Source organism: Vibrio alginolyticus NBRC 15630 = ATCC 17749 (assembly GCF_000354175.2).
Lineage (GTDB): Bacteria > Pseudomonadota > Gammaproteobacteria > Enterobacterales > Vibrionaceae > Vibrio > Vibrio alginolyticus.
Window position 1 is genome coordinate 1,614,803 of record NC_022349.1, and the last position, 115,343, is coordinate 1,730,145.

The following is a 115,343-nucleotide window of genomic DNA, read 5'->3' on the forward strand; positions in this document are numbered from 1 at the left end:
GATTCAGAGGGCTGGCTACACACAGGCGATATCGGCGCTATCGACTCAGATGGTTATCTAACGATTCAAGGCCGTAAAAAAGATAACTTCAAAACCGCCAAAGGTAAATTTGTCTCTCCGGTTCCTATCGAGAAAAAGCTTTTCGAGTACAGTCGCGTAGAGATGATGTGTCTCATCGGTTTAGGGCTACCCGCTCCGATTCTTTTGGTTGTGCCACATGACTTCCCTAACTTTGATCGAGAGCGATACGCACGTACCACACGTAAAGTTATTGCCAGGATGAATCAAGAACTCGCCTCTCATGAGCAAATCAAAGGTGTGTTAATGATTAAAGAACCTTGGAGTATAGAAAATGGCGTACTGACGCCAACGCTTAAAATTAAACGTCATGTGCTCGAACAAAAGTATCATGAGATAGGCCACAATTGGCCAAAAGATGAATTGGTCGTGTGGGAAGAAGACTTGTAATTTTGCTTGCACTCCTCAACACCATTGGGGAGTGCAACTTAACTTTGAGCTTGAATCAAACTCATAAACTACTCTCTCCAGAATGGCTTACTCACTTCACAACTAATCTCCCTTTCACCTAACCCAATATCGTCCCAAAGGTGCTTTGGTAACTCTCTCAAGTGACGACGTGTCTTATAGTTCCTTCTCCAAGCCGCCAGTTTAGAATAAATTAACTGTAACCCGCTCTGATGGGCAGTAGGTATAGTACGCTCACAAGTGTGTGTCATGTTTTCCATTTCAAAGATCCCTATACAATGTTGACCACTTAATAATCAGCGACTACGCTGATATCCTCAAACGATAGAATCTGCCATAGAGTTAAGGAAAACTAATGTGAAAGATCGAATGCCTCCCTTACAGGGCTTGTATTACTTTTTCGTTGCAGCAAAGGAAGGAAGCTTTAAAACGGCAGCAAAAGAACTGTTTGTTACGCCAGCGGCCATTAGTCAGCAAATTCGTCATTTAGAAGAGTTCTTAGGCACGGACCTATTTGTTCGTCAGCACAGAAAAATCGTGCTCACACCTGAGGGAGAGCTACTGTTTAGTCAGGCAGAAAGAGGGTTTGCTCATTTGCAGCAAGGGGTTAGATTAGTCAATCAAGATCCAAACCCGAACCACCTTTCGATATCAACACTCCCCTCTTTCGCTCATCATTGGTTAGTCCCGAAAATTACGGCTTTTCGTCAGCGTCACCCTGATATCGCCTTGCTATTAGAACCAACCAATGATTTGGTGTCTTTTCAAGATAGCCAGATAGATTTATGTGTTCGTTACGGTTTAGGAAAGTACCCCAATTTAGAATCACAATGGCTAATGGACGAAGCTTTTTATCCAGCTTGTCATCCGGTGTACCAGAAAGAGCACGGGATCTATAACATCGAGGATTTAAGCAAAGCTGAGCTGATTGAAGATGTTTGGCCTGATCTTGATTGGAATATGTGGTTAGCAACCTTGGGTCACTGCGCAGCAAAGCCTACCTTAAAATACAGTGGATCACATCTCGTGCTTGAGGCTGCACTATCACTTCAAGGCGTGGCATTAGTAAAACACAGTTTAGCTCATCAATATTTTCGTTCTGGCAAATTGGTCCGAATTGGAGATATCGCTATCAAGCCCAACTTTGCGTATTACTTGTGTGCGCCAAAAGGCTACTTAAAAAGACCTAAAGCTCAATTGTTTGCGCAATGGTTGAAGGAAGAAATAGAAATATTTGAAAAGTCAGTGGTACCAGACTTTAAGACCATTGACCTAAAAGGCAACAGCACTAGAACGGCATCATAACAATCATCAAAACAAACGCTAAATAGGAATAAAACAAACACGCTCTGCGTATAAGACTGCTAAATACAAAAAGCCCCGCACTAAGCGGGGCTTTCAAGTTATAGAGTTAACTTAAGAATTACTTCTTAGCATTACGCTCTTTAACGTCAGCAATTACTTGCTCTGCAACGTTTGTTGGACATGGTGCGTAGTGTGAGAACTCCATAGAGAACTGACCACGACCAGAAGTCATAGTACGTAGAGTACCGATGTAACCAAACATTTCTGATAGAGGTACATCACCCTTGATACGTACGCCAGTAGAAGCTGCTTGTTGGTCTTTGATCATACCACGACGACGGTTAAGGTCACCGATTACGTCACCAACGTGATCTTCTGGAGTGAACACGTCAACTTTCATGATTGGCTCAAGAAGTTGCGCGCCAGCTTTAGGCATAGACTGACGGAATGCACCTTTCGCTGCGATTTCGTAAGCGATAGCTGAAGAGTCAACTGCGTGGAAACCACCGTCGAATAGTTCAACTTCAACGTCTAGAGTAGGGAAGCCAGCTAGAACACCGTGCTCCATCATTGACGCAAAGCCTTTCTCAACTGCAGGCCAGAATTCTTTAGGTACGTTACCACCAACAACTGTTGATTTGAACGTGAAGCCAGAGTTTGGCTCACCTGGTTTGATGCGGTAGTCGATCTTACCGAACTGACCAGAACCACCAGACTGTTTCTTGTGCGTGTAGCTATCTTCGATTGCTTGAGTGATAGTTTCACGGTAAGCAACCTGTGGAGCACCAACTTCTAGCTCAACGCCGTAAGTACGCTTAAGGATATCTACCTTGATGTCTAGGTGAAGTTCACCCATACCTTTCAGGATAGTTTCGCCTGAATCTTCATCAGTCTCAACTTGGAATGATGGATCTTCTGCAACCATTTTACCGATCGCGATACCCATCTTCTCAGAACCGCCTTTATCTTTAGGCTTAACTGCGATAGAGATTACTGGATCTGGGAAGATCATTGGCTCAAGAGTACATTCGTGCTTAGGATCACATAGAGTGTGACCAGTTTGAACGTTCTTCATACCAACTACAGCGATGATGTCACCAGCTTGTGCTGAATCGATTTCGTTACGCTCGTCCGCGTGCATCTCAACCATACGGCCGATACGCTCTGTTTTACCAGTTGCAGAGTTAAGGATTGTGTCACCTTTCTTCATCTTACCAGAGTAGATGCGGATAAAGGTTAGAGCACCGAAGCGGTCATCCATGATCTTAAATGCAAGAGCACGTAGTGGCTCGTCTGCAGATACAGTCGCAACTTCACCAGTTGGCTCACCAGTCTCTGAATCAGTTAGAGGCTGTGGATCAACTTCTGTTGGAGATGGTAGGTAATCAATTACCGCGTCAAGAATAAGTTGGATACCTTTGTTCTTGTACGCTGAACCACAGTAAGTTGGGAAGAATGCTAGATCACGAGTACCTTTACGGATACAACGTTTGATGTCTTCTAGAGATGGCTCTTCGCCTTCTTCTAGGTAAGCCATCATTAGATCTTCGTCTTGCTCTAGAGCAGTTTCGATTAGCATTTCACGGTATTCAGCAGCTTTCTCTACCATGTCTGCTGGAATATCTTGAACTTCGTAGTTCTCTGGTTGGCCAGACTCATCCCATACGTAAGCTTGTTGGCTTAGTACGTCTACAACACCTACGAAATCTTCTTCGATACCGATAGGTAGAGTCATAACTAGAGGTGTAGCACCTAGTACGTTCTGTACTTGATCTACAACTTTGTAGAAATCTGCGCCCATACGGTCTAGTTTGTTAACGAAGATCAGACGTGATACGTGTGATTCGTCAGCGTAACGCCAGTTAGTTTCTGACTGAGGCTCAACACCACCAGAACCACAGAATACACCGATACCACCGTCAAGTACTTTTAGAGAACGGTAAACTTCGATAGTGAAGTCAACGTGTCCAGGAGTATCGATGATGTTTAGACGGTGATCGTTCCAGAAACAAGTTGTTGCTGCAGACTGGATTGTGATACCACGCTCAGCTTCCTGCTCCATGAAGTCAGTAGTAGTTGAACCGTCGTGAGTGTCACCGATCTTATGGATCTTACCAGTTAGCTTTAGGATACGCTCTGTAGAGGTAGTTTTACCCGCGTCTACGTGAGCAAAAATACCAATGTTTCTGTATTTTGATAAATCAGTCATTGTCTTACTCTGTTAATAAGGTATAAAGTGCGCGCAGAGTATATCACATTCTGTCAATACTGATACCCTTGCGTGCGGATGGAAGAAAAAAAATTTTAACGTGAAATTTCCGTCCCCAAAGCATAGTCAAACACAGCAATTTATGTACTTTATTCGCATTTTATTGAGGACGGATAGAACAGTTTGTGATTGCACAAATACCATTCTTATGAGCATTACAGCTCGTCAAAAGCCTCTATCGCTTCCGACAATTTCTTAACGCCGTGAATTTGCATGCCAGGGATGCCACCTTTCGGCATGTTGGCTGCTGGCACGATGGCTTTCTTGAAACCATGTTTGAACGCTTCATTCAAACGCTCTTGCCCACTTGGCACTGGACGGATTTCGCCCGCAAGCCCTACCTCACCAAAAATCACCACATCTTTAGGGAGTGGACGGTCACGAAAACTCGATAAAAGCGCCATAACTAAAGCAAGATCAGCGCTTGTCTCCGTCACCTTAACACCGCCAACCACATTAACAAAGACATCTTGGTCTGCCATTTGTAAGCCACCATGCTTATGCAACACAGCGAGCAAAAGTGATAGGCGGTTCTGCTCCAAGCCGACCGCAACACGACGAGGGTTGGCTAACTGCGAGTAATCCACCAGCGCTTGAATCTCTACTAGTAGAGGGCGCGTGCCTTCCCAAACCACCATGACTGAAGAGCCTGATGTTTCTTCTTCACCACGAGAAAGGAAGATTGCTGATGGGTTACTCACTTCCTTCAACCCTTGGCCTGTCATTGCAAAGACACCAAGCTCATTCACAGCGCCAAAACGGTTTTTATGACTACGCAAAGTGCGGAATCGGCTATCCGTTCCACCATCGAGTAGTACCGAACAGTCGATAATGTGTTCAAGAACTTTGGGGCCCGCAAGGGTACCATCTTTTGTTACATGACCAACAATAAATACCGCAACATTATTCTGTTTTGCGTATCGTGTCAGAGCCGTCGCAGATTCACGTACCTGAGCAACACTGCCAGGCGACGATTGAACATCAGAAACGTGCATCACCTGAATCGAGTCTATTACCATTATACGAGGCTGCTCTTTTTCGGCGATTTGGCAAATTTTGTCGACGTTCGTTTCCGATAGCATTTTTAAATGATCTTTCGGCAAGCCTAATCGGGAAGCACGCATTGCCACCTGCTGTAACGACTCTTCACCGGTTACGTAAAGCGTTGGCATTTGCGCAGATAAACTACACATGGTTTGCAACAGAAGGGTTGATTTACCAGCGCCAGGGTTACCACCAATCAAAATTGCGGCACCTGGCACAACACCACCACCCAATACGCGGTCAAGCTCTTTAAACCCACTGGTGAAGCGAGGTACTTCTTGCAGATCAATTTCGGATAGCGTTTGAACCGTTGCTTCTGTTGCGGAACCAGCGTAGCCACTTAAGCGTTCGTTGCGAGCAACGGTTGGCGATGCAGCGATACGTACTTCTGTTATCGTATTCCATGCACCACATGCGTTACACTGCCCCTGCCAACGGGGAAAGTCCGCGCCACAATCATTACAAACATACGCTCGTTTTGCTTTCGCCATGATGCCTCAATTTTTTCTACAAATGTGACTAAGCACAGCCAAGTCAGACCTGAACTGAAATGAACTATTGATATACTTAAGTATTACTTCGCTTAGCCGATACAATTTAAAGTAACGACATACTCTAACAGAAATAATGCAGCAATCTGAAATTCTCTCGCTCGCAGAACGACTCATTCCCGTTTACGGTACGAATGACTTTGACTTTGTCCTTGGCCAACTGACCGAGGAAGAGCCGCCTTCGGCCAAAATTTTGGTTAAAATGGAACTTAACCGCTTAATGGCTCCATGCAAAAAAAGTATTGATTTGCGAGGTCGCGTTCAAGGCGAATGTCGCGAGTATATTTTGGATGGTATTCCACATTGGTTGGATGATGTTGCTTTCAACGCTTACCATAAAAACATCAAAAAGTTTGGCTGCTACACGGAAGGAATGTGGGAAGCATTGGTCAACACGCGAAATAACTTTCGCGTAATGAGCAAGCGCCTTACTCAGCAAAAAACGCAATCGTTAACGGATCCTAAAAGCCCGTTCTTAGCAGAACCCGTTCACCTAGGCTACGATTTAAAGCGCCAAGAAAAACGCTTGAAAGTCCAATCTCAAGTTGAAATTTGCCGTTCTAAAGGACAGCTTCTTCATGGATTAAGCATTGATTTATCTAGCTCTGGCGCAAAGTTCAAAGTCCCTAGCGCATTTAAATATAACCTTGGGGAAATTATTCAGGTCACGTTTACTGAATTTGCCAGCAAATCTAACGTTGCAGGTATAGAGAAACCGCTTGCATACCGCATACTCGCGGTTGATGACTGTTACGAAAATGACTCAGTTCGATACCTCAGAACCATACGCTTAACTGATACCAATGTCGTCACCAGAGTGATAGATGAAGCGCTCAACAGTGCTGTTAAAAGGGCTCGTCACGACAATCAAGACAAGATTATTCGAGCTCGAACTCGCGGTTATGAGCACATCGCACTAAAGCACACCAGCAGCTTGCCTCTATTCTTTGATGGTAGTGACCTAAAATTAGCAATGTTAACGCCAAACAATCAAAAGCTTTGGCAATACTGGCACGATGAGAGAAACCAGCAAATGTTTGGTTCCTTATTCAACGAGCAACGCATCGCGTCACTCATTAAGCCTGGTGTTAAAGGAACAACCAATGTCCTTTATTCATTTACTCACGAGCACGAGAATCGAACCTATTTCTATTCGATGTTTCGCCCAGAAGCAACTCGCGAACAGCGCCAGCTATTTTGGCATTTAGGTGGCAAACGAGAGAGTTGGCGCGCCTTTAGAATTTCAATCTTTGAACTATCAGAGCAAGAACAGGAAGACCTAGCAGCATTCTCTCCAGAGTTGGCAGAAACGTCTCAATCACTGACCCATATTGGTATTTTGCAAGAAATTGCTGACGAAAAGTCAGGGCAGGATTACCTGCTAACTGAAAAGCCGCGCTTACCCGCTAATACATTAAACGCGTTTCGCCATCCGAGAAGAGTTATCGGCAATCCAAAGGGCATTTATTTTGATGCAAAGTCTCGTCGAAAAGAGCCTCGTTATCGTTTTAAAACACCTTTAGAGTTGTACTCAGGACAGACTAAAACAGGCGGCAGTACTGTTGACCTTTCCAAACGAGGACTCGGAATTAGGCTAAGTGAGCCCACGATGTTACGTTCTGGGCAAGAGGTAAGAATCAACTTTCGAGAATTACAACTCTACGATAAAAAATTGCCGTTAATGTCGGTGCCATACCGAGTAATTCGTGTAAGCCCAGACGGTTGTAGCGTGCAGCTAGTTATTGATGAAAGCAGCCAAACCATGAAGGTAATCGCTTTTTTCAACAGCATTATCGAGCACAATCAAGACAAGCTAATCCCGCAAAAAGAGACGCTACCAAGTAATGCTCTACTTGAAAGGCTACACTGCATGTTGCTCTCGCGTACGCTGAGCACGCCCATTTTTATCAGTAAGAGTACGTCATCTTCAATCAAAACCCCCGTTATCGGGGTGAACTTGCCGCTACCTAAACACATTGAGCTTTTTGCCCGTCTTGGGCATGACCAACTGTTGTCACTTGAACCTATCTTTAAAGGCCGGACAAGCACATTAATCGCAGAGCCAATAAAACGTGTAGAAGGTGCTCAAGCCAGACATCAGGATATCTACATAAGCGCCGCAAAAGTAGGCAATAAAATTACAGGCATTGAGTCAAAGCTTCATCAAGAGTTCAACAGCGTAAAAGAGCGGATTCAATTTATAAAGAAAGCGCGAATGATGGGTGACTTTTACGTGCTTCGCCTTTCTACTGCACCAATTTTCGATCCGATGACATCATTACTGCAACAAGATTTAAGTGACTTAACCCAATTTGGTGTACATCAAGCGAGCAAGTTAGAAAAAGAGTTGACGGCGCTCGTTGGTTACAGTGAATTTGAAGACATTACTGAAGAGGTTGTAATTAGATTGGAGTTAACCGAGTAAATTCAAAGTCATACCAAATTGAAAAAAAAACACCGCCTTTCTGGCGGTGTTTTTGAATGGATGGTTAAGGTTTAGCTTTCCAGCTGACCTTTTGCTGCTTCACCAATGCGCCAGATAAAATACAGAGCACACCGCCCAACCCAGCAAAGCGAATCGCAGATTGCGCTTGAGCTTCCACTTTTGGTTTTGCGTGATACGCAATCCCTAAGCCCGCCACCGACATCATCACAAGATCATTAGCGCCATCACCGACAGCGACCGTGTTGTGTTGCTCAATTTCATATTCATCCGCCAATTCCACTAGAATGTCTGACTTCATCTGCGCCGTTACCACGTCGCCAAGTACGTTACCCGTGAGTTTGCCGTCAATAATTTCTAATTGATTGGAACGAGCAAAATCTAGGTCGACTTTATCTTTGATGTAATCAGAGAAGTAAGTAAAACCACCTGAGGCAATCGCTGTTTTCCAGCCCAAGGCTTTCAACGTCGCAATTAGCGCTTCAAAGTCCGGCATGAATGGTAACTGGGAACGAACTTGTTCAAGAATTGATTCATCGGCACCTTTGAGCTTACCAACTCGCTGACGTAAACTTTGCTCAAAATCCAGCTCACCTTGCATGGCACGTTCAGTGACTTCAGCGACCTCATCCCCTACTCCTGCCAGTTTCGCGATTTCATCAATACACTCTATCTGGATCGCCGTTGAATCCATATCAAATACAATCAACCCTTGGGTTGATAGATCGGGCACTTCATTAAGCGAGGCGTAATCTAGGTTGAGACTTTGTAAGATCGTTTCATGTTGAGGAGTCAACTCTCCGGCCATCAGGGCTACTTCATATTGGCCAACTTTCCACGTTTCTAGTATCGGGTTGTAAAAGCCGGTGAAGAAATCAATGTCTTCGAAGTGACTTGGCGAAAGGTACTCAGCAAATACGATCCAGTTTGCTTTTGCTTTATCTAATTGGGAGGCAAATCGAGTCTCGGGTAATCGTTTTAAAAGTGTCGTATGTTTTCTGATAGGCAAGCTTTTTGACGCGTCCATGTATATAATCCCTTATGACTTTGCTAAAACGTTACCTCAACAAACTAAAAAGGCAAGTCTTTGTTTTATTTTAAATGGATGAGTAAAGAGCATGAGTGAATCTTTGTTCTCAGTAAGGAATGCCCTAAGAATTCTGGCACTAATCCTGCTGTGTGTGATGTTGTTTATCACAATAAAAAACAGTGTTGTGATCAGTAAGGGTAATGAGAAAATTCAAGCACAACAGCTTGAAACACTCACCAAAGTTTTGATTTCACAGGCGTCTCTTTCTGCCAGTGAGATGATTTTAACTAAAGATCAAGAACGATTACTTCAGCTAACAAACCAGCTAGCACAAGACCGTTTAGTGTTTGATGCAACAATCTACGATGCACAGGGTGTACGTTTAGCGTCTAGTGAAGAGGCATTATCGGTACGCGAAGTTCTTGGCCTGGATACGCCTTTGGCAACAGCTTCCATTGGTCGCCAGCAGTTGGTTGAACCAGTGTTTGCAGATGGTGCGCTTATCGGTTTTGTTCGCGTGACCTTTGAGACGGGCCGGGTGACGGCTATTTCTGACCACCACTATCGCAAGAGCGATCGTTATATGTACATGATGGTCTTAATGAGCTTTGTCTGTGGCATGTTGTTCATCTTGATTTTACGTCGACAACCGATACGTCGTAAAAAAGCGCCAAACCTGCTGCTAACCAAGTAACTAGGTAGCGCTAACAACTCATATAAAAACAGCCCGCAATGTGCGGGCTGTTTTTTTAGCTCTTGAGAGCGAAAAATAGAATGACTCTTCGTCGCTTACTCTTCGTCACCAAGCAATACTGAATCTAGTGCAATTAGCATCATGTCGTTGAATGTCGTTTGACGCTCGTCAGATGTAGTCTGTTCGCCAGTCTTGATATGATCAGAAACCGTACAGATTGTCAGAGCTTTTGCACCGTATTCTGCCGCAACACCGTAAATACCAGCCGCTTCCATTTCAACACCAACAATGCCGTACTTGTCCATTACATCGAACATTTCTGGATCTGGCGTGTAGAAAAGCTCTGCTGAGAATAGGTTACCAACTTTAACGTCAATACCGCGAGCTTTTGCAGCGTCTTCTGCCGCACGAACCATGTTGTAGTCTGCGATTGCCGCGAAGTCATGACCTTTAAAGCGGATACGGTTCACTTTAGAGTCAGTACATGCACCCATGCCGATCACAACATCACGCACTTTGATGTCTTCATTCACTGCGCCACAGCTGCCAACACGGATGATTTTCTTCACGCCGAAGTCTTTGATTAGTTCAGTCGCGTAAATCGAGCATGATGGGATACCCATACCGTGGCCCATTACCGAGATCTTACGGCCTTTGTATGTACCTGTGTAACCAAACATATTACGAACGTCACACACTTGAACGACATCTTCAAGGAAAGTCTCTGCGATGTATTTTGCACGTAGTGGATCACCAGGCATCAGTACGACGTCTGCAAATGCACCCATTTCAGCATTGATATGTGGAGTTGCCATTTTCTTTTCCTTAACCTTTCTCTAGCGCTCCGCGCTTAAGGCGATATAAGCCAGAGTATTCTCATTTCCGACAAGCAGCATTTACATACTGCAAACATAAAACTAGGAGCAATCAAGCTCCTAGTTTTCAAAAACCTAACTAATTATAGGAAGTTCTTACCGTAATCCATTGGAGAAGTACCGAAGTAACTTGCCAATGTTTGACCGATATCTGCGAATGTTTCGCGGCGGCCAAGAGAACCAGCTGGTACTTTTTGACCATAAACCAATACTGGGATGTGCTCACGAGTATGGTCAGTGCCTGGCCATGTTGGGTCACAGCCGTGGTCTGCCGTTAGGATAAGCACATCGTCTTCTTCCATAATCTCTAGCACTTCGTTGATGCGACCATCGAAGTACTCAAGTGCCGCCGCGTAACCCGCTACGTCACGACGGTGACCGTAAGCTGAGTCGAAGTCTACAAAGTTAGTGAATACGATCGTGTTGTCGCCCGCTTCTTTGATTTGCTCTAGCGTTGCTTCGAACAATGCAGGGATACCTGTCGCTTTCACTTTCTTAGTGATGCCGCAGTTTGCGTAGATATCAGCAATCTTACCAATAGAAACCACGTTGCCTTGCTTCTCATCAACGAGCTTCTGAAGAACCGTTGCTGATGGTGGCTCTACAGAAAGATCACGACGGTTACCTGTACGCTCAAATTGACCTTTACCAGCACCAACGAATGGGCGCGCGATAACACGACCAATGTTGTAATCTTCTAGCTCTTCACGTGCGATTTGGCAAAGCTCTAGTAGACGGTCTAGACCGAAAGTCTCTTCGTGACATGCGATTTGAAATACAGAGTCAGCAGACGTGTAGAAGATTGGTTTGCCAGTCTTCATGTGCTCTTCACCAAGATCGTCAAGAACTTGAGTACCAGATGCGTGGCAGTTACCCAGGAAACCGTCAAGACCTGCACGCTCAAGAATGCGGTCAGTCAATTCTTTCGGGAAGCTGTTTGCTTTGTCAGTGAAGTAACCCCAGTCAAACAAAACAGGAACACCTGCGATTTCCCAGTGACCAGACGGCGTGTCTTTACCTGAAGAAAGCTCTGCTGCATGACCGTATGCACCAATGATTTCAGCGTCTGCGTCTAGTCCAGGTGCGAAGCGACCTGTCGATTCTTTATGCGCCATTGCCAAACCAAGTTTCGATAGATTTGGAAGGCGAAGTGCACCTTGGCGATTGTCGTTATCTGCTAAGCCTTTTTCACATTGGTCAGCGATGTGACCTAGTGTGTCTGAACCTACATCACCAAATTCTTTAGCATCGGCAGTTGCACCGATACCGAATGAGTCTAGTACTAAAATAAATGCTCTTTTCATTGCTCGTTCCTTAGGCCCACTCGGCTTTTTATTATGGTTGAGTAGGCCTTGTGTAATTACTTGTTCTATTGGATATCTTCTGCACGAATTTGGCGGTAAACCTCTGGAGTTGGTGTGTATTCACCACCTACTTTGATTGCACTGCGCAGTGCTTTTGCCGCTTCTTCCCATTGCTCTTCAGTGCGAGCGTGGATAACCGCAAGAGGTTTATCACTGTCTGCGACCTCACCTAGGCGGATGAACTCGTCGAAACCAACTGCGTAGTCGATTTCATCAGTAGCAACTCGACGACCACCACCCATAGCAACCACAGCCATGCCGATAGCACGTGTATCCATTGCAGAGACAATGCCCGTTTCTGTTGCGTAAACTGGCTTGATGATTTCTGCTTTTTCTAAGTAGTTGTCGTAGTTTTCTACGAAGTCCGCAGGACCGCCTAAGCCAGCAACCATCTTGCCGAAGCACTCAGCCGCTTTGCCGTTATCCAGCACTTCCATCAGTTTTGCGCGTGCGTCTTCTGTGTTCTCAGCAAGCTTGCCAAGTACTAACATTTCAGCACATGAAGCCATGGTCACTTCAAGTAGACGAGGGTTACGGTATTCACCCGTTAAGAAACGAACCGCTTCACGAACTTCCACTGCGTTACCCGCTGAAGACGCCAATACTTGGTTCATGTCCGTAAGAATTGCCGTAGTCTTAGTGCCAGCACCGTTTGCTACCGCAACGATTGATTTTGCTAGCTCTTCAGACGCTTCGTAAGTTGGCATAAATGCACCTGAACCCACTTTTACGTCCATCACTAGCGATTCCAGACCCGCCGCCAGTTTCTTAGAAAGGATCGACGCCGTAATCAGGGAGATATTGTCTACCGTTGCGGTAATATCACGAGTCGCGTAAACACGCTTATCCGCAGGAGCAAGGTCACCAGTTTGACCGATGATCGCCACACCAGCGTCTTTGGTTACTTGACCAAAAACATCGTTGCTCGGCGTAATGTTGTAACCAGGGATAGATTCAAGTTTATCCAGCGTACCGCCTGTATGACCAAGACCGCGGCCAGAGATCATAGGTACGAAACCGCCACACGCTGCCACCATTGGGCCAAGCATTAAAGAAGTTACGTCACCCACACCACCGGTTGAGTGTTTGTCGACAATTGGACCACCGAAGTTCATGTGGCTCCAGTCGATAACCATGCCCGAATCACGCATTGCACACGTTAAGGCGATGCGCTCATCCATGGTCATTTCATTAAAGAAAATCGTCATAGCAAACGCCGCAATCTGACCTTCAGATACCGTGTTGTTCGCTACGCCTTGAATAAAGAAGTTGATTTCGTCTGCGGTAAGTACTTCACCGTCACGTTTTTTACGAATGATTTCTTGTGGTAAATACATTAGTGCCTCCCAAGCTCTTTTGAGCCATGGTTGTAGTAGGATAGAAGAGGTTTGGTAGCACCCGTTTAGGTGCTACCGTTCAGACGTATTATTGGAATTAGTACGCTGTTGGATCAGCGACGTCGTCCGATACTTCTAATGTATTTAGTAGGTTGGTTAGCAGGCTAGACGCACCAAAACGGTAGTGACGAGCATCAACCCAGTTGTCACCTAGGATTTCGTCAGCCATTGCTAGGTATGCTGCTGCGTCTTCAGCAGTGCGCACACCACCTGCTGGTTTGAAACCAACAGTTTCTGCAACACCCATGTCGCGAATAACTTCAAGCATCATGCGAGCGTATTCTGGTGTTGCGTTTACTGGCACTTTACCAGTTGAAGTTTTAATGAAGTCAGCACCTGCTTCAATACAGATTTGAGATGCTTTCTTGATTAGTGCTTCTTCTTTTAGTTCACCTGTTTCGATGATCACTTTAAGAAGAATGTCACCACAAGCTTCTTTACATTGCTTAACTAGTTCGAAGCCTACTTTCTCATCACCCGCCATTAGCGCGCGGTAAGGAAAAACTACGTCAACTTCGTCTGCACCGTAAGCAACCGCCGCTTTTGTTTCAGCAACTGCGATTTCAATGTCGTCGTTACCATGTGGGAAGTTCGTTACTGTTGCAATACGAACCTCTGGCGTACCTTGCTCACGAAGTGTCTTCTTAGCAATAGGAATAAAGCGAGGGTAAATACAAATTGCAGCTGTGTTGCCTACTGCTGTTTTCGCGTCATGACATAGTGAGATCACTTTTGCATCAGTGTCATCGTCATTCAACGTAGTTAGGTCCATAAGTTTAAGTGCACGTAGCGCTGCTGCTTTTAAATCGCTCATTTCTATCTCCGATCAATATTCAAAAAATTCACTACTCAGCCTTACATCACGTCTTTAACTATAATCAACAAGTCGAGACAATGTGAGTAAATGGCTAAACAGTCTATTAATGAACGGACTTGGTTCCCTGAAGACTCGGCATATACAGCGAAAATTTATCATATGCCAATTGCTATCCTTGTCACCGCACAGTACCAGTTTGGCCTATGGCACAACAATCTATGATTGCGGTGTCTTTAATATCACATCACAAAGCAAAACGCCTATTAGATCTGATATTGCAGGGCAATTCATTTGCCCATCGATTATGTAATATTCATTACGTGATTAAGAATCAAGCTTAACCACTATCCTGTGATTAATACATTATAGAGTTTCACCGCAAAACTGTAGCACCAAATAGAGCGCAAACGGTTTGTATCTCAAAATTTCCTAGCCCCTATTCCATTGACTGCGTAATACCTCGACTAAGGCAAACACCCGATGAAATTTTGGAGCCCGAAAAACGAAAAATGCCCCGCAGCAATCTCTTGCTACAGGGCATGATGTAAAACGGCGTCTATATATTAAGAACCGATTCTAATTATAGTGCTGCAAGGCTTAAGCAGAAGCCTGCAATTGTCGCTGCCATAAGGTTAGACAACGTACCTGCAAGAACTGCTTTAACACCCATGCGAGCGATGTCACTACGACGGTTTGGTGCAAGGCTACCTAAACCACCAAGTAGAATCGCGATAGAAGAAAGGTTCGCGAAACCACATAGTGCGAATGAGATGATAGCTGTTGTCTTCTCAGACATTACTTCACCAGTTGCCGCGATTACTTGAGCGTTTTCACCTAGGTATGGTGTGAAGTTCAAGTAAGCAACGAATTCGTTCACTACGATTTTCTGACCGATGAATGAACCAGCTGTTACAGCTTCTGCCCATGGAACACCGATTAGGAATGCTAGTGGAGAGAACGCGTAACCTAGGATTAGCTCTAGTGTTAGTTCTGGCATGCCGAACCAACCACCGATGCCACCTAGCATACCGTTGATTAGCGCGATTAGACCAACGAATGCGATTAGCATTGCACCTACGTTAAGCGCAAGTTGTAGACCAGAAGCCGCACCGCCCGCAGCTGCGTCGATTACGTTAACTGGTTTGTCGTCACCGCCGTCCATCGCTTCTTCGATACTTTCGTGAGGCTGGTCAGTCTCTGGGTGAAGGATTTTAGCGAACAGTAGACCACCTGGTGCTGCCATGAATGATGCCGCAACTAGGTACTCTAGTGGAACACCCATAGATGCGTAACCAGCTAGTACACCACCAGCAACAGAAGCTAGACCACCACACATTACCGCGAATAGCTCTGATTGAGTCATTTTTGGAACGAATGGGCGAACAACTAGAGGTGCCTCAGTTTGACCTACGAAGATGTTAGCTGCCGCTGACATTGATTCCGCACGCGAAGTGCCTAGCGCTTTTTGTAGTGCGCCACCAAGAATCTTGATAACCCATTGCATAACGCCAATGTAGTAAAGAACTGAAATCAGTGCAGAGAAGAAGATCAGTGTAGGAAGAACACGGAATGCGAAGATGAAACCGCCGCCGCCGAATACTTCGAACATCTTGTCAGAAACAAGACCACCGAACAGGAATGATGAACCATCGTTACCGTAGTTGATAACGTTAGAAACACCTGAAGAGAAACCGTTTAGTAGATCACGGCCCCAAGGTACATACAGAACAAATGCACCTAATGCGAATTGGATAGCGAATGCGCCACCCACAGTTCTAAAGTTGATAGCTTTTCGGTTGTTAGAAAATGCCACTGCAATCGCAAGAAGCACTACCATACCGATTAGGCTCATAAACAGGCTCATAGTTTATGACTTCCTTATAAGTTATTTATTGGCGTGTTACAAAATGGAGCTATAAAGCGGGGGCAATTATACTCATGCAGAATCAATTAAAGTAATGCCAGCCTCACACTTTCCTATAAGATTCATGATTGATTCAACCAGCTTTGTGAGTTAATTCACAATAAGCAGGAAAACGTTTTCGATTTCAAACCACATCTTTAGATTTTATTCACATATCGAGAAAGCAAAATTGCTATTTTTCCACAGTTGAGAGGCAATCGATTGCTTTCGGCCGTTATGCAACTCTACGAGCTCATTAAAGACGTGAATGAGTTTGGCTGGGTGATTTGACTCCCCTTGATATCCAAGTATAGGCATATCTGGTGCGTCTGTTTCGATTACTAGGTTTTCGAGTGGTAATTTTTGAATTGCGTCGCGTGTTTTCTTGGCTCTTGGGTAGGTAATCGTTCCTCCTACACCGATAAAAAAACCTAATTTGACCCACTCCATGGCTTGCTGATAACTCCCAGAAAAAGCGTGTAGCACACCACCTCTAGGGAGATTCGCCGCTTTCACCATTTGAATGAGGCGATTGTGCGCTTTTCGGCTATGTAAAATAACTGGGAGTTCGAAGCGTCTAGCCAGCTCAAATTGAACTTCAAGTATCTTTTCTTGCAACTGTGGATCAACATCAATGGCAAAATCTAAACCACACTCTCCTATTGCCACGCACTGCTGCCCTTTTTGATTTAGATAGCCTTCTAGCTCTGTAAGGTACTGCTCAACGTTATCTTCAAGAAAATACGGATGAAAGCCGAGCGCATAATACAAATTGGCATGTTGCTCTACCAAAGTTTGAATACGAGCCCAGTTTTGCGGACCGACGGAAGGAATCAAAATTCTTGCGACGCCTTGCGTTTGAGCAAGCTCAAGTTGATGTGCAAAGTCATCTTGAAACACATCAAAATCAAAGTGGCAGTGCGTATCAAAGAGCTTCATCTTGACGCTTTTTATCTGTATCTGCGGGCAGAAAATCAGAGGATGGTTGGGCTTCACTCTTCTCTTCAGTTTGATGGGCTGGGTCTTTTCGATATGGGACACAACTGCGTTTCTGATCGGGAGTTAACCCCATCTCTTTACACCAGTTGTCGTAACGCTTTAGCCCACGTTTAAACCAATTCATATCTTATCCTTATATAAAAACGCCCTTGGCTAAGTTTATAGCCAAGGGCGTTTTAAAATCTAGCTTGCGTTACGGCTTACCCTAACCGCGCAAATTAGTGCTCACGTGTCGCACGGAAATCAACGTCAGGAAAACGCTCTTTCGCTAAGTTTAAGTTAACCATTGTTGGAGCGATATACGTTAGGTTATCACCACCATCCAATGCTAAGTTCGCTTGATTCTTGCGTTGGAACTCATCCAGTTTCTTCGCATCACCACACTCAACCCAACGCGCAGTTGCAACGTTAATGCCTTCATAAATCGCTTCAACGTTATACTCAGACTTCAAACGAGCCACAACAACATCAAACTGAAGTACACCAACGGCACCAACGATCAGATCGTTGTTCTGTAGAGGACGGAATACCTGTACCGCACCTTCTTCTGATAGCTGAACCAAACCTTTGAGAAGCTGCTTCTGCTTTAGTGGATCTTTCAGGCGAATACGACGGAATAGTTCCGGAGCGAAGTTCGGAATACCAGAGAACTTCAGTGATTCACCTTGCGTAAAGGTATCACCAATCTGAATAGTGCCGTGGTTGTGTAGACCAATGATGTCACCGGCGTAAGCGTGTTCTGCACGTGCACGGTCACCAGCCATAAAGGTTACTGCATCAGAGATACTCACTTGCTTGCCAAGACGAACGTGGTTCATCTTCATACCTTGCGTGTAAGTGCCCGATACAATACGCATGAATGCGATACGGTCGCGGTGTTTTGGGTCCATATTCGCTTGGATCTTAAATACGAAACCAGAGAACTTCTCTTCAGTCGCTTCAACTTCACGTTCAACCGCTTGACGAGTTTTCGGCGCTGGAGCCCATTCAGTTAGACCGTCTAGCATATGATCCACACCAAAGTTACCTAATGCAGTACCGAAGTAAACTGGCGTCAGGTCACCTGTTAAGAACATTTCCAAATCAAACTCAGGGCAAGCACCCATAACAAGCTCAAGCTCTTCTCGAACACTTTCCGCAAGGCCTGCACCAACTTTTTCATCAAGCTCTGGGTTATCGAGACCTTTGATGATTCGAACTTCTTGAATCTCATGACCGTGACCTGATTCGTATAAAATCGTTTCATCACGGTGAATGTGGTAAACACCTTTAAACTCTTTACCACAGCCGATTGGCCATGTGATTGGCGCACACATCATGCCCAATTCGTTTTCTACTTCATCCAATACTTCCATTGGATCACGAACGTCACGGTCAAGTTTGTTCATGAAGGTTACGATTGGCGTGTCACGTAGACGTGTAACTTCCATTAGTTTACGAGTACGGTCCTCAACACCTTTCGCTGCATCGATAACCATCAGACATGAGTCAACTGCCGTTAGAGTACGGTAAGTATCTTCCGAGAAGTCTTCGTGTCCAGGCGTATCAAGTAGGTTTACCAGACAATAGTTGTAAGGGAACTGCATTACAGAAGTAGTAACCGAGATACCACGTTCCTTTTCCATTTCCATCCAGTCTGATTTTGCGTGCTGTGCGTTACCACGACCTTTAACCGTACCTGCTTTTTGGATCGCGTTTCCGAATAACAGTACTTTTTCAGTAATGGTGGTTTTACCCGCATCCGGGTGAGAAATAATAGCGAACGTTCTGCGCTTAGACACTTCGCCTAAAAAAAGGGGATTTGACATTAGTTAATCTTCTAAATTACTTTCATGCTCACAAAATAGGCAAGCATATCTACTATTCGATATTGTGCGGTATTCTCGCTTATTATCGCTGTGCTAGCAAACTGGAAAGACATGAACTGAATTTACTCGGCTCACCAGCCTTTACCTGCAACTAACAAGGGAAAGCCAGCTCCACACAAAGAGATGTAAAAATTCAAAAAATTATTATTACATATTCAAAAGCCTCGAATCCGGATACGCATTTAAAGCATAAGTGTTGATGAGGTAATTAGTAACGGCCTAAAACTAACTCAAAAATAAGTAACTCATGATAATGGCGTCTTCCTTACCATTTCCCGATTTAGCTGGGTAATAGTTGTAACGACGGTCCACTTCATTAAAACCTGCTTGCTCATAAATATGGATAGCTGGGTGATTACTTTCACGCACTTCTAACCAAGCACTCTCTGCTTTGGCTTGTTCACAGTATTCAATAAACGCGTCCAGCAATTTTTGCCCTAGCCCTCTGCCCTGTTGAGAAGGCGCTACTGCAATATTTAATAGTGTCACTTCTCCAACAATATTCTGTCCATAGAAGTAACCAACCACTTGAGAGCCTTCCAGCATCACATGATGGCAAGCACCGCGACTGGATAAGTCACGAACCAAAGATTCGGCCCAAGGGTGAGAATGTGCTTGCTGCTCGATTTGCCAAACTTGGTCGAGGTGCTCTGCACGCATCGGCGTAATTTCAATTGTCACGCATTAGCTCCGTTAAGAAGAGTACGAACAGATTTGTTGCCACAATGCGCGGCGCTGTTCGTTATTACCATCAATATCTTGTAATAGTGGCGAGGTCAGGTGCTTTGCCTTGATGCTTTGATCAGCCTCACAGCCTGCAAACCACACCCACTCTAGCTGATGTTCACCCAGCATGGATAAGCGCTCAGGCTCTAGGTGTAGCGCATCATCAAGCGTGAGCTTAATGCTTTTTAATACGCGCTCAAACATCAATGCCGTCTCGTTTTCTGGACATATTGGCGATACCAATAGGAGTTTACATGAACTTTGCAAATCCAATAATGGCGATTGATAGCCTTCCAGTCTTTCAGGGTGTACCAGCTCCCATGTGCTGATCCCCATTTCACGTAAATACTGTTTCTCGTTAATTGACATTTTCCGTCACCTATTTGAACGAGGGCAATCCTATCAAATTATCGCGATTATACCTAAAGGACTTCAAGGGACACCTGAACACAATGAGATGATTTGGATATTCCTGAACATAGCGTTTTGCCAACGGCCACACATTGGGTATGACATATGAGGTACATTATGAAATTCTTAAATACGCTACTACTTTGCACACTGGTAGCCGCCACCAGCGTGAGTGTTTTTGCTAATAACAGCGATGAGTGGGAGCTGATTGCAACGAAAACCGTTAACTTTCATACAGAAACAGATACCGTGACACCAAATAGCCTATTCCGAAACCGAAGCTTCAGTAAAATAAAACTAAAATGTGTGCAAGGAACGGTAGACATTAATAGTTTAAAAGTCGTCATGACAGATGGTAGTGAGAAAAAGCTTTCCTCGATGGGCGTACTAACAAGCGGATTGTCGACTCGTGCCTGGAGCCTTCCAGGCACAAAAGAAGCCAAGCTAAAACAGATTGAAATGACTTACAGTAGCTGGGGAAGCACAAAACTTAGCCTGCTAGGGGTAAGTAAAAAAGCGAAAATAGAGGTCTGGGGCAAAAAGAAAAGTAACCCGTCATCGTAACCTCCCTATCTCAGTTTTCAGTGAATAAGAAAGAAGCCCACATAGTCGTGGGCTTCTTTCATTTACAGTTCAGAGAACTCTGGCGCATAGTCTATACGTCCGGAGCGTCCGGCACATTGACCTTCGACCAACTCTGCGATTCGAAATGCACCTTTAGGGACATCCCAAGCACATTCAAAGCCCATCTCGTCGCATGATTGAAAACCCTGGCGCGCGTAATAATCAGGATCGCCCAACACCACACACACTGGATAGCCAAAATCACGCAGTGAATCAAAACCTTCTTTGATCAACTCTGCAGCGATGCCTTGGCGACGGTAATCTTCATGAACAGCTAATGGCGCTAGCCCTTGCCATGACAAATCTTCACCATTTAAGGTCACAGGGCTAAATAAAGCATGGCCTATCACCTCTCCCTCATCTGTACACGCGACTAAGGAAAGCGTGAATTTGCTGTTTTCGCGCAAACGCATCACAAGCTCAGCTTCAGCTTCCGTCGGGAAGGCGTGTTTCAATAAGCGGTCAATGGTAAGAATGTCCGCTGGGGCTTCAGTTCGAATAAGCATTCGCTACTCCGGTTGGTTGTGCAGGCGCTTGAACTCCTTTCTGAACAAAATCAGCCAATTGATTCAAAGCGACTTGCATTGCTTTCGGTAACTGCTCTAAGTCGACACTGTCCATTAAGTTTTTCACTTCTAAGCCAAGCTCAGTATCACCTTCAATTGAAAGGCGACGTTGGAAGAACAGTGTGTCAGGGTCTTCTTTACGACCAGCAATCAGTACTAGGTCGTTTAGATTACCACTAAAACTCACATCTTCCTGAACTGGTTTTTCAGCTACCACCAATTTTTCGTCTTGATAGCTGATGTACCATGCTAAGTTCAAGTCTTTAATCGCAACTTTTAACCACTTGTCTTCAAGGAACTCAAAGTCACCATCTTCCAAGGCTTCTTTAAACACCATTTTTAGCCCTTCTAGCAACGCTTTTTGCTGAATTGGCTGTGGTAATAACTGGACTGGAGAACGCAAAATATTAGCTGCGTTCTTTACTAGTTGACTGCGAATCTTGTTTAACACGTTCATTATCCGTTACTTTGTCATTAGGTTGCTTATATTAAGCAATCGTGGCGATGAGATTACTGTTATGTATCAATAAAGTGCTTATTTTAGATTGGTGGTTTATTGCTCACTAACGCTTCTTTTTTTGAACTTACGTGTATTATTGATGCGAACAGGTGGATAAACACTTTTACAACCGTATTTTCAAAGTTATAGTTATCTGAGCGTATCCATGTGATTGTCGACTGCACAGCTAAAACCGCGAGCCCTTTAATGGCAAGTAACACTTTGGCTTGGTGGTAGATCGCCGCAGGCTTATCAGGGTGTCGCTTTTTATACACGGACGAATAATCTGGCTCATTGGAGATCGGTAATACCCTAATGCCTTCCCAGCAATTAAAACATTGGTTTGCCACGCTAACCTCAAATAGCCCTTTCTTCTTTGCCATTCTTGATAAAAAACACAATTATCGAATGGTAAGTGACCGTTACTGCGATATCGCAGGTTTAAGTCATGAGGAAATCGTCGGCTTAAACGATTGCCAAGTGCTGGGTGAGCAGTTTTATAAGAAGCTTGCACCATACTATCAGCGCGCGTTCAAAGGGGCACATGTCGAAGCCGAAATCACGCTCGATGAAACCGACCTTGAAACCAGTCTTCACTTTAGCCTTTCGCCAGTTTTTGAAGATAACGACATTCGCTTTGTTGTTTTTCACGCTGTCGATACTTCAGAAAAGCAGATACTCGTTCGCTCCTTAGAAGAGTCCGAAAGTAAGTTTGCGAAGTTAACACAACTGCTACCAGACGGATTACTGCTTATCGAAGATGATATTGTCATCTCTGCGAACCCCGCATCAGCGCGCCTTCTCGGACTTAACTCTCCTCATGAATTGTTGGGCGAAGAGCTAAGTCGTTTATTCATCGATGAAAACAGTAAAAAGGTATTTAGTCATCGATTGAGTACATTAATTTCTGACAAACCTTTTGTCTGCTTAACCAGTGCAAGATGCGGCTTTGAACGGAAAGTTCAGCTACACGCGGATTCCACGGCGATATTAGGTAGCGAATCTCAAATTATCCTAATCCAAGATGCTGATGATGCGCCCAAAAACCTGTCTTCTGCATCGAATGAAGACATACACATTGACTCGCTCACCAAACTCTACAACCGCTTTGGCTTCACCAAACGTTTGGAACAGCTGATCAAAAAGCAAACACCGCTTCTGGTGTTCTATTTGGATATCGATAACTTCAAAAACATTAATGACTCACTTGGTCACCATATTGGCGATAAAGTGATTCAAGAGGTATCGGCCCGTCTTAAACGGTTACTACCAAACCAAGCGATTATTGGTCATTTGGGTGGCGATGAGTTTGGCGTCATTCTGCCGGAGCCAGAAAATACCCGCATGGCTGAAATTTTGTCCGATCGCATTATCTCGTTGATCAACCAACCTTTCGACTTGCACCACTTCAGTAAACGCCTTGCCTGTTCAATTGGTAGCGTTCGATACCCTGAAGACGGACAAGATGCACGAATCCTACTACAAAATGCCGATACTGCGATGTATGAAGCCAAAGATCGTGGTAGAAATCGTCTGATCAAATTTAACGATCAAATGAACAAAGAAGCGCGTATGCGTTTGTGGCTTGAAATCGAACTGCAAAAAGCATTGCAGCAGAACGGTTTGGAAGTGTGGTATCAACCTAAGGTTAACGCGCGAGACTTCAGTATCAACGGCGCAGAAGCGCTCGTTCGTTGGAAGCATCCAGTCGAAGGGTACATTAGTCCTGGCTCATTCATTCCTGTCGCCGAGCGCGCTGGGTTAATCGAACACCTTGGACGTGTCGTGATGCGTGATGTTTTCAATACGGTAAAACGTTGGAAGCAACAAGGCATACTGCCAGGCCGTGTCGCCATCAACCTCTCTCCCGAGCAATTTGGCAACCCACAGCTGATCGACTTTATGGAAAAGCTGCTTCGCACTACCGAGCTTGATCCAAGCTGCATTACCTTCGAGCTAACCGAAAGTGCCGTGATGAGTGATAGCGAACATACACTGCAAATGTTGAATGCGATTAAAAAGCTTGGCTTCGCTCTCTCTATCGATGACTTTGGTACCGGCTACTCTTCTCTTTCTTACTTAGCGCGTTTCCCTATTGACGAGCTAAAAATCGACCGCGCTTTTATTAATGATATCGACACACTACCGAAACAAGTCACTGTGATTGAAAACATCATTAATCTGGGTAAGTCGCTCGACTTAACTGTCGTTGCCGAGGGGGTGGAAACCCACCAGCAAGCTACTTTGCTCTCTAACCTTCAATGTAATGCGATTCAAGGATTCCATTTTTATCGCCCGCAGCCAAAACATGAAATTGAAGAGCTGTTTGTACAGAATCGTCGTCACAAGAACTAACCCCGACCCGATCCCCTTACTCGCAAGGGGTAAATATCGACTTTATTGAGCTAAACCTAACTTAGGTCAATTTCGCTATTCATAATTCTTCATAAAATGCGGGCACCTTTTTATTCTCAATGATTGTGAGCATATGGAACTCTTGTGTCCCGCGGGTAACCTGCCTGCGTTAAAAACTGCGATTGATTGCGGTGCCGATGCCGTCTACATTGGTTTCAAAGATGATACCAACGCCCGTCACTTTGCTGGCCTAAACTTTAACGGCAAAAAGTTAGAAAAAGCGGTGCAATACGTTCATGACCGCAATAAAAAAATTCATGTCGCGTTGAATACCTTCGCTCATCCCAATGGCTTCGAGCGCTGGACGAACGCAGTAGACAATGCAGCGGCACTGGGTGTAGACGCGCTGATTGTTGCAGACATTGCAGTGCTGGAGTACGCGGCTCGCAAATATCCCGATCTGGAACTACACCTTTCAGTGCAAGCATCAGCGACCAACGTCGCAGCCATTGATTTTTACAAACAAAACTTCAACGTAAAACGGGTAGTGCTACCCCGCGTTTTATCGATTCATCAGGTCAAACAGCTCTCACGCAACATCACTAGCGATGTCGAGTTAGAAGTCTTTGCTTTTGGTAGCCTTTGCATCATGTCTGAAGGTCGCTGCTACCTATCGTCATATATGACAGGCGAGTCTCCAAACACTGTGGGAGCATGCTCTCCAGCTAAGTACGTTCGCTGGCAAGAAACAGAAAATGGTCTGGAATCCCGCCTTAACGACATTTTGATCGATCGCTACAGCGCCGGTGAAAATGCGGGCTACCCTACCTTGTGTAAAGGTCGTTTCGAAGCAGAAATCGAAGGCGAGAAAAAACGCTACCACGCACTGGAAGAACCAACCAGTTTGAACACCCTCTCTATGCTGCCAGAACTATTTGCTGCAAATGTGGCGTCTGTAAAAATTGAAGGTCGCCAACGTAGCCCAGCTTACGTAGAACAAGTCACTCGAACATGGCGAGCCGCGATTGACCGTTACCAAGCAAACCCAGAAGCTTATCAAGTCGAAGCGGCTTGGGATGCCGCATTGGCAAACGTGTCTGAAGGTACGCAGACCACACTTGGTGCTTATCACCGCAAATGGCAGTAGAGGTTAAGATGGATAATTCAATGAAATACGCGCTTGGCCCGCTGTTGTACTTCTGGCCAAAACAAGACATCGAAGCGTTTTATGAACAAGCGAAATCAAGCTCCGCGGACATCATCTATCTTGGGGAAACCGTATGTTCAAAACGTCGAGAAATGAAGCCTTCGCATTGGCTTGAAATCGCAAAAGAGCTGTCTGCATCTGGCAAGCAAGTGGTGCTATCAACAATGGCACTACTAGAAGCTCCGAGTGAAGTAAACATAATGAAGAAGTACATCGACAACGGTGACTTCGCGATTGAAGCAAATGACGTATCTGCTGTTCAATTGGCATCAGAGCATAAAGTGCCTTTCGTCGTTGGCCCTGCAATCAATACTTATAACGCACACACGCTCAACTTATTTTTGAAGCAAGGTATGATGCGTTGGTGCATGCCTGTCGAGCTATCTCGCGAATGGTTAAACGATACTTTAGTTCAGTGTGACGAGCTTGGTATTCGTAACAAGTTTGAAGTTGAGGTATTTAGCCACGGTTATTTGCCTTTAGCGTATTCCGCTCGCTGTTTCACAGCCCGAGCTGAAAACCGAGCGAAAGACGATTGCGAAACCTGCTGTATCAAATACCCTACGGGTATCCAGGTCAGCAGCCAAGAAGGGCAAGAAGTCTTTAACCTTAACGGCATTCAAACACAGTCAGGGTATTGCTACAACCTCATCAATGACTTACCTACTATGAAAGGGCTGGTTGATGTGGTCCGGTTAAGCCCTCTTGGTATCGACACTTTTTCAGAGTTAGAGCGTTTTCGCTCAAACGAATACGGCGATAATCCTGAAAAGCTCGAAAGCCGCCAATGCAATGGCTATTGGCATCAACTAGCGGGCTTAGAAGTAAAAACCATTTAATCCTTAAAGATAAAAGCGAGGCCTAGCCTCGCTTTTATCTGTTAGCTTTTGTTAGCAGGCTTGCACCCTTGGTTCGACAGAACTCTCATTAAGCAGCTTTTTCACATCTCGCCACAACATACTGATCACGACCAAACTCAATGCAATGTTAGACAATGGGAAAGCTAACCAAATACCTGTCACGCCGAAAAGTTTCGGCATAATGAATAAGAATGGCAACTGGACCAGCATGTTGCCTAGTGTTACAAACATAGCTTTGCTGCCTTTGTTTACTGATTGATAGTACGCGGCCGCCACAACTAAAAAACCATCTAAGAACAACGCAAACATGTGTAAACGAATCCCGATCACGGTGCTATCAATCAACTGTTGGTCAGCATTATTAAACACCGCAACCAGTTCGTACGGGAAAAGGTTCATCAAAACAACGAACGCCACCCCACCAAGCACAGATGTCCCCATCGCGACCTTTAATAACTTTCTGATGTTCTCCTGATTACGTGCACCGTGGTTGAAGCTCACTAAAGGCTGCATACCATTCGCAATTCCTTCTGCTATCAGATAGTAAACCGTCACGATGTACCCCAAAATGGCGTACGCTCCGATCAACATTGCACTTCCGTATTGAGCAAATAACGCGTTGTGCAGTGCCACCATCACAGAGCCGTAGGCGTACATAAAGAAACTTGATGTACCTATCATGATAATCTTTGGTGCAGCATCAACCTGAACTTTGAAGTCGCGGATACGAAGGCGTAATGTTGCTTTTGAAGTAAAGAAGTAACCAATACCGAGCACAGTGACCACTAATTGTGCAAGTGCAGTGGCAATAGCGGCTCCGGTTAACTCCCACTCCAACCAAGCAATAAATACGTAGTCTAATACAATGTTAATAACGGCACCGATGACCATCAAAATCGTTGCTAAGTTCGGGCTGTCGTCATTGCGTAATAAAAACGGAACTGCGATAGAACCCAACGTGAATACGCACGCGACAATCAGAATATGCAAATATTGCAGCGCAAGTTCAAACACTCGCCCTTCCGCACCTTGCCAGCGAATAAATTCATCCGAAAACAAGAACAATATTGTAGCAACGATCGGCATCAATGCCGCTAACAACGTCAATCCGGTCGTTAGGATTCGCTTAGCGCCTTCATGATCGTTCTCTCCTTGCTTGATCGAAGTCAGCGCGCCAGTCCCCACCCCAATCATCATTCCTATACCGAGGATCGAACCGATAATAGGCCACGCAACATTGATCCCAGCTAATCCGTCAGCGCCAACATAACGGCCAATAAAAATGCCATCAACTATTTGATACAAACCGTTTACGAGCATTGCTGCGACGGTTGGAATCGTATATTTCCAAAACTGTCTATAAATTGAGTTTTGCATGACTGTCACCAGTAGTTAGCAAAGCTAACCATTTAATTAGCAAGGCTAACTAAATGGTTAAATTAAATAAAAGAAAGATGAAACAACAAAAACTAAACCATACAGCTGAGGCCTTTGCTTCAGTTTAAAATGACTTATTACTCAATGCTTTATTCAATAAAGCTTGTAACTGTTCAGCTTCTTGCTGATTTAATTGTTGCATCATTTGGTCAGAGATATCTTTGTACACTACCTGCTCCAAAGACATTTTTTCTGCGACTTCTTCCGTAAGCAACACACGCTTAGCACGAGCATCCTCATTACATGCGATGCGTTTCACCAAACCCTTTTTTTCCAAACGCACAACCATTGTCGATGCGGAAGGCTTAGTCACTTGCAGCTCTTCTGCAAGATCGGTTATTCGCACACCCTCAGGGTAAACCTGAATCACACGTAAATAATCGAACTCATTAAAGCTTAGATGTGATAATGGATCTTCTTTGGCATAGACACGCCAAGCTTTGGCGCAAAAACGCTCTAAATCAATCAAGCTTTCTTCTAATGCCATAAAAGCCACCACCACTTAGTTAGCAAGACTAACTATTTTAAATGAGTCACTCATCAAGTTCAATCATAAAAAAAGCCGCTCTCATCGAGCGGCTCTAAATCATTCAATTTCCAGCTTCTTGGCAGCCTTTAACTTGGCCAATCTATCTTGCTGTAATTGATCATAAATTTGCGCCAACTCCAAGAAAGAATAGCGATGCTCAACATAATCGTAAACGTTGAACGAAATCGCGAGCTTATAAAGTGAGATGGCACTTGCGATATCACCTTCAAGCTGATTACGCTTTCCAAGGTAGAAATACGTTTCCGTCAATCGTTCAGCTAGGCGATAGTTCTCTCTCGTTCCATCCATAATTGCTTTAAGCGCGTCTTCGTCCGAGACGTCTCGCAGCATGATAGCAACAAGAACCCACCCCCACTCTTCACTACGATCTCGTAAATAACGCTGTTGAAGATTGGCTTTTGCTTGCTCTGGATTTTGCTCAGCTTCGATGATGTACAGCCATAATGAACGAAAAGGATCCGTTGGCATTTCTTGATAATGCTTGGTCATATCTTCTAAAGCGAGATCGATTCGGCCACCATAATACAGTGCAATCGCACGGTTGCGCTCAGCATAGGTATTATCAGGAGCCAACTCTATGGTCGAGTCAAACGCTTCATATGCCGCATCAAACTCTCCTACTTGGGTAAAGTATACTCCCAAAAGATTGAAGATGTCCGGCTGAGCAGGATTCAACTGCAAAGACTGGTTAAAGTCCAAACGGGCAAGATCACGTAAACCAACGCTGTCGTAGTAGCTACCGCGCTCATAATGCATTTTAGCGCGCACTTCATCACTAAGGTCGGGACGTTGTAGCAACTGCGAGAGACGCGCGATTTGTACTTCTTGTTGAACACTAGGCTGAAGTGGCACCGCCATCGGTGGATATAACCACTTTTGTGCTGATTGTTGAGAAGTATTTGCACAACCGGTCAGCGCGATAGCAACACATAAAATTGCGGTTTGAAACCATTTCACTAATTGATACTCCTGTTTGGACCGCTCAAGATTTATTTCTCTTAATGCAATATAGGCGATAACCTCGTTTGAGGTTAATACATCGAAACAAACCAAAAAAGGGGAGCGAAAATGCTCCCCTTTTATAACATGCTTTCAGGCCCTTAATCTAATAAAAGGCTGAAAGTCTCATTTTGTCTTACTCGTCTTTAGCAGCTGGTGCTTCAGCAGCAGCTTCTTCAGCTGGCTTTTCTACCGCTTCTTTCATGCTTAGACGTACACGGCCTTGGCGGTCGATTTCAAGAACTTTAACTTGAACTTCTTGACCTTCAGCTAGGTAGTCAGACACTTTCTCTACGCGTTTTTCTGCGATTTGAGAAATGTGTACAAGACCATCTTTGCCTGGAAGAACCGTTACGAATGCACCGAAGTCAGCTAGACGTGCAACTTTACCTGTGTAGATACGGCCCACTTCAACTTCAGCAGTGATCTCTTCGATACGGCGGATAGCTTCTTTCGCAGCAGTGCCTTCAGTTGCAGCAATCTTGATAGTACCGTCGTCTTCGATTTCGATAGTTGTACCAGTCTCTTCAGTTAGAGCACGGATAACTGCACCACCTTTACCGATAACGTCTTTGATCTTCTCAGCGCTGATCTTCATCGTGTGAATACGCGGAGCAAATTCAGAGATGTCTTCACGAGCACCAGAGATAGCTTCATCCATTACAGATAGAATGTGCTTACGTGCGCCTTGAGCTTGGTTAAGCGCAATTTGCATGATTTCTTTAGTGATGCCTTCGATCTTGATGTCCATTTGAAGTGCAGTGATACCAGTGTTAGTACCTGCTACTTTAAAGTCCATGTCACCTAGGTGGTCTTCATCGCCAAGGATGTCAGAAAGTACAACGAAATCGTCACCTTCTTTAACAAGACCCATTGCGATACCAGCAACAGATGCTTTGATTGGTACACCTGCGTCCATAAGTGCAAGAGAAGTACCACATACTGAAGCCATTGAAGATGAACCGTTAGATTCAGTGATTTCCGATACAACACGTACTGTGTATGGGAACTCATCAACAGAAGGCATTACTGCAGCAATACCACGCTTCGCCAGTTTACCGTGGCCGATTTCACGACGCTTAGGAGAACCTACAAAACCAGTTTCACCTACACAGTATGGAGGGAAGTTGTAGTGCAGTAGGAAGTGATCTTTACGCTCACCAGTTAGCTCATCGATGATTTGAGCATCACGCTGAGTACCTAGCGTTGCCGTAACGATCGCCTGAGTTTCACCACGAGTGAATAGCGCGCTACCGTGAGTACGAGGAAGAACACCAGTACGTACATCTAGTGCACGAACCATGTCTTTTTCACGGCCATCGATACGAGGGTTACCTGCAATAATACGGCTACGTACTACTGTCTTCTCTAGATCATGGAAGATAGTGTGGATTTCTTTTGTATCTGCTTCAGGATCTTCAGCAAGAAGAACTTCATTTACTTCCGCAGCGATCTCATGGATGCGGTCGTAACGAGCCATTTTCTCAGTAATTTGGTAAGCTTCAACAAGTTTAGCTTCTGCTAGATCAGCAATCTTATTTTTAAGCGCTGTGTTCTCTTCAGGAGCAACCCAATCCCAAGCAGGAGTTGCAACTTCTACTTTGAATTCGTTGATAGCTTGAATAGCAACTTGTTGTTGGTCATGACCATAAACAACCGCCGCTAGCATTTCTTCTTCAGTTAGGTTGTCCGCTTCTGACTCAACCATCAGTACTGCTGACTCTGTACCTGCAACAACAAGGTCAAGCTTAGAAGTTTCTAGTTCAGTTTGGCTAGGGTTAAGTACAAGCTGACCATCGATATGACCAACACGCGCCGCACCGATAGGGCCGTTGAATGGAATGCCAGAGATAGCAAGAGCAGCAGAAGTACCGATCATTGTAACGATATCTGGCTGAACATCTGGGTTTACAGACATTACTGTCGCGATAACCTGAACTTCGTTTTTAAACGCGTCTGGGAATAGCGGACGGATTGGACGGTCGATTAGACGAGCTGTTAGCGTTTCGCCTTCAGAAGGACGACCTTCACGTTTGAAGAAGCCGCCTGGGATTTTACCCGCAGCGTAAGTACGCTCTTGGTAGTTAACCGTTAGTGGGAAGAAGTCTTGACCTGCAACGGCTTCTTTTTTACCTACAACAGATACGAATACAGACGTATCATCCATTGTGACCATAACTGCTGCTGTAGCTTGACGTGCAATAACGCCAGTTTCTAAAGTAACTGTGTGGTTACCGTACTGGAACGTTTTAACAACTGGTTTTTCGAACATTGTTATTCCTTGTTTCTAATCTTCCTTTAGTGCTTAAAGAAATCTTAGATGTGTTAATTGACACTCAAGGCATTACGAATCGCGACTAGTAAAAAGAAACTCGGAAATTCCTTTTGAATAGTCGCGACCTTTTGGTCGACGTGGTTGACTGTAATGCTATGAGCTTTTGAGAAAACCTCTTACAAGGTTTAGCCGCCAGTATTATAACGGCATAAGTCTAATTTGGCTAAATTTAGGCAACAAAAAAGGGGCATAAAGCCCCTTTTTAGACAAACTGCTATGCAGTCGCTGATTAGCGACGTAGGCCTAGACGTTTGATTAGGTCTTGGTAGCGAGCTAGGTTTTTACCTTTTAGGTAATCTAGAAGCTTACGACGACGAGAAACCATGCGTAGAAGACCACGACGGCTGTGGTGATCGCCTTTGTGCGCTTTGAAGTGACCTTGTAGGTGGTTGATAGAAGCTGTAAGTAGAGCTACTTGAACTTCTGGTGAACCAGTGTCGCCTTCGCCTTGTGCGTATTCTGCAACGATTGCTGCTTTAGTTTCTGCATTCAGAGACATAATTCTCTCCTAATAAGAGTAGGTTTAAAGTTGTAGCAGCCAATCTCTGATTCAGCCGCTACGCGAAGCGCGGATTATAGGGAAATTTCCTATCTCGTGCAATATAAAAATACCGACACTCAGGTCGGTATTTTCAATCATTTACTTGGATGCAACGTCATCTCGGAACACGACCAATCGCTTAGGAGCGATTTTGCCATCTTCGTTCATTTCGCCAACGCCAATAAACAAGCGTTCTTCACCCATAGTAAGGCGAAGTGAGCCCTCTGTCGGAGCACCAAATACTTGAACGGGCTGCCCATGTTGGACCATATCCGCCAGTTCAGGCACCAAGTTGACTTCTGGTAAGTCTTCTACCGCTGTATCCATTGGCAAAAGCAGTGGGTCCAGTAGTTCTCGAGGCGCTCGTTCCTCGCGGTGAGCTTGCTCTAGCAACTCATTTAGTTGCTCAAGTGTTACCATATTCTCGTAAGGGTATTTAGCCACACCAGTACGACGAAGCATAGTTACGTGCGCACCACAACCTAACATTTCGCCCAGATCATCAACGATAGTACGAATATAGGTACCTTTAGAGCAGTGCACTTCCATCTCTACTTCATCGCCTTCAAAACGGTGAAGAACAATCTCATATACCGTGATCTTACGAGATTCACGCGGAACTTCGATGCCTTTACGAGCGTATTCATACAAGGGTTTACCTTGATACTTCAACGCAGAGAACATGGAAGGCACTTGATCAGATTCACCACGGAACTGATCGATGCACGCTTCTAGCTTGTCTAACGTAACATCGACTGGACGCGTCTCTACAACTTCACCATCCGAGTCAGACGTATTGGTACGTTCACCCAGCTTTGCGATCACGCGGTAGCGTTTATCAGAATCAAGAAGAAACTGAGAAAATTTTGTCGCTTCACCCAAGCAAATTGGCAGCATGCCTGTCGCTAATGGGTCCAAGGCTCCAGTGTGGCCTGCTTTCTCGGCAAAGTAGATTCGCTTTACTTTTTGCAGTGCATCATTGGAAGAGATACCTGTTGGTTTGTCCAACAGTATAACGCCATTAATTGGACGACCTTTACGACGACGAGCCATTATTCTTCGTCCTCACGACCAGAATCTTTTTGCTTTTGTTTGTCTGAACTAACGACTTCAGACACTAGGTTAGACATACGCATACCTTCAACAAGCGTATTGTCATAGTGGAAGCGGATTTCTGGCGTTAAACGTAGACGAATACGCTTACCTAACATCATGCGAATGTGCACTTCGTGCTCACGTAGCGCTGCTAGACATGATTCAGGTGTTTGCTCACCCACACATAGGAAGGTCACAAATACTTTTGCGTAAGCTAGGTCACGAGAGACTTCTACGTCTGAGATCGTCACCATGCCAAGGCGAGAGTCACGAACTTCACGTTGAAGGATCATCGCTAGTTCTTTTTGCAGCTGCTGTGCAACGCGCTGCGTGCGGCTAAATTCTTTTGACATATCTTTACTCTTATATAGAAAGAATGGGGGGTTGGTCAAAGCCAGCCCCCCATGGTGTATTCAACAACCAATTACTACTTATCTTTCAAAGACAATATTAGTAATTTTAGTCAATTAGTCTAGAGTACGTTTAATTTCAACGATTTCGAAGACTTCGATTTGGTCACCAACGCGAACATCATTGTAGTTCTTAACGCCGATACCACATTCGTAGCCATTCTTAACTTCTTGAACGTCATCTTTGAAACGACGCAGTGACTCTAGTTCACCTTCGTAAATAACAACGTTATCACGTAGTACACGGATTGGGTTGTTACGCTTGATCACACCTTCTGTAACCATACAACCAGCGATAGCGCCCAGTTTCGGTGACTTAAACACGTCACGAACTTCAGCAAGACCAATGATCTCTTGCTTGAATTCTGGAGCAAGCATACCGCCCATTGCTTGTTTCACTTCGTCAATCAATTGGTAAATGATTGAGTAGTAACGTAAGTCAACAGCTGCGGCTTCAACAGCACGACGAGCAGAAGCATCTGCACGAACGTTAAAGCCAAGGATGATTGCGTTTGAAGCTTCCGCTAGTACTACGTCAGTTTCCGTAATACCACCAACACCAGAACCAACGATGTTCACTTTAACTTCGTCAGTAGATAGCTTAACTAGTGAGTCTGCGATTGCTTCTACAGAACCTTGAACGTCTGCTTTAAGTACAACGTTAAGTTCAGCAACTTCACCAGCAGTCATGTTAGAGAACATGTTCTCTAGTTTAGATTTCTGCTGACGAGCAAGTTTCACTTCACGGAACTTACCAGCACGGTAGTTAGCTACTTCACGCGCTTTACGCTCGTCACGAACTACTGTTGCTTCATCACCTGAAGATGGTACACCTGAAAGACCTAGGATCTCTACAGGGATAGATGGGCCAGCCGAAGTAATTTCTTTACCTAGCTCATCACGCATTGCACGAACACGGCCGTATTCTTGACCACAAAGAACGATGTCGCCTTTGTTTAGTGTACCTGATTGAACAAGTACTGTTGCAACTGGACCACGACCTTTATCTAGGCGAGATTCAACAACAACACCAGATGCCATGCCTTCAGCTACAGCTGTAAGTTCAAGAACTTCAGACTGAAGAAGGATTGCTTCTAGAAGACCATCGATGTTTGTACCCTGTTTAGCAGAGATGTGAACGAACATGTTCTCACCGCCCCACTCTTCAGGAATAACGTCGTATTGAGCAAGCTCGTTCTTAACGTTATCTGGGTTCGCGTCTTCTTTATCGATCTTGTTCACAGCAACAATTAGAGGAACGCCTGCCGCTTTCGCGTGCTGAATCGCTTCTACTGTTTGTGGCATTACGCCATCGTCTGCTGCAACTACAAGAACAACGATATCTGTCGCTTGAGCACCACGAGCACGCATTGCAGTAAACGCTGCGTGTCCAGGAGTATCAAGGAACGTGATCATGCCGTTGTCTGTTTCAACGTGGTACGCACCAATGTGCTGAGTAATACCACCCGCTTCGCCAGAAGCAACGTGTGTGCGACGGATGTAGTCAAGTGTTGACGTTTTACCGTGGTCAACGTGACCCATGATAGTAACAACTGGAGCACGTGGAACTGCTTCCGCGTTAGTGTCACGGTCAGATAGTACCGCTTCTTCCAGTTCGTTCTCTTTACGAAGAACTACTTTATGGCCCATTTCTTCAGCAACAAGTTGTGCTGTTTCTTGGTCGATCACTTGGTTGATAGTCGCCATAGCGCCCATCTTCATCATTACTTTGATAACTTCTGTCGCTTTAACCGACATCTTGTTAGCAAGTTCTGATAGAACGATCGTTTCGCCAATTACAACGTCTTGCTTAGCAACCGTTGCTGACTTATCAAACCCGTGCTGCATTGAAGTCGGCTTAGCAAGTTTGCCCTTACGACCTCTACCGCCACGTTGGTTGTTACGGCCACCGCGAGCTTGGTCGTCTTTACCCGAAGCTGCTTTTTTCTTCTTACGACGACCGCCTTCTACTTTGCGATCTGCTTCATCTTCGGCTTCACGTGCGTATTGTGAAGTCGTTACATGGTAATCTGTATCTTCCATATCACCCTTTTTCTCTTCTGCAGCAGACCAACGCTCTTTATTCTTTTCAGCCAATTCGCGAGCTTCTTCAAGCTTGCGCTGACTTTCCTCTTCAGCCTTACGCTTAGCTTCTTCTTCCTGACGACGTTTAAGCTCGTCGGCCTCTTTTCGCGCTGCTTCTTGCTTAATTTTCTCTTCAGCATCACGCTTTGCTTTTTCTTCAGCATTACGTTGTGCATTCGTATCTACGTCTCGCTTCGCTTTTTCTTCCGCTTCACGTTTTGCAGCTTCTTCAGCTTCACGTTTCGCAGCTTCTTCAGCTTCACGTTTTGCAGCTTCTTCTGCTGCACGTTTTGCTGCTTCTTCTGCTTCACGTTGTGCTGCTTCTTCAGCTTCACGTTTCGCTTCATCTTCAATTGTGCTGCGCTTCACGTATGTACGTTTTTTGCGCACCTCAACCTGAACATTCTTACTCTTACCACCACCCGCGTTCACACTAAGTGTACTACGAGTTTTACGCTGAAGCGTAAGGCGAGTCGGCTCTGAATCACCTGATTTATCACCGTGTTCTTTCTTTAAATGAGAGAGAAGCTTCTGCTTCTCTTCATCAGTAACATTGTCAGAGCTCGCCTTTTTAATGCCAGCGTCAGCAAGTTGTTCAATCAAGCGGTCGACTGGCGTACCAATCTCATCACTCAGTGCTTTAACTGTTAATTGTGTCATGCCGCTTCCTCCTTGCCGAAAATTATGCTTCTTCGCCGAACCAACAGATGTTACGTGCGGCCATAATTAGCTCACCTGCACGTTCTTCGGTCAGGCCTTCGATACCTTCTAAATCGTCAATACCTTGGTCAGCAAGATCTTCCAGTGTCGCTACACCTTTCGCTGCCAATTTAAATGCCATCTCACGCTCAAGACCTTCAAGTGCAAGTAGGTCCTCAGCTGGTTCTAGACCTTCAAAAGACTCTTCTTGTGCTAGTGCGATCGTCGTTAGTGCATCTTTTGCACGTCCACGAAGCTCTTCGATTAGTTCTTCATTCAAACCATCGATTTCTAGTAGCTCGTTAACTGGCACGTATGCGATTTCTTCTAGCGTTGAGAAACCTTCTTCAACAAGAAGTTGAGCGAAGTCTTCTTCAATATCTAGGTACTTCATGAAGTTTTCAATAGATGCTTGTGATTCTTCAGCGTGTTTCTTCTGAAGATCAGCAACTGTCATAACATTCAGTTCCCAACCGGTTAGTTGAGATGCTAGACGCACGTTTTGACCGTTACGACCAATAGCTTGCGCTAGGTTGTCAGCTTCAACTGCGATGTCCATTGAGTGTGCATCCTCATCAACGATGATAGAAGCAACATCAGCTGGCGCCATTGCGTTGATAACGAATTGAGCTGGGTTATCATCCCAAAGAACGATATCGATACGCTCACCACCAAGTTCGCCAGAAACAGCTTGTACACGTGCACCACGCATACCAACACACGCACCTACAGGGTCGATACGTTTGTCATTTGTTTTGACAGCGATCTTAGCGCGAGAACCAGGATCACGTGCTGCGCCTTTAAGCTCGATAATATCTTCTGCGATTTCAGGCACTTCAACACGGAACAGTTCTGCCAACATTTCTGGCTTAGAACGAGTGATGAACAATTGGAAACCACGTGCTTCAGGCGCGACTTTGTAAAGAAGACCACGTACGCGGTCGCCTGGACGGAAGTTTTCACGAGGAAGTTGGTCATCACGCAGGATTACCGCTTCAGCGTTATTACCAAGATCAAGCACGATTGTGTCACGGTTTACTTTTTTCACGACACCAGTGATTAGATCACCTTCATTGTCGATGAACTGTTCAACGATTTGTGCGCGCTCAGCTTCACGAACTTTTTGAACGATAACTTGCTTAGCAGTTTGAGTCGTAATACGGTCAAACGTTACTGATTCGATTTCGTCTTCTACGTAGTCGCCAAGCTCGATTGAGTCATCTTCGTATTGCGCTGCTTCTAGTGAGATCTCTTTTGTAGGGTTCTCAACGTCATCAACAACTAACCAACGGCGGTAAGTTACAAACTCACCGGTTTTACGGTCAATGGCAACACGTACGTCGATTTCGATTTCGTATTTTTTCTTTGTAGAAGTTGCTAGAGCAATCTCAAGAGCCTCAAAGATACGCTCACGAGGTACCGCTTTTTCGTTCGATACCGCTTCTGCTACCGCTAAAATTTCTTTACTCATTGTATTTAGCCTCTAAGCTTAAACTTTTTTAGGGAACTAAAATTTAGGGATCAGGTTAGCTTTGGAAATGTTACTTAGAGCAAACTCTTCTTGCTGACCGTCTACAGTAATTGTCACTGTTTCGCCATCAACACCGTGGATAATACCTTTCCACTTACGACGGTTTGCTACAGCCATTTTCAATACGATGCTGACCTCGTGACCAATAAATTGCTCGTAATGTGCTGCTTTAAAAAGTGGTCTTTCTAAACCTGGAGAAGACACTTCTAGGCTGTAAGCAACAGAAATTGGATCTTCAACGTCTAAAACTGCACTAACTTGGTGGCTAACTTCTGCACAGTCGTCTACGTTAATACCATTTTCATGGTCAATGTAGATACGTAACGTTGAGTGCGCGCCTGCACGAATGAATTCTAATCCAACTAACTCATAACCTGATGCCGCTACTGGCGCGTCAAGCATTTCAGTAAGTTGTCTTTCTAAACCAGTCATTTAACCACTCCAGAAACAAAAAAAGGGCTCAGAGCCCAATCAAAAAACCAAGCAGTATCTGAGCTATTTCAAAAAGCTCAGATAACAAAAAACCCCGATAGTCGGGGTTTTATGCTGCTGGACCCTGATACGTTAAGAATAGCCAACAATTGCTTTTCTTAACTCGTAGTGTGGTTAGCACTACGCAAACTTGCCAATCTACGATTTCCTTTTAAAGAAAGAGATTGGTTGCGGGGGCCGGATTTGAACCGACGACCTTCGGGTTATGAGCCCGACGAGCTACCAAGCTGCTCCACCCCGCGTCCGACTTGCTGAGCATTATACTCGCAAACAAGTGATTTACAAGTTTGTAAATACATGGTGCCGAGAGAGGGACTCGAACCCTCACACCTAAGGCACTAGCACCTCATGCTAGCGTGTCTACCAATTTCACCATCTCGGCATCAAAACCTTACAGCTTATTGAGGAATTTCATCACCCGCAGGGGCAGGAACTTCACTCGCTGCATCCTTAACTTGTTCAACAACTGGTTGACCTAACGTTGGGTCTACCCATTGTGATTCAGTCTGGTGCGTAGACATACGACCAAGTAACAAGCTAACGATAAAGAATACGGTTGCTAAAATAGCAGTTGTTCGGGTTAAGAAATTACCTGAGCCGCCAGCACCAAACACTGTGTTTGAAGCACCAGCACCGAACGAGGCTCCCATATCTGCGCCTTTACCTTGTTGAATCAACACAAGGCCAATCACACCAAGCGCTGCCAACAGGTAAATCACAAGTAGAACTGAAAACATTTTTTCCACCTATGTTCCAAATTGTTGAGCCAGCGCCGTTCAAAAGAATAAATCATTATGAACAAGGCTAGCGACCTCCTAACGGGAGGCGGAGCAATACTAGCGAAAGCCAGTAACGCTGACAAGGGAAAATTAGTAAAAAATCAATGCCAATGCGTTAAGCGCTCAAAAAAAGGGCAAAAGATGCCCTTTTCATTCAAGACATGCTTTAACGCAATGATTAACAACTTGCTTTAACAGCCTCAGCGATTTTCAATGCTGAGTGTTGAACTAGTTCACCATCTTCGCCTTCCACCATAACGCGGATCAAAGGCTCAGTGCCAGACTTACGCAGCAGTACACGCCCTTTATCACCAAGTGTCGCCTCTACTTCAGCGACAGCGTTTAATACAGCTGTAGCTTCAAGAGGGTTACTTTCTCCTGAGAAACGGACATTTTCTAAAACCTGAGGATATAATGTCATTCCTTGCGATAGTTCATATAAAGACATATCGCTGCCAATTACAGAAGCAAGTACTTGAAGTGCAGCAACAATCGCATCGCCGGTTGTGACTTTATCTAATAAGATCACATGGCCTGAGTTTTCAGCACCAATTTTCCAACCTTTTTCTAGCAGTTGCTCCATGACATAACGGTCACCAACAGCAGCACGTACAAACGGAATGCCTAGCTGCTTTAAACCATTTTCCATACCCAAGTTAGTCATTAGTGTACCAACAACACCACCCTTTAGCTCACCACGACGAAGTGCATCACGAGCGATGATATAAGCAATTTGGTCACCATCAACTTTGTTACCTAGGTGGTCGACCATAATGATGCGGTCACCATCACCATCAAATGCGAGACCAAGATGCGCTTGCTCTTCAACAACACGCTGTTGAAGAGCTCGTACGTCTGTTGCGCCCACTTTTTCATTAATGTTGATGCCGTTAGGCTCTACGCCCATAGCGATAACTTCTGCCCCAAGTTCTTTGAAAACATTTGGAGCGATGTGGTACGTTGCACCGTGCGCACAGTCTACTACGATCTTAAAGTTCGCAAGGCTCAACTCAGATGGGAAAGTACTCTTACAGAATTCGATGTAACGACCAGCTGCATCATTTAGGCGGGTTGCTTTACCAAGCTCAGCAGACTCCACACATTCAATTTCTTTATCTAACTCAGCTTCGATCGCCAATTCGATATCGTCAGGTAGCTTAGTACCCTCAGAAGAAAAGAATTTAATGCCGTTGTCGTAATATGGGTTATGTGATGCAGAAATCACAATACCAGCCTCGGCACGGAAAGTCTGAGTTAAATATGCCACAGCTGGAGTTGGCATGGGACCAGTAAATGTTGCTTTAAGTCCCGCAGCTGCAAGGCCAGCCTCTAGTGCAGATTCAAGCATATAACCTGAAATACGTGTATCTTTACCTATGATAACTTTCTTTGTGCCTTGTTTCGCTAGTACACGACCAGCAGCCCAGCCAAGCTTAAGTACGAAGTCTGGAGTGATTGGGTATTGTCCTACTTTACCGCGCACACCGTCAGTACCAAAGTAACGTCTTTCATTCGACATAAACTTTCCTTTATTATTTTTAAATATTGTTTTTCGTCATCTCAACAACTTTCATCGCTTCGATTGTCTCTTCAAAGTCATGCACGCGAATGATCTGCGCGCCTTTCATCGCGGCAATCGTAGCACAAACGACACTTGCGTTCGTACACTCTGCCGCTGGCTTGTCTAACAGTTTGAAGATCATGGATTTACGAGACATGCCAGCCAAAATAGGCAGGCCGAATTCATGAAACTTTTCAAGATGAGCAAGCATATGATAATTGTGTTCGATTGTTTTGCCAAAGCCAAACCCAGGATCGAGAATCAGTTGAGATTTATCAATCCCTGCTGCTTCACACGCCGCGATACGTTCTTCTAGAAAAGCCGACACGTCCCCCATTAAATCATCATAATGAGGGTCAACTTGCATGGTCCTAGGCTGACCTTTCATATGCATCAGACAAATTGGAAGGTTTGCTTCTGCTGCGACTTCCAGAGCACCTGGCTCTTGCAGCGAACGGATGTCATTGATCAAATCAGCCCCAGCATCAATTGCTTGACGCATCACTTCTGCTTTACTGGTGTCAACGGAAATCCACACATCATACTTTTCACGAATGGCTTTGATTACTGGGACAACACGCCTAAGCTCTTCTTCCAAAGACACATCCGGTGCACCAGGTCTTGTCGATTCACCACCAACATCAACAATACTTACACCAGCCTTTATCATTTTATCAACTTGAGCAAGAGCAAGTTCAATTGAGTTGTATTTACCGCCATCCGAAAAGGAATCCGGTGTCACATTTAGAATGGCCATGACATGTGGACGCGAAAGGTCCAAAGATTTGTTATTTGCTGTAATCATCATCATAAACACAAAAACCCCGAGATAACTCGGGGTTTAATATTATCGATACTCTTTATTCAGAGTCTTTCTTTTCAGGCGCTTCGTTAGAAGTTGTATCAGAAGAGCTAGGCTGTTCTGCATCTTTCGCAGTATCCGTTGCTTCTTCTTTAACTTCTTGCTTTGCTTGAGGCTTGTCGCTGTCTTCTGGTTTGCTTGCTGAGTTATCACTCCAGCCCGCAGGCTCACGAATTTCAGCTTTGCGCTCCATTAAGTCATCAATCTGGCGAGCATCAATGGTTTCATACTTCATCAGCGCATCTTTCATCGCATGCATGATATCCATGTTCTCTTGAAGAATCTTCTTCGCACGATCGTAGTTGCGGTCAATGATCTGACGAACTTCGTCATCAATCAACTTCGCTGTATCGTCAGACACATGTTTAGTCTGAGTTACACTACGTCCTAAGAACACTTCGCCTTCATCTTCTGCATACAGCAGAGGGCCAAGCTTTTCAGAGAAACCCCATTGAGTAACCATCTTACGAGCAATATCTGTTGCGCGCTCGATATCATTAGAAGCACCGGTTGATACTTTGTCAGCACCGTAGATAAGTTCTTCTGCTAAACGACCACCGTACAAGCTAGAAATCATTGATTCTAGGTGTTGGCGAGACATGCTCACGCGGTCCTGCTCTGGAAGGTACATTGTTACACCCAACGCACGACCACGTGGAATGATAGACACTTTGTACACTGGATCGTGTTCAGGAACCAAGCGACCAACAATCGCGTGACCAGCTTCGTGGTATGCGGTTGACTCTTTCACTTCCTCAGACATCACCATTGAACGGCGCTCAGCACCCATCATGATTTTGTCTTTCGCCAGTTCAAACTCAACCATAGAAACGTTGCGCTTGTTACCGCGCGCAGCAAACAAGGCTGCTTCGTTAACTAAGTTTGCTAGGTCAGCACCAGAGAAGCCTGGAGTACCACGTGCGATGAGAGAAGGCTCTACATCACCCGCTAGAGGGACCTTACGCATGTGAACTTTTAGGATCTGTTCACGGCCACGTACATCTGGAAGACCAACTACCACTTGACGGTCAAAACGACCAGGACGCAGTAACGCAGGGTCCAGCACATCCGGACGGTTAGTCGCAGCGATAACGATAATACCTTCGTTACCTTCGAAACCATCCATCTCAACGAGCATTTGGTTTAGTGTTTGTTCACGTTCATCATGACCACCACCAACACCTGCGCCACGTTGACGACCTACCGCATCGATCTCATCGATAAAGATGATACAAGGTGCGGCTTTCTTTGCTTGTTCAAACATGTCACGCACACGAGATGCACCAACACCAACGAACATTTCTACGAAATCAGAACCAGAGATAGTAAAGAATGGTACTTTCGCCTCACCGGCAATGGCTTTCGCTAGAAGCGTTTTACCCGTACCAGGAGGACCAACCATTAGAACACCCGTTGGAATCTTACCGCCCAGCTTTTGGAAGCGGCTTGGATCGCGTAGGTAGTCCACCAGCTCTTTCACGTCTTCTTTTGCTTCGTCACAACCTGCAACGTCAGCAAAAGTTGTCTTGATTTGTTCTTCGCTCATCATTCGAGCTTTGCTCTTACCAAAAGACATGGCGCCTTTACCACCGCCGCCTTGCATTTGACGCATGAAGAAAATCCATACACCAATTAGTAAGATCATTGGGAACCAAGAGATGAAGATAGTACCAAGCAAGCTTTGCTCTTCTGGAGGCGTGCCTTGTACTTTCACGTTTTGGTTAATTAGGTCATCTAGAAGCTTTTGGTCATACACTGGCATGTAAGTGACCATTTTGGCACCGCCGCCACGACGAACAAAGCTAATTTCACCGTCTTTAAAAGTTGCTTCTTGAATCTGGCCTTGGCCAACTTCCTGTACAAACGTGGTGTAATCCACGGTTCTGCCATTGCTTTCTCCAGGGCCAAAGCTCTGGAATACCGACATCAATACGACGGCGATAACAAGCCACAGAATTAAATTTTTTGCCATGTCACTCAAGGTGTAAGCCTCTCGATAACTAATTGTAATTAAAGGTAGGGTACTACAGTTCATTAACTGTAGCTATAGTGTTAACACGCTCTCAAGAGAGCAAAATGGTTAACCTTTGTAACCAGTGGCTACGACGAAGACCTCTCGAGAGCGGGCTCGCGATGAGTCTGGTTTTCTAATTTTTACGGCTTTAAACATGTCTCGGACTTCTTTCACATACTGATCGAAGCCTTCCCCTTGGAAAACCTTTACGACAAAGCTACCATTAGGCGCTAGAACTTGTCGACACATATCTAAAGCTAATTCAACTAAATACATAGCGCGAGGTTGATCAACAGAATTGTTTCCCGCGATGTTAGGCGCCATATCAGACATTACTACGTCTACCATGGAAGGTTGGATCCTTTCTAGCAAAGCTTCCAATACTGCATCATCACGAAAGTCGCCTTGTAAAAAGCTAACGCCAGCAATCGGGTCCATAGGAAGCAAGTCACACGCGATGATCTGACCACTGTCCCCTACTATCTTAGCAGCATATTGAGACCATCCGCCCGGCGCAGCCCCCAAGTCGACGACTGTCATTCCAGGCTTTAACAATTTATCTTTCGTTTGAATCTCATCGATCTTGAAATAAGCACGTGAGCGGTAGCCTTTTTTTCGGGCTTCATTCGCGTATTTATCATCAAAGTGTTCTTTCAACCAACGACCAGAACTAGCCGAATGTTTTTGTTTACTCATTTTAATCCCAACAAGGCACAAATTGGAGCTATTGTTTTAATAGGCGCTACCTATTACTCAATAAATTATAGTCTTCAGCAATAGATGGCGTTAAAATAGCTTTTTTCAACCCTTATTTAAAGAAAATTGGCCGCGTAATGAACCTAAGCACCAAACAAAAGCAGCACCTTAAAGGCCTAGCTCACAGTTTAAAACCTGTTGTGCTAATGGGCGCAAATGGACTTACAGAAGCCGTGCTAGCAGAAATTGAAATCGCTCTTAACCATCACGAACTTATCAAAGTAAAAGTTGCTTCGGAAGATCGTGAAACAAAACAGCTAATCATCGACGCTATCGTACGTGAGACGGGCGCTGAAAAAGTTCAGACTATTGGTAAAGTGCTTGTGCTATACCGCCAGTCTGAAGAGCGTAAAATCGAAATCCCTCGTAAGTAACCCTACTTACGTTGCTGAAGAAAAAAGGTCGCCTGAGGCGACCTTTTTGCGTTTTATCAGAGTAGTAATGCTACTCCAAACGACTTAGATATATTCTACTCGGTCAATTTCGAAGTCTTTCGCGCCACCCGGAGTTTGAATAGCAACTTCATCGCCTTCCATCTTACCAATCAGGCCACGAGCAATAGGTGAGCTCACTGAAATGCGACCTGCTTTGATATCGGCTTCGTCATCACCAACGATTTGGTACGTTTTTTCTTCTTCGGTGTCGATATCAATCAAGGTTACGGTTGAACCAAAAATAACTTTACCCGTGTTCTCCATCTTCGTTACATCAATAACTTGAGCAACTGACAGTTTGTATTCAATGTCACGGATTTGTGCTTCACAAATGCCCTGCTCTTCACGAGCGGCGTGATATTCAGCATTCTCTTTTAAATCACCTAGCTCACGAGCTTCAGCAATTGCCTCTGAGATCTGAGGACGTAGTTTAAGTAGACGATCGAGTTCTGCACGTAGCTTTTGCTCGCCACGTAGTGTCATTGGAACTTTTTCCATTTTATAACCTCAAGCCCAAATGGGTCTTTGGACAAAAAAAGCCCACCCTGTCATAGGACTGGGTAGTGCGCTTAAAGATGTATTTCGTTTAGTGTAAACAAACTCCCGGACGAAATCATCTTAATTCGAAAGACAGCAAGACTATGCCTTTTCGGCATAATGATATAACTCACTTTTAGAGCGGTTCTAGGGCGAATCACCTTCTCAATTTATTGAAAAACAACACTGTTCATTACACCAAAAATATCAAAAAAGATAAAAACTAATCAATGTCAGGCCAATGTCATTGCCAATAATTTCAATCAAAAACAGTAATTTAAATAAAAACAACGTACAATTGAACAGTGTTCATCAGTGGGATTTATATCATTTTACTAACTCATACGGAAACTTTAGCAGTAAAACATGTCCAGCGAGTTGTTAGATCAATGGCTTACAAGTGCGAACTATATCGCTCAATTAGTCAATTTTGGACCAACAACTTGTGAGAGATCACCTCTCCCCCATACAACAATGATTATGGACAGCTAACTAGGACAAATAAGATGAAAAAGACTCTAATTGCTCTTTCTGTATCTGCAGCAGCTATGGCAACTGGCGTAAACGCAGCTGAACTTTACAACCAAGACGGTACTTCTCTAGAAATGGGCGGCCGTGCTGAAGCACGTCTATCTATGAAAGATGGCGACGCTCAAGACAAATCTCGCATCCGTCTAAACTTCCTTGGTAAACAAGAAATCAATGACAACCTATACGGTGTTGGTTTCTGGGAAGGTGAATTTGAGACTGCTCAAAACGGTACTGTAGACGGCGACGACAAGAGCGATCTAGAAACTCGTCTTGCTTACGCTGGTCTTGGCGGTGCTTACGGTGAGTTCGCATACGGTAAAACTGAAGGTGCACTAGGCGTTATCACTGACTTCACAGATATCATGGCTTACCACGGTAACTCTGCAGCAGACAAACTAGCTGTATCAGACCGTACAGACAACATGATGGCTTACAAAGGCCAGTTTGAAAACCTAAGCGTAAAAGCAAGCTACCGCTTCGCTGATCGTATGGAAAACAAAAACACTGGTGAGTACTACGACAACAAACAAGACGGTTACTCTCTATCTGCAATCTACGCTCTAGCTGACACTGGTCTTGAGCTAGGTGCTGGTTACGCAGATCAAGACAAAGCTAACGAGTACATGCTAGCTGCATCTTACACAATGTCTGATCTTTACTTCGCTGGTGTATTCACTGACGGCGAGAAAATGGAAGATTCAAACAACAGTAACACAGTTGATTACACTGGTTACGAGCTAGCGGGTGCTTACACTCTAGGCCAAACAGTATTTACAACATCATACAACAATGCAGAAACTAACAACGAAACTTCTGCAAACAACTTCGCTGTTGATGCTTCTTACTACTTCAAGCCTAACTTCCGTGGTTACATTTCTTACAACTTCAACCTGATTGATGCAGGTGACAAGTTTGGTTCAACTGACACTAGCAAAACAGTTGCAACTAAGATCGATGCTGAAGACGAGCTAGCTCTAGGTCTACGTTACGACTTCTAATTCCGGTCTTTGACTAGAATATCGAATGCCCGCTTTAAGCGGGCATTTTTTATACTTCATTTTAAGCAGCGCGCCTTTCTCTCGTGTCTCATTCATGAAGACATTTGAAGCATTTCTTTAGTTACCTAGCATATTGAAAGGACTTGCGTATACTCAATCACATAACTCACCTTAGAAAGTATCATTATGCGTTTACGTTGGCCCTTGCTCATATTCTCTTCATTACTTTCTGCTTTTTCACAAGCGTACCCTCATCAAGAGGTGTTGCCTGAAGGCGCCCGCATCAGTTTAGTTGCGGAAAAACTCAGTGAAAATGCTGAGCTTGACGGTGTTCATCCTACCGAACAACTGTTCCCACCAGCGAGTACATTAAAAATCGTCACCGCATTAGCCGCAAAGCTAGAACTGGGGGATAATTTCCGGTTTCGAACCAAGCTGGAAACGTCGAACTCAGATGCAGTGATTTACTTTGTCGGCGACCCAACACTCCAAACCAACGACTTAAAATCACTTCTCACTCTAGCTAAGAAAAATGGCTTAAAACGGATTAACGGTGACCTATGGCTCGATAACAGCGCATTCACTGGTTATAACCGTGCGGTGGGCTGGCCGTGGGATATCTTGGGAGTTTGCTACAGCGCTCCGGCATCGACCATCACACTCAATAACAACTGTGTACAAGCCTCTATCTATACACAAAAAGATGGTGGAACGCGGGTCTACGTACCAGAGCATCAACCTATTCGTGTCACAAGTACCGTAGAAACTGTTTCTAAAACCATTAAGAAAAGTCGTCATTGTGACTTAGGTTTAGTTGCAAATCCCGATAACAACTACAAGCTAACAGGGTGCTTGGTTGAAAGAGACAAACCATTGCCACTGAAATTTGCGGTTCAAGACCCTGAGCGTTACACCAGTCAAAGGTTGGCGACTTTGCTCAAGGAGCTCAACATTGGGGTATCAGGAAAGATTAGGGTCGGTACGGCGCCAGAAAAGCAGCGAAAGCTCATCGCAATGCATCAATCAAAGGCCTTACCAGACATTCTTGAAGATATGCTCAAAAACTCTGACAACTTGATTGCCGACACATTAACCAAAACACTTGGTGCTAAATTTTTCGTTCAGCCAGGTAGTTTTACTAACGGTACAGAAGCGATCAAGCAGATCATTTTCGCCAACACTGGTATTGATATTCGTAATGCGCGCCTAGAAGACGGCTCAGGACTTTCGCGAAATAACCGGATCTCCGCGACCAAGATGGCTGAAATGCTGCGCTATATTTGGAAGCATGAAAACGAACTCAAATTGATTGCCATCATGCCGAAATCAGGTGAATCCGGCACATTAAAGTACCGACAAAGTATGCGAAAACTTCCAATTAAAGGACAGCTGATCGCTAAAAGTGGCTCTATCTACGGGACTTACAATATGGCTGGATATGGCTTGGATAAAAATGGTCAACCTAACACCATTTTTGTTCAGTTTGTTTCAGACTACTTCCCAGAAAAACGGGACGACAACACACCTGTCATCGCCCCGATTACACATTTTGAGCAGCTTTTTTACAATGACATTGTGAACTTTAGTCAGGCAATACCTAAGAAATAGTTCACCACGTTAAAGTAAATCCACATTCCTGAAATATCGACGATAGACGCAAGAACTGGACTCACCAATACGGCTGGGTCCAACTTGCAAGCTCGTGCAATAATTGGCAACAGCCCGCCCAATGTTGTAGAAATGGTGACTTGAATGAACAGCGCAACTGCTATTGCCAGTGCGATATCGGTCAGTTCAAAGCCTCCTGTTGATTGTCCTGCACTAAATAACATAATGCGTCCAATCATCACGATAGCGATCGCTAGCGCAATAAATAGAGCGACTCGGCTCTCTTTCCACAAAACTTCTAACCATTGGCGTTTTTTTAACTCTCCAGTAGCAAGAGCACGAATCACTAAAGTTGCTGCTTGTGTTCCTGTGTTACCACCAGCAGCTGCAATCACTGGCATGTACACTGCAAGTAAAACAAGCTGACTAAGGGTGTCCTCATACTGAGCAATGATCAAGCCTGACACTATCCCTAAAAGAGCCAGTGCAATGATCCACCCAATACGCTGCTTCACGTGCCCCAAAACACTAGTCGATAAATAACCATCAGGTGTATCAACTTCAGACATATGCAGACCTAATTGGTGAGCATAATGACGTGCGCGTTTGTCATGGCCTGCTTGCTCAAGTTGAGCAATAAGACTATTCACATAGCCGACAGAGCAATGCTGTAAAATACCTACAGCCTCATCAATCGGCATAACCGTAAGCAAATGGACTTGTTGCTCTTGCTCGTACTGCAAGAATGCATTGCGAGCTGCACCAATTTCTACTTCAGAAAAGTTTGGTGTTGTTTCAATAAAAGTGTTGTTCATTACCGTCATGGCGAATCTCCCGATTGGCATTGGTAACGACCATCGACAAAGCATGAAAAGCCACTCTTGCACGCTAAAAGTCAGACAACAAATAAGATGCACAGAGAAAACCAATGCGAATGCACTGTCTATTCAGAATGTATGAAGGAAATAACGAGAAAAAAATTAGAAAAGATGCCTCACCACTTAGGTAAGGCGGAGATCGCCAATACCGAAGCGGGTTATTTCGCTCCCTTAATCTTACTCACCCAACGACTGGGAGGATGGTCGGTATTGTTCATGTAAATCTCCGATAGCGCTGCCATTATTGGCAGCGCAAGTATAGTAGCAAAGTTCATCAGGTATGGAAGTTTTACTTTGCCGTTTTTGCTAAATTTTCATACAAAAAAAGCGCCCTTCGGACGCTTTCATTTGCAGTCATTATGGATTACTGAATAGTAATACGAGCAAATTTACGTTTGCCTACTTGGAACACGTAAGTACCCGCTTCTGGAGCAAATTTGCTGTCCGCAATTTTTTCACCATCAATCTTCACAGCGCCCTGCTTAACCATGCGCATCGCATCTGACGATGATGGACATAAACCTGCTTCTTTCAACAGATTACTCACTGGGCGACCTGCGTCAAAGTCAAACTCTGGCATTTCATCAGGAATTTGGTTCTTCGCAAAACGGTTTACGAATTCTTGCTCTGCTGCATCGGCATCGGCTTCACTGTGGAAACGAGCAATAATTTCTTTTGCTAGCAATACTTTGATGTCACGAGGGTTTTTGCCCGCTTCTACATCAGCTTTGAATTGAGCAATCTCTTCCAGAGGACGGAAAGAGAGCAGCTCGTAGTAGCTCCACATTAAGTCATCAGAAATAGACATGATTTTACCAAACATTTCGCTTGGCGCTTCGCTGATACCGATGTAGTTGTTTGCTGACTTAGACATCTTCTTCTCGCCATCAAGGCCCACTAGAAGCGGCATCATCAGTACAACCTGAGGTTTTTGACCGTGAGACTTTTGCAGTTCACGACCCATTAGAAGGTTGAACTTCTGGTCTGTACCACCTAATTCAACATCCGTTTCCATTGCTACTGAGTCCCAACCTTGTAGAAGTGGGTACATGAACTCATGAATAGCAATTGGCTGACCACCCGCGTAACGCTTTTTAAAGTCGTCACGCTCTAGCATACGAGCAACGGTTTGGTTTGCCGCAAGGCGAATCATACCTTCTGCGCCCAATTCAGACAGCCACTCAGAGTTAAACTGAATTTTAGTCTTTGCAGGATCGAGAATTTTGAACACTTGCTCTTTGTACGTTTCAGCGTTACGCAATACGTCTTCGCGACTTAGCGGTGGACGAGTTGTGTTTTTACCTGTCGGGTCACCAACCATTGCAGTGAAGTCACCGATTAGGAACGTCACTTCATGACCTAGTTCTTGGAACAAGCGAAGCTTATTGAAAATAACCGTATGACCTAGGTGAATGTCAGGTGCTGTTGGATCAGCGCCCAATTTAATACGTAGAGGACGGTCTTCTTTTAGTTTTGCGATTAGCTCTTCTTCTGGAATCAGCTCTTCAACACCGCGCTTAATCTCGGCTAGTGCAGCTTCAATGCTCGCCATTCTTGTTCACTCCCACAGATTTGGCAAAAATATAATAGCTGAACATATTACTTGAATAGCGATGCATTTTGAAACACGTTAGACTAGGTAGTTGTCACTTTTTCCGTTTAATTTAGCAATCAAGTACCTCATGCATTCGATTTTTGTCCGACTTCCACTCTTGCACAAAGTATTGATCGGTTTTTTAGTGCGCTGATTATCTTCGCGCTCTTCTTTTTACCTGATCCGCAAGACCTAGACCCGCAGCAGAGCCGATTAAAAGTTGGTCAACATTATCCTGTGCCAGTTTCCCTCGAACTCAGTGCACTAAATAGTTCATCGCCTGCGGTTCCCGCCGTGCTGCGCTGGGAGACATACAAGGTAAAAAATGGCGAGAGTGCTGCCATCTTATTTAGTCGCGTAGGGCTTTCTGCTCGTCTATTACATGAACTGGTGTCATCAGACAAAGAAGTGGAAAAACAGTTAACTCGGCTTCGACCTGGTGACCGATTGCAATTTGGTTTTGACGAAAATAGCGACTTGGTGCAGCTAAGAAGAACACTAAGCGCGTTCGAGACTTTTCGTATCACATTAAAAGACGGCAAGTACGTTTCTGAAGTTGATAAAAAAGAAGTCGACTTCCAGTACAACTACGCTGAAGCCACCATCAAATCAAACTTTTGGAATGCAGGAATATCTTCTGGATTAAATGGTAACCAAATCATGGAACTGGCTGGCATATTTGGTTGGGACATCGACTTTGCTTTAGATATTCGTAAAAACGACAGCTTCCGAGTACTTTACCAAGAGGAAGTGGTAGAAGGTGAAGTAATCGGCCGTGGAAAAATCATTGCTGCGATCTTTAAAAACCAAGGCGATACCTTTACCGCAATATTGGATCAGAAAAGTGGCAAGTATTACGACGAAAATGGGCGTGCAATGAAAAAAGCATTCTTACGCGCGCCGTTGGATTTCCGTCGAGTTTCGTCTAATTTCAACCCACGCCGCTTACATCCAGTGACGGGACGCGTTCGTCCTCATAGAGGCACGGACTATGCGGCACCGGTGGGTACCCCGATTTGGGCAGCTGGTGATGGCGTCGTTCAAAAATCGTCTTACAACAAATTTAATGGTAACTACGTTTTCATTAAACATAGTAATACTTACATTACCAAGTACCTGCACTTAACCAAACGTACTGTACGAGCTGGTCAACGCGTTAAGCAAGGCCAAACCATCGGTACGCTTGGCGGAACTGGCCGTGTAACTGGCCCTCACCTGCACTATGAGTTCCTTGTGAATGGTGTCCATAAAAACCCGCGCACGGTGAATTTGCCACAATCTAAATCCCTGACAGGAAAAGCGAGACAAACTTTCATGGCAAACGCGAAAGTTAGCATGGACAAGCTTGAACGCTACAGCAAACTGTTAGCAATGAAGTAAGGCAAGGTATTGAAAAGGGCAGCTTCGCTGCCCTTTTTGTTTTGTCGATATCATCACGATAAAGCTTACTGTTCGGAGTGATGCTCTCTCCCGAGCATAAGCAAACACGGTGTCAGAACTAACGTTAGCAAAGTCGCAAACGCCAAACCACCCGCGACAGCGGTCGCAAGCTGAGACCACCATTGAGTGCTTGGTGCGCCAAACTCCACTTTCTGATTAACTAAGTCGATGTTCATTTCTAACACCATTGGCAATAAGCCTAATATGGTGGTCACCGTCGTAAGTAAAACGGGTCTTAAACGCTGCACACCCGTACGCAAAATAGCCTCAGATTTTTCTAAGCCACGTTTACGCATCTGATTATAAGTATCGATTAAAACAATATTGTTGTTTACCACGATACCAGCCAACGCAATCACTCCAATTCCCGACATAATGATGCCAAATGGCTTTTGGAAAATAAGTAACCCAGCGAAGACACCAACGGTAGAAAACAGCACTGCACTAAGGATTAAGAAAGCTTGATAAAAGCTATTAAACTGCGTAATTAAAATCAAAGCCATCACACCAAGCGCGACAATAAAAGCATTTTGCAAGAATGCTGATGAGTTTTCCTGCTCTTCATTTTGACCCCGAATCTTATATTCAATGCCTTCTGGTAAGTCGAGCTGTTCCATTCCAGCGGCAATCTTAGGTAACTCAAGCGCCAAATTGTAACCTTCCACCATATCCGCTTTAATATTGATAACTCGATGACCGTCGACCCGACGAATAGTGTCTTGCTTATGATCTGGTTTGATTTGAGCAAAATTCGTAATCGGTACTAGACCAGCTGCCGTTTTCACTCTCAGCTGATCAAATCGACCTATGTCGCGCTTATCTTGCGGATAGCGCACCAAAATATCGACTTCTTCATCCGCATCATCGGGCAAATAATCGCCTATTTTCAAGCCGTTCGTAACAAACTGGACGGTATTCCCGACTAAAGTAGCATCCGCTGCAAAGCGAGAGGCGTCATCTCGCTGGATATCAATTTGCCAATCAATCCCTTCCTTATTAGTGGTATCACTCAAGTTGGTCAGTGCAGGATTACCATCAGCCCAATGTCGTACTTTTTTGGCTGCTTCATCTAACGCACTAACACTCAAATTTCGTGATGACACTTCAATCACGAGATCATGCTCGACAGGCGGCCCTGCGTCCGGGAATTTATACTCAAGTTCAACACCATAAAAGCGGTCTGTCGTCTCTTTTAGTTCCTCAATAATGGTTTTCACTTTGCGTCGATACTGCCAATCCACAGGCGTTATTTGAATCTGGCCAATCTCGTCCCCATTATCGCTCGATCCTGTGCGCGTGTAGACACTTTCAAACTCGTCATGACCGAGCATCACCTTCTCGATTTCGCGCATAACAACATCTTTTTCGTGAATAGACAGGTCACCATAAGAACGAACTTTAACGGTAAAAAAGGCAGGGTCCACCTCAGGGAAAAACTCTGCACCCAAGCCAGCTTTGTTGTAAGTGAAGCCGACACCTGCCGCTAGCAGTATCGCGCTGAGTAAGACTTTCCATGGATGACGAATCGCTACCGACAGAGTCTGGTAATAAAGCTTGGTAATGCCAGTCGCTTTTTCAAAGTTGCCGTTATGCAGCTCCACCATTTCTCGCTGAGCTTTCTGATTGACTACTTGAGGCTTGCCAATGATCCCACCGATGACAGGAACGAACAATAAAGCCATCATCAGCGAAGCGGCCAAGGTAGCAATTAAAGTAAGTGGTAAGTACTTCATGAACTCACCAGTGATGTCTGGCCAGAAAAGTAACGGAGCAAACGCAGCCAATGTGGTTGCTGTGGATGCGGTAATAGGCCAGGCCATTCGCTTTGCTGCATCTCGATAGGCTTCTTTACGTGGCGTTCCTTCTTGCATGCGCCGATCTGCAAACTCTGTCACCACAATGGCACCATCCACCAACATGCCTACCGCCATAATTAAAGCAAACAGTACGACGATATTGACCGTCAGCCCAAATACCGATAACACCAACAACCCAGTCAAGAACGATCCTGGAATAGAAATCCCCACGAGAAGCGCGGTCCTAACCCCCAATATGGCAATAATGACGATAACTACGAGGATAATTGCGGATAAGATATTGTTTTGTAGATCACTGAGCATCAATTTGACATCGTCGGATTGATCCCAAGTATATTTAACTTGCAAATTGTCGGGCCACTCGGCGCGCTTCTGTCCCAGAGCCAGTACTTCTTTTACCAGCTCAACCGTTTCAATGATGTTTTCCCCTGCCCGTTTTTTTACGTCCAAAACGATGGCAGATTCGCCATCTAAACGAGCAAAACTTTCAGGATCGCGAAATGCACGTCGTACTGTCGCCACATCGCCAAAAGTGATCACCTCTTTGCCATTCACCTTGATCGGTAGTTCAAGCACATCTTTCAGTGAATCAAAAACCGATGGGACTTTTACCGAAAAGCGTCCATACCCAGTATCGACAAACCCCGCAGCCACAACTCGGTTATTCAAGGCAATTAAATTATAGATGTCCGCTTGATCGAGACCGTAGCTTTCCATCAATAGCGGATCGACAACTATCTCCACGATGTCTTCGCGATCCCCTGCGATTTCAACTTCAAGAACCTGACGGAAACTCTCCAAACGATCACGTAGCGTTCTGGCAATCTGTACAATGGTCCGCTCTGGTACGGTGCCATATAGAACAACAGTCAAAACAGGCTCTTCAGATGCAAACGTGACTTCATTTACCGTTGGCTCATCACTGTCCTCTGGTAATTTTGGCTTTGCAAGATCAACCGCATCACGCACATCTGCCATCGCTTTATCAAGATCCACTCCAACACTAAATTCCAGCGTCACCGAAGCATGACCTTCTGATGCCACAGAGGTCATCTCTTTTACGCCTTCAATAGAGCGCAACTCTTGCTCTATTGGCCGAACTAATAAACGTTCGGCATCGACGGGAGAAATGCCTTGATGCCCAACAGAAACGTAGATAATAGGAATGGTAATATCTGGGCTCGATTCCTTGGGGATAGTGACGTAAGTAATGACACCGGCAATTAAGATCATCACCAGTAATGTCAGCATGGTGCGAGCGCGGGATAACGCAGCATCAATCAGAGTGTACATAAGTGCTCCTTACTGCTCACTAGCCGCTTCAACAACTACGTCATCAACTTTATTGGCCAGTACTTGATCACCATCTCGCACAAAACCTTGTCCCAGTACGATAATGTCTGCACGCTCTCCTAACCCAGAGAGCCACACACCATCATCCTCGGCCTTAACGAGTTGAATTGGAACAAACTCAACATACTCATTACGCAGTGTCTTGACACCTAAGTTACCTTCTTCATCTAGTGCTAACATGGCAGCCGTAATCTTTACTGCCAACACTTCACTCAAAGGCAGCTGTACTTCTGCGCTCATACCGGCAGGAATTCTTGCGTCTTGATTATCAATTTCGATTTCAATTGGAAATGTATTAGTAGAAGCAGAAGAAACACGTCCAATGTAGCGCACACGACCTTGATGATGCTGTTGGTTAATGGTTCTTACGTCGGCTTCTAGGCCTTCCTTAAGGTATTGTATATGCCGTTCACTGACATCGGCTTCAATCACTAAAGTATCCAAATCAATGACCGTCGCAATAGGATCGCCAATCCCGACAAAATCACCTAACTCAACAAAGTGGTGATCTACGATGCCATCAAATGGCGCTTTAACCTCAGTATTTCTTAAAGCCGTTTGCACGTTACTCAAATTCGCACGTGCATCTACCAACGCTGCTTGCGCTGTCGCAAATGCAACCTCACCTTGCAGTCCACGACTTTTTAGCGATTTAGCTGCATTAAACTCTTTCTCTTTAACCAACAGCATCGCCTGGGCCCGTTTAAGTTGAATGCCAAGGTCGCGCTTATCGATGTTTGCGATCACTTGTCCCTGTTTGACCGCTTGGCCTTTCTTTATGTTAAGACTGACTATTTTACCGGCAACTTCGGCGCCAAGACGCGCTTGACGATTGGGCGCTGTTCGTCCATACAATTCAATGGTTTTACTGGTAGGTTCGGCAAGAAAAGTATCAAACATCACCTTTGCAAGTGGTGTTGTGTTCGTGGATGTTGAAGAGTTAGGATGATCATCTTGTGCTTTGAGTTGGCCGATGGTTAGCCATGCAACAAGAAGTAAGACGAGGATAAGAGATACTAGCCAAGGGCGCTCGACAATTCGGCGTCCAAAAGAAAGTCCAGACATATAAAGTCCTTTTTATTATTTCTCTGCATATCTGCGAGTGTGCGCTTTACGTGACATCCTTCTACATAAAGCACAGGCAGCCATTAGCTGCCTGTTAGGTGTTAATTACACACTGAACGATGCACCACAACCACATGTTGTCGTTGCATTTGGATTATTTACGAAGAAGCGCGCTCCTTCCAACCCTTCTGTGTAGTCAACAATACCGCCAACGAGATATTGCAGACTCATAGGGTCTACAACCAGTGTTACACCACTGTTTACGATTGTCGTATCGCCTTCGTTTACATTTTCATCAAAAGTAAAGCCGTATTGGAAGCCGCTGCAGCCGCCGCCAGTAATGTATACGCGCAGTTTCAATGCTGGGTTTTCTTCTTCAGCAATCAATGCTTTAACGCGAGATGCTGCTGCGTCAGAAAAAGATAATGGTACGTTTACTTCGCTCACGAAGACCTCTCTCACTCGTGTAATGCGTCAAGCCTGAAGCAAGACGTCAAATTTGTGCTAATTGAGACGATTATCCAATACCTGACAAACTCGTTCAAGTATTCGCCGCCGATTCTTTATAACAGATGCGGATATATAAGATTACACTGCGAAACAACACATAAATTAAGCAAAACGTTTCTAACTTGATTATAGCTAGGTACAATGCGCTCCACTTGGTCCGAGCAATCAAAAGAGGATAACCCCATGACCAAATCATCAGAGCTGTATCAAAAAGCTCAGCAAACCATCCCTGGCGGTGTCAATTCACCAGTTCGTGCATTCAACGGCGTTGGCGGCTCTCCGCTATTTATCGAACGAGCAGACGGTCCACTGATTTTTGATGCCGATGGTAAAGCGTATATTGATTACGTTGGCTCTTGGGGTCCAATGATTCTTGGCCACAACCACGCAGTTATCCGCGAAGCAGTAATTGATGCAGCGCAACGCGGTCTTAGCTTCGGTGCGCCAACAGAACTTGAAATCGCGATGGCAGAATTAGTTTCTGAGCTTGTTCCATCAATGGAGCAAATCCGCATGGTAAGTTCTGGTACTGAAGCTACGATGAGCGCGATTCGCCTTGCACGTGGCTTCACCGGTCGCGACAAGATCATGAAATTTGAAGGTTGTTACCACGGCCATGCTGACAGCTTGCTAGTAAAAGCAGGTTCTGGTGCACTAACTCTAGGCCAACCAAGCTCTCCTGGCGTTCCTGCAGATTTTGCTAAGCACACGCTAACAGCAACATTCAACGACCTAGATTCTGTACGCGAGCTATTTGCTGCTAACAAAGGCGAAATTGCTTGTATCATCGTTGAGCCAGTAGCAGGCAACATGAACTGTATTCCACCAGTGGAAGGCTTCCACGAAGGGCTACGTGACATCTGTGATCAAGAAGGCGCGCTACTAATTTTTGATGAAGTAATGACAGGCTTCCGTGTTGCTCTAGGCGGCGCGCAAGCACACTACAACATCAAACCCGACCTAACGACACTGGGTAAAGTGATTGGTGGCGGTATGCCAGTAGGTGCTTTCGGTGGCCGTAAAGAAGTGATGCAATACGTTGCACCTACAGGCCCAGTTTACCAAGCTGGTACCCTTTCCGGTAACCCTGTCGCAATGGCAGCAGGCTACGCATGTTTGAACCTTCTAAAAGAAGAGGGCAACGAAAAGCGCCTAGCTTCTAAAACGAAACAACTTGCTGAAGGTTTTAAGTCTCTAGCAGAAAAACACGGTATTCCGCTAGTTGTTAACCAAGTGGGCGGTATGTTCGGCTTCTTCTTCACTGACCAAGAAAAAGTAACTTGCTACGAAGACGTAACGAAGTGCGATGTAGAACGCTTCAAGCGTTTCTTCCACTTAATGCTAAAACACGGTGTCTACCTTGCGCCATCTGCGTTTGAAGCGAGCTTTACTTCACTCGCTCATGGTTCAAAAGAGATTGATGCCACACTAGAAGCTGCTGACCGCTGTTTTGCTGTTCTTGCAGAAGAAGCGAAGTAATCGCTAAAAACGGCGATAACGCATTTAGAAAAGGACCGTAACGGTCCTTTTTTATTGCCAATTCAAAATAACCAATATCGCTAATACCCCAACGACAATGCCAAACCACGGTATTCGCTTAGCTTTTTTCTCGGTTTGACACTTTTTATCACCGTTGCAACAACCCATAGCTCATCTCTTGATTGATAACCGACTGATTTGTAGTCATTATAGCAAGGTACATCGCCCTGCTCTAATTCGGCATTGTCATAAGCTTGAAAGAGTTAAGAGTGCAAAGTAATAAAGGTTACACGCCATCATTGAAGGCATAAACCGTAAACGTCACCTGTAAGTTGGACTAATACCATGCCAAATAATGTAAAAATAACGTCGAGTCACCGAGTACTAATGGTTGCTTTACTCGCCGCTGCTTTTGCTTGCTACTTATTGGTTGAGCCATATATCAACTCAATTGTGATGGCTTTTATCATTTCTTTGCTCATGTTTCCGATACACGAATGGTTTGAGCAGAAAATTCCCAAGCACCCCAATATGGCGGCACTGCTGTCATGTGTCGTTTTGACGTTTATTATTGTTATCCCGCTTTTATTTGTGTTTGCCGCCATTGTTCAGCAAGGCTCTGTTTTCTCACAAAATACATATAATTGGGTTACCAATGGTGGTATCCAAGATATATTCCAACATCCTTTCGTTATCAAAGGCTTAGCGATTGTTAATGAGTACTTACCTTTTGATAAAATCGAGCCCAAAGCCATCGCTGAGAAAATTGGGCAATTTGCCACATCGTTTGGCTCTAACTTAGTTGCTATTAGCGCAAAGATTTTAGGAGACGCAACCAACTTCCTAATGAACTTCTTCCTAATGCTGTTTGTGTTGTTTTTTCTGCTTCGTGACCACGACAAAATTATCTCTGCGATTCGTCATATTCTGCCACTTTCACGTAGCCAAGAAGACCGAATATTGACAGAGATAGAGCAAGTTTCTAAATCAGCCGTAATGGGCTCATTCATGACGGCGATTGCTCAAGGTTTGGCTGGCGGCATCGGTATGTGGCTCGCCGGCTTCCCTGGGCTATTTTGGGGAACGATGATGGGCTTTGCATCATTCATTCCAGTGGTAGGAACCGCGCTAATCTGGATTCCTGCAGCAGCGTACTTGTTCTTAACAGGCGATATGACTTGGGCTATCTTTTTGACGGTGTGGAGTGTAGTTGTCGTTGGCTCTATAGATAACCTATTGCGCCCGTTGCTAATGCAAGGCAGCGCCGGCATGAATACCCTTATGATTTTCTTCTCATTACTGGGTGGTCTGCATCTGTTTGGTTTGATTGGTCTTATCTACGGCCCACTTATTTTTGCCGTGACCATGGTACTGTTTAATATCTACGAGGAAGAATTCAAAGACTTCCTTAACCAACAAGACAACAGCTAGTCACCGCTTAATCACTTCAAGCTTGGGGCAGATTGTGCGAAAATCTGCCCCAAATTATTTCTGATGAACCAAATTTATGTCTGCTTATATCGCTCCTAGCCAAATAGCTCAGCGCCAACTTGAATACTTCAACGGAAAACACGTTTTAGTCGCGGGTGAAGTTGAAGACCTATTTCCTCTTGAGTTAGTAGCTCATTGTGAGTCTGTTGAAGTGTTTACTTCCAACTATAGCTACTACCGCCAAATTCAAACCTCTGACAAAGTGAAAAGTCATTTTGGCTCTGTGTTTGATGTTGAAACAAAAGCAGACATGGTCCTTTTATACTGGCCAAAAGCAAAAGCCGAAGCAGAATACTTGCTGGCGATGTTGATGGCGAAACTGGGCATTAACACCGAAATCGTCATCGTTGGTGAAAACCGCTCCGGCATCAAGAGCATCGAGAAGATGTTCCAAGAATACGGCCCTGTGAACAAGTACGACTCTGCTCGTCGCTGCTCATTTTACTGGGGTAATTGCCTCAATGAACCAAAACCTTTCAACCAAGCAGATTGGTTTAAGTCTTACACTGTTACACTCGGTGAGCAGTCGCTAGCGGTTAAGAGCCTACCTGGCGTATTCAGCCATGGCGAGTTCGACTTAGGTAGCCGATTGCTGCTTGAAACCTTACCTAAGCTGTCGGGCAAAGTGCTCGACTTTGGTTGTGGTGCAGGTGTACTCGGTGCGTTTATGGCGAAAGCGAATCCAGAGATCGCGATTGAGATGTGTGACATTAATGCTTATGCGATCACTTCTAGCCAAGCCACATTAGAAGCGAATGGTTTATCCGGACGCGTATTTGCATCAGATATATACTCGGATACCGCAAAAGACTACCGCTTTATCGTCAGCAACCCGCCATTCCACAGTGGTCTAGACACAAATTACAACGCAGCGGAAACCTTGTTGGGTCAGGCACCACAATATTTAACCAAAGACGGCGAAATGGTGATTGTCGCGAATAGTTTCTTAAAATACCCACCAATTATCGAGCGGGCGTTTAATAATTGCGAGACGCTAAATAAGACCAATAAATTTTCTATCTACTACGCGAAAAAATCATAACTTCCCCCCGCGCGGGCACAAACCTGCGCGATTTTTTCTCATAAATTCAACACTCATAAGAAAAACTGCGTCACCCTGCACGCTTTACAACTAACTTTCTTGTCAAAGAAAAAAACTCGTTAATTTTGTTAATTCTATCTAGTTGAACATCTTATCCGTTTTTAACGAGAACCTCGGCAGCGAAGTATGTTTTAGAACTGCCCATTATGAGTTGTAATCTTATCCATGTTTAAATTCTACAAAAAACAGAAATTTAAGCGCCTTCAGAGTACACTGATGACCGCATTTCTGGTGCTCAGTATCACACCTCTTACCATTACTGCGATCTTTTTCTTGCAGTCCCACAGTAAAGATCTGCAAGAACAAAGCACCTCGCACTTACTGTCTGTTCGAGATACAAAACAGCAGCAAATCATCGACTACTTTGAGGCACGAGAAACCGAAGTCATGGGCTTTGTGCGCTCAGAGTTGGCTTACGCCAGTGGTGGCCGATTCTACGGTCTCGTCAATGCTTTTAGTCGTTTAGGCAATGATATTGAAGAGTCTCGTAAAAACGCCCAACAGCGCTACATCGAGGGCAGCGGAGACCAAATCAAAACCTCAACGTTACCCGAGTCATCCAACTATGTAGGAAGTGAACGTTACCGGCTTTTACATAAACGCTATCATTGGGCCTACTTAGAGCTCCTCAAGCGCTCTGATTTTAATGACATTTTGCTGGTCGACATCAATGGTAACGTCACCTACTCGATCAACAAAGACGATAACTACGGAACGAACTTGTTATCAGGCCCCTACAAAGACTCGGCACTTGGCAAAACTTTCAAGCGTCTCGCCGATGATGTGACTGAACGTCGAAAAGTAAACGAAGACTACACTCCTGTGATTGTGTCTGACTTCGAGCTGGAAGGGGGGAAATCAGTCGCTTGGCTAGGTGCACCAATTGTTCAGCAAGGTTATCTACACAGCTATGCCATGTTCCGCTTGCCAAATAATGGCATCACTAAGTTAGCCGCAGACGCCAACCGAGAGTCATCAATTAACACCTTGCTGGTTGGAAATGATCACCAACCTCGCACAATTAACACGAAACAAGACGATATTAAGAACAGTTTAGAAGTGATCGATAAAGCACTCTCTGGTGCATTTGGTGTCGGCACTTACACAAACGGTTTAGGTGAAGAGATCATCGCGGCTTATGCACCGATTGAAACTCGTGGTGTGATTTGGGCGCTCGTCGTACAGTTACCAGAAAACGAAGCTTTCGCTCGTATCCATCAACTCGAAAAACTATTCGTTATCGCTATGTTGATCGCCATTATCCTTGTGGTGATCGCTTCTCACTATTTATCAAACTTTATCACTTCTCCGTTGCTGAAATTGACTTGGGTTGCCGAAAAGGTCTCTGCAGGTGATCTTGATGACACGTCTTTTAATACGGTTCGTAAAGATGAAATTGGTCGGCTTGCGTTAAGCTTTGAACGAATGCAACGCTCTATTCGAGAGAAGATTCAAACCATTAAGAAGCAAAATGAAGAACTAGAAAGCAACATACAGATCATTCAAAAACAGAATGAAGAACTGCAATTGGCCGATAAATTAAAAGATGAATTCTTAGCCACGACTTCTCATGAACTTCGTACACCGTTACACGGCATGGTCGGGATTGCTGAAACCTTAGCGTCCGGCGCCAATGGCGCGATCCCCGCTAGCCAGAAATATCAGCTTGATATCATCATTAAAAGTGGTCAGCGTCTCGCTAATCTAGTCGATGACTTGTTGGATTATCATAAAATGCGTTATGGAAGCATGGATATCCAGAAATCAGCAGTGAGTTTGGGCAGTGCAACACGATTGGTTTTAGAGCTTTCTAGCCATTTACTTGGAAGTAAAACCATCCGCATCATCAACCAAGTCCCAGCGGATTTAAAAGCAGTGTCAGCTGACCCGCAACGCCTTGAACAAGTGCTATATAACCTGATTGGCAATGCGATTAAATACACCTCAGAAGGTAAAATTGTTATCTCCGCTAATGTGGTAGATGATCATGTACGCGTACAAGTCGTGGATACTGGACAAGGAATTCCCGCAGAACAACTTGAACATATTTTTGAACCACTCATCCAAGCAGGGCAAGACGCGAGCCGTTATCGTCAAGGTGCAGGACTTGGGCTCTCCATTAGCCGTCAATTGATCGAATTAATGGGAGGCTCGTTATACGTCAGTAGCCAACCAATGGTCGGAACTACCTTCAGTTTCACTTTACCGCTCGCCAGTGAAGAAGAAATCCAAGCAACTCAGACTCTAGCTGCGCACGGGCACTTCCAAATTCCTGAAGTTAATGTAGAGAACAGTGAAGACTTATCACTTCCAGAGAACCCAGACGGCCCGTTACTGTATGTTGCTGACGATGAACCAGTAAACTTACGCGTGCTTGAAAGCTTTTTACGTTTAGAGGGCTATCGTGTGCGTACCGTCTCCGATGGGCCAGAAACGTTAGCGCTCGTCGAGCAAGAGAAGCCGGAACTTCTGTTATTGGATATCATGATGCCAGGCATGAGCGGCTACCAAGTTTGTAGTGAACTACGTGAAACCTATGATCATGCCGAGTTGCCAATCATTATGCTCACCGCACTCAGTCAAACAGAAGATCGTGTAAGAGGTTTTGAGGCAGGAGCCAACGACTATTTATCGAAACCATTTAATAAACAAGAGTTGGCGGCACGTATCCAAGCGCATTTAACGGCAAGTAAAGCAGAAATGCGCCATATGGAAAACAAAGTGCTAGAGTCTGAACTTAGACAGCGTGCAGTCGTTGAAGCAAGCTTACTTGAGACTCAAGGTCGTTTGTTGGAACAGCTAGAATCGGCTCCTGAAGCTATCATCTGTCTACGTGAAGACAAGCGTATTCGCTTTGCTAACGAAGCTGCTTGTAAGCTATTCAAGCGCAGCTTAGAACAGCTAAAGCGCTCATCTGCTGATGAGCTGATTGCCCCTAAATATCTGACCGTCAAACAACCTCATTACTGTGGCAAGATTGATATCTATATTGAAGATATTCGTCAGAACATCGAAGCAGACATTCTTAAGCTCCCTGAAGGTTCAGGGTTAGATATCATGTACATCTTTAATGTCGGCGGTGGAGCCAGTGCCGCTCGCATACATAATCTAGAAACCGCCGTAGAAGTGCTTTCAAGTTATGCATTTGATGGTGACAAAGACCAATTGCAAAAGCTAAAAGAGCTTGGCGGAGAATTTACGCGCCTTGCAGACAAAGCGCTCGGTAATAAAAAAGACAAGCAAGAACTTATGCGAGAAGTTCTAGTAGACGCAATGACACATGCTTTAGAGTATTGGGAATCTGTAACGGGTGAAAGTAAGTTCGCATTTGCAGAGCAAAGTGGCTTGTGGCGCGTTTATCTAGACCGAAGTACTTTACAAACACGCACCTTAGATAAATACATGCGTATAGAAACATTACCCAAAACACCACGTTGGAGAACGGTGCTAAGCTCGATAGAGTTCATTCTCGAACACTGCAAAGAACAGAGCCCCGAGAGAGCATACATAGAAGCACAACGAGATAAATTACAGCGACTATTGACCAGCTAATATTTATCAAAAAAACTAGCCCAGCGTGCATGCTGGGCTTTTTTGTTATTCGAGTATTCCCTTCCTAGAGATAAAAGAGACCGCCTCTTCCTACCCCATTACCATATTTCCAATAACGAACATTTGGTTAGACAACGCTATCTATTGTTGGTCTTCAAAACGTACGACCTTATCCATTTAACTTGTCTTAACTAGGTAAGTTCGAGCAACCGAAAAAACTTCATTCATATAATAAAAAAAGGACAACAAACGGAAGAAAACTGTCGATAAAAAAGGCCATTTTTCAGATAACAAGCGGATTTTGACGAACTATTGATAGAGATTGCGAACTTAATCACAACAGAACGGCAGATTAATTTTTAGCTGATTAATTAACACCATTTCTGCATGTGAGCGAGATCTCCGAACCTAGAAAACAAGCAGGAAACGTATATTTAAAAAGGACCAGCAGGTTAGTAATCACCAACACTTATTATTAACAAGGATATAAACTGCGACGCATATCAACGTTTATTTTTTGGCCCAATGCTGGTTAAAATTAGCCAAAATAACGTTTATAACGGAGAGCTCAGAGATTTTAACGTTTTTAACGGGAATCAAGTTTGATTATTTTATGGATAAGGTGTTTTCTTACTCCTGCCTAAGGCCTACAGGCCACTCTTGGCGAAACTCAATGTTGTAATGAGTAAGGCATGTACAAGAGGTAGGTCTTAGAGAGTGTTTATCAATTGATGACATTCAATTCCATTTAGTGAAATGAAAGCAAATAGTAAGGAACAGCTATGCTTGCCAATATTAAAAAAACAGCACTAGCAACAGCAATTATTGCAACGGCTACTACAGGTTTTGCATCGGTAGCTACTGCGGCTGAACGCAGTGAACTGACTATCCACCCTAAAGAGTTTACAACTTTCGTTCGTAACTTTAACCCTTTCTTGGGTGCAACTAACCTGCACACAACAACCGACTTTATTTACGAGCCGCTCGTTGTTTTTAACGAAATGCACGGTAACACGCCTGTATTTCGTCTAGCAGAAAACTTTACCATGGCTGATGACCTGATGAGCGTAACCTTCGATATCCGTAAGGGCGTAAAATGGTCTGATGGCAAAGCGTTTACCGCTGATGATGTTGTTTATTCTTTCAACCTAGTTAAAGAGAAGCCAGAGCTAGACCAATCTGGTATCAACTCTTGGGTGACTGGCGTAGAAAAAGTTAACGACTACCAAGTTAAATTCCGTCTAAGCGAAGCAAACTCAAACGTTCCTTACGAAATTGCGAAAGTACCAGTCGTACCTAAGCACGTATGGAGCAAAGTAAAAGATCCAGCAACATTCACAAACGAAAATCCAGTAGGCAGTGGTCCATTTACTGAAATCGACACTTTCACACCGCAGCTATATATCCAGTGTGAGAACCCGAATTATTGGGATGCTGACAACCTAGATGTAGATTGTCTGCGTGTGCCACAAATCGCGAACAACGACCAATTCTTGGGCAAAATCGTTAACGGCGAAATGGACTGGACGTCTTCATTCGTACCAGACATCGACCGTACGTACGCTGCAGCAAGTCCGAATCACCACTACTGGTACCCACCAGCGGGTACTCAAGCATTTGTAGTGAACTTCAAAAACCCAGACGCTGCGAAAAACGAAGCACTAACTAACGTTGACTTCCGTCGTGCGTTCTCTATGGCGCTAGACCGTCAAACTATCATTGATATCGCTTTCTACGGCGGCGGTACAGTGAACGACTTCGCATCTGGCCTTGGCTACGCATTCGAAGCTTGGTCTGATGAAGAGACGCACAACAAGTACAAAGGCTACAACACATACAACGCGGAAGGTGCGAAAAAGCTTCTAGCTAAAGCTGGCTTCAAAGATGTAAACAAAGATGGCTTTGTGGATACACCATCTGGCAAGTCTTTCGAGCTTCTAATTCAATCACCAAACGGTTGGACTGACTTCAACAACACAGTACAACTAGCCGTTGAGCAACTAGCAGAAGTGGGCATTAAAGCTCGTGCTCGTACACCGGACTTCTCGGTATACAACCAAGCAATGCTAGAAGGTACTTACGACGTTGCTTACACCAACTACTTCCACGGTGCAGATCCACACTTGTACTGGGATAGTGGCTACAACTCGAAGCTACAAGCTGGTGACGGCATGCCTCGCTTTGCAATGCACTTCTACAAGAACGATAAGCTAGACGGTCTTCTTAACAGCTTCTACAAGACAGCAGATAAGCAAGAACAGCTAGAGATCGCTCATGGCATTCAGAAGATCATTGCTCAGGACCAAGTAACTATTCCTGTGCTATCTGGCGCGTACATGTACCAATACAACACAACTCGCTTCACTGGTTGGTGGAACGAAGAAAACCCTAAGGGCCGTCCAAACATTTGGGCAGGTATCCCAGAGCGTCTACTTCACGTACTGGACCTAAAACCAGTTAAATAAGTAGAAGTTCATTTCAAGCGGCATACATCCCGTGTGCCGCCTATAAAAATCCCTTGTTAACGAAACCAATATGTGGCGCTCGTCGTCAGGGGATTTTTCGCTCTAAATTTCGCTAGGAGCGACCTGAAACCAGAAACAGGGAAAAATCTGGGTGAGTAAGGTGTGAGTTATGGGTTATTTTTTAAGACGTTTGTCGTTCTATCTTGTCGCGCTCTTAGTTGCAGCGACGTTAAACTTTATTATTCCGCGAGCAATGCCTGGTGACCCAGTTACCATGATGTTTGCTAATGCTTCAGTACAGGTGACTCCAGAACGAATCGCAGCAATGAAAGAACTGCTCGGTTTCGTTGATGGGCCAATTTACATTCAGTACTTCTCGTACATTAAAAACATTCTAAGTTGGGAATTGGGCACCTCAATCCAGTTCTACCCACTTTCAGTTAATTCTTTACTAGGTAGTGCATTTGGCTGGTCACTATTTCTAGCTGGTACTGCGGTTGTACTTTCTTTCTCCATCGCTTCTGTCCTTGGTATTTTTGCCGCCTGGAAGCGCGGTAGTAAGTACGATGCATTCGTAACGCCTGGCACATTGATCATTCAAGCTATTCCACAAATGGTTATCGCAATGTTAGCGCTGTTTACCTTTGCGATTGGCCTGAAATGGTTCCCATCTGGCTATGCTTACACGCCAGGTACTATTCCTGATTGGACAAGCTGGGAGTTCATCAAGAACGTGGGTTACCACGCTGTACTACCTCTATTCTGTGCAACCATCGTTCAAATTGGTGGCTTCCTAGTTAACATGCGTAACAACATGATCAACCTTCTCGCCGAAGACTATATCACGATGGCTAAAGGTAAAGGGCTGAGTGAAAACCGCGTCGTCTTTAATTACGCCGCACGTAACGCACTACTTCCAAGTGTTACCGCACTGTCTATGTCTTTAGGTATGGCCATTGGAGGTCAATTAATCATCGAGATGATTTTCAACTACCCAGGCCTAGGTACTGTTCTATTGAACGCAATTCACGCTCGTGACTACCAAGTACTTCAAGGTCAGTTAATTATCATGACGATGTTCATGCTGTGCTTCAACTTAATGGCTGACATGCTGTACATGATTCTAGACCCTCGCCTACGTACGGGAGGCAAATAATCATGAAAGAACTATTCAAACTTATTTTAGGTAACGCATTTGCTCGCATTGGTCTTGGCATTGTTACGCTGTTCGTGTTCGTTGCGATTGCCGCTCCTTTACTTACAAAGCATGCGCCAGACAAGCGAACCGGTAACCCACACGAATACCCAAGCTTTGTTGTAAAACAGGCACAAAACAACCCTGATGGTTGGGTCGCTAAAAACCTAGCAGACGATCGTCGTACACTGCTTATATCTAAAAAGGCCGACCACGTATTAGGTACTAGCCGAATGGGTCGCGATATCTGGTCGCAGGTGGCTTACGGTGCACGAGTATCACTGGGTGTAGGCTTTGGTGCTGGCATCATCGTGTGTTTCTTAGCAACAGTCATTGGTATATCGGCAGGTTACTTCGGCGGTAAAGTGGATGACATATTGAGTGCCGCAATGAACATCATGTTAGTAATTCCGCAGTATCCATTGCTATTCGTGCTGGCGGCCTTTATCGGTGAAGCAGGCCCACTCACCATTGCCTTGATTATCGCTGGTACTTCTTGGGCATGGGGTGCACGTGTTGTCCGCTCTCAAACTATGGCACTACGCGAGAAAGAGTTCGTTAAAGCTGCCGAAGTATTGGGAGAGTCTTCATTCCGTATCATCTTCGTTGAGATTTTACCAAACCTTATCCCGATTGTCGGTGCGAGCTTCATTGGCTCAGTAATGCTGGCGATCAACACTGAAGCGGTCATTTCGTTCCTAGGTTTGGGTGATGCCAACACGATCAGTTGGGGCATCATGCTTTACAACGTGCAAACCTCATCAGCCATGCTGATTGGCGCATGGTGGGAAGTCCTAGCACCGTGTATTGCCCTAACACTACTGGTTACTGGTCTTGCTCTGTTGAACTTTGCCGTTGACGAAATTGCGAACCCTCAACTTCGTTCTCACAAAGGCATGAAACGCTGGAAAAAACTAGCAGCAAAAGACAAGAAAGAACGTGAGCCTGAACTGGCACCACAAAATGCACTATGGAGCGGAGATAAATAATCATGACTGCACCACTAATTTCCATCCGTAACCTATGCGTAGACTACATCACAGACGCGGGCGATGTCCGCGCCTGTAACAATGTGAGCTTCGACATTGCACCAGGTGAAGTATTCGGTCTGGCTGGTGAATCTGGCTGTGGCAAATCCACTGTTGCCTTCTCACTAATGCGCCTTCATAAGCCGCCCGCGTTTATCACAGGTGGTGAGGTGATCTTCAACGGTGAAGATATCCTTCAGTACAGCGATGATCGCATGCAAGCGTTCCGCTGGAGTGAAATGTCGATGGTATTCCAGAGTGCGATGAACGCTTTGAACCCTGTTCTAACCATGGAAGAGCAGTTCTGTGACGTCATCATGCGTCATACCAATATGACTCGCGCTCAAGCAAAAACACGCGCTGAAGGTCTGCTGGAAATCGTTGATATCCACCCTAGCCGATTGAGTGATTACCCGCACCAGTTCTCTGGTGGTATGCGTCAACGTCTAGTAATCGCAATCGCTTTGGCTCTGAACCCAAAAATGATCATCATGGACGAACCGACTACCGCATTGGATGTAGTGGTTCAACGTGAAATTCTACAAAAAATTTACGCGCTTAAAGAAGAGTTTGGTTTCTCAATTCTGTTCATCACACATGACTTGTCATTGATGGTCGAGTTCTCGGATCGTATCGGCATCATGTACTCAGGTGAGTTGATTGAAGTCGCGCCTTCTAAGCAAATTCTGGAAAGTCCTTACCACCCTTACACCAAAGGTTTGGGTAGCTCTTTCCCTCCACTAACTGGACCAAAGACCAAATTGACTGGTATTCCAGGTAACCCGTTGAACTTGCTAGAAGTACCACGGGGCTGCCGCTTCCAAGCTCGTTGCGATCGCGTACATGAAGCATGTACACGTGTACCAACCCAATTACGTCAAATTGAACCAGGTCGCCTCTCAAATTGCCATTTGTACGGCGACACCATTGCTCAAGCTAAGGTTTAACAACAAAAAAACGCTAGCTAAGAACAAAAATTACACTGGAGAGAATTATGAGCAAACAATTCGGCGAACTGCTGATTGAGGGTAAAAATGTCGTTAAGGACTTCCCTTTAAACAGTAACTCAATCAAACAATCTAAGATGCGCGCAATCAACGACGTCTCTTTCAAAATGTACAAGAGCCGCGGCTTGTCAGTGGTAGGTGAATCTGGTTCAGGTAAGTCTACTACTGCAAAAATGATTGCAAAAATGTACGCACCAACCGATGGCATCATTGAATACAAAGGTCGTGATATCCAAGACATCACCTCTCGTCACGATTTAATGACCTACCGTGAAGGTGTACAAATGGTGTGGCAAGACCCGTTTGGCTCGCTAAACCCAACGCACAATATCTTCCACCATATTGCGCGCCCGCTGCTGATTCATAAGAAAGTAGCACCGGGCAACAAGAAAGAACTGGAAGAGCGTGTGTACGACCTACTTGAACAAGTTGGTCTTATTCCACCAAAAGAAACGGCGCAAAAGTTCCCGCACCAGCTATCTGGCGGTCAGCGTCAACGTGTAAACCTAGCTCGTAACATCGCAGTTGGTGCTGAAGTGGTATTGGCGGATGAGCCAACATCGATGCTCGATGTATCAATCCGTGCCGGTGTTCTGAACTTGATGGAAGAGATGAAGTTCGAGAAACAAATGTCTCTGCTCTACATCACTCACGACATCGCAACAGCGCGTTACATTGCTGAAGATCTTGCGGTCATGTACGTAGGTCACATGGTTGAATGGGGCGATACTGAAGAAATCATTCACGACCCTCAACACCCATATACGCAACTGTTGGTATCTGCGGTTCCAGATCCATCGAAGTCTATTCACGAGAAACTGAAAGGCAACAAAGGGGAAATCCCACTTTGGACACCAGAATCTGTCGGCTGTCCATTTGCTGGACGTTGTGTACACGCTACCGACAAATGTCGCGAACGACTACCGGGCGTCACTCAACTGTCCGACAACCACTTTGTCCGCTGTTACTTATTTGAAGATTAATCATAACGAGGGTCAGGTTCAGCCTGGCCCATTCCTGTTTTTATCGTTTCCCGGAGACATTGAATGCTGCTACTGACTAACCACATTGGTTATGAACGTCTGGGCCCAAAGAAAGCCATTATCCAGACCGAACAACCACACTTGTCTTCTTACACTGCTCAATTGATTTGTGCCACTAGCGAGCAAACCGTGGCAACTTTTGCGGTTGAAGAACAAGGTAAAGTGGCGAACTGGCATCAGGGCTATTTCTACCTCATCGACTTTTCCTCTTTCACAGCGTCAGGCGACTATTTCTTGCAAGTAGAAGATACGCGATCTTCCTCTTTCATCGTTGGCGAACACATTCTGTTGGATCAAACTTTGTCAGATGTGATCCACTACTTCAAATCGCAACGTTGCGGTGGGATCTTCGATCAACAAGATCGACAACTTCCAGTGCTAAACTCCAATAAAAAGGTTGATGTACACGGCGGCTGGTACGACGCATCAGGAGATGTTAGCAAGTATTTAAGTCACCTTTCATACGCGAATTATTTGAACCCTCAACAAACCCCAATGGTGGTTTGGAACATCCTAAAAGGGGTTTCATTGCTTGAAGGAAGCGAAGACATTGCAGCTTTCACACGTACACGTCTGATTGAAGAAGCCCTGTTCGGTGCAGACTTTCTTGTGCGTATGCAAAACGAAAAAGGCTTTTTCTACATGACAGTCTTTGACAAGTGGAGCAAAGATACTGCGCAACGCGAGATTTGCGCGTACGAAACTCAACTTGGTCACAAATTTGACGACTATCAAGCAGGCTTTCGACAAGGTGGCGGTGTCGCCATTGCAGCGCTAGCGGCAGCGTCGCGTTTAAGTGTTCACGGTGAATACGATCAACAAAAATACCGCAACGCTGCCGAAAATGGTTACTGGCACTTAAAAGAGCACAATACGCAGTACCTCAATGATGGGGAAGAAAACATTATCGACGAATACTGTGCGCTACTGGCTTGTGTAGAACTGTTTAAAGCAACCAAAGAAACTCGCTACTTGGAAGAGAGCCGTTTGTGGGCGCAACGTTTAGTTGCACGCCAAATGAGCGACGAGCAGATTCAACACTTTTGGTCAGCAAACCAAGACGGCAGCCGTCCATATTTTCACGCAGCCGAAGCAGGTCTACCAGTTATTGCCCTATGCGAATATCTATCAATTGAAGACGACTCAGCACGAGCGGAATCGGTAAAACGTATCGTAAACCTAGCGTGTGAGTTTGAGATCACAATATCGAATAAAGTGATCAACCCATTCGGTTACCCTCGCCAATATGTTAAAGGCGTAAATGAGTCAAAACGCGAGGCATTTTTTGTCGCACACAACAATGAATCCGGCTATTGGTGGCAAGGCGAGAATGCTCGACTTGGCTCTCTCGCGACCATGGCGTACCTTGCTCAACCGCATATAGCGTCGCAAGAAGTACAGCAACAACTTTCTGTGTTTGCTCAAGATGCATTGAACTGGGTTGTAGGCTTAAACCCATACGACATGTGCATGCTAGATGGCCATGGTCGTAACAACCCTGATTACCTCCCTCAATATGGTTTCTTCAACGCAAAAGGTGGCGTGTGTAACGGAATCACTGGCGGCTTTGAAGACGAGGAAGACATTGCATTTAACCCACCTGCACAAAAAGAAGACGTGTTACAAAACTGGCGCTGGGGCGAACAATGGATCCCGCATGGCGCTTGGTACTTACTCGCGATAATGAGTCAAGCTCAGCATGTTTCTCAGTTGGCGACCTCTAAAAATATGAAGGAAGAATAATCATGGGAATGTATTTTGTTGGTATCGATGGTGGCGGCACGTCATGTCGAGCCAGGATTAAAGATTCACAAGGTAATTTTCTTGGCGAGGCCAAAAGCGGCAGTGCCAACATCATGCTAGGTGCTGAAATAGCAATGGCTTCGATTCTTGAATCCATCACTTCGGCTACCGAGCAAGGCGGTCTAACACAACAAGATTTCGCGTCGATGCACGTCGGCTTAGCCCTTGCTGGCGCAGAGCACAAAGCATCTTGGCAAGCCTTCATGTCTCTTCCTCATCCATTTGCCAGTATAACTCTGAATACCGATGCTTACGGTGCGTGCGTTGGTGCACACAATGGCGAAGATGGCGCAATCATGATTGCGGGAACCGGTTCTTGTGGCATCTACCTTAAAGGATTGGAGCAACACGTTGTCGGTGGTCGTGAGTTCCCAATTTCGGATCAAGGTGGCGGCGCAGTGATGGGGCTACGCCTAGTTCAGCAAGTTTTGTTAGCTGAAGATGGCATCAGAGAAAAAACGCCCCTAGCACAACACGTTATGACGCATTTCGAAAATGAGGTCGACAACGTGGTGGCGTGGTCAAAACAGGCGCTTCCTCGTGATTATGGGCAGTTTTCTCCGGCTATTTTCCAACATGCGGAACAAGGCGATGCACTGGCCATTGAAATGCTGAAGCAAACCGCAGCGGATATAGAAATGTTTCTCGTGGCATTAAACAAGCGCGGCGCAACACGTATTTGTTTAATGGGCAGCATAGCTGAACGCATTGTACGTTGGCTTTCACCACCAGTTCAGCAATGGATTGTTGAGCCACAGTTTGACGCGATTGAAGGCGCAATTATGTTTGCTGGCAAACCAGAACATAACCTTTACTCGCTCAGTGCGGCGTAGGAGTAGATATGGAATATCGTGTTGATCTCGTAGTCCTTTCTGAGCAGAAACAAAACTGCCGCTTTGGCCTCACCTTTCATAACTTGAGCGACCAAGACCTAAACAGCTGGAGCTTAACTTTCGCTTTCGATCGTTACATTCTTCCAGACAGCGTTTCAAATGGTCAACTGACTCAAATTGGTAGTTTTTGCACACTTAAACCAGAAGGGGTGGTACTGGCTGCCAACCATCACTATTACTGTGAATTCAGTATTGGTTCGAACCCATTCCGTTATTACTCGGATGGCTTTAACGAAGCGATGATCAACTTTGTCGTTGATGGAAACCCACAGCGCGCACAAGTGGATGTCACGCCTATCGTATTAGCTTCACCATACCGTGAACGCAGTGAGATTCCGGCAAGTTTAACCCATGCACAGCCCTTGCTGCCAAAACCAAACCATATTGAGGTCAGCGATCACTATTTTAGCTTTGATCATCATGCTGGCGTCGCGGTCTATTCAAGCCTGGCCAATTCAGCTAAAGAATGGCTACTTGAAGAGCTTAAGCGCATTCACCAATTTGAGTTCGCATCAGACAATGGCAGTCAGATCATCTTCAAAGGCAACCCAACCTTGGATGAAGGCGCTTACAAACTGAAAGTAGCCGAAGAGTCAATCCAAATTGAAGCAGGATCTTCGTCTGGTTTTACCCATGCTTGTGCAACGTTATTACAACTAATCAAAGTTGGCGATCAACCTAACTCAATGGAAGTAGTTTGTTGTTCAATCAAGGACAGGCCACGTTTTCGTTACCGCGGTATGATGCTGGATTGTGCTCGTCATTTTCACTCCGTTGAGCAAGTCAAACGCTTGATCAACCAACTGGCTCATTACAAGTTCAATACGTTCCATTGGCATCTTACCGACGATGAGGGTTGGCGAATTGAAATCAAATCACTGCCTCAACTGACCGATATTGGTGCTTGGCGCGGATTGGATGAGATCAATGAACCACAGTACACGCACTTTGATGAACGTTACGGCGGCTTCTACACGCAAGAAGACATCAAAGACGTTATCGAATTTGCATCGCAACGCGGCATCACCATCATTCCTGAAATTGATGTACCTGGTCATTGCCGAGCCGCCATCAAGTCGTTACCACACCTATTGGTAGAAGCGGAAGATACCACCGAATACCGCAGTATTCAGCATTACAACGACAACGTCATTAACCCTGCTCTGCCGGGGAGTTATGAATTTATCGACAAAGTGCTAGAAGAGGTCTCTGCGCTTTTTCCTGCGCCTTACGTTCATATTGGTGCCGACGAAGTACCTAACGGCGTATGGTCAAAAAGCCCAGCATGCCAAGCACTAATGGAACAACTGGGTTACAGCGACTACAAAGATTTGCAAGGACACTTCTTGCGTTATGCCGAAGACAAACTTCGTAAATTGGGCAAACGCATGCTGGGCTGGGAAGAAGCTCAACACGGCGACAAAGTCAGTAAAGATACGGTGATCTACTCATGGCTAAGCGAAGAAGCGGCATTGAACTGTGCTCGCCAAGGCTTTGATGTGGTGCTGCAACCAGCACAAACCACTTACCTAGATATGACCCAAGACTACGCACCTGAAGAACCGGGCGTGGACTGGGCAAACCCACTGCCACTAGAAAAAGCTTACAACTACGAGCCGCTCGCTGAAGTGCCTGCTGACGACCCAATACGTAAGCGCATTTGGGGCATTCAAACAGCATTATGGTGCGAAATTATCAATAACCAACCTCGCATGGACTACATGATCTTCCCTCGTTTAACTGCAATGGCAGAAGCATGTTGGACAGACAAACAACACCGAGATTGGACCGACTATTTATCACGCTTGAAAGGCCATCTACCTCTGCTTGATTTGCAGGGAGTGAATTACCGTAAACCGTGGAAGTAATACAAAACTGATGTCGAAACATCACGCTTGAAGAGTTTTTAAATTTTGGCTGCTGATGCAGCTTCGTAAAAAGGAAAGACACAAATGAAATACGGCTATTTCGATAACGAGAATCGCGAATACGTCATCACTCGCCCTGACGTACCAGCACCATGGACCAACTACCTAGGTACTGAGAAGTTCTGTACGGTTATCTCGCACAACGCGGGTGGCTACTCGTTCTACAACTCTCCAGAATACAACCGTGTTACTAAATTCCGTCCAAATGCGACATTCGATCGCCCAGGACACTACGTTTACTTGCGTGATGATGAGACAGGTGATTACTGGTCAATCTCTTGGCAACCAGTTGCGAAGAGCCTAGATGAAGCAAACTACGAAGTTCGTCACGGCTTGTCTTACTCTAAGTTCAAATGTGAATACAGCGGTATTACCGCAACAAAAACTCTGTTCGTGCCAAAAGGCGAAGACGCTGAAATCTGGGATGTAGTGATTAAAAACACCTCTGACAAACCACGTACGATCAGTGCATTCTCATTTGTTGAGTTCTCATTCAGCCACATTCAGTCTGATAACCAAAACCATCAGATGTCTCTGTACTCGGCAGGTACGGCTTACAACGAAGGCGTGATAGAGTACGACCTGTACTACAACACCAACGATTTCGAAGGCTTCTACTACCTAGCTTCAACATTTGACCCAGATTCATACGACGGCCAACGTGACAGCTTCCTAGGCCTATACCGTGACGAAGCAAACCCGTTAGCGGTAGAACAAGGTAAGTGTTTCAATACAGCGCAAACTTGTTACAACCATTGTGGCTCTCTGCACAAGCAATTCACTATCCAGCCGGGTGAAGAAGTTCGCTTTGCTTACATTCTAGGTATCGGTAAAGGCAATGGTGACCGTCTACGTGCTAAGTACCAAGACCTTGCAGAAGTCGACAATGCATTTGCGGGTATCAAAGCACACTGGGATGAGCGTTGTGGCAAGTTCCAAGTGAAATCACCAAACGAAGGTCTAGATACCATGATCAACGCTTGGACCCTATACCAAGCAGAAACGTGTGTGGTGTGGTCTCGTTTTGCTTCATTCATCGAAGTGGGTGGTCGTACAGGTCTTGGTTACCGCGATACAGCGCAAGATGCAATCTCAGTTCCTCACGCTAACCCAGCAATGACGCGCAAACGTATCGTTGACTTACTGCGCGGCCAAGTAAAAGCGGGCTACGGTCTACACCTATTCGATCCAGATTGGTTTGATCCAGAAAAAGCGGATGTTAAACCATCTAAATCTCCAACCGTAGTTCCAACACCTTCTGATGAAGACAAAATTCACGGCATCGAAGACACTTGTTCCGATGACCATCTATGGCTAGTTCCAACCATCTGTAAGTACGTGATGGAAACCGGTGAGCACAGCTTCTTCGACGAAGTGATCCCTTACGCCGACGGTGGCGATGCAACGGTTTATGACCACATGAAAGCCGCGCTAGACTTCTCGGCTGAATACGTAGGTCAAACCGGTATCTGTAAAGGTCTGCGTGCAGACTGGAACGACTGTCTGAACCTAGGTGGCGGCGAATCTTCAATGGTGTCGTTCCTACATTTCTGGGCACTGCAGGAGTTCATCGACCTAGCGAAATACCTAGGTAAGGAAGCCGACGTTGAAAAATACACCGAGATGGCAGCAAACGTTCGTGAAGCGTGTGAAACCCACCTTTGGGATGACGAAGGTGGTTGGTACATCCGTGGTCTGACGAAGAATGGCGACAAGATCGGTACTGCGCAACAAGCGGAAGGCCGAGTACACCTAGAGTCAAACACACTTGCGGTACTTTCTGGTGCGGTATCTCAAGAGCGTGGCGAAAAAGCGATGGACGCTGTCGATGAGAACCTGTTCTCTGAATACGGCCTTCACCTAAACTCACCATCTTTTGCAACACCGAATGATGATATCGGCTTCGTAACTCGTGTTTACCAAGGCGTAAAAGAGAACGGTGCGATATTCTCGCATCCAAACCCATGGGCTTGGGTAGCTGAAGCGAAACTGGGTCGTGGTGATCGTGCAATGAAGTTCTACGATGCGCTAAACCCATACAACCAGAACGACATCATCGAAAAACGTATTGCAGAACCATACTCATACGTACAGTTCATCATGGGTCGTGACCACCAAGACCACGGTCGTGCAAACCACCCATGGTTAACAGGTACGTCAGGCTGGGCTTACTTCGCTGTTACCAACTTTATCCTTGGTGTGCGTACAGGCTTCGATGGCCTAACTATCGATCCATGTATCCCAACGAACTGGCCTGGTTTCGAAGTGACTCGTCAATGGCTAGGTGCAACGTACAACATCAAAGTCGTTAACCCAGACTCAGTAAGCAAAGGCGTTAAGTCGATTACTGTGAACGGTGAAGCAGTGAATGGTGCCTCTGTCCCAGTTCAAGCGGAAGGTTCAGTAAACGAAGTTATCGTTACTCTAGGTTAATCATCTTTTAGGGGAGTCCTTCTCCCCTTTTGATTTATCCGGTGCATTTATGTTTTACAAGTGCATCGGTTCGCTAGCAAAGATTTAAGACGCGGTGGGATGCCGCTCTTATCGAGGATCGAATCATGATCAAATTTGGTACAGGCGGTTGGCGTGCATTTATCGGTGAGGAGTTCACTAAAGATAACGTACGCTTGGTTGCCCAAGCAGTTGCAAACATCACGAATAACGAATCGGTTGCTGATCGCGGTTTTGTGATTGGCTATGACCGTCGTTTTCTTTCCGATAAAGCAGGTCGTTGGTTCGCTGAAGTTCTAGCAGCAAACGGCATTGTGGTCAGCTTTATCGACAAATTTGTCCCAACACCTATCGTAATGTTTAAAGCGAAAGAAATGGGCTGCGCATACTCGGCATGTATTACCGCATCACACAACCCTGCCGATTACAACGGCATTAAAGTCTTCATTGAAGGCGGTCGTGACGCAGATGAAATCATCACCCAAAAAATCGAATCACAAATAGACGCGCTCACTGCGCAAGATGTAAAAAGCGTCGACTTTGAACAAGCGGTTGAAGATAAGCTGATTGAAATCATCAATCCGATGAACGAATTCGTTGACTCAATCATCGACTTTATCGACATCGGAGCGATCAAGAAGGCGAATTTACGTGTTTTGATCGACCCAATGTTTGGTGTCGCGAAAAACGCACTGCAAACCGTATTAATCAACGGCCGCTGTGACGTTGATGTGATTAACGATGGCAAAAACCCAGATTTCGGTGGGTTAATGCCTTCGCCAAGCGCTGCAACACTCTACCGTTTGATGCACCTAGTGAAAGAGCAAGGTTACGATATTGGCATCGGTACTGATGGCGATGCGGACCGTCTTGGTATTATCGACGAAAAAGGTAACTTCATTCATCCAAATGAAGTGCTACTGCTGCTTTACTACTACCTACTTGAATACAAAGGCTGGAAAGGCTCCGTGGTACGTAACATCGCAACCACCCACCTTCTCGATAAAGTCGCCGAAGATCATGGCGAGAAATGCTTTGAGGTTCCTGTAGGCTTTAAGCACATCAGCTCCCAAATGGAAGCGGATGACTCACTGATTGGCGGGGAAAGCTCAGGCGGCCTAACCATTCGCGGCCACATCAAAGGTAAAGACGGCGTATTCGCATCAAGCCTATTGGTAGAAATGATTTCAGCAACCGGCAAGAAGCTGTCTGAGTTGCTGGATGAAATCTACGGCAAGTACGGCTATGCCTACATGGCAGAAGGCGATTGTAAGTTCAAACCAGCGCAAAAAGACGTTCTGTTCAACAAGATTTATGTTGAAAAGCAGTTGCCTGAGTTTGAGTTTGAAATCGAAAAAGTCAGCTATGAAGATGGTGCGAAAGTCTACTTCAAAAACGGCGGTTGGATCATCGCCCGCTTCTCTGGCACTGAGCCACTGCTACGAATTTTTGCAGAGATGCAAGATAAGGACACTGCGGAACGTGTTCTTCAACAGTTTAAAGACTTCTTGTCTTTATAACTGAACCTTGTGCCCGCTTCGAGCACTATGATGAGAGTCGACGCTGTCTGAAAAGGCGCTCATCAACAGGAGAAGAGCACTTGCCCGGCTCCACTGCCGGGCTTTTTTATTGTATGTTGGAAAGTCGTAAACGAGATAGCAAAGATACTCAGGAGCGTTAAGCAAATGCCAGGACGCCTTGCGTTTCAATTTTCACCGCGACGGACTCACCTATATTTAATGCTTGCGAAGCTGTAGCTAACAAACGATCACCATTCGCGTTAATCACATAACGGCAGTGATCACCCATAAAATGCTGTTCCAATACGGTTACCGAACTATCTTCATCGGATTGAATTTGCACATGCTGCGGTCTTAGCAGTAAAGAGCACTCCGCCTGTACTGGAATATCTTGTTGAGCCGTGGCTTCAACCACGCCCAAGTGGGTTTCATATTCTGAATTCGAAACTCGTTTAGCAGCAAGGTAACTGCCACCACCTAAGAAATCAGCGACAAATTTACTTGAAGGTTGGTAGTAAAGCTCAGATGCTGTGCCATATTGCTCGATGACTCCATTGTTCATCACTGCCATTTTATCGGCGAAAGCAAAAGCCTCTTCACGGCTATGCGTAACAAAAATGGCAGTCACACCTTGGGCCTTAAAAATCTTACGGATCTCACTTATCAACTCATGGCGAACTTGCGTATCAATATTAGAAAACGGTTCATCCAGTAACAGTAAGTCTGGGCTGTAAGCTAATGAGCGAGCAATCGCAACACGTTGCTGCTGTCCACCAGACAATTGATGAGGATAACGATCGCCATAACCTTGAAGGTGCACGAGTTCTAACATTTCTTGAACTTTGGCATTTTTCTCTTTTGTCGAGCTCTGCTTTAAGCCAAAGGCAATGTTTTGCGCCACCGTCAAGTGAGGAAAAAGTGCGTAATCTTGGAAAATCATCCCTATGTTACGCTGTTCTGGCGGCAACCAGTTTTCCCCATCATCAATTGTGACGCAATTTAGACTCATTTCGCCTGACGTTAACGGCAATAATCCCGCAACGGCCTTTAATAGTGTTGTTTTCCCACAGCCACTAGCTCCTAGCAAACAGACAATCTGCCCTTGTTCTACCTCAAGAGACAATGATTCGAGTACAGTTTGATCATCATATTGGCACGTTAGGTTTTTAATTGATAATGCACAGCTCATCAGTGATTTTGCTCCAGTGAACGGTTAACAACAACAAGCGGGATCAACCCAACAAGAACCAACAGGACCGCTGGCAAAGCGGCCAATTCTAAATGCTCATCCGAGGCGAAGTTATAAACGTATGTGGCTAGTGTTTCAAAGTTAAACGGACGAAGTAACAAAGCCGCATTGAGCTCTTTCATTGACTCGATAAACACTAATAAAGCCGCAATCAGTGCACCGCGCTTAACCAGCGGAAAGTGCACGCGCCACAGCATGACATTGGGCTTACAACCCATAGTGCGCGATGCCATATCTAACGACGGAGAAATTTTATTTAAATTACTCTCGATACTACCAATCGCTACCGCGGAAAAGCGCACAACCATGGCAAATACTAGTGCGAACATGGAACCAGAAAAAATAAGTCCCGGTCTTCCCCACTCCATGGCTTTAGCAACGTCGTTGACACGATGATCCATAAACAGCACAGCGACCATCACACCGATGGCTAGTACCGTTCCTGGTACTGCATAACCCATAGAAGAAAGACGCATAAATGCCAAGCTTTCTCGTTTACCATTGACTCGATGGGTAAAGTTAACGATCAGTGCGACAGCGACACCAATAATCGCAGCAATAACAGACACAACTAAGCTATTCCATGCGTATTCACGAAACTCTGAGGTCCAACTCTGCGCAAAATAAGTGATCGCATAATCAATCAGCTGTAGTAGCGGCAAAATAAACGCGACCGAAACCAAGCCCCAGCACCAAACTAGTGCGGTCCACTTTTTCCAGCCCGTCAACTCGTAACGAAAATCTTCGTGACTGTTAAATTGGCTTTGAAAAAGCTTTTGTTTACGGCGGCTGTATCGTTCTGCACTAAGAAGCAGTACTACAATGACGAGCATCATGGCAGAAATCTTGGCTGCCGCATTAAGATTAGAGTACCCCAACCAAGTATCGTAGACCGCTGTGGTTAACGTACTCACCGCGAAGTAACTTACCGTACCAAAGTCGCCAATGGTCTCCATTGCGACCAATGATAAACCCACTGCGATAGAGGGTCTTACTAACGGCATCGAGATGCGCCAAAAGCTTTCCCATGGAGAGCACTTGAGCAAACGCGCGCTTTGCAATAAAGAGACATTTTGCTCCATAAACGCAGCCCGGCACAATAAATACACGTAAGGATACAACACCAAAGCCAACACAAAGGTCGCACCAGGCAACGTACGAATGTCAGGGAACCAATACTCGCCAGGTCCCCATCCGGTTACATCACGCAAAAAGATTTGAATTGGACCTGCAAAATCAAACCAATCAGTAAAAATATAACCAATGATATAACCTGGCATTGCAAGAGGTAGTACCAATGCCCACTGCAACCATTTTTCGGTCGGCAGTTTACACATGGCCATTATCCAAGCGCTTGGAATACCAAGAATTAAGGACAGCACCATTACGCCAACAGTTAGCGCAACCGTGTTAAAAATATAAGTCGGCATGACCGTTGCCATTAAATGAGCAAACAAATCATCCGTTTCACCAATCGCGGTGTAGAAGATCGCTAAGATCGGCAAAACCAGTAGCAGAGTTATTACCCCACTACTGGTTTTCCATAAAGATTGTTTATCTTTCATCGCCTAATTACTGCAAGGCTGTATGAAATACAAATGCTGTTGCAAATACATCTCATATCCTTTAATCAAATGGGGGTACTGTTATACCCCCACAAGGAATTAAAGGTCAAATTTCACTTCGTCTAATAGCTTAATTGCCGCTTCGTGGTTGGCTGCAATATCGTCTAGAGAAAGCTTGTCTGCTTTAAAGTCACCCCAAGATTCCACAAGCTCAGAACGCTTCACGCCTTCTTTAACTGGGTACTCATAGTTAACTTCTGCGTACATTTGCTGCGCTTTGTCACCCGTTAGGAATTCCATTAGCTTCACAGCATTGTCTTTGTTTGGAGAGTACTTCGCCATCGCCATACCAGAGATATTCACGTGAGTGCCTGTAGTCTCTTGATTAGGGAAGTTGATGTAAACTGCATCAGCCCAAGCTTTTTGCTCTTTGTCGTTAACCATTTTACCTAGGTAGTAGCTGTTACCTAGAGAAACATCACATAGGCCTTCTTTGATCGCTTTAACTTGTGCACGATCGTTGCCTTGTGGTTTGCGAGCAAGGTTTGCTTTCACACCTTCCAACCACTCTTTGGTTTCTGCTTCGCCATTGTGAGCAATCATTGCTGAAACTAGAGAAACGTTGTACGGGTGCTTACCGCTACGAGTACAAATTTTACCTTTGAACTCTGGCTTAGCTAAGTCTGCGTAGTTGAAATCTGCGCCTAGTTTACCTACGCGATCACGTGATGAATAAACGCTACGAGAACGTAGAGTTAGAGCAAACCACTCATTCTCTTTATCTTGGTATTGAGCAGGTACGTTTTCTTCAATGATTTTGCTATCGACTTTCTGAACTAAACCTTTGTTTGTCAGTTCAGCTAGACGGCTGATGTCTGTCGTAAGAATAACGTCAGCAGGGCTGTACTCACCTTCTTGAGCTAGCTTTTCTGCTAAGCCTTTTTTAGCAAATTTTACGTTTACTTTGATACCAGTTTCTTTAGTGAACTCATTGAACATAGGTTCAACTAGGAAAGGTTGACGGTAAGAGTAGACGTTCACTTCTTCAGCAGCCATTGCTGTTGGAGCTAGAGTAGCGCAAGTTAGTGCTGAAAGAGTTAGCAGTTTTTTCATTGTTTAATCCTTTACCATGCTAATGATAACGTTTATCAGTTGCGTTATTATATGTATGTTCAATAAGAAGACAATGACGAATATTAAAAAACCTGCTCATCGGAGCAGGTTTTATTGTGTTAAGTGTGTAACCATTTATTACAAGCTAATGATTATTTCACTGTAACAAACTCTGGGTAAGCACCAACACCACAATCATGCATGTCCATACCTTCCATTTCTTCATCTTCTGTAACGCGAATCCCAACGGTTGCTTTCAAGATTGCCCACACAACTAGGCTGGCACCAAATACCCAAGCAAAGATAACTACGGCACCTAAAAGCTGTGCACCAAACGTTGCATCACCGTTGCTCAGTGGCACTACCATTAGGCCGAAGAAACCACACACACCGTGAACTGAGATAGCACCTACTGGATCGTCAATTTTAAGTTTATCTAGAGCAATGATACTGAATACAACTAGTGCACCCGACACCGCACCAATCGCAACCGCGTACAGTGGTGATGGCGATAGAGGGTCTGCAGTGATGGCAACCAAGCCAGCTAGCGCGCCATTGAGAATCATCGTTAAATCGGCTTTACCCCAAGTAGTTTTACAAACGAATAGCGCCGCAATTGCACCGGCAGCCGCTGCTGCGTTAGTGTTTAGAAAGATCTGACCTACCGCTGTAGCATTCTCAAAATCTGAAACCATCAACTGAGAACCACCGTTAAATCCAAACCAGCCAAACCAAAGGATAAAAGTACCCAACGTTGCCAAAGGCATGTTAGAACCTGGAATCGGATAGATTTCACCATTTTTACCGTACTTACCCTTACGCGCGCCAAGCAGTAACACACCAGCAAGAGCAGCAGAAGCACCTGCCATATGTACGATACCAGAACCCGCAAAGTCACTAAATCCAGCTTCTGCTAGGAAGCCTCCACCCCATGTCCAGTAACCTTCCATTGGATAGATAAACGCAGTTAAAATCGCAGAGAAAATCAAGAAAGACCAAAGCTTCATGCGCTCAGCTACCGCACCAGAAACGACGGACATGGCAGTTGCAACGAAGACAACTTGGAAGAAGAAGTCAGACTCTAAAGAGTGGTCGGCCCCTTCACCTTGAGTACCAATTAAAGTACCAAATGAAGGTAACCAGCCTCCTTCTCCATTATCGACATACATGATGTTATAACCGACAATCAGAAACATCGTACATGCGATGGCGTACAAACAGATGTTCTTCGTAAGAATTTCTGTTGTGTTTTTAGAGCGCACAAGGCCAGCCTCTAGCATCGCAAAGCCTGCTGCCATCCACATTACCAACGCACCGGAAATGAGGAAGAAAAAGGTGTCAAGTGCGTAACGTAACTCGGTTACTGTTGTTGTTAATTCCATAATAAGTATCTCCAATCCTTTGAATTCTTAAAGTGCTTCTGCGTCCATTTCGCCAGTTCGGATACGCACCGCTTGGTTCAGATCGTAAACAAAAATTTTACCGTCGCCGATTTTTCCGGTTTGCGCAGCTTTTGTAATTGCTTCAACAACGCGATCTACATTGTCTGCGTGAGTCGCGATTTCAATTTTCACCTTTGGTAGAAAATCGACTTGATACTCTGCACCGCGGTACAATTCCGTGTGACCTTTTTGACGACCGAACCCTTTAACTTCTGATACTGTCATCCCTTCGATACCGACATCAGCCAATGCTTCTCGTACATCGTCTAATTTAAACGGCTTAATAATGGCATTGATTATTTTCATTGAGTTATCTCCGAAGCTTTCATCCTGAAACACTTCTTATAATCCAATCTACGTGCCAAGTTTTTAAGTTATTGAATAATAAAAACTAACCTCAATTTACATATCTATAAACAAAAAGGGCGCACCATATCGGTGCGCCCTTTTCACAAATTTAAAGCAACGGCAGAGAAGTTACCCAAAACTGTGCATTAAATGTTCAAAAAGTCTTTCCACTGTTCGATAAGTGCCATGAAATCCTCTATCCCACAACTTGCTGTACTTTCTGCATTGTAGAAGTCGAACTCACTTTCCATCTCGACATCATATTCATGGGCTAATGCGTTTTCTTGTACAAGAACTTCATCGCCCTGAATCATCAAGCTAATTTCCGTGCCTGTTAGGTTATGCTCCTGAGAAGGCGCTAAAAATGACTGCTCAATTAGCTTTTCAACTTGTGCAATCTTCATCGGATCTTTGCCAATTTCTTCTTGCAACCAGCGCCCTACAATCTCATGTCCCATGCTACATTTTACGTAGTACTCGCCCATCAACGTGTTACGAATGAATTCAAATTCCACCGAGATTGCCTATTTCGTATCAATTTGGTGCGAGTATAGCGAATTGCTCCCATAAAAAAAGCACCTCATGTGAGGTGCTTTTGAATTGTGCATTTCTGATTATGCCGGCTCTTGGAAGATCACTTCGTCCGCTTTCTTGGTGTATTGATCCATTTTATGGAAGTTCAAGTAGCGGTACGTATCCGTTGCCGTAGCGTCGATTTGCTTCGCGTATTCTAGGTATTCTTCTTTGGTTGGAATCTTACCTAGAATTGCACCTACTGCAGCTAGCTCAGCTGACGACAGGTAAACATTCGCACCAGTACCCAGACGGTTCGGGAAGTTACGCGTTGAAGTCGACATTACTGTTGATTTATCTGCAACACGCGCTTGGTTACCCATACAAAGTGAACACCCTGGCGTTTCAATACGAACCCCTGCACGTCCGAAGATACCGTAGTAGCCTTCTTCAATCAGTTGGTCTTTATCCATCTTTGTTGGTGGCGCTACCCAAAGGCGCGTTGCTAACTGGCCATTGAACTTATCAAGCAATTTACCTGCTGCGCGGAAGTGACCGATGTTCGTCATACAAGAACCGATGAACACTTCATCAATCGCTGTGCCTTGTACTTCAGACAACAAACGAGCGTCATCTGGGTCATTCGGTGCACATAGTACTGGCTCATTGATTTCAGCCATATCGATTTCAATCACATGTGCGTATTCAGCGTCTTTATCTGCTTGCATCAGCTCAGGGTTTGCTAGCCACTCTTGCATTGCAGTAATGCGGCGCTCGATAGTACGGCGATCACCGTAACCTTCAGAGATCATCCACTTCAGCATCACGATGTTAGAGTTTAAGTACTCTTCGATCGACTCTTGAGACAATTTCACAGTACAACCTGCCGCCGAACGCTCTGCAGATGCATCAGAAAGCTCAAATGCTTGCTCAACCGTTAGCGTTTCTAAGCCTTCAATCTCAAGGATACGGCCAGAAAATTCGTTGATCTTGCCCGCTTTTTCTACCGTTAGTAGACCTTGCTGAATCGCGTAGTAAGGGATGGCATGAACAAGATCACGCAGTGTAATACCCGGTTGCATTTCACCTTTAAAACGAACCAAGATTGACTCTGGCATGTCTAGCGGCATAACGCCTGTTGCAGCTGCAAAGGCAACCAAGCCCGAGCCAGCTGGGAATGAAATACCCAGAGGGAAACGAGTATGTGAGTCACCACCCGTACCGACAGTATCCGGTAGTAGCATACGGTTCAGCCATGAGTGGATAATACCGTCACCAGGACGAAGAGATACACCACCGCGGTTCATAATAAAGTCCGGAAGTGTATGGTGAGTGTTAACGTCTACTGGTTTTGGATAAGCCGATGTGTGACAGAAAGACTGCATGACAAGATCAGCAGAGAAGCCGAGACACGCCAAGTCTTTAAGTTCATCACGAGTCATAGGGCCTGTAGTATCTTGCGAACCTACTGTCGTCATTTTCGGCTCACAGTAGGTACCAGGGCGAATGCCTTCTACGCCACACGCTTTACCAACCATTTTCTGTGCAAGCGTGTAACCCTTGCCAGAATCTGCGATTTCACCAGGTTTGCGGAATACGTCCGAAGGCTCAAGACCTAGAGACTGGCGCGCTTTGTCTGTCAAACCACGACCGATGATCAATGGGATACGACCACCAGCACGAACTTCATCAATCAGTACTTCTGTTTTTAGCGAGAACTCAGCTAGAACCTCACCAGTTTCGTGGTTGCAAACTTTACCTTCATATGGGTAAACATCGATAACATCGCCCATGTTGAGCTTAGTTACGTCAACTTCGATTGGTAGTGCGCCAGCATCTTCCATTGTGTTAAAGAAGATAGGGGCAATTTTGCCACCAAGCACATACCCACCAGCTCGTTTGTTTGGAACGTAAGGGATATCATCACCCATAAACCAAAGCACTGAGTTGGTTGCAGATTTACGTGAAGAGCCAGTACCAACAACATCACCAACGTAAACCAATTGATGACCTTTGTCTTTTAATTCTTCAATTTGCTTGATCGGGCCAATAGTACCCGGTTGATCAGGGTTTATTCCTTCACGCTCGTTTTTAAGCATCGCCAGTGCGTGTACTGGGATATCAGGGCGAGACCAAGCGTCAGGTGCAGGTGAAAGGTCATCCGTGTTCGTTTCACCTGTTACTTTAAATACGGTTAGAGTGACTTTTTCTTCAAGCTTAGGCTTAGAAAGGAACCACTCAGCATCAGCCCATGATTGAAGTACTTTCTGTGCATGCGCATTGCCTGCTTTCGCTTTCTCTTCTACGTCATAGAAAGCATCAAACATCAGCAGCGTATGAGACAGCGCTTTTACTGCGATCTCTGCCAGTGCTTCATCATCCAATAGCTCAACTAGCGGTTCGATGTTGTAACCACCTTGCATAGTGCCTAGCAGTTCAGCCGCTTTTTCACGACTCACTAATGGTGATTTAACTTCACCTTTTGCTACTGCTGTTAGGAAACCCGCTTTTACATAAGCAGCTTCATCAACACCTGGAGGGATACGGTTTTCAAGTAGGTCAAGAATGACTTCTTCTTCACCTTGCGGGGGATTTTTCAGAAGTTCTACAAGTCCAGCAACTTGTTCTGCGTCTAGCGGTTTAGGAACAACTCCTTCAGCAGCACGCTCTTCGACGTGTTTACGGTAGGCTTCAAGCACGACTTTTTCCTCTCATTGCGGTTCCTCCTCTATTATTACTATTGTTAAAGTAAAGGAGTGAACATCCTTGGAAACTTGGCTCTCCATTGCCCTTGTTTTCATTCAATTATGATTGAGAAACAGCGCCGTAGAGGCCAAACTGTGGGCAAAATAATAGCAAATTTAACCTTAAATTAAAATCTTATCATTTTGACCAACATAGCAACTTACGACTAAAGTTCTGCTAATTTTGACCAAATATGCCAAGTTTTTGCTTTCTCATACCCGATTAATTAAACGATGTTCCTACGATCAAATACACAGCATCCAAATCTTGCTCGGTACGACCGTATGCCAACATTATTGGTCCTATTGGTGAGTCAACACCAAAGAAGATGGAGCCAGCATTGTAAAGCGGCGCTTCGTTTAGTTTCAGATCATTATCAGACCAAACACCGCCATATTCGACCGATGCGCCCAGGTAGACTGGAGCTTCAAACAATCCGAAATCATTATCAAACCACTTATATCGGTACACCAAACTGCTGAAAAATAAGTTCTGTCCGATCAGGCTATTTCTTGGGATTCCCGATAGGCTTAAGAAGCCGCCCAACTCTCTGGGATCAAGCGGTAAAGATGAGTTTTTACTCTCTACAAAACTATATTCAGCATGTCCGACTAAAGTATGACGCTGATGACTCACTGCACCTTTAAATCGTGCAGAGATTTCATAAACGGTATCTTCAATAATTTTGTCAGTTTCTAAAAGGCTAACGCCTTGAGGACTTTGATCATGAGACACTAAATATTCGAGATCGACTAAAAGCCCACGAGTCGGAAATGCGAAATCATCAAGTGTATCTAGGCGATAATTGGCAAACAGGCCACGACGTTCAAAATCCAATTTACCAGCAGAAGCCAAAGTAGAAAGCTCAATATCTCCGGTTGAGTAGCGAGCGCCAAATCGAAGTTCTTGCCACAATGTGGGTTGGATACCTATCGCTAACTCTGTTGTAAAATCATCGTAAGTGACCGGAAAAAAGTCATTTACTGACTCTAAATCTGGTGCTTGAGGCTCTGTTAAAGGTAAGTTTCGGCTCTCACTACCATAGGAAATTCGCCCCGATACAAAAAGTTCTTGGCTAGATAAAACAGGGGAATACAACTCAGCTTCAATCAGCTTATCCGTGCCCATTTCTACGTTGAACGCCAACTCCGCGCCATGAGAGTTTAAATTGGTAAAGTTGGTCGATATTCCTATGCCGTACTGGCTATCTGTATCGAAGTCATCTTCAAGAAAAAATCGGAAGTTGAGATAATTAGGCCCCCACGACTTCTCGTTAACATCAAAAACCAACAATGTCTCACCATCCACCTCTTCAAAGTGATAAGTGATGAGCTCGAACCTATCTAACGCGTAGAGGTTTTCAACGGCTTTCTCAATTTCGGCCGTTGAAATACGACGTCCGGTTTCTAATTCAATACGATTCGTCAACAACACATCGCTGTAGTGCGTGTTATTAACAATCACTATGTCATCAACCACACGCTGATCACCATAAATCAAAGTTTTACGAACTTCTTGTTTGCGATCGATGTATTTTTGATAGTCCGCATTGGACAAGCGCAACCCTTTCAGCTTGTCTTTTAACTGCTTGGTAATATCGTACCCAGCTTGAAAAGCCCAAGGCATTTTGTCGAACTCGACAGTTTCCATGGTGCCCACATTGGGACGAATATAGATATCTTGAGGTTCAAGCTCGTCCACTTGCTGTTGTGTACTACGACGAACGAGATAGTTAGAGAGTTGGTCCGCGACAGTAAACAGCCCCGTAAATTCATCTTCGGTTTTGTAATCGGTGCTAATATCGACGGCAATAACGACATCAGCCCCCATGGCGCGAGCCACATCGACAGGCATGTTATTGACGACGCCGCCATCAACAAGCATATGGCCATTGAGCTTATAGGGAGGAAGCGCTCCTGGTACAGACATGCTAGCCATCATGGCGTCCACAAGGTAACCATTGCCCAATACGACTTCTTCTAAGGCAAGAATATCTGTCGCAACAGAACGATAAGGAATGGCAAGATCATCAAAAGAATCGAATCGCCCTAAGTTCCCTGTAGTCTCACGCAATACTCGCAACATGTTCTGGCCTTGCACCACACCCGTTGGTGCTCGTACCTCACCGAACCTTAAGCCGAGATCGGTATTAATTTGATAGCGGTCTTCATACTCTTTGTCACGAACTCGACGTTGGCTACGGTCAACACGATCTCGATAACCGCTGCCCCAATCGACGGTGTAGATAAAACTCTCAATTTCATCAGCACTCATCCCCGTGGCATAGAGCCCACCCACATAGGCGCCCATACTGGTACCGGTCACAATATCGACAGGGATCTGCATTTCTTCCAATGCTTTTAAAACCCCAATGTGTGCCGCCCCTTTCGCTCCGCCGCCAGCGAGCACAACCGCCACCTTTGGTCGAGGTTCCAAGTCATCCGTTTTTGTTAGAGAGTTTGCGAGGGAAACAGAAGGAGTGATCATCAAAAAGGTACTAACCCAAAGCGCAAAGTTGCGAACCGATGGGCTTGATAACAGCTTTTTGAACATTCACTTCTTCCTTTATTGAATATCTGATCAAGTAGGGCGTGCTAGCAGTACTGTACTAACACGCCCTAATATGTACTAAGAATTAATCAGATAAACAAGCTAATGTTGTTGATTTGGCGATGCTACCAATCAAATATGCTATTTAACCAGTTTGATTTCTTCTCACACTGTTGCTTTATCTGACCGGTTTTATCCCAAACCGGCAGTTTGTAATCACTACGGCAGTTCATTTCTAAACCTCCATCAGATGTAGGCTTGAACCCTAATGTGGTGATTTCTCTTGGCCATGGGAGCTCTAAGCGCTCAGGAATACGCTGCTTCAAGTACTCTGCGTACACTCGTAATGCACCACTCGACCCCGTTAGATTCACGGGTTTATTATCGTCGCGGCCTAGCCAAATTGTCGTCACCTCCCGACCATCAACACCGACAAACCAACTATCGCGGTTGTCATTACTGGTACCCGTTTTTCCTGCCAATGCAGCCCAACCAAACTGGCTTTGTAAGAAGCGGCCAGTGCCTTGAGCAACCCCTTGTTTCATCGCGTAGGTCGTTAGCCATGCAGCTTGTTCATCCACGGCTCTTGATGAACGAGGCAAGGATTGATACAGCACATTACCTTCCATATCCATGACTGAGCGCAGAGCGGTCAGTTTTGCACGCTTACCTGAATTCGTCAGAGTCTGATACATCTGTGCGACTTCGAATGGCGTCAAAGAAAACGAACCCAAAAACATCGAAGGCACTGGGCGAATTTCGTCTTTGTTCACGCCCAAACGCTCTAAAGTATTGGAGACTTCAGGAATGCCAAGTGCCATACCTAAGCGCACGGTTGGTACGTTAAGTGATTTCGCTAAAGCAATGTAAAGTGGCACATCACCACGATATTTTCTATCGTAGTTGCGCGGCGTCCACACGTTACCTTTACTGCTCTTCAGACTTAACGGCGTGTCGTGTAGCGTCGTGCCTAGGTTGTATTTATCCGGTTGTTCTAGAGCCGTTAAGTAAATCGCTGGTTTCACTAAAGAACCAATTGGACGACTGGCATTGAGCGCTCGGTTAAAGCCTTCATAACCGACACGTTTACCACCAACCATCGCACGGATTTCACCACTATGGCGATCAACGGCCACAGCAGCGGCTTCTAACTCTTTACCACCCCGTTTAGCTAGTTCTGGGATCTTTTTCGCGATAGCTTGTTCCATTTTGCTTTGCGATACTGGGTCCAGAGACGTAAATACGCGCAGTCCGGTCTCTGCTTTAAATCGCTCCCCAACTTTTTCTTTTAATTCAATGCTCAATTGTTGGAAATAAGCTGGCTGACGGCTCGCAATACGTGGCTTGCTTTGCGTATCGAGTGGACGACTTACAGCTTGTTCATACTGCTCTGAAGTCAACATGTTTTGCTGCATTAACAGGCGCAGAACGAGATCACGACGCTCTTTCGTTCTCTCAGGGTAACGAATTGGGTTGTAGTAAGACGGTCCTTTTACCATCCCAACTAACATCGCCAGTTGATCGATTCGCAACTCCTGAATTGGCTGCCCAAAATAGTAACGCGACGCCAAGCCAAACCCGTGGATCGCTTCACCTCCACTTTGACCTAGGTACACTTCGTTTAGGTAGGCTTCTAAGATACGATCTTTGCTGTAACGGTAATCCAAAATTAGCGCGATATACGCTTCTCGAACTTTACGCCACAGTGTTTTATCACGAGTCAAAAACAGGTTTTTTGCCAATTGCTGAGTCAGCGTACTACCACCTTGAACAGTACGACCCGCCTTAATGTTCGCAACCAATGCACGTGCAATCGCGAGCGGTGACACCCCGTCATGTTGATAAAAATCCCGGTCTTCGGTCGCAAGCAGTGCATCCACCAAAATTTCAGGGAACTGATCACGACGTAAGAAAAGGCGCTGTTCATCACGGTCTTTCTCCAGCATGCCCAACATCTTCGGTTCTAGGCGCAAGTAACCAAGGTCTCCTCGAGATTCTAAAGACTGAATACGTTGCAAACCGGAATCAGAGAAATGCAGCATAATGTGACGATCTGGCTCGGGACCATCGGCAAACTCGAATGGACGACGAATCAATTCAATCCGAGTGGAAGAAGAGGAATATTCGCCTGGGTAACGAGGTTGACTCACTTTACGGTAATTCAACACATCTAGCTCGTTGCGCAGTTCTTGGATGGTGATATTCTCACCAGGGCTTAGATTCAAGATACGGGCATAAACCACCGTTGGCAGCTCAAACAGCTGGCCTTCAAAGCGTTCTTTCACCACACTATCTAAGTAAATCCCAACAAACAGCAAAACAGCGGCAAGTGCAACGCCAGCTTTCCAGCTAAACGACCACAGAACTTTCAACCACGAACGTTTCTCGTTAGTCGGCTTTTTACTCGGCGTACGTCGAGTCTGTTTTGCGGCTCCTTTATTGGTTGTACTTTTCTTCGCTGGCGCTTTTTTCGCGCTAGGCTTCTTGCTGTCAGTCATTATTCAATTGTCTTTTTGTTTTCGTTGTTGCTACATGATTGGCAGGATCATCTGGCCAAACGTGTTTTGGGTAGCGCCCTTTCATCTCTTTTTGAACGTCTTTGTAGCTTCCGTTCCAGAAAGCCGCCAAGTCCGACGTTACTTGCAATGGACGTTGTGCCGGTGAAAGCAGTTCAAGCACCAAACGCTTGCGGCCAAGAGCCACCGTTGGGGAACCACTCTCCCCAAATACTTCTTGCATACGCACCGATAATATCGGCTCATGGCCATATTGGTAACGGATACGCTTCTTTGAACCTGTGGGCAGTTGGTAATGCTCAGGTAACCATTCATCCAGTTGTTGATTGAGTGGCCAACCTAATCGAGCATTAAGCGCTTCGACCAAGTTTATCTTGCTCAGGTCTTTAACCGAACTGACAGACGTCATGTATGGTTCTAACCACTCCTCTAATGAATCCAGCAAACTGACTTCATCAAACATTGGCCATGACTGCTCAGGTAACCATTCCACCGCACAACGAACCCGAGCTAACAAGCTCTCCGCTGCCGGTGTCCAGTTTAGACTCTGTAAGCCCTGGCGGCGGACATACGTGAGTAAAGCTTGTGTCATTTTTTCTTTGCCCGGGCTTGGCAACGGCTCGCGTTCAACGACCAGCAGACCGAGTTTTGTTTGTCGCTCAGCTATTAGACGGCCTCTTTTTTCATCCCAGTCCACTACTTCTTCAGACGAAAATAGCGTATCAAAGGTCGTTCGCAATATATTGACATCCAATTCACATGCCGAATGAATTTGACTTGAATTAGAATGAGAACGCATTAAGTCAACGGCAACCAAATACTCACAGCCACCTAGCATGTCTTCCTGACGACATTCTGCACCATGACCATTAGCCAAAGTAAATCGCCCAAATTGATTTGTGCGCTGCTGTGCAATGCGATCTGGAAATGCCAAACTTAACACCAGCGGTAATGCATCTTCATCCACGCCTTTCAGGTCAAATACCGTATCCAATTTGTACGCCAGAGATTGAGCACGCTTGAACAACATCGACTTTTTTGGATGAGTACCAACAAGCCAACGATGCAAGCTATAAGCGATATTGGTAACATTTCTCTCTGGCTCTTCAATCAGTGCGACCGCCGCCAAAGCAGCATTTAACATCTTATCACTGTAAGATTGCGCTTTAATTAGCATCGCAGCCGCACGAGGCTCAACGCCTAGTTCATGCGCCTGTTTTCCTTCGGACGTTAATTGCCCTTTTTCCGTCAGTAGTCCCAATGACACCAATAGCTGCTTCGCTTGTTCCAATGACGCATTAGCGGGAACATCAAGCCACTTTAGATCGTGGATATCACTCGCTCCCCAAAAGGCAAGCTCCATAACTAAACTAGCTAAATCGGAATGCAAAATTTCGGGTTGGGGAACCAGCGGTTGCTGCTTGAACTGGTTTTCAGAATAAAGACGAACACAAATGCCCTCTTCTATTCGTCCCGCTCGTCCTGCACGCTGAATCGCTGAAGACTGTGCAATGCGTGTTTGCTCTAAGCGTGTTAAACCGTTTTTCAAATCAAAGCGGGCAATACGCTCTAACCCAGAATCAACGACGAGGCGAATGCCTTCAATCGTTAGTGAAGTTTCTGCAATGTTGGTCGCTAGAACGACTTTACGCTTACCTTGTTCTGCTGGCGTAATCGCTTTTTGTTGATCTGCAAAGCTCAGTTGACCATAAAGTGGGCATACGTCGATATCATCCGCTAAATGAGACAACCGCTCTTCAACTTGTTTTATGGCACCAACACCCGGTAGGAAAGCTAACAAAGATCCAGACTCTTTGTTCATAAGACTTTCTATTGTTTTTGCCATACTCGTAGGTAAATGCTCGTTCACACCTAACGGCTGGTAGCGCATTGCCACATCAAAGCTGCGCCCTTCAGATTCAATGTAACTAGCTTCCGGCAACAACGATTGTAATGCTTGTTGGTCAAGCGTTGCCGACATTACCACCAGCTTGAGATCGTCTCGCAATGCCTCTTGAACTTCTAAACTGAATGCCAAAGCGGTATCGGCATGAATGCTGCGTTCATGAAACTCATCAAAGATCAGTAGATCAACCCCATCCAGTTCAGGGTCAGTTTGGATCATCCTGGTCATGATCCCTTCGGTCACGATCTCCAGCTGCGTTGCAGAACTTACCTTTGCCTCGCCACGAACTCGATAACCCACGCGTTGACCAACTTGTTCTCCCAATTGCTCAGCAAGATAACGGGCAATGTTACGCGCCGCGAGTCGTCTTGGCTCAAGCATGATGATTTTTCCAGCAACCGAATGATTTAAGAGTAACTGCAAAGGGAAGTAAGTCGACTTACCGGCACCAGGCGCCGCTTTTAAGATCACTTGATGTTGATTTTTGACCGCCGTCAGCAACTCAGGCATCACGGCTTCAATCGGCAATTGTGACAAAGGAAATACCTTATGGTGTAATGGTGGCAACATTGTACATAAAAAATTTTTTGTCTAAATAAGCAAATGCATTTCACACCCGCTTTAGAGTCCGCCACTCTACTCAAACGTTATAAACGCTTTCTTGCCGATATCGAGCTCGATACTGGTGAAATCCGTACAATCCACTGCGCAAATACAGGTGCAATGACGGGTTGTGCAACGCCCGGAAACAAAGTTTGGTTTTCTACTTCCGACAACCCGAAACGAAAATACCCCAATAGTTGGGAGTTGAGTGAGACCGAACAAGGCCACCGTATTTGTATCAACACCGCGCGTGCCAATCAATTAGCCGTAGAGGCTATTGAAAATAATGTCATTTCAGAGCTTTATGGTTATGACACACTTCAAACTGAGGTGAAATACGGCAATGAAAATAGCCGAATTGATATCTTGCTCAGCGCAGACGACAAGCCAAAGTGCTATATAGAAGTGAAAAGCGTCACTCTTCTTGATGAGACCGACTCTACTGGACAAGGATACTTCCCAGATGCGGTCACGACTCGGGGACAAAAACACCTGAGAGAGCTCACAGAAATGGCACAAAATGGAAGTAGAGCCATACTTTTATTCACTGTTTTACATTCAGGTATTGAAAAAGTATCCGCGGCGCACCATATAGACGCGAAATATTCACTATTACTCAAACAAGCACAAGACGCTGGAGTGGAAGTTCTCTGCTACAAAGCTGAACTGAGCGATACTGGAATGAAGCTGATTTCCGCTATTGATTTTATCAATTAAGAGAAAAAATGATGTCGTCTTCACATTGACGATAACTTTGCGATTCAGTATTTGCTTGCACCGCCTCTTTTTGCTATAGATACCCGCCTTAAATTGACTGCGTAGCAGTTGACTAGGTGTAAGTAGGAGATGCTGTATGCCAGAATCAAAGAAGAAAACGATAGGCATCCTAGCCATTGCCGGCGTGGAGCCATATCAGGAAAAACCTGGTGAAGAGTACATGTCACCAGAGCAGGTTGAACACTTTACGAAAATCTTAACAGCTTGGCGCGACCAGCTAAGAGCTGAAGTGGATCGTACTGTTCACCACATGCAGGACGAAGCAGCAAACTTCCCAGATCCAGTTGACCGCGCCTCTCAAGAGGAAGAGTTCAGCCTAGAACTGCGTAACCGTGACCGCGAACGCCGTTTGATCAAGAAGATTGAAAAGACTTTGGATAAAATCAAAGAAGACGATTTTGGCTTCTGTGAGTCTTGTGGCGTAGAGATTGGCGTTCGCCGTCTTGAAGCACGTCCAACCGCTGACCTTTGTATTGACTGTAAAACACTTGCAGAAATCAAAGAGAAGCAAATGCAAGGTTAATCACCCAGCATTATGATTGTTGAAGGGAGCTCAGGCTCCCTTTTTGTTTTGGCTATCTTCGCACCCTATTTGTTTACTAAATTCGAGATACACGCATGACACGCTATGTAGGTCGATTCGCCCCATCTCCTTCTGGTCCACTGCATTTTGGTTCACTGATTGCCGCTCTTGGCAGTTATTTTCAAGCGAAAGCACAAAACGGAGCTTGGTTAGTACGTATTGAGGACTTAGACCCACCAAGAGAAATGCCAGGTGCAGCGCAACTTATCCTAGAGGCACTCAAGGCCTATCAGCTGCATTGGGATGGAGAAGTGGTATACCAGAGCGAACGTCACGACCTTTACCAAGCTCAAATAAACAAATGGCTCGAAAATGGGGAAGCCTATTATTGCCAATGTACTCGTAAGCAAATTAAAGAGCATGGCGGTTTTTATCCTGGCACTTGCCGCGATAAAAACTTGAAAGACGGCGCGATTCGCCTAAAAATGACCAAGCCTGTCGCTCATTTCCTCGACCAAAAGCGGGGAACCATTACTATTCCAGAGCAACTCGTTAATGAAGATTTCATTATTAAACGTCGAGATGGATTATTTGCTTATAATCTTGCGGTAGTATTGGACGACATCGACCAAGGCGTCACAGAAGTCGTGCGAGGTGCAGACTTAATCGAGCCGACAGGGCGTCAAATTAGCCTGTACCAAATACTTGGTCAGCCTGAAGTTAGCTACTTGCATTTACCATTGGCGATGGACAACAACGGCAATAAATTGTCGAAACAAAATCACGCGACGGCTATTGATATAGATACACCAAAACCTACTCTATTGCGCGCCATGACATTTTTAGGTTTCGAGATACCTGAAACCGTAAGGGCGGCCAACATAGAAGATATTCTTCGTTGGGGCTGCGAAAACTGGCGCTTGGAACAGCTTCCAGCAGAGATCGAGATCACACCGTGATTCTCAAATGGCATTGTGTAGGCTATCATTAGCCGCAAATTAGGCCCTAGAGGCGTATAAAACTAACCAAAGCAAGATTGGATTAAACCCAGTTATTGCCAGATGCACATGAATACAAACGACTATACACCAAGCGAACCTGCCACAATTCCAGAGCTCGCTCTCAATGTAATAACTCGTGAAGAGCACAACATTTCGCGTAAGCAGATCAGTGATAATGCGCTGAAGGTACTGTACCGCCTAAATGGTGCTGGTTTCGATGCTTTTCTTGTGGGTGGCGGGGTTCGAGACTTACTGCTTGGACAAAAACCAAAAGATTTTGACATTGCGACCAACGCAACGCCGGAACAGATCAAACAGCTATTTCGTAACTGCCGTTTGATTGGTCGCCGCTTCCGCTTGGCTCATATTATGTTTGGCCGAGACATCATTGAGGTTGCGACATTCCGTGGTCACCACCAAGAGCAAAAGAATAAGAGCATTTCTCAGCAATCAAAAGAGGGTATGCTGCTGCGTGACAACGTCTACGGCACCATCGATGAAGATGCTGAGCGCCGTGATTTCACGATTAACTCGATGTACTACAACATCGCAGATTACTCGATTCACGACTACGCACGTGGTATTGAAGATTTAGAAGATCGCCTAATTCGACTGATTGGTGATCCAGAAACACGCTACCGTGAAGACCCTGTGCGCATGCTGCGTGCGGTTCGTTTCGCGGTAAAACTAGACTTTGATATTGAAGAAGACACCGCAGCGCCAATCGAACACATGGCACCGTTGCTCGGTGACATTCCGTCAGCGCGTCTTTTTGAAGAGTCACTCAAATTATTGCAATCCGGTCATGGCTTAGAAACCTACCACCTACTGCGTGAGTACAACCTATTCCAGCAACTATTCCCGACGATTGCAGCGCACTTTACAGAAGATTACTCCTCTCACACTGAGCAGATGTTGGATCTTGTCCTAGATTCTACCGACATGCGCATCGAAGATGGGAAACGCATCAATCCAGCATTTATGTTTGCTGCAATGCTGTGGTACCCACTGTGTGCGAAAGCCGATGAACTGATGGAAGAGCGCAACTTAGGCCATTACGACGCCATTATGGAAGCGAGCAACATCATTCTTGACGAGCAAGTTCGGACAATTGCCATTCCAAGACGCCACACCGCAACCATTCGCGAGATTTGGCAGTTACAGCTTCGTCTTCCACGACGTAACGGTAAACGTGCATTCCGTCTTATGGAGCTCAATAAATTTAGAGCTGGCTTTGATTTTCTTGAAATGCGCGGTGAAATTGAAGGTGGTGACACTCAGAAACTTGCCAAGTGGTGGGAAACTTTTCAAAATGCAGGCCGAGAAATGCGTCAAGCAATGGCTGCCGACTTAGACGGTCAATCACCGAAAACAGGCCAGCGCCGCCGTAAAACTTATCGCAAGAAAAAGAGTAAGCCCAAATCATGATTACAGCGTACATTGCGGTAGGCAGTAACTTGGCTGATCCTGTAAGCCAAGCGAAGCAAGCGATTGAAGCATTAAAAACGCTGCCTAAATCAGAGTTTGTTCAAGCTTCTTCGCTATACAGCAGCACGCCAATGGGGCCACAAAACCAACCGGATTACATCAATGCGGTTGTGTCTATTAACACCAGTTTGACGCCTATTGAATTGCTCAATTGCACACAAGCTATAGAGCAAGAACAAGGGCGTGTCCGTAAAGACGAACGCTGGGGACCAAGAACCTTGGACCTCGACATTGTGCTTTATGGCAATGAGGTGATTAATTCCGAGAGGCTGATCGTTCCTCATTATGGAATGAAAGAGCGTGAATTCGTACTCTACCCTCTTGCGGAAATTGCACCAAGTTTACAACTCCCTGATGGGACCGAGGTCTCTAAACTACTGGAACAAGTAGATAGAAACGGCCTCAGTATCTGGCAGTCATAGCCAACTCCTAGTAAGGATAAAACCATGAAAAAAATGACCATCAACGACCTAATCAAGTGGAAGCAAGAAGGTCGTAAATTTGCTACTTCAACCGCTTATGATGCGAGCTTTGCCCAACTGTTTGAAAGCCAAGAAATGCCAGTACTTCTTGTCGGTGATTCTCTAGGTATGGTTTTGCAAGGTCACAACGATACTCTACCAGTAACGGTCGATGATATCGCTTACCATACTCGTTGCGTACGCGCTGGTAGCCCAAATTGTTTGTTGATGGCAGACATGCCATTCATGAGCTACACCACGCCAGAGCAAGCTTGCGAAAATGCGGCTAAACTGATGCGTGCTGGTGCCAATATGGTAAAAATTGAAGGTGGTGACTGGCTTGTCGACACGGTGAAAATGCTCACTGAACGATCAGTTCCAGTTTGTGCTCATCTTGGTTTAACTCCTCAAGCTGTTAATATTTTTGGTGGTTACAAAATCCAAGGTCGCGATCAAGAAAAAGCAGACCGCATGGTAAAAGACGCATTAGCGCTGCAAGAAGCAGGCGCTCAAATCGTCTTACTAGAATGCGTACCAGCTGAGCTTGCTGAACGTATTACGCAAGTGCTTGACGTTCCTGTTATCGGTATTGGTGCAGGTAACGTAACAGATGGTCAGATTCTCGTAATGCATGATATGTTTGGTATTTCTGCCAACTACATGCCGAAATTCTCCAAAAACTTTCTTGCTGAAACAGGTGATATGCGCAAAGCCGTTACTAAATACATTGAAGATGTAGCCAACGGTGTATTCCCAGACGACGCTCATACCATTGCCTAGAGGATAAATGCATGCAAACTTTTGCGGAAATCTCAGCAGTTCGTGAACACCTTAAAACCTTTAAACGTGAAGGTCGTAAAGTGGCGTTTGTCCCTACCATGGGCAACCTTCACGAAGGCCACTTAACTTTAGTGCGTAAAGCACGCGAATACGCTGATATCGTTGTCGTAAGCATCTTTGTTAATCCGATGCAGTTTGATCGTGCAGACGATTTAAATAATTACCCACGCACGCTAGAGGAAGACTTAAGCAAGTTAACCTCTGAAGGGGTCGATGTGGTATTTACGCCAACACCAGAAGTTATCTACCCAGAAGGTCTGGATAAGCAAACCTTCGTCGATGTCCCTGGCCTATCAACAATTCTCGAAGGCGCGTCTCGACCAGGTCATTTCCGTGGCGTAACGACGATTGTGAATAAGCTGTTTAACATCGTACAACCGGATGTCGCGTGCTTCGGCGAGAAGGACTTCCAACAACTTGCGGTTATCCGCAAGATGGTTGATGACCTAGCAATGGACATTGAAATCATCGGTGTACCAACCGTACGTGAAATGGACGGTTTAGCAATGAGTTCACGCAATGGCTTGCTTACGCTGGACGAGCGTCAACGTGCGCCTGTACTTGCTCGTACAATGCGTTGGATCAGTAGTGCCATTCGCGGTGGCCGCGATGACTACGCATCGATCATCGAAGATGCAAGCGACCAACTTCGAGCTGCAGGTCTGCACCCTGATGAGATCTTCATTCGTGATGCTCGTACATTACAAGTGATCACACCAGAAACGACACAAGCTGTCATTCTGATGTCTGCGTTCCTAGGCAAAGCTCGTCTTATCGATAACCAAACGGTAGATATGGTTGTCGAAGCGAAGGAAGAAGCTGAATCTAACAATACAAACTCAGAGAGCGCAGAGTAAGCTCTGAGTCATAAAAGTAAAAAGGTCGACTCTTAGTCGACCTTTTTTATACTCTACGTATAGACGCAATCTAACCCTTCAGGGCGAGTTTTAAACCGCTTGTGCAGCCACATCCACGCTGGAATATCACGTTTTATCATTTTCTCAAGCTCTTGGTTCAAGATGCTTGCCGCTTTAACCGCATTACGTCTCTCGAAACGCTCGCTAATGTCTTTTCCAATGTACAGCGTGTAATGGTGATTTTTACTCACTGTAACGCCAGATATAACCGCGCACTTTGTTGCATCAATGAGAACACTAGACCCGACGGTACTCGCCGCTTGTTCAACAGCAAAAAACGGCGCAAAAACAGAATGGCTAACGCCATAATCATGGTCGGGCAAATACCAAAGTCGATGACCACTCTTCAGAACTTTGAGCATTGATTTCACGTCTTTTCGATCAATCATTTGATGTCCAAAACGAGTTCGACCTCGATGTTGAATAAACTCATAAGCAGGATTCGAATTTGGGCGATAAACGCCATAACCTTGGGCAAACCGGCTAAAAATACGAGCGGTTATCTCCAAGTTTAAATGGTGACTGCACACCACCAACACACCACGTCCATTCTTTTCCTCAGCGAGTAAACGATCTTTTCCAACAATAGAGGTTATCCGACGTATCCGCCAATCTGGCCAAAACCAGGCGATACCGGTTTCGATGATCGCCATTCCAGTATATTGAAAGTTTTTTCGTACTACGTCCTTACATTGCCAATCCGTAAAATCAGGGAAACACAGCTGGAGATTACGCAGAGCGATCTTGTGTCGGCGCTTCATTACATGCATCGCAATACAGCCGATGCTTCTACCTAAGATTCGTAATACTACGTATGGCAGTACATTAACAAGAATCGCTAAAGATCCAAATGCCAGCCATACAGACCAATATTTGGGCTTAAATAATTGATAGGAGAAAGGCGGCGGCGGGACAATATTCATAGGATCACTCATTTATTACAAATGATTGAAACCTACCATGATAAAAACCGAAAAATTGTATGGGTATGTATTGTTATGCACGCGAAAGAGCAGCATGAGTCGCTGCTCTTTGCTTTATGAGAATGGCTTAGCTTCTTAGGCCAATCCCTTTGGTTACTAGGTAATGCGCAATGGCATACAGTGCAACAACAAACACTGCAAGTACACTAAATGAAGTGACAATGCCCACATCCGAGACACCTAAAAAGCCGTAGCGAAACGCATTCACCATGTAGACGATTGGGTTGATCTTAGAAACGCCTTGCCAAAATTCAGGCAGCAGACTGATCGAATAAAAGACTCCTCCCAAGTAAGTTAAAGGAGTCAATACAAACGTAGGGATGATCGAAATATCGTCAAACGTTTTTGCGTAAACCGCATTGATCAAGCCACCGAGAGCAAATACAACCGACGTCATGAAGACAGTCGCGACAATAATGCCCCAGTGCTTCACTTGCAAATCAACGAACAAAAGTGACACACAAGTAACAATTGCACCGACCAACAAACCTCGAGTCACGCCGCCCATCACGTAGCCAGCAATAATCACATAGTTTGGTACCGGTGCCACCAGCAGTTCTTCAATGTTCTTCTGTAGCTTTGCACTAAAGAATGACGACGCCACGTTCGAGTATGAGTTGGTGATCACCGACATCATGATCAAACCTGGAACAATGTACTCCATGTAACTAAAGCCGCTCATCTCACCAATTCGAGAGCCAATAAGATTGCCGAAAATGATGAAGTACAACGTCATCGTAATGGCTGGCGGCACTAAGGTTTGCACCCAAATACGTGTAAAACGAGTGACTTCTTTGCTCAGCAAGCTGCGAAATGCCGTCCAATATAAACCGTACATTTAATTACTCCCCTCTCTTACAATGCTGACAAACAACTCTTCAAGTCGGTTGGCTTTGTTACGCATTGAGAGAACTTTAATGCCATGCTCTGTTAACTGACTGAATACCGAATTCAATCCTTGGCTCTTATCTAGTTCTATCTCTAAAGAGCCATCAACAATACTTTGTCGATTAACACCTTCAAGCTCAGGCACCTCGACTTCTGACTCAATATCCAAGATAAATGTCTCGACGCTTAGCTTACCTAGTAACGCCTTCATGGTGGTATTTTCAATCAGCTCACCACGATTAATAATGCCGATATTTCGACACAGCATCTCCGCTTCTTCTAGGTAGTGTGTCGTTAAAATAATCGTAATTCCTTGCTCTTGGTTGATCTCTTTCAGAAACCCCCACATTGAGCGGCGTAGTTCAATATCCACTCCAGCCGTTGGTTCATCTAAAATGAGTAATTGCGGCTCGTGCATCAAAGCTCTTGCGATCATTAAACGACGCTTCATCCCACCGGATAGGTTACGAGCACGCTCTTGGCGTTTTTCCCATAAATCCAATTTTTTCAGGTATTTTTCTGCTCTTTCTTTGGCTAACACTTTAGACACACCGTAATAGCCAGCTTGCTGCATCACAATTTGCTCAACGGTTTCAAACTGGTTGAAGTTGAACTCTTGTGGCACCAAGCCTAAATTCTGCTTGGCCAATTCGAGGTCGGTATCAATGTCATAACCGAAAACTTTCGTCGTTCCGGAGGTTTTATTCACTAAGGAGGAAATGATGCCAATCGTGGTCGATTTTCCTGCACCATTGGGACCCAGAAGCGCGTAGAAGTCACCCTTTTTCACTTGGAGACTTATACCTTTTAACGCCTCAAAGCCACCTGCATACGTCTTGCGCAGTTGTTCAATTTCTAATGCGTACATAAGGTCTTGATTGCCGTTTGTTTGTGATTACTAATACCGACTCATATTTAGCAGCGGTTTACTACAAAATCGCCTTGGGTATCGTATTGGAGGTCCATCAGTTTATCGTTGAATAACGATGATTACAAATAAACCTTTCGATAATATTGGAAATATAACCCTTACCTCGTAAAGGTTATCTCTGAGTAAGACAAAATAGAGCATAAAAAAACGCAACAGGACACTGTTGCGTTTTTAACTGTCAGAATGATTACGCCGTTATGCGCTGATACTGGTCTGCCTCAACATGTGCCACCGCCGCATTCAATGCTTCGTAACGGAATTGGTACATATTTTCATCAGGCACAAGGTCAATCACATGGAATTTCTCTAGCTGTTCTCGTGTTCGCTCATTCGGGCATAATAAATACACGGCACAATTGGCATCGAGAGCATCCTTAATCGCATTCTCTAACGCCAAACCGACGGTCACATCAATCATTGGTACATCCGTAAGATCGAGAATCATCACGTCATAGTCCGAAATACTAGAGTGCTGACGTGAAATGGCTTTAGAAACACTAAAGATCATCGGACCGGAAAGATAAAAGAACAGCACTTTACCATTCGCACGATCCAACAAGCCACGCTCGCTGTCAGTCAGCGGCACATCATCTTCATCCGCGTCGCTGATCGCTTTTACTTGTCGCGCCTGCTCTCGGCTCAAACGCTCGATGATGATAATGTTCGAGATAAAGACGCCTAAACCCACCGCAACGATAAGATCAACGAATACTGTAAGCAACATAACGCCATACATCACCGCCATTCCGGAAAAGCTTACCTTATGTGCCCTCTGAATAAAGCTCCAGTCTAGGATGTTAAAGCCAACATACACCGCAATGCCTGCTAACACAGCCATCGGGATTGGCTCTGTTAACCCGCCAGCAACCAGTACAACCAACGCCAACATTAGTGCACGAATCACACCAGATAATGGCGAACGAGCCCCAACTTGGATATTCGTTACCGTCCCCATGGTAGCCCCCGCCCCCGGCAGCGCACCAAACAAGCCTGAGATCATGTTAGCTAACCCTTGACCTCGCAGCTCTTTATCTGAGTCGTGTTCTTTACGAGTTAATGAGTCACCGATAACCGCCGTTAACAAAGTATCAATACAACCTAATGTGCCGAGCACTAATGCATCAATGACCATCTCGACAAACATATCTGTGTCAATATAAGGGGCGACGAGAGAAGGTAACCCAGCAGGAATTTCACCGATACGACGAATATCTTCTGTATCAAAGAGAATCACAGACAATAAAGTCACCGCGACCAATGCCACGAGCTGTGCAGGAACGTATTTACGATATTGCTTAGGGAAGAAAAAAAGAATCCCCAAAGTCAGTAGTCCCAAAAACAACTCACTGAACTTAAGGTTAGAAATGGTCTCCGGCAAAGCAGATAACGTTCCGAGTACTCCCCCTGAAGGCGCAGCATGCCCCATCAAAGGCGATAACTGCAGAATGATAAGAATCACACCAATGCCAGACATAAACCCGGAAATAACGCTATAAGGCATTAAGGTAACGTATTTACCCAGTTTTAACGTCCCCAATAGGATTTGGAACGCGCCAGCCATCATGACAACCGTGAAAGTCATAGCCATGCCCGTTTCTGGGTATTTCGCCATCATACTGGTTAATACTGCGGTCATGATTACCGTCATTGGCCCTGTCGGTTCTGATATTAACGTATTAGAACCACCAAATAACGAGGCAAACAAACCGACCATTATTGCTCCCCAAAGGCCGGCCTCAGCACCGGCTCCGGATGCAACACCAAACGCTAACGCCAGAGGGAGAGAGATAATCGCCGTGGTTACCCCGCCAAATACATCCCCTTTGAAATTGATATCTTCAAAACGACTACCGAACACTGCTGATTTTCCCTGCATTCAATTTTAAAAAGTAAAATATCACTACTTTAACGAGCTAGGCGAAAATTTAAACCATAAATAGATTAAGGCTAAATTCACACCACAAATAGTTTCACCAGATTTTACTTTTTTCTTAATGAAAACTAGTCAGATGAGTCCTATCTGACGAATATTTAACGAGATCGAAATTGTAACATTGTGTATAGTTACAACACTGATCGCTTGCATGTGCACACAAACAGCGGCAGCGATTTTGTCTTTTAAGGGAAGTAGTTTGCAAAATGCCGGAAATAAAACAGTTATTTGAAAACAATTCGAAATGGTCTCAAGAGATCAAATCTGATCGACCTGAATACTTCGCAAAACTCGCTGAGGGGCAAAAGCCTGATTTTCTTTGGATTGGCTGCTCTGATAGCCGCGTCCCTGCCGAGCGACTAACCGGACTATACTCAGGTGAACTCTTTGTTCATCGGAATGTTGCAAACCAAGTTATCCATACTGATCTCAACTGTCTATCCGTCGTCCAGTACGCCGTAGACGTTCTTAAGGTTAAACACATCATTGTCTGTGGACACTATGGATGTGGTGGCGTAAATGCAGCCATTGATAACCCTAAGCTAGGTCTTATTAATAATTGGCTGTTACATATCAGAGATATCTATTTCAAACACCGCACTTACCTAGATCAAATGCCGCAACAAGATCGAGCGGATAAACTAGGCGAGCTTAATGTTGCAGAGCAAGTGTACAACTTGGGTAACTCAACCATCCTGCAAAACGCTTGGGAGCGTGGACAAGATGTTGAAATTCATGGTGTGGTATACGGAATTGAAGATGGTCGCTTAGAGTACTTAGGCATTCGTTCTAACTCTAAGGAAACCGTAGAAGCGTCTTACCAGAAAGCTCTTTCGACGATTCTAAATACAGATAACAAGCTGCTTTGTCGCTAAGTCATATCTAAAAGTTGAACAAAAACGCCCATCTTAGATGGGCGTTTTTTTTATATTTTTTAATGCTGCTCTCAATGATTATTCTTGAGGTACAACTTTACCGATGTATGGTAAGTGGCGGTATTTCTGCGCGTAATCAATACCCACCCCAACGACAAATTCATCTGGAATTTCGAAACCAATCCAATCCACAGGAACATTCACTTCACGACGAGATGGCTTATCTAGGAGCGTACAAATCGCGATAGACTTCGGCTCACGTAGCGAAAGAATCTCACGGATTTTATTTAGTGTGTTACCAGTGTCAATGATGTCTTCAACAAGCAGAATGTCTTTACCTTTGATGTCATCATCCAAATCTTTCAAGATACGAACGTCACGTGAGCTTTCCATCGTGTTGCCGTAGCTTGACGCTGTCATAAAATCAACTTGGTGAGTCAGTTCGATAGCACGTGCCAAGTCTGCCATAAATACAAATGAGCCACGCAATAAGCCTACCAACACAAGATCTTCACTACCTTGATAACGCTCTGTAATTTGTTTGCCTAATTCACGAACTCGCTCCTGAACTTCTTGCTCAGAAATCATGACTTCTATTGTATGTTTCATACTGTGCTCAATCTAAATTTGTGGGTTGAGGTAAGTCGCACGCAAACGATCACCTAATCTTACGGCGTGTAGTGTATCACCACGTTCATTGGGTTGAAAGTCGCATCCTGTTGCCAAAAAATCTTGGAAGAAGGTCTTAGTTTTATAAAGTTCATAGCTAAATTTATCAATAATAATGACATTACTGTATATAAATTGTTCTACAGATGTTGACCTTGTGCATATGCACCATTACACTCATCACTGCTTTAAGCAACTATTAAAATAATCAATTAGGGGGTTACCCCCAATATCAACTCAAATGGCAAGGAAAATGGATATGGACTCAATTGCAAAGAGACCTAGAACTAGGCTTTCTCCAATTAAGCGTAAGCAACAGTTAATGGAAATCGCATTGGAAGTATTTGCGCGCCGCGGCATCGGTCGTGGTGGTCACGCAGATATCGCAGAAATTGCTCAAGTTTCTGTGGCGACTGTTTTTAACTACTTCCCTACACGCGAAGACTTGGTGGATGAAGTTCTCAATCACGTCGTACGTCAGTTCTCAAACTTCCTATCGGATAACATAGACCTAGACTTACATGCACGTGAAAACATCGCCAATATTACTAATGCGATGATCGAGCTTGTCAGCCAAGACTGTCACTGGCTAAAGGTATGGTTCGAGTGGAGTGCTTCAACACGTGATGAAGTATGGCCATTGTTTGTTTCAACTAACCGTACTAACCAGTTGCTGGTACAAAACATGTTCATTAAAGCAATTGAACGCGGTGAGGTGTGTGACCAGCACGATTCAGAACACTTGGCAAACCTGTTCCACGGTATTTGTTACTCACTGTTTGTCCAAGCGAACCGCGCTAAAGGTGAAGCGGAACTGAAACATCTAGTGAATTCATACTTAGATATGCTTTGCATTTACAACCGTGAACACTAAAGCTTAACTAGTAATATATGTCAGCCCACCGTTTGGTGGGCTTTTTATTGTCTGCTGTCAGCTAAGCACACATTTATATTCCTATGTAACAAGCATAAAAAAACCGCTGCAATGCAGCGGCTTCTATCATTCAGTCAGAAAAAGCTTACTTCTTCTTAACTGCTTTTTTGTTTGGCAGGTCAGTGATTGAACCTTCAAATACTTCAGCAGCTAGACCTACAGACTCGTGTAGAGTTGGGTGAGCGTGGATAGTCAGAGCGATATCTTCTGCATCACAGCCCATCTCAATTGCAAGGCCGATTTCACCAAGTAGTTCACCACCGTTAGTACCAACGATAGCACCACCGATTACGCGGTGAGTTTCTTTGTCGAAGATTAGCTTAGTCATACCGTCTGCACAGTCAGATGCGATTGCACGACCTGATGCTGCCCACGGGAATGTTGCTACTTCGTACTTGATGCCTTCTTCTTTCGCTTCTTTTTCAGTCTTACCAACCCAAGCCACTTCTGGCTCAGTGTACGCAATTGAAGGGATAACTTTAGGGTCGAAGTAGTGCTTCTTACCAGAGATAACTTCAGCAGCTACGTGACCTTCATGCACACCTTTGTGAGCAAGCATTGGTTGACCAACGATATCACCGATCGCGAAGATGTGAGGAACGTTAGTACGCATTTGCTTATCAACGTTGATGAAGCCGCGCTCGTCAATTTCTAGACCCGCTTTTTCACCGTCGATTAGCTTACCATTTGGTACACGACCGATAGCAACTAGAACCGCATCGTAACGCTCAGCTTCAGCTGGCGCTTTCTTGCCTTCCATTGAAACGTAGATACCGTCTTCTTTTGCTTCAACTGCTGTTACTTTCGTTTCTAGCATTAGCTTGAACTTGTCTTTAATACGCTTAGTAAATACTTTCACGATATCTTTGTCTGCTGCAGGAATTACCTGGTCAAACATTTCAACAACTTCAACTTTAGAACCTAGAGAGTGGTAAACCGTACCCATTTCTAGACCGATGATACCACCGCCCATGATAAGCAGTTTTTCTGGCACTTCTTTTAGCTCAAGAGCGTCAGTAGAGTCCCAAATACGTGGGTCTTCATGCGGGATAAATGGCAGTTTGATTGGACGAGAACCAGCCGCAACGATTGCGTTGTCAAAGTTAACAACTGTTGGCTCACCTTCGCCTTCTACAAGGATAGAGTTAGGGCCAGTGAACTTACCGTAACCGTTAACTACTGTTACGTTACGCATCTTAGCCATACCGCTTAGGCCGCCAGTTAGTTGGTTAACAACTTTTTCTTTCCAGATGCGGATTTTGCTGATGTCTGTTTGAGGCTCACCGAACACAACGCCGTGGTCAGCCATCGCTTTCGCTTCTTCAATTACTTTAGAAACGTGAAGCAGTGCTTTAGATGGGATACAACCCACGTTCAGACATACACCGCCAAGCGTGCTGTAACGTTCAACTAGTACAGTTTCAAGACCTAAGTCCGCACAACGGAATGCAGCGGAGTAACCAGCAGGACCAGAACCAAGTACAACAACTTGGGCTTTAATTTCTTTGCTCATTTTGACCTCTTGTAGTCATTATCCCTAACAGGCTGAGTGGGTATCGATTTTTATGTTTAAGAGAGATTTGTTTTAAACAGTTATTTTCAGACCGCTAACAGTTTACAGAGATGTTAATGGTGTGAAAAGTAAATCAATTTAGCCTGTGAGCTAGACAACAATTCGATTGTGAAAACCCTGAACGAAGCAAGGCTGATAACCAAATTGTCGGTAATTATGATTAGCAGAGGCGGCTAAGTTGCCGCCTCTCATTCATCTAATTTCTATTACAGAACTAGACGACGAATGTCAGATAGACATGAGTTTAGGTAAGTGATGAAGCGCGCACCTTCAGCACCATCGATCACACGGTGGTCGTATGATAGAGACAGTGGAAGTTGTAGACGCGGTTCGAACTCTTTACCGTTCCATACCGGTTTCATTTCTGACTTAGACACACCTAGGATACCAACTTCTGGCGCGTTTACGATTGGAGTAAACGCCGTACCGCCGATACCGCCTAGGCTAGAGATAGTGAAACAGCCACCTTGCATGTCAGCAGCTGTTAGCTTGCCTGCACGTGCTTTCTTAGAAACCGCCATTAGCTCTTCAGATAGCTCGTAGATGCCTTTCTTGTTCACGTCTTTAAATACAGGAACAACTAGACCGTTTGGTGTATCTACCGCGATACCAACATTCACGTATTTCTTCAGAATTAGGCTCTCACCGTCTTCTGATAGAGAAGAGTTGAACGCTGGGAACGCTTCAAGCGCTTTAGCTACCGCTTTCATGATGAACACAAGTGGTGTGATCTTCATGCCAGTGTCTTTCTTCGCTTCAATCGCGTTTTGCTCTTTACGGAATGCTTCAAGAGCCGTGATGTCTGCGTTATCCCACTGTGTAACGTGCGGGATCATTACCCAGTTACGGTGTAGGTTTGCACCAGAGATCTTCTTAATGCGAGATAGCGGTTGAACTTCTGTCTCACCAAACTTGCTGAAGTCCACTTTTGGCCATGGTAGTAGACCAAGAGCCGCGCCGTCGCCTTTGCCAGATGCTGCTGCACCTGCGCCAGACTCAAGACGCTTAAGTGCATCTTTCACGTAAGCTTGAACGTCTTCTTTTAGGATACGGCTCTTACGACCAGAACCTTTAACCTTAGAAAGATTAACGCCAAATTCACGCGCTAGACGACGAACAACTGGAGACGCGTGAGCGTACTCATCGTTTTCTTTGAAATCGCCAGTCGCTGCTGGAGCTGGAGCTTCTGCTTTAGGAGCCGGAGCTGCAGGTGCTGCCGCTTGAGCTGGAGCTGCTGCAGGAGCAGGTGCTGCACCCGCCACTTCGAATACCATGATTAGTGAGCCAGTAGACACTTTGTCGCCAGCTGCAATCTTGATTTCTTTAACTGTGCCAGCGAATGGTGCAGGAACTTCCATAGAAGCTTTGTCACCTTCAACAGTGATTAGAGATTGCTCTTCTTCCACTGTGTCGCCAACCGCAACCATGATCTCAGTAACTTCAACTTCGTCGCCGCCGATATCTGGAACGTTCACTTCTTTTGCCGCAGACGCTGCTGGAGCTGCTGCCGCAGGAGCTTCAGCTGCCGCTGGTGCTGCTGGAGCGCCTGAACCTGCTGTTTCGAATACCATGATAAGTGAGCCAGTCGATACTTTATCGCCTGCTGCAACTTTGATCTCTTTTAGAGTACCTGCGAATGGCGCTGGAACTTCCATAGAAGCTTTGTCGCCTTCAACAGTTAGAAGAGATTGCTCTTCTTCGATGCTGTCGCCAACGGCAACCATGATTTCAGTAACTTCTACTTCATCACCACCGATGTCTGGTACGTGAACTTCTTTTAGTTCTGCCGCTGCTGCTGGAGCTGGAGCTGCTGCTGGAGCTGCTTCTGCCGCAGGAGCAGGTGCAGCGTCAGCTGCACCCTCGGCTTCGAAAATCATGATTAGAGAACCAGTAGAAACCTTGTCGCCTTCTGCAACTTTGATTTCTTTAACGATACCCGCTTGAGAAGCAGGAACTTCCATAGAAGCTTTATCGCCTTCAACTGTGATCAGAGACTGCTCTTCTTCAACCTTGTCGCCAACGCTTACAAGAATCTCAGTAACTTCAACCTCATCCGCACCGATGTCTGGTACATTAATTTCGATTGCCATTTCTTATCTACCTTCTTAATTAAGCGTATAGCGGGTTTGTTTTCTCTGTGTCGATGTCGAATTTCTTAATTGCTTCTGCAACTACAGATTTCTCAACTTCGCCACGTTTCGCTAGTTCAGTTAGCGCTGCTACTACTACGTAACCTGCGTTCACTTCGAAGTGACGACGTAGGTTTTCACGGCTGTCTGAACGACCGAAGCCATCAGTACCAAGAACTTTGAAAGACTCAGCAGGAATGTATGCACGAACCTGCTCTGCGTAGTTCTTCATGTAGTCAGTTGCTGCGATAGCAGGTTCAGTACCCATTACTGTTTGGATGTAAGGTACTTTCGCTTCCGCTTCTGGGTGAAGCATGTTGAAACGCTCTGCATCTTGGCCATCGCGAGTTAGTTCGTTGAATGACGTTACAGAGTAAACATCAGAAGCAACACCGTAATCTTCGCTTAGGATTTGAGCTGCTTTACGTACTTCATTCATGATAGTACCAGAGCTCATTAGCTGAACTTTCGCTTTGTCGCCCGTGTAAGTTTCTAGCTTGTAGATACCTTTACGGATGCCTTCTTCAGCGCCTTCTGGCATTGCTGGCATTGCGTAGTTTTCGTTCATTAGCGTTAGGTAGTAGAACACGTTTTCTTGTTCTGGACCGTACATGCGACGGATACCGTCTTGCATGATTACTGCTACTTCGTACGCGAATGTTGGGTCGTAAGAAATACAGTTAGGAACCGTACCCGCCAAAATGTGCGAGTGGCCGTCTTCGTGCTGTAGACCTTCACCGTTCAACGTTGTACGACCCGCAGTTGCACCTAGTAGGAAACCACGTGCTTGTTGGTCACCAGCCATCCACGCCATGTCGCCAACACGTTGGAAGCCGAACATTGAGTAGTAGATGTAGAACGGGATCATTGGTAGGTCGTTTGTCGAGTATGAAGTCGCAGCAGCAACCCATGAAGACATAGCACCTAGCTCGTTGATACCTTCTTGTAGAACCTGACCTGAAGTCGCTTCTTTGTAGTAAGAAACAACGCCACGGTCTTCTGGTGTGTAAGTTTGGCCGTGCGGGTTGTAGATACCGATTTGACGGAACAGACCTTCCATACCGAATGTACGTGCTTCGTCAGCAATGATAGGAACGATGTTCTTACCAATGTTCTTGTTCTTAAGTAGAACGTTTAGCGCACGTACGAATGCCATAGTAGAAGAGATATCACGCTTCTGTTCTTCTAGTAGTGGCTTGAATTCTTCTAGCTCAGGAACGATGAATTCTTGAGTGAATTTTGGTAGACGCTGTGGCGTGTAGCCGTGTAGCGCTTTACGACGAGCGTGTAGGTATTCGTACTCTTTTGAACCTTCTTCAAGTTTCAGGTACGGAAGTTCTTTCACTGCTTCGTCAGTTAGGATGTCTTGAAGACCTAGACGGTCACGTAGGTGTAGTACGTGAGTCATGTCCATCTTCTTAACTTGGTGCGCGATGTTCTTACCTTCAGCCGCTTCACCCATGCCGTAACCTTTAACAGTCTTAGCTAGGATTACTGTTGGACGACCTTTAGTTTCTGCCGCGTTTTTGTATGCCGCGTATAGCTTAGAAGACTCGTGACCACCACGCTTAAGTGCGAAGATTTCGTCATCAGTCATGTCAGCAACAAGTGCAGCTGTCTCTGGGTACTTACCAAAGAAGTGCTCACGTACGTACGCGCCATCTTTTGATTTGAATGTTTGGTAGTCGCCGTCGATCGTTTCATTCATAA

90 protein-coding genes, 2 tRNA genes and 1 pseudogene (2 of these 93 running past the window's edge) are annotated in these 115,343 nt (G+C 45.1%); 36 read left to right on the plus strand and 57 right to left on the minus strand.

Features of this window, described 5'->3' with window-relative positions:
* A protein-coding gene (locus N646_RS07305; RefSeq protein ID WP_021034023.1) for an AMP-binding protein crosses the window boundary here: on the plus strand, nt 1-468 show its 3' portion. The gene continues 1,224 nt to the left of window position 1, outside the view; only the last 468 of its 1,692 coding nucleotides appear in the window; the start codon falls outside the window, past its left edge; it ends in the stop codon at nt 466-468.
* A 68-nt stretch (nt 469-536) separates the two neighbouring features.
* On the opposite strand, the gene N646_RS23670 is transcribed toward N646_RS07305, so the two are convergent.
* Nucleotides 537-746, minus strand: a complete 210-nt coding sequence (locus tag N646_RS23670; protein WP_005380156.1) for a DUF1127 domain-containing protein — start codon at nt 744-746, stop codon at nt 537-539.
* A gap of 97 nt (nt 747-843) precedes the next feature.
* Between N646_RS23670 and N646_RS07310 the strand changes: the two genes are divergently transcribed.
* Entirely contained in the window at nt 844-1,791 is a 948-nt protein-coding gene (locus N646_RS07310) for a LysR substrate-binding domain-containing protein (protein WP_017820432.1), read from the plus strand.
* A 118-nt stretch (nt 1,792-1,909) separates the two neighbouring features.
* Here the strand turns inward: N646_RS07310 and fusA are convergent, their stop codons facing one another.
* Together fusA and radA are read right to left on the minus strand one after the other, a co-directional pair.
* Complete coding sequence (gene fusA, locus N646_RS07315) at nt 1,910-4,000, minus strand: elongation factor G (protein ID WP_005386444.1); 2,091 nt, start codon at nt 3,998-4,000, stop codon at nt 1,910-1,912.
* Nucleotides 4,001-4,215: 215 nt separating this feature from the next.
* Nucleotides 4,216-5,595 carry a DNA repair protein RadA gene (gene radA / locus N646_RS07320; protein ID WP_005386443.1) on the minus strand — a complete coding sequence of 460 codons (1,380 nt, stop codon included), beginning with the start codon at nt 5,593-5,595 and terminating at the stop codon, nt 4,216-4,218.
* Nucleotides 5,596-5,731: 136 nt separating this feature from the next.
* Here radA and N646_RS07325 point away from each other — a divergent pair, with 136 nt between their 5' ends.
* A complete protein-coding gene (locus N646_RS07325; RefSeq protein ID WP_017820431.1) occupies nt 5,732-8,080 on the plus strand; it encodes a PilZ domain-containing protein in 2,349 nt (782 codons plus the stop codon).
* A 64-nt stretch (nt 8,081-8,144) separates the two neighbouring features.
* Here the strand turns inward: N646_RS07325 and serB are convergent, their stop codons facing one another.
* Nucleotides 8,145-9,125, minus strand: coding sequence for a phosphoserine phosphatase (gene serB, locus N646_RS07330; RefSeq protein ID WP_005386439.1), 981 nt, complete (start codon nt 9,123-9,125; stop codon nt 8,145-8,147).
* A 91-nt stretch (nt 9,126-9,216) separates the two neighbouring features.
* Between serB and N646_RS07335 the strand changes: the two genes are divergently transcribed.
* Nucleotides 9,217-9,822, plus strand: coding sequence for a YtjB family periplasmic protein (locus N646_RS07335; RefSeq protein WP_005391677.1), 606 nt, complete (start codon nt 9,217-9,219; stop codon nt 9,820-9,822).
* Between the two features lie 95 nt (nt 9,823-9,917).
* Here N646_RS07335 and deoD read toward each other — a convergent pair whose 3' ends face one another.
* The 4 genes from deoD to deoC form a co-directional block, all read right to left on the minus strand.
* Nucleotides 9,918-10,637, minus strand: a complete 720-nt coding sequence (deoD, locus tag N646_RS07340) for a purine-nucleoside phosphorylase (protein ID WP_005380140.1) — start codon at nt 10,635-10,637, stop codon at nt 9,918-9,920.
* Between the two features lie 143 nt (nt 10,638-10,780).
* The gene (locus tag N646_RS07345) at nt 10,781-12,001 is read right to left on the minus strand and encodes a phosphopentomutase (RefSeq protein WP_017820430.1); all 1,221 of its coding nucleotides are present in this window, start codon (nt 11,999-12,001) and stop codon (nt 10,781-10,783) included.
* Nucleotides 12,002-12,066: 65 nt separating this feature from the next.
* Nucleotides 12,067-13,398, minus strand: a complete 1,332-nt coding sequence (gene deoA / locus N646_RS07350; RefSeq protein ID WP_017820429.1) for a thymidine phosphorylase — start codon at nt 13,396-13,398, stop codon at nt 12,067-12,069.
* A 97-nt stretch (nt 13,399-13,495) separates the two neighbouring features.
* Nucleotides 13,496-14,272, minus strand: a complete 777-nt coding sequence (gene deoC, locus N646_RS07355) for a deoxyribose-phosphate aldolase (protein WP_005380133.1) — start codon at nt 14,270-14,272, stop codon at nt 13,496-13,498.
* A 90-nt stretch (nt 14,273-14,362) separates the two neighbouring features.
* On the opposite strand from deoC, the gene N646_RS25060 reads away from it, so the two are divergent.
* Nucleotides 14,363-14,497, plus strand: a complete 135-nt coding sequence (locus N646_RS25060; RefSeq protein WP_005391675.1) for a hypothetical protein — start codon at nt 14,363-14,365, stop codon at nt 14,495-14,497.
* A 358-nt stretch (nt 14,498-14,855) separates the two neighbouring features.
* On the opposite strand, the gene N646_RS07360 is transcribed toward N646_RS25060, so the two are convergent.
* The 6 genes from N646_RS07360 to N646_RS07385 form a co-directional block, all read right to left on the minus strand.
* Nucleotides 14,856-16,139 carry a NupC/NupG family nucleoside CNT transporter gene (locus N646_RS07360; RefSeq protein WP_005380131.1) on the minus strand — a complete coding sequence of 428 codons (1,284 nt, stop codon included), beginning with the start codon at nt 16,137-16,139 and terminating at the stop codon, nt 14,856-14,858.
* Nucleotides 16,140-16,343: 204 nt separating this feature from the next.
* On the minus strand, nt 16,344-17,117 hold the full coding sequence (locus N646_RS07365; protein WP_017820428.1) for a TatD family hydrolase: 774 nt from the start codon (nt 17,115-17,117) through the stop codon (nt 16,344-16,346).
* On the minus strand, nt 17,104-17,301 hold the full coding sequence (locus tag N646_RS07370) for a DUF5363 family protein (protein WP_005380125.1): 198 nt from the start codon (nt 17,299-17,301) through the stop codon (nt 17,104-17,106). Before N646_RS07370 ends, N646_RS07365 begins: the two co-directional genes overlap by 14 nt.
* A gap of 94 nt (nt 17,302-17,395) precedes the next feature.
* Complete coding sequence (gene prfC, locus N646_RS07375) at nt 17,396-18,985, minus strand: peptide chain release factor 3 (protein ID WP_017820427.1); 1,590 nt, start codon at nt 18,983-18,985, stop codon at nt 17,396-17,398.
* A 285-nt stretch (nt 18,986-19,270) separates the two neighbouring features.
* Nucleotides 19,271-19,726, minus strand: a complete 456-nt coding sequence (gene rimI / locus N646_RS07380) for a ribosomal protein S18-alanine N-acetyltransferase (protein ID WP_005380122.1) — start codon at nt 19,724-19,726, stop codon at nt 19,271-19,273.
* Between the two features lie 12 nt (nt 19,727-19,738).
* On the minus strand, nt 19,739-20,140 hold the full coding sequence (locus N646_RS07385) for a DNA polymerase III subunit psi (protein ID WP_005380121.1): 402 nt from the start codon (nt 20,138-20,140) through the stop codon (nt 19,739-19,741).
* Between the two features lie 159 nt (nt 20,141-20,299).
* Here N646_RS07385 and N646_RS07390 point away from each other — a divergent pair, with 159 nt between their 5' ends.
* Entirely contained in the window at nt 20,300-20,746 is a 447-nt protein-coding gene (locus N646_RS07390; RefSeq protein WP_017820426.1) for an LptA/OstA family protein, read from the plus strand.
* A 62-nt stretch (nt 20,747-20,808) separates the two neighbouring features.
* On the opposite strand, the gene N646_RS07395 is transcribed toward N646_RS07390, so the two are convergent.
* Nucleotides 20,809-21,312, minus strand: coding sequence for a GNAT family N-acetyltransferase (locus N646_RS07395; RefSeq protein WP_017820425.1), 504 nt, complete (start codon nt 21,310-21,312; stop codon nt 20,809-20,811).
* Nucleotides 21,296-21,823: a ubiquinone anaerobic biosynthesis accessory factor UbiT gene (ubiT, locus tag N646_RS07400; protein ID WP_005394645.1), complete on the minus strand. Its 528-nt coding sequence runs from the start codon at nt 21,821-21,823 to the stop codon at nt 21,296-21,298. The genes N646_RS07395 and ubiT overlap by 17 nt, the downstream gene beginning before the upstream one ends.
* A gap of 363 nt (nt 21,824-22,186) precedes the next feature.
* On the opposite strand from ubiT, the gene N646_RS07410 reads away from it, so the two are divergent.
* From N646_RS07410 to N646_RS07420, 3 genes are all read left to right on the plus strand, one after another.
* Nucleotides 22,187-24,226, plus strand: coding sequence for a sensor domain-containing protein (locus N646_RS07410; protein WP_017820424.1), 2,040 nt, complete (start codon nt 22,187-22,189; stop codon nt 24,224-24,226).
* A 133-nt stretch (nt 24,227-24,359) separates the two neighbouring features.
* Entirely contained in the window at nt 24,360-25,373 is a 1,014-nt protein-coding gene (gene ubiU, locus N646_RS07415) for a ubiquinone anaerobic biosynthesis protein UbiU (protein ID WP_005386427.1), read from the plus strand.
* A 20-nt stretch (nt 25,374-25,393) separates the two neighbouring features.
* Complete coding sequence (locus N646_RS07420; RefSeq protein WP_021034024.1) at nt 25,394-26,272, plus strand: U32 family peptidase; 879 nt, start codon at nt 25,394-25,396, stop codon at nt 26,270-26,272.
* A gap of 51 nt (nt 26,273-26,323) precedes the next feature.
* Here the strand turns inward: N646_RS07420 and N646_RS07425 are convergent, their stop codons facing one another.
* The 17 genes from N646_RS07425 to rlmE form a co-directional block, all read right to left on the minus strand.
* Nucleotides 26,324-27,670 carry an MATE family efflux transporter gene (locus N646_RS07425; RefSeq protein ID WP_017635889.1) on the minus strand — a complete coding sequence of 449 codons (1,347 nt, stop codon included), beginning with the start codon at nt 27,668-27,670 and terminating at the stop codon, nt 26,324-26,326.
* Nucleotides 27,671-27,794: 124 nt separating this feature from the next.
* On the minus strand, nt 27,795-28,217 hold the full coding sequence (locus N646_RS07430; protein WP_005380103.1) for a MarR family winged helix-turn-helix transcriptional regulator: 423 nt from the start codon (nt 28,215-28,217) through the stop codon (nt 27,795-27,797).
* 99 nt (nt 28,218-28,316) lie between these two features.
* Nucleotides 28,317-29,237, minus strand: a complete 921-nt coding sequence (nlpI, locus tag N646_RS07435; RefSeq protein WP_005380101.1) for a lipoprotein NlpI — start codon at nt 29,235-29,237, stop codon at nt 28,317-28,319.
* Nucleotides 29,238-29,415: 178 nt separating this feature from the next.
* On the minus strand, nt 29,416-31,551 hold the full coding sequence (gene pnp / locus N646_RS07440; RefSeq protein ID WP_017820422.1) for a polyribonucleotide nucleotidyltransferase: 2,136 nt from the start codon (nt 31,549-31,551) through the stop codon (nt 29,416-29,418).
* A gap of 292 nt (nt 31,552-31,843) precedes the next feature.
* Nucleotides 31,844-32,113, minus strand: a complete 270-nt coding sequence (gene rpsO, locus N646_RS07445; RefSeq protein ID WP_005380094.1) for a 30S ribosomal protein S15 — start codon at nt 32,111-32,113, stop codon at nt 31,844-31,846.
* A gap of 141 nt (nt 32,114-32,254) precedes the next feature.
* Nucleotides 32,255-33,208 carry a tRNA pseudouridine(55) synthase TruB gene (truB, locus tag N646_RS07450; RefSeq protein ID WP_017820421.1) on the minus strand — a complete coding sequence of 318 codons (954 nt, stop codon included), beginning with the start codon at nt 33,206-33,208 and terminating at the stop codon, nt 32,255-32,257.
* Complete coding sequence (gene rbfA, locus N646_RS07455; RefSeq protein WP_005380087.1) at nt 33,208-33,603, minus strand: 30S ribosome-binding factor RbfA; 396 nt, start codon at nt 33,601-33,603, stop codon at nt 33,208-33,210. Before rbfA ends, truB begins: the two co-directional genes overlap by 1 nt.
* A gap of 114 nt (nt 33,604-33,717) precedes the next feature.
* Complete coding sequence (gene infB / locus N646_RS07460) at nt 33,718-36,405, minus strand: translation initiation factor IF-2 (RefSeq protein WP_017820420.1); 2,688 nt, start codon at nt 36,403-36,405, stop codon at nt 33,718-33,720.
* A 22-nt stretch (nt 36,406-36,427) separates the two neighbouring features.
* Nucleotides 36,428-37,915, minus strand: a complete 1,488-nt coding sequence (nusA, locus tag N646_RS07465; protein ID WP_005380084.1) for a transcription termination factor NusA — start codon at nt 37,913-37,915, stop codon at nt 36,428-36,430.
* Between the two features lie 36 nt (nt 37,916-37,951).
* On the minus strand, nt 37,952-38,407 hold the full coding sequence (gene rimP / locus N646_RS07470; protein WP_005386424.1) for a ribosome maturation factor RimP: 456 nt from the start codon (nt 38,405-38,407) through the stop codon (nt 37,952-37,954).
* A gap of 225 nt (nt 38,408-38,632) precedes the next feature.
* A tRNA-Met gene (locus N646_RS07475) sits at nt 38,633-38,709 on the minus strand.
* A 56-nt stretch (nt 38,710-38,765) separates the two neighbouring features.
* Nucleotides 38,766-38,849, minus strand: a tRNA-Leu gene (locus N646_RS07480).
* Between the two features lie 16 nt (nt 38,850-38,865).
* Nucleotides 38,866-39,204 carry a preprotein translocase subunit SecG gene (gene secG, locus N646_RS07485; RefSeq protein WP_005380080.1) on the minus strand — a complete coding sequence of 113 codons (339 nt, stop codon included), beginning with the start codon at nt 39,202-39,204 and terminating at the stop codon, nt 38,866-38,868.
* 220 nt (nt 39,205-39,424) lie between these two features.
* Nucleotides 39,425-40,765, minus strand: a complete 1,341-nt coding sequence (glmM, locus tag N646_RS07495; protein ID WP_005388992.1) for a phosphoglucosamine mutase — start codon at nt 40,763-40,765, stop codon at nt 39,425-39,427.
* Between the two features lie 19 nt (nt 40,766-40,784).
* Complete coding sequence (folP, locus tag N646_RS07500; RefSeq protein WP_017820419.1) at nt 40,785-41,615, minus strand: dihydropteroate synthase; 831 nt, start codon at nt 41,613-41,615, stop codon at nt 40,785-40,787.
* Between the two features lie 52 nt (nt 41,616-41,667).
* A complete protein-coding gene (gene ftsH / locus N646_RS07505) occupies nt 41,668-43,641 on the minus strand; it encodes an ATP-dependent zinc metalloprotease FtsH (RefSeq protein ID WP_021034025.1) in 1,974 nt (657 codons plus the stop codon).
* A 108-nt stretch (nt 43,642-43,749) separates the two neighbouring features.
* Nucleotides 43,750-44,379 (minus strand): 23S rRNA (uridine(2552)-2'-O)-methyltransferase RlmE, encoded by a 630-nt coding sequence (rlmE, locus tag N646_RS07510; protein WP_005388985.1) that lies wholly within the window; start codon nt 44,377-44,379, stop codon nt 43,750-43,752.
* Nucleotides 44,380-44,516: 137 nt separating this feature from the next.
* Here rlmE and yhbY point away from each other — a divergent pair, with 137 nt between their 5' ends.
* Nucleotides 44,517-44,813: a ribosome assembly RNA-binding protein YhbY gene (yhbY, locus tag N646_RS07515; protein ID WP_005380066.1), complete on the plus strand. Its 297-nt coding sequence runs from the start codon at nt 44,517-44,519 to the stop codon at nt 44,811-44,813.
* Nucleotides 44,814-44,897: 84 nt separating this feature from the next.
* Here the strand turns inward: yhbY and greA are convergent, their stop codons facing one another.
* On the minus strand, nt 44,898-45,371 hold the full coding sequence (gene greA / locus N646_RS07520) for a transcription elongation factor GreA (protein ID WP_005380065.1): 474 nt from the start codon (nt 45,369-45,371) through the stop codon (nt 44,898-44,900).
* Nucleotides 45,372-45,916: 545 nt separating this feature from the next.
* On the opposite strand from greA, the gene N646_RS07525 reads away from it, so the two are divergent.
* On the plus strand, nt 45,917-46,939 hold the full coding sequence (locus N646_RS07525; protein WP_005380064.1) for a porin: 1,023 nt from the start codon (nt 45,917-45,919) through the stop codon (nt 46,937-46,939).
* Between the two features lie 186 nt (nt 46,940-47,125).
* A complete protein-coding gene (dacB, locus tag N646_RS07530) occupies nt 47,126-48,547 on the plus strand; it encodes a serine-type D-Ala-D-Ala carboxypeptidase (RefSeq protein WP_017820417.1) in 1,422 nt (473 codons plus the stop codon).
* Here dacB and N646_RS07535 read toward each other — a convergent pair.
* Complete coding sequence (locus N646_RS07535) at nt 48,526-49,371, minus strand: magnesium transporter (protein ID WP_005380062.1); 846 nt, start codon at nt 49,369-49,371, stop codon at nt 48,526-48,528. The genes dacB and N646_RS07535 overlap by 22 nt on opposite strands.
* A 418-nt stretch (nt 49,372-49,789) precedes the next feature.
* The gene (gene tyrS / locus N646_RS07540; protein WP_017820416.1) at nt 49,790-50,977 is read right to left on the minus strand and encodes a tyrosine--tRNA ligase; all 1,188 of its coding nucleotides are present in this window, start codon (nt 50,975-50,977) and stop codon (nt 49,790-49,792) included.
* Nucleotides 50,978-51,107: 130 nt separating this feature from the next.
* On the opposite strand from tyrS, the pseudogene N646_RS07545 reads away from it, so the two are divergent.
* Nucleotides 51,108-52,399 (plus strand): annotated as a pseudogene (locus N646_RS07545) (peptidoglycan DD-metalloendopeptidase family protein).
* Nucleotides 52,400-52,464: 65 nt separating this feature from the next.
* Here the strand turns inward: N646_RS07545 and vmeK are convergent.
* From vmeK to erpA, 3 genes are all read right to left on the minus strand, one after another.
* Complete coding sequence (gene vmeK / locus N646_RS07550) at nt 52,465-55,569, minus strand: multidrug efflux RND transporter permease subunit VmeK (RefSeq protein WP_017820415.1); 3,105 nt, start codon at nt 55,567-55,569, stop codon at nt 52,465-52,467.
* A gap of 9 nt (nt 55,570-55,578) precedes the next feature.
* Nucleotides 55,579-56,694, minus strand: coding sequence for an efflux RND transporter periplasmic adaptor subunit (locus N646_RS07555; RefSeq protein ID WP_005386537.1), 1,116 nt, complete (start codon nt 56,692-56,694; stop codon nt 55,579-55,581).
* 105 nt (nt 56,695-56,799) lie between these two features.
* Nucleotides 56,800-57,141, minus strand: a complete 342-nt coding sequence (erpA, locus tag N646_RS07560) for an iron-sulfur cluster insertion protein ErpA (protein WP_005380031.1) — start codon at nt 57,139-57,141, stop codon at nt 56,800-56,802.
* Between the two features lie 246 nt (nt 57,142-57,387).
* Between erpA and hemL the strand changes: the two genes are divergently transcribed.
* The 14 genes from hemL (at nt 57,388) to N646_RS07630 (ending at nt 80,161) form a co-directional block, all read left to right on the plus strand.
* On the plus strand, nt 57,388-58,683 hold the full coding sequence (gene hemL, locus N646_RS07565) for a glutamate-1-semialdehyde 2,1-aminomutase (protein ID WP_017820414.1): 1,296 nt from the start codon (nt 57,388-57,390) through the stop codon (nt 58,681-58,683).
* Between the two features lie 345 nt (nt 58,684-59,028).
* Nucleotides 59,029-60,114: an AI-2E family transporter gene (locus tag N646_RS07570; RefSeq protein WP_005386541.1), complete on the plus strand. Its 1,086-nt coding sequence runs from the start codon at nt 59,029-59,031 to the stop codon at nt 60,112-60,114.
* A 76-nt stretch (nt 60,115-60,190) separates the two neighbouring features.
* On the plus strand, nt 60,191-61,216 hold the full coding sequence (rsmC, locus tag N646_RS07575) for a 16S rRNA (guanine(1207)-N(2))-methyltransferase RsmC (protein ID WP_017820412.1): 1,026 nt from the start codon (nt 60,191-60,193) through the stop codon (nt 61,214-61,216).
* A gap of 225 nt (nt 61,217-61,441) precedes the next feature.
* Nucleotides 61,442-64,828, plus strand: a complete 3,387-nt coding sequence (locus tag N646_RS07580) for a hybrid sensor histidine kinase/response regulator (protein WP_005380036.1) — start codon at nt 61,442-61,444, stop codon at nt 64,826-64,828.
* Between the two features lie 782 nt (nt 64,829-65,610).
* Nucleotides 65,611-67,293 carry an ABC transporter substrate-binding protein gene (locus N646_RS07585; protein ID WP_005380037.1) on the plus strand — a complete coding sequence of 561 codons (1,683 nt, stop codon included), beginning with the start codon at nt 65,611-65,613 and terminating at the stop codon, nt 67,291-67,293.
* 169 nt (nt 67,294-67,462) lie between these two features.
* Entirely contained in the window at nt 67,463-68,449 is a 987-nt protein-coding gene (locus N646_RS07590; protein WP_005380038.1) for an ABC transporter permease, read from the plus strand.
* 2 nt (nt 68,450-68,451) lie between these two features.
* Nucleotides 68,452-69,477 (plus strand): ABC transporter permease, encoded by a 1,026-nt coding sequence (locus N646_RS07595; RefSeq protein ID WP_017820411.1) that lies wholly within the window; start codon nt 68,452-68,454, stop codon nt 69,475-69,477.
* 2 nt (nt 69,478-69,479) lie between these two features.
* Nucleotides 69,480-70,463, plus strand: coding sequence for an ABC transporter ATP-binding protein (locus N646_RS07600; RefSeq protein ID WP_005380040.1), 984 nt, complete (start codon nt 69,480-69,482; stop codon nt 70,461-70,463).
* 47 nt (nt 70,464-70,510) lie between these two features.
* Nucleotides 70,511-71,506: an ABC transporter ATP-binding protein gene (locus N646_RS07605; RefSeq protein ID WP_005380041.1), complete on the plus strand. Its 996-nt coding sequence runs from the start codon at nt 70,511-70,513 to the stop codon at nt 71,504-71,506.
* 63 nt (nt 71,507-71,569) lie between these two features.
* Entirely contained in the window at nt 71,570-73,309 is a 1,740-nt protein-coding gene (locus N646_RS07610; RefSeq protein WP_017820410.1) for a glycoside hydrolase family 9 protein, read from the plus strand.
* A 2-nt stretch (nt 73,310-73,311) separates the two neighbouring features.
* Complete coding sequence (locus tag N646_RS07615) at nt 73,312-74,202, plus strand: N-acetylglucosamine kinase (RefSeq protein WP_017820409.1); 891 nt, start codon at nt 73,312-73,314, stop codon at nt 74,200-74,202.
* A gap of 8 nt (nt 74,203-74,210) precedes the next feature.
* A complete protein-coding gene (locus tag N646_RS07620) occupies nt 74,211-76,130 on the plus strand; it encodes a beta-N-acetylhexosaminidase (protein WP_017820408.1) in 1,920 nt (639 codons plus the stop codon).
* A gap of 84 nt (nt 76,131-76,214) precedes the next feature.
* A complete protein-coding gene (locus N646_RS07625; RefSeq protein WP_017820407.1) occupies nt 76,215-78,623 on the plus strand; it encodes a GH36-type glycosyl hydrolase domain-containing protein in 2,409 nt (802 codons plus the stop codon).
* Nucleotides 78,624-78,748: 125 nt separating this feature from the next.
* Entirely contained in the window at nt 78,749-80,161 is a 1,413-nt protein-coding gene (locus N646_RS07630; RefSeq protein WP_017820406.1) for a phosphoglucomutase/phosphomannomutase family protein, read from the plus strand.
* A 157-nt stretch (nt 80,162-80,318) separates the two neighbouring features.
* Here N646_RS07630 and N646_RS07635 read toward each other — a convergent pair whose 3' ends face one another.
* The 10 genes from N646_RS07635 to hrpB form a co-directional block, all read right to left on the minus strand.
* Nucleotides 80,319-81,350: an ABC transporter ATP-binding protein gene (locus tag N646_RS07635; protein ID WP_017820405.1), complete on the minus strand. Its 1,032-nt coding sequence runs from the start codon at nt 81,348-81,350 to the stop codon at nt 80,319-80,321.
* Nucleotides 81,350-82,975 carry an ABC transporter permease gene (locus N646_RS07640; protein ID WP_017820404.1) on the minus strand — a complete coding sequence of 542 codons (1,626 nt, stop codon included), beginning with the start codon at nt 82,973-82,975 and terminating at the stop codon, nt 81,350-81,352. The genes N646_RS07635 and N646_RS07640 overlap by 1 nt, the downstream gene beginning before the upstream one ends.
* Nucleotides 82,976-83,074: 99 nt before the next feature.
* A complete protein-coding gene (locus N646_RS07645) occupies nt 83,075-84,088 on the minus strand; it encodes a Fe(3+) ABC transporter substrate-binding protein (RefSeq protein ID WP_005386566.1) in 1,014 nt (337 codons plus the stop codon).
* 152 nt (nt 84,089-84,240) lie between these two features.
* Nucleotides 84,241-85,470 (minus strand): ammonium transporter, encoded by a 1,230-nt coding sequence (locus N646_RS07650; protein ID WP_005386568.1) that lies wholly within the window; start codon nt 85,468-85,470, stop codon nt 84,241-84,243.
* A gap of 27 nt (nt 85,471-85,497) precedes the next feature.
* A complete protein-coding gene (locus tag N646_RS07655; protein WP_005386570.1) occupies nt 85,498-85,836 on the minus strand; it encodes a P-II family nitrogen regulator in 339 nt (112 codons plus the stop codon).
* Nucleotides 85,837-86,024: 188 nt separating this feature from the next.
* Nucleotides 86,025-86,393 (minus strand): YacL family protein, encoded by a 369-nt coding sequence (locus tag N646_RS07660; protein WP_017820403.1) that lies wholly within the window; start codon nt 86,391-86,393, stop codon nt 86,025-86,027.
* 99 nt (nt 86,394-86,492) lie between these two features.
* Nucleotides 86,493-89,090, minus strand: coding sequence for a bifunctional aconitate hydratase 2/2-methylisocitrate dehydratase (acnB, locus tag N646_RS07665; RefSeq protein WP_005380009.1), 2,598 nt, complete (start codon nt 89,088-89,090; stop codon nt 86,493-86,495).
* A gap of 268 nt (nt 89,091-89,358) precedes the next feature.
* A complete protein-coding gene (locus tag N646_RS07670) occupies nt 89,359-91,689 on the minus strand; it encodes a patatin-like phospholipase family protein (protein WP_005380018.1) in 2,331 nt (776 codons plus the stop codon).
* Between the two features lie 122 nt (nt 91,690-91,811).
* On the minus strand, nt 91,812-94,184 hold the full coding sequence (gene mrcB, locus N646_RS07675; RefSeq protein WP_017820402.1) for a penicillin-binding protein 1B: 2,373 nt from the start codon (nt 94,182-94,184) through the stop codon (nt 91,812-91,814).
* Nucleotides 94,177-96,645, minus strand: coding sequence for an ATP-dependent helicase HrpB (gene hrpB / locus N646_RS07680; RefSeq protein ID WP_017820401.1), 2,469 nt, complete (start codon nt 96,643-96,645; stop codon nt 94,177-94,179). Before hrpB ends, mrcB begins: the two co-directional genes overlap by 8 nt.
* Nucleotides 96,646-96,711: 66 nt before the next feature.
* Here hrpB and sfsA point away from each other — a divergent pair, with 66 nt between their 5' ends.
* The 7 genes from sfsA (at nt 96,712) to panC (ending at nt 102,658) form a co-directional block, all read left to right on the plus strand.
* Nucleotides 96,712-97,428, plus strand: a complete 717-nt coding sequence (gene sfsA / locus N646_RS07685; RefSeq protein WP_005380023.1) for a DNA/RNA nuclease SfsA — start codon at nt 96,712-96,714, stop codon at nt 97,426-97,428.
* 136 nt (nt 97,429-97,564) lie between these two features.
* A complete protein-coding gene (gene dksA, locus N646_RS07690) occupies nt 97,565-98,011 on the plus strand; it encodes an RNA polymerase-binding protein DksA (RefSeq protein WP_005386584.1) in 447 nt (148 codons plus the stop codon).
* A gap of 95 nt (nt 98,012-98,106) precedes the next feature.
* Complete coding sequence (gluQRS, locus tag N646_RS07695; RefSeq protein WP_005386586.1) at nt 98,107-98,970, plus strand: tRNA glutamyl-Q(34) synthetase GluQRS; 864 nt, start codon at nt 98,107-98,109, stop codon at nt 98,968-98,970.
* Between the two features lie 102 nt (nt 98,971-99,072).
* A complete protein-coding gene (pcnB, locus tag N646_RS07700; protein WP_005386589.1) occupies nt 99,073-100,440 on the plus strand; it encodes a polynucleotide adenylyltransferase PcnB in 1,368 nt (455 codons plus the stop codon).
* A complete protein-coding gene (gene folK, locus N646_RS07705; protein ID WP_005380007.1) occupies nt 100,437-100,922 on the plus strand; it encodes a 2-amino-4-hydroxy-6-hydroxymethyldihydropteridine diphosphokinase in 486 nt (161 codons plus the stop codon). Before pcnB ends, folK begins: the two co-directional genes overlap by 4 nt.
* Nucleotides 100,923-100,946: 24 nt before the next feature.
* Nucleotides 100,947-101,741 carry a 3-methyl-2-oxobutanoate hydroxymethyltransferase gene (panB, locus tag N646_RS07710; RefSeq protein WP_005386592.1) on the plus strand — a complete coding sequence of 265 codons (795 nt, stop codon included), beginning with the start codon at nt 100,947-100,949 and terminating at the stop codon, nt 101,739-101,741.
* A gap of 11 nt (nt 101,742-101,752) precedes the next feature.
* Nucleotides 101,753-102,658 (plus strand): pantoate--beta-alanine ligase, encoded by a 906-nt coding sequence (gene panC / locus N646_RS07715; protein WP_005380005.1) that lies wholly within the window; start codon nt 101,753-101,755, stop codon nt 102,656-102,658.
* Nucleotides 102,659-102,711: 53 nt separating this feature from the next.
* Here the strand turns inward: panC and N646_RS07720 are convergent, their stop codons facing one another.
* The 4 genes from N646_RS07720 to N646_RS07740 all read right to left on the minus strand — a co-directional run bounded on the left by N646_RS07720 (nt 102,712) and on the right by N646_RS07740 (nt 107,378).
* Complete coding sequence (locus N646_RS07720; RefSeq protein ID WP_017820400.1) at nt 102,712-103,641, minus strand: Kdo(2)-lipid IV(A) acyltransferase; 930 nt, start codon at nt 103,639-103,641, stop codon at nt 102,712-102,714.
* A 127-nt stretch (nt 103,642-103,768) separates the two neighbouring features.
* Nucleotides 103,769-104,539 carry an ABC transporter permease gene (locus N646_RS07730; RefSeq protein WP_017820398.1) on the minus strand — a complete coding sequence of 257 codons (771 nt, stop codon included), beginning with the start codon at nt 104,537-104,539 and terminating at the stop codon, nt 103,769-103,771.
* Nucleotides 104,540-105,457 (minus strand): ABC transporter ATP-binding protein, encoded by a 918-nt coding sequence (locus tag N646_RS07735; RefSeq protein ID WP_005380000.1) that lies wholly within the window; start codon nt 105,455-105,457, stop codon nt 104,540-104,542.
* A gap of 250 nt (nt 105,458-105,707) precedes the next feature.
* Complete coding sequence (locus N646_RS07740) at nt 105,708-107,378, minus strand: SulP family inorganic anion transporter (protein ID WP_005379997.1); 1,671 nt, start codon at nt 107,376-107,378, stop codon at nt 105,708-105,710.
* Between the two features lie 281 nt (nt 107,379-107,659).
* Between N646_RS07740 and can the strand changes: the two genes are divergently transcribed.
* Complete coding sequence (gene can / locus N646_RS07745; RefSeq protein ID WP_005379996.1) at nt 107,660-108,328, plus strand: carbonate dehydratase; 669 nt, start codon at nt 107,660-107,662, stop codon at nt 108,326-108,328.
* A gap of 78 nt (nt 108,329-108,406) precedes the next feature.
* On the opposite strand, the gene hpt is transcribed toward can, so the two are convergent.
* Nucleotides 108,407-108,937 (minus strand): hypoxanthine phosphoribosyltransferase, encoded by a 531-nt coding sequence (hpt, locus tag N646_RS07750; RefSeq protein ID WP_005379995.1) that lies wholly within the window; start codon nt 108,935-108,937, stop codon nt 108,407-108,409.
* 319 nt (nt 108,938-109,256) lie between these two features.
* On the opposite strand from hpt, the gene opaR reads away from it, so the two are divergent.
* The gene (gene opaR, locus N646_RS07755; RefSeq protein ID WP_005379994.1) at nt 109,257-109,871 is read left to right on the plus strand and encodes a transcriptional regulator OpaR; all 615 of its coding nucleotides are present in this window, start codon (nt 109,257-109,259) and stop codon (nt 109,869-109,871) included.
* A 145-nt stretch (nt 109,872-110,016) separates the two neighbouring features.
* On the opposite strand, the gene lpdA is transcribed toward opaR, so the two are convergent.
* From lpdA to aceE, 3 genes are all read right to left on the minus strand, one after another.
* On the minus strand, nt 110,017-111,444 hold the full coding sequence (gene lpdA, locus N646_RS07760; protein ID WP_005379993.1) for a dihydrolipoyl dehydrogenase: 1,428 nt from the start codon (nt 111,442-111,444) through the stop codon (nt 110,017-110,019).
* A gap of 266 nt (nt 111,445-111,710) precedes the next feature.
* The gene (gene aceF, locus N646_RS07765; RefSeq protein ID WP_017820397.1) at nt 111,711-113,594 is read right to left on the minus strand and encodes a pyruvate dehydrogenase complex dihydrolipoyllysine-residue acetyltransferase; all 1,884 of its coding nucleotides are present in this window, start codon (nt 113,592-113,594) and stop codon (nt 111,711-111,713) included.
* Between the two features lie 19 nt (nt 113,595-113,613).
* Nucleotides 113,614-115,343: the 3' portion of a pyruvate dehydrogenase (acetyl-transferring), homodimeric type gene (gene aceE, locus N646_RS07770; RefSeq protein ID WP_005386612.1), read on the minus strand. It continues 934 nt past the right edge of the window; only the last 1,730 of its 2,664 coding nucleotides appear in the window; the start codon falls outside the window, past its right edge; the stop codon is at nt 113,614-113,616.

Bases quoted from the DNA above. Each gene is read 5' to 3' on its own strand.
- N646_RS23670 (WP_005380156.1), bottom strand. From the start codon at position 746: ATGGAAAACATGACACACACTTGTGAGCGTACTATACCTACTGCCCAT.
- fusA (WP_005386444.1), bottom strand. From the start codon at position 4,000: ATGACTGATTTATCAAAATACAGAAACATTGGTATTTTTGCTCACGTA.
- radA (WP_005386443.1), bottom strand. From the start codon at position 5,595: ATGGCGAAAGCAAAACGAGCGTATGTTTGTAATGATTGTGGCGCGGAC.
- N646_RS07325 (WP_017820431.1), top strand. From the start codon at position 5,732: ATGCAGCAATCTGAAATTCTCTCGCTCGCAGAACGACTCATTCCCGTT.
- serB (WP_005386439.1), bottom strand. From the start codon at position 9,125: ATGGACGCGTCAAAAAGCTTGCCTATCAGAAAACATACGACACTTTTA.
- N646_RS07335 (WP_005391677.1), top strand. From the start codon at position 9,217: ATGAGTGAATCTTTGTTCTCAGTAAGGAATGCCCTAAGAATTCTGGCA.
- deoD (WP_005380140.1), bottom strand. From the start codon at position 10,637: ATGGCAACTCCACATATCAATGCTGAAATGGGTGCATTTGCAGACGTC.
- N646_RS07345 (WP_017820430.1), bottom strand. From the start codon at position 12,001: ATGAAAAGAGCATTTATTTTAGTACTAGACTCATTCGGTATCGGTGCA.
- deoA (WP_017820429.1), bottom strand. From the start codon at position 13,398: ATGTATTTACCACAAGAAATCATTCGTAAAAAACGTGACGGTGAAGTA.
- deoC (WP_005380133.1), bottom strand. From the start codon at position 14,272: ATGAGCGATTTAAAAGCAGCAGCGCTACGTGCACTTAAACTTATGGAC.
- N646_RS25060 (WP_005391675.1), top strand. From the start codon at position 14,363: ATGGCTAAACAGTCTATTAATGAACGGACTTGGTTCCCTGAAGACTCG.
- N646_RS07360 (WP_005380131.1), bottom strand. From the start codon at position 16,139: ATGAGCCTGTTTATGAGCCTAATCGGTATGGTAGTGCTTCTTGCGATT.
- N646_RS07365 (WP_017820428.1), bottom strand. From the start codon at position 17,117: ATGAAGCTCTTTGATACGCACTGCCACTTTGATTTTGATGTGTTTCAA.
- N646_RS07370 (WP_005380125.1), bottom strand. From the start codon at position 17,301: ATGAATTGGTTTAAACGTGGGCTAAAGCGTTACGACAACTGGTGTAAA.
- prfC (WP_017820427.1), bottom strand. From the start codon at position 18,985: ATGTCAAATCCCCTTTTTTTAGGCGAAGTGTCTAAGCGCAGAACGTTC.
- N646_RS07385 (WP_005380121.1), bottom strand. From the start codon at position 20,140: ATGTCAATTAACGAGAAACAGTATTTACGTGAAATGGGGATCAGCACA.
- N646_RS07390 (WP_017820426.1), top strand. From the start codon at position 20,300: ATGAAATTCTTAAATACGCTACTACTTTGCACACTGGTAGCCGCCACC.
- N646_RS07395 (WP_017820425.1), bottom strand. From the start codon at position 21,312: ATGCTTATTCGAACTGAAGCCCCAGCGGACATTCTTACCATTGACCGC.
- N646_RS07410 (WP_017820424.1), top strand. From the start codon at position 22,187: ATGCCTTCCCAGCAATTAAAACATTGGTTTGCCACGCTAACCTCAAAT.
- ubiU (WP_005386427.1), top strand. From the start codon at position 24,360: ATGGAACTCTTGTGTCCCGCGGGTAACCTGCCTGCGTTAAAAACTGCG.
- N646_RS07420 (WP_021034024.1), top strand. From the start codon at position 25,394: ATGAAATACGCGCTTGGCCCGCTGTTGTACTTCTGGCCAAAACAAGAC.
- N646_RS07425 (WP_017635889.1), bottom strand. From the start codon at position 27,670: ATGCAAAACTCAATTTATAGACAGTTTTGGAAATATACGATTCCAACC.
- N646_RS07430 (WP_005380103.1), bottom strand. From the start codon at position 28,217: ATGGCATTAGAAGAAAGCTTGATTGATTTAGAGCGTTTTTGCGCCAAA.
- pnp (WP_017820422.1), bottom strand. From the start codon at position 31,551: ATGTTCGAAAAACCAGTTGTTAAAACGTTCCAGTACGGTAACCACACA.
- rpsO (WP_005380094.1), bottom strand. From the start codon at position 32,113: ATGTCTCTGAATGCAGAAACTAAAGCAGCAATCGTTGCAGAATACGCA.
- truB (WP_017820421.1), bottom strand. From the start codon at position 33,208: ATGGCTCGTCGTCGTAAAGGTCGTCCAATTAATGGCGTTATACTGTTG.
- rbfA (WP_005380087.1), bottom strand. From the start codon at position 33,603: ATGTCAAAAGAATTTAGCCGCACGCAGCGCGTTGCACAGCAGCTGCAA.
- infB (WP_017820420.1), bottom strand. From the start codon at position 36,405: ATGACACAATTAACAGTTAAAGCACTGAGTGATGAGATTGGTACGCCA.
- nusA (WP_005380084.1), bottom strand. From the start codon at position 37,915: ATGAGTAAAGAAATTTTAGCGGTAGCAGAAGCGGTATCGAACGAAAAA.
- rimP (WP_005386424.1), bottom strand. From the start codon at position 38,407: ATGACTGGTTTAGAAAGACAACTTACTGAAATGCTTGACGCGCCAGTA.
- secG (WP_005380080.1), bottom strand. From the start codon at position 39,204: ATGTTTTCAGTTCTACTTGTGATTTACCTGTTGGCAGCGCTTGGTGTG.
- glmM (WP_005388992.1), bottom strand. From the start codon at position 40,765: ATGTCGAATGAAAGACGTTACTTTGGTACTGACGGTGTGCGCGGTAAA.
- folP (WP_017820419.1), bottom strand. From the start codon at position 41,615: ATGATGATTACAGCAAATAACAAATCTTTGGACCTTTCGCGTCCACAT.
- ftsH (WP_021034025.1), bottom strand. From the start codon at position 43,641: ATGGCAAAAAATTTAATTCTGTGGCTTGTTATCGCCGTCGTATTGATG.
- rlmE (WP_005388985.1), bottom strand. From the start codon at position 44,379: ATGAGTAAACAAAAACATTCGGCTAGTTCTGGTCGTTGGTTGAAAGAA.
- yhbY (WP_005380066.1), top strand. From the start codon at position 44,517: ATGAACCTAAGCACCAAACAAAAGCAGCACCTTAAAGGCCTAGCTCAC.
- greA (WP_005380065.1), bottom strand. From the start codon at position 45,371: ATGGAAAAAGTTCCAATGACACTACGTGGCGAGCAAAAGCTACGTGCA.
- N646_RS07525 (WP_005380064.1), top strand. From the start codon at position 45,917: ATGAAAAAGACTCTAATTGCTCTTTCTGTATCTGCAGCAGCTATGGCA.
- dacB (WP_017820417.1), top strand. From the start codon at position 47,126: ATGCGTTTACGTTGGCCCTTGCTCATATTCTCTTCATTACTTTCTGCT.
- N646_RS07535 (WP_005380062.1), bottom strand. From the start codon at position 49,371: ATGACGGTAATGAACAACACTTTTATTGAAACAACACCAAACTTTTCT.
- tyrS (WP_017820416.1), bottom strand. From the start codon at position 50,977: ATGGCGAGCATTGAAGCTGCACTAGCCGAGATTAAGCGCGGTGTTGAA.
- vmeK (WP_017820415.1), bottom strand. From the start codon at position 55,569: ATGTACACTCTGATTGATGCTGCGTTATCCCGCGCTCGCACCATGCTG.
- N646_RS07555 (WP_005386537.1), bottom strand. From the start codon at position 56,694: ATGTCTGGACTTTCTTTTGGACGCCGAATTGTCGAGCGCCCTTGGCTA.
- hemL (WP_017820414.1), top strand. From the start codon at position 57,388: ATGACCAAATCATCAGAGCTGTATCAAAAAGCTCAGCAAACCATCCCT.
- N646_RS07570 (WP_005386541.1), top strand. From the start codon at position 59,029: ATGCCAAATAATGTAAAAATAACGTCGAGTCACCGAGTACTAATGGTT.
- rsmC (WP_017820412.1), top strand. From the start codon at position 60,191: ATGTCTGCTTATATCGCTCCTAGCCAAATAGCTCAGCGCCAACTTGAA.
- N646_RS07580 (WP_005380036.1), top strand. From the start codon at position 61,442: ATGTTTAAATTCTACAAAAAACAGAAATTTAAGCGCCTTCAGAGTACA.
- N646_RS07585 (WP_005380037.1), top strand. From the start codon at position 65,611: ATGCTTGCCAATATTAAAAAAACAGCACTAGCAACAGCAATTATTGCA.
- N646_RS07590 (WP_005380038.1), top strand. From the start codon at position 67,463: ATGGGTTATTTTTTAAGACGTTTGTCGTTCTATCTTGTCGCGCTCTTA.
- N646_RS07595 (WP_017820411.1), top strand. From the start codon at position 68,452: ATGAAAGAACTATTCAAACTTATTTTAGGTAACGCATTTGCTCGCATT.
- N646_RS07600 (WP_005380040.1), top strand. From the start codon at position 69,480: ATGACTGCACCACTAATTTCCATCCGTAACCTATGCGTAGACTACATC.
- N646_RS07605 (WP_005380041.1), top strand. From the start codon at position 70,511: ATGAGCAAACAATTCGGCGAACTGCTGATTGAGGGTAAAAATGTCGTT.
- N646_RS07610 (WP_017820410.1), top strand. From the start codon at position 71,570: ATGCTGCTACTGACTAACCACATTGGTTATGAACGTCTGGGCCCAAAG.
- N646_RS07615 (WP_017820409.1), top strand. From the start codon at position 73,312: ATGGGAATGTATTTTGTTGGTATCGATGGTGGCGGCACGTCATGTCGA.
- N646_RS07620 (WP_017820408.1), top strand. From the start codon at position 74,211: ATGGAATATCGTGTTGATCTCGTAGTCCTTTCTGAGCAGAAACAAAAC.
- N646_RS07625 (WP_017820407.1), top strand. From the start codon at position 76,215: ATGAAATACGGCTATTTCGATAACGAGAATCGCGAATACGTCATCACT.
- N646_RS07630 (WP_017820406.1), top strand. From the start codon at position 78,749: ATGATCAAATTTGGTACAGGCGGTTGGCGTGCATTTATCGGTGAGGAG.
- N646_RS07635 (WP_017820405.1), bottom strand. From the start codon at position 81,350: ATGAGCTGTGCATTATCAATTAAAAACCTAACGTGCCAATATGATGAT.
- N646_RS07640 (WP_017820404.1), bottom strand. From the start codon at position 82,975: ATGAAAGATAAACAATCTTTATGGAAAACCAGTAGTGGGGTAATAACT.
- N646_RS07645 (WP_005386566.1), bottom strand. From the start codon at position 84,088: ATGAAAAAACTGCTAACTCTTTCAGCACTAACTTGCGCTACTCTAGCT.
- N646_RS07650 (WP_005386568.1), bottom strand. From the start codon at position 85,470: ATGGAATTAACAACAACAGTAACCGAGTTACGTTACGCACTTGACACC.
- N646_RS07655 (WP_005386570.1), bottom strand. From the start codon at position 85,836: ATGAAAATAATCAATGCCATTATTAAGCCGTTTAAATTAGACGATGTA.
- N646_RS07670 (WP_005380018.1), bottom strand. From the start codon at position 91,689: ATGTTCAAAAAGCTGTTATCAAGCCCATCGGTTCGCAACTTTGCGCTT.
- mrcB (WP_017820402.1), bottom strand. From the start codon at position 94,184: ATGACTGACAGCAAGAAGCCTAGCGCGAAAAAAGCGCCAGCGAAGAAA.
- sfsA (WP_005380023.1), top strand. From the start codon at position 96,712: ATGCATTTCACACCCGCTTTAGAGTCCGCCACTCTACTCAAACGTTAT.
- dksA (WP_005386584.1), top strand. From the start codon at position 97,565: ATGCCAGAATCAAAGAAGAAAACGATAGGCATCCTAGCCATTGCCGGC.
- gluQRS (WP_005386586.1), top strand. From the start codon at position 98,107: ATGACACGCTATGTAGGTCGATTCGCCCCATCTCCTTCTGGTCCACTG.
- pcnB (WP_005386589.1), top strand. From the start codon at position 99,073: ATGCACATGAATACAAACGACTATACACCAAGCGAACCTGCCACAATT.
- folK (WP_005380007.1), top strand. From the start codon at position 100,437: ATGATTACAGCGTACATTGCGGTAGGCAGTAACTTGGCTGATCCTGTA.
- panB (WP_005386592.1), top strand. From the start codon at position 100,947: ATGAAAAAAATGACCATCAACGACCTAATCAAGTGGAAGCAAGAAGGT.
- panC (WP_005380005.1), top strand. From the start codon at position 101,753: ATGCAAACTTTTGCGGAAATCTCAGCAGTTCGTGAACACCTTAAAACC.
- N646_RS07720 (WP_017820400.1), bottom strand. From the start codon at position 103,641: ATGAATATTGTCCCGCCGCCGCCTTTCTCCTATCAATTATTTAAGCCC.
- N646_RS07730 (WP_017820398.1), bottom strand. From the start codon at position 104,539: ATGTACGGTTTATATTGGACGGCATTTCGCAGCTTGCTGAGCAAAGAA.
- N646_RS07735 (WP_005380000.1), bottom strand. From the start codon at position 105,457: ATGTACGCATTAGAAATTGAACAACTGCGCAAGACGTATGCAGGTGGC.
- can (WP_005379996.1), top strand. From the start codon at position 107,660: ATGCCGGAAATAAAACAGTTATTTGAAAACAATTCGAAATGGTCTCAA.
- hpt (WP_005379995.1), bottom strand. From the start codon at position 108,937: ATGAAACATACAATAGAAGTCATGATTTCTGAGCAAGAAGTTCAGGAG.
- opaR (WP_005379994.1), top strand. From the start codon at position 109,257: ATGGACTCAATTGCAAAGAGACCTAGAACTAGGCTTTCTCCAATTAAG.
- lpdA (WP_005379993.1), bottom strand. From the start codon at position 111,444: ATGAGCAAAGAAATTAAAGCCCAAGTTGTTGTACTTGGTTCTGGTCCT.
- aceF (WP_017820397.1), bottom strand. From the start codon at position 113,594: ATGGCAATCGAAATTAATGTACCAGACATCGGTGCGGATGAGGTTGAA.